Source organism: Variovorax rhizosphaerae (genome assembly GCF_037889975.1).
Taxonomy (GTDB): Bacteria; Pseudomonadota; Gammaproteobacteria; order Burkholderiales; family Burkholderiaceae_C; genus Variovorax; species Variovorax rhizosphaerae.
Genome location: NZ_JBBKZT010000006.1, coordinates 56772 through 171457, shown reverse-complemented (window position 1 = coordinate 171457; position 114686 = coordinate 56772). Strand labels below are relative to the sequence as shown.

The following is a 114686-nucleotide window of genomic DNA, read 5'->3' as shown; positions in this document are numbered from 1 at the left end:
CGACATTCCAGCCCCCCAGGGTCAAGCAAGGTGGCAAAGCCAGATTCCCTGAGAGCGGTCTGTCCTGATGCATTGGATCTCCCCATGACTGCACCAGTTTCTGTCCATTGCGCGCGTCGTCCGCTGCGTGTGAAGCTGCATCCGCTGGCGCTCGCGATCGCGTGCATCGGGTCCGTTCCGGCGAGTGCGCAAACCAACCTGCCGACCGGACTCACGCAGTTGCGTGGCGGTGTTTGTGTCGTTGCTGGTGCCGTTTGTCAAAGCGCCTTCACGCAGGTGGACGCGGGCGTGACTGCGATGACGATCAGGCAGTCGACGCTGCGTGCCGTCGGCCAATGGAATACCTTCAACATCGACTTTGGCTCCAGCGTGCGGGTGGACCAGCAGATGGGCGTCAACAGCGTGCTGCTCAACCGCGTGGTCGGCGGCAAGGAGACGCAGATCATGGGCGCGCTGAACGCCAATGGCCATGTGTTCCTGGTGAACCCGAACGGCGTGACCTTCGGCCCCACGGCGTCGGTCAACGTGGGGGGGCTGGTGGCGTCGACGCTGAACGTCTCGAATGACAATGTCATGGACGAGACGACGCGCACTTTCAAGTTCACGAACGGGGGCGGCACGGTGTTGAACCAGGGCACCATCACTGGCGCCCCGAAAGGCACGATCGCGCTGTTGGGTGGCACGGTCCGCAACGAAGGCAACATCAACGTCGCGCAAGGCACCGCCGGGTTGGCCGCAGGGGATTCGGTCACCGTCGATTTGCAGGGCGACGGGCTGACGACCTTCAAGGTCTCGGCCTTTGCATCGATTGCCAGCGTCATCAACAAGGGTACCGTGCAGGCCGATGGCGGCCATATCGTGTTGATGGCCGATGTCTACGGCCTGGGCTCCTCGGTGGTGAACCAGAGCGGTACTCTCATTGCCCAGTCCATGGAGTCGCGCAACGGCGAGATCGTGCTGCAGGGCGGGCAGCGCGGCACCGTCATGGTCGGCGGAAAACTGGATGCAAGCGCGGCCGATGCACAGAGCGGCGGCGGAACCATCACGACCAAGGGCTATACGGTCACCGTGGATCCTGCCGTCAGCATCAATGCCCGTGGCGGCGCGAACGGCGCCAACGGAAGTTGGACCCTCAGCGCCAACACCGACCTGCGCGTGCGCTCGCCCGGCGACACGATCGGCTACAAGGATCTCAGCACCGTCGACACGAAGACGATTGGCGACACGCTCGGCAAGGGCACCAACGTGACCCTTGAAAGCAACGCGGTCGCGATCGGCGATTCGCCGGGCTACGGCGTCAACTTCGCGCAGAACAGCCAGATCCTCAAGGAGGCGGGCGACGCAGCCACTCTCACCGTCAATTCGCGGCGCAACATCGTGATGGAGAACGGGTCCAGCATCGTGTCGAAGTCGGGCGCCCTGAATGTCAATTTCGATTCAGACTCGGCCGGGTCCGATGCTCCGCCAGTGATATCGATCAACGGAACCTTCGAGCCACGTGGATCCATCGTGCTTGGTACGAAGGAGATCCCAGTCAACGAAGACGGTGGTCCCACGATGGGCGCCACGATCCGGACCAACGGAGGCGACATCAATTTCTATGGACAAGGCAAACCCGCGACGGGGCGCGCGGTCAGTGAGGCGATCCCGGTCGTCGCCGCTGATGAAGAAGACGCGACCGAGCGCGTCGCCGCTGGAATCGAATTGAACCGCAGCAGGGTGTCGACATGCGGCATCGACCAGGTCGCTTGCAATACTGGCGGCAACATCAGCATGCGTGGCGAAGGCCAGTCGTTCTCGGTAGCGCTGGGAGACGAGTCACTGGGTGTCGGTAACGGAGGTGTGATCATCAGAGGCAGCGGCATCACGACGGGTTCGGGGAACATCGCGATCGAAGGACGCGGCGGACTCAACACTTCGGGCATCGACGTGCGTGCCGACGTTTTTTCCGTTCCTTTCGGCAGCATTGTTCTCAACTCGGGAATCAACGCCTCGACGGGTGACATCTCGCTGCTGGGCAGTTCGCGCAACCTGGGGGCGAACGATCCGCATCCCACCTCTGTCGATGCAGGCAGCGGCATCACGATCAGCGGAACCCCGATCGTGACCGGTGGCAATCTGAAACTCGAAGGGACGGCTGCCGATATCAGCGGGATCACCCCGAGCGCGTTGAACGTGGGTCAAACCTACGACGCTGGCACCGGCGTGAGCCTGGTCGATACGACCCTTTCGGCCGGCAACGGCAAGAACCTCACGGTGCTGGGCACGACGGGCAGCCAGGAGTTCGAGATCGTCGGCACCGAGGGGGCCCCGGTGGTGCAGACCAACTTCGGCAACGCCTGGTCCGTCGACATCAACGGCGGGCAGATGACGGCGCCGGGCGGCAACCTCACTGTCAACGGCCAGGGCGGCAATGTGCGGATCGATGCTTGCTGCAGGCCGCTCGGCGGGCCGCCGCTTTCCGTGGCAGGGTTCACGGAGGAAGACATCGGTGTGCTCCTGAGCACGGCCAGCACGACCGGGCCGGGCGGCAACATCGTGGTCCAGGGCCGCAACGTCCTGATCCGCAACGGCGACGGCGATGAAGTCGTTGCGCTCGACAGCAGCGGCGCGGGCAAGGCCGGCACCGTCAACGTCCATGCGATCGGGGCTGCCGGCCCGGAGAGCAGCGGCGTACTCGAGTTGGACAACACCGCGGTCCTGGTGGCCAGTGCCTCCCGGCTCACGGGTGATGGCGGCACCATCACCGCCAAGGGCGACAACACGATCAAGGCCCATGGCGTGTTCGAGGCAAAGGGCGGGGTCAACGGAGGCAACGGCGGCCAGATCGAAACCTCGGGCGCTGCATTCGATCTTCAAGGGATCTCGGTCGATGCCTCGGCGCCGACGGGCACGGCAGGTACATGGCTGATCGACCCCTTCAAGGTGACCATCAACCATGGCGACGAGGGCGGCGGCCTGGATGGCGACACGTTCACGCCGCTGGTGGATTCGACCATCCTGGACGGCGATATCAACCGCGCCCTGATCGGCAGCAACGTGACCATCTACACCGGCATCGGCGAGCCGACGAACGGCGTTTCCATCACGATGGACAACGTGCAGATCGCCTACGCTGGCGACAAGGGCCCGCGCACATTCACGCTCAATGCCAACCGCGGCATCTCGATGTTCGGGGGCACCATCGCCGGCTACGGCGCCGACCCGTTCAACGTCGCGCTCAATGCGGATTTCAACAACTCCGCCCCGACCACCGGCGCCGCCGGAGCGGTCAGCATCTTCAACGGCGCCGCGATCTACAGCAACGGCGGCACGATCACCATGAAGGGTGCGCTGGGCAAGACGGACTTGGGCGGCTGCGCCATCTGCATCGCCGGATCGACCATCGACTCGCGCGGCGGCAACACAGTGACGGCCACCGGGGAAACGGGCATCAATACCTACTCGAAGGGCAACGATGCAAGCCGGGGCGGCAACGTGTCGCTGGTCGGGCGCGATAGCCGGGTTCCCAACGGCCTCAGGCAAACCTCGGGTGCGGTGCTCATCAACGCCTCCACCATCAACGCCTCAACCGGCAATGTCGACGTTCTCGGCACCAGCACCGTCGGCAGCGGCATCGTGGTCACCACCAACCAGGCGCCCACCGGCATCTTCACGACCAGCGGCGGCATCACGCTCAACGGCGTGGGCAGCTTTGCCGGGAGCGGCTTCGCCGGGAACAGCGCCTCCACGCCCGGCCATGGCGTGCAGATCGACGCCCAGGCGTTCTCCGGCGCAACGGCGACCCTGCAAAGCAAGGACGGCAACATCACAGTGAATGGCTTGCGGCTGGCCGGTGCGGCCGGCACCGCACCGAACAATGGCGTGCTGCTGGGCGCCCGCTCACTGGTCGCATCCACCGGCACCGGCAACATCACCATTACCGGCGAAACGCAGGGCGCCGCTGCGGGCGTGCTGCTCGCGGGGGCGACGGCGCCCCTGCCCGAGCAGGAAATTCCGGGAGACCCCGGTGCGCTCGTCACAGGCAAGAACGTCGTGGTGCTGCGCGCCGCGAACGATCGGTCCGTCGACGCGCTGTCCGTGGGCGCGCACGTCGGGGGGGCGACCGTCATTGCGGGCACGGTGCTGAACCTGCGCCCGGGTGGCGTCGATGTGGCGGGCACCCCGGATGCCTTGGTCGTGACGCCGGTCGATCGCACCGCCAACCCGGTCACGCTGGGCGGCACGGCGGTCACCGGCTTCGCCATCTCGGCCGACACACTCACCCGCATGCAGGCACCGACCCTCGTGGTCGGCAGCAATGCGCATGCCGGCAACATCGACGTGGTCGGCACGCTGAACATCGCCAAGCTCACGCTGCAGAACGGGGGCGGCGGCAACATCACGCTGAACGCGCCGGTGTCGGGCACGGAGATCGGCCTGCTCAGCGTCGGCAACATCACACAGGCCAAGGGCGCGCCGATCACCGCGGGCAAGCTGCTGGCACTGTCCACCGGCGGCAATGTGCTGCTCGACAACCCGGCCAACAACGTCAGCACCGACACGGTCGGTGGCGGCGCGGCCGGCATCTTCAGGTACTTCGATGCCGACAGCGTCGCGATCGGCGCGGTCACGGTCACTGGATTCGATGCCGCCGGTAATCTGCCGCAGTCCCTTGCAACGACCTCGATGGAGGCTGACCAAGTGCTGGTGCGCACCCTGACTGGCGACCTCATGCTGGCCGGCAACGTGCGCAGTACCACCTCGACTGACCTGGTCGCGGCGGCCACCTTTCAAAACCCGGACAACTTCGCTATCTCCGGCGCACCGTGGCGCGTGCGGGCCAACACCTGGGTCGGCGAGAAGCGTGGCGATCTGGCGGGCTCGGGGCCGCTGCCCAACTACTACAACTGCACTTATCTCGGCCTGTGCGCGGTGACGGTGTCGCCCACCGACAACCACTTCATCTATGCGCAGCAACCGACGGCCGGCATCGCCATCGCCAATGCGTCACGCGTGGAAGGCGCCGACAACCCGCCCTTCGTCTTCAGCGTGAGCGGCCTGATCCTCGGCGACACGAATGCCGCATTCAGCGGCAACCCCTCGTCGACGGCCGACCGCAACAGCCCACCAGGCGTCTACACGATCGATGGCGTCAACTTCGTATCGCCTGCGGGCTATGCGTTCACGGTCACGCCCGGGCGCTTGACGGTGACGCAGGCGCCGATCGTCGAACCGCCCGTGCCACGCCCCCGCCGCACGGACTTCTCGGGCCTGCCCAAGCCCGACGTGCTGCGCGAGGAGCCGACCACCTACGTCTACGACCGCAACCTCGGCCAGGCGCCGATCTGCGTGGCCACGGGCGCGCTCGACGGCGACCGCGCGGGACAGGGCGGCGATGTGCTCGCCCGCGAATGGTCACGCGTGCGCTCGCGGCCGAACCTGCTGAATTGCGTCAATACGGATCGGCGCGATGGGTGTGCGGCTTTCTAGATCCAGACATGATGTCGCCCCCAGGCGGCCACTCGTATGGTCAATGGCGTACTCCGACAGGGAAGAGGATTGCGAGTCGGCGGCGTACAGGAACTTCCCGGCGGGATCGATCGCCAGCAACCAGGGCGCGGTGCCGGTGCTGACCGGCGCCGACGAGGCCCGCGTCAAGTCGCCTCGCGCCCCGATGCTGTACGCAGTGATCGAGTTCGCCGTCGTGCTGGCTGCGTAAGGAAATCGACCCTTCGGCTCGACCACGAGTGATCGTGTACCGGCCTGTACCTGGCGCTTTCGCGACGGACACCACGCCGCCGGGGTGCATCGCCACGCGCATCTTCTTGGGAACAGTCCTTCAGCCGGGGAACCGATGAATCTCAAGAATCGCAGAGGGTCCGGTTTTGAGCTACTCACTCTTGGTGATGCCCCATGTTTGGAAGAAGGGGACCATTGCCAACACCAAGGGAGCCGAGAGCGGACGGCGGCAAGCGTCGCAAGGGTCAAGAACCTCCGCCCTGTGTTTTTGCAAGGAAAGTAAAGCACATGGTCAACCGCGGATTCATCTGTGCAGGAGCGTGCTGCATTCACGAAGCGCCTGGATTGCGATTGGCATTCGTTGCAGACGAGCCTTCGATTGCAGTGCCGCCTGCCAGGTGTTCGGCCCTTCGGACCCGGACCGCGCGAGCAGCAATGCGAGGACCGCGGTGGCACACGCCGGGGAAGTCAAATGCCATGGCTGTCAAGACTTGAGCGGCATACGCCGTCGCGCTGGCAAGGCAGGGCCAGGTGGGCCGTGCCGGTGATCGTCTGCCCGGCGTGCCATGGGCTACGGCCCAGACCCCACGCCCCGCTGCCCCGCGTGACGCCGAAGCAGGGTTTTGCGGCGCGCGGCAAGACGGTCAGGGGCCCGACCCTCTTCGACGGCCGCACCTGGCACAGCCTGCGCGGCGCCGGCTTCGGCGTGTCGTGGTCACGGCCCGGCAACTTCTCGATCAACGCCACCCTCGCATGGCGCGACGGCACGCCGCGCGCCACCACCGACGGCGGCAGAAGCGACCCGCGCTTCCATGTGCAGGCGCAGAAGAGCTTCTGAGCAACTCTCGAAGGAGGCACACCATGAACACTCGCCTTGATGCGCTCCGTCGCGGTTGCGATGCCAGCGTGGTCAGCCTGCGCCCTCTCGTCGCCTGCCTGCTGGCCGCGGGGCTTGCGCCGGCCTTTGCACAGACGCTGCCCACCGGCTTCAAGGCGATCGGCGGCGGCGTCACCATGAGCCAGCCAGGCGTCGGCACGATGAACATCACGCAGTCCACCGCCCGTGCAATGGCGCAATGGAACAGTTTTTCCATCGGTGCGGGTGGCACCGTCAACATCGCGCAGCCGGGGGTGGCGAGCGTGCTGCTCAATCGCGTGGTCGGGCCCGATGCGTCCACCATCGCAGGCCGGCTCAATGCCAACGGACAGGTGTTCCTGGTCAACCCGAATGGGGTGCTGTTCAGCAAGGGATCGGTCGTCAACACAGGCGGTCTCGTGGCCTCCACGCTCGATATCCGCAACGACAACTTCATGGCGGGCAAGCAACTGGTGTTCGAGCGCGCCGATGGCAACCATGCAAGTGTGGTCAACGCCGGCAGCATCCGCGCCAGCAAAGGCGGCACTGTGGCACTGATGGGCGAAACGGTGCGAAACGAGGGCGATATCAACGTGGCCAGCGGCACCATCGGCCTGGTGTCGGGCCGGCAGGTCGCGGTCGATTTCGCGGGCGACGGGCTCACCACCTTTCGCGTGTCGACCGATGTGAAGGCGACCCATGCATCGACGGAGAACGCAGCGGGGGCCACGCTCACCGCCGACGGCGGACGCGTCGCCATGCTGGCGGCGGGCAGCACGCCTTCGCAGTGGGTGGTGAACCAGCAGGGCATCGTGCAGGCGCACTCGCTGGTCGAGCGCAATGGCGAGATCATCCTTGGCGGCGGCAGCAACAACGATGTGCGCGTGGCCGGCACCCTCGATGCGACCGGCACGCAGGCGGGACTGAAGGGCGGGAGCGTCAGTGTCGACAGCGGGCGGGTGCTGGTGGATGACGGCGCGGTGATCGATGCGAGCGGCGGTGCCGGGGGAGGGAGCATCCGGGTGCATGCGAGTGATGCCGCAGTGTTGCTGGCAACTTCGAGCATGCGCAGTGATGCGATGGACAAGGGCGATGGCGGTAAGGTGATGGTGTTTGGCGACGGCACGCTGCAGGCGCGCGGGCCGATCACTGCGCGTGGCGGCCCGAACGGCGGCAACGGCGGGTTCGTCGAAACCTCGGGTGGACGTTTCGATGTGGGAAGCGTGCGGGTCGATACCAGTGCAGCCGCAGGGAAGGCTGGGGAGTGGCTGCTCGATCCGGCGAGCATCACTGTCAAGGCAGGCCCTGCGAATGACGGGCCCTGCGAAGCAAACTGCCCCCCGCCCCACCTGGAAGTTCCGTTTCCGCTTGCCGACGACCCCAGTAAGCCATCGGCGGTCTATGACAATGAAATCGCCAGCGCCCTGGGCAAGAACGCCACGGTGACGATCAAGACAGGCGACACGGGCGCGCAAAACGGAAACATCACGTTCGACGACGACGTGGCAATCAACTACGCCGGTTCGTCAGATGCGAAGCTGCAGTTCCTTGCACACAACAACATCACCTTTCCGGCTGGCGCCTCGATCAAGTCGACCGGCGGCAAGCTGGGCGTCGTGTTCGAGAGCGACCCGCCTTCAGCGAATTCTGTGGGTGGCTTCATCGTCTTGGCTGGCAACATCGACACCAACGGCGGAGACGCACTGATGACGGCCGCTACCACCACCCACGGCAGCGGTATCTCCATGACGGGAGGCAGCATCACGACAGGCGTCGGATCCGTGACCATGAAAGGCACTTCGCCCGATGTCCCGGGTATTTCGGTGACAGGAGGCAGCATCACGACAGGCGTCGGATCCGTGACCATGACAGGTACTTCGACCAATGCTCCGGGTATTTCGATGACAGGAGGCAACATCAAGACCGGCGCTGGATCCGTGACCATGACGGGTAGTTCGACCAATGCCGAGGGCATCCTGATGACCGGCGCCGACATCGCGACCGGCACTGGATCCGTCACCATGAAGGGCGATTCGGGAGGTGCGGCGGGCATCACGTTGACGAACGGCAGCATTACGACCGAGGGCGGGAAGGTGAGCCTGGATGGCACTGGAACCCGCCTGACACGGCCGGTCATTCCTGAGGAGCCCGACGAGCCGGAAAACCCCGACAACCCCGGCAATCCCGACAACCCCGGCGGTCCCTTCGATCCCTTTCCCGCTGATCCTGACGGTCCTATCCTCACCGCCGTTCTTGCTGCGTTTTTCCTTCCACCTCCAGTCCCTCCCGCCAGCGAATACGGCGTCAAACTCAACGACTTCCACATCAGTTCGGGCACCGGCGCTGTCAGCATCAGCGGAACTGGCACCCAACCGCGGGGCGAGAACGCCGTCGGCATCGGCGGTGTGCTGATCGGGAACGAGAGCACCATCACCACGACCACCGGCAATGTCGCCATTACCGGAACGGTGGCTTCGACCTCTGTACCCATCGCGGGCATCACCCTCGCGTCTGTGGAGGGAGCAACGCCCGCGGCGGTGACGACGCAGTCGGGCCATATCACCCTCTCCGCCCAGTCGCAGCCGGGCGTCGACGCCATTGACATCGACGCGCCGGTCATAAGCGTGACTGGCGCCATCAACGTTCGGCGCAACCAGTTCAACGGTTTGATCACGCTGGGAGGGGAAGATCGCACCGATACCTTCGTCATCTCGCAAGCCGAACTGGATCAGTTGGCCGCGCCAAACATCTCATTCGGCTCGGAATCCGGATCAGGCGTCCAGGTCGTTGGCCCGATCACATTGAAAGAACCACGCAATCTCACCTTGCAGACGGGTCCGTTCGGCAGCCTCCAGGTGAATGGCGACATGAACCTGAAGGGGGGATCGCTCGCATTGATCGGAGGGTCCGCCGGCACCATCACGCAAACGGGGAGCATCACTGCGGACAGCCTTGCGGTCTTCGCGCCGGCCTCTCCTTACTACCTTAACCGCAGCGTGGCCTTGACGAACCCCGGCAATGCAGTGAACGCGTTGGCGACGAATGTCGCGGCAAATCTCGAATTCACCAACACCGGCACGTTGAGCGTCGGCACGGTCGGCTACACGCTCGCCGACGGCACGCAGGCGCAGATCGCAGGCGTGACCGCGGCGGGCTCCGCGGTCGTGCGCAGCAGCGGCGGAAGCGTCGTCCTTGGCGCTCCGGTGGTGGCCGACGATGTGTCGTTGCTGGCCGCGAATGGCATCGCCCAGACCTCAGCCGGGGGCATCACGTCCGACCGGGTGCTGGCCATTGCGCGGAACGGCAGCGTGACTCTCAACGCGGTCACCAACAACGTGAGCACCATCGCCGGCAGCGCCACCGACCGCTTCGACTTCTCCGGCGCAGGCGCCGTCACCATCGGCCAGGTGGCCAGCAGCAATCTGCAGCAGCCCATCGTCGGCAACGGGATCAGCGCGGACATCGTGCAAGTCATGGCGCAGGGGAGCGGCCTCACTGTCGACGAGGCCGTCACCGGCGGAACCAGCGCGGTGCTCGTGGCCGCCACGGGCGACCTGGTCCTGAACGCGCCGGTCAACGCGCCCGGCGTGGGGTTGGCCGCGCTCGGAAACATCAACCAGACGATTACGGGCGGGATCACGGCCAATGGCCTGGTGGCGGAGGCGTCCGCAGGCGACGTGAACCTCATCGCGGCAACCAACCACGTCGGTGCGGTGGCCGGCGGCGCGGGCGGGCGCTTCGACTTCACCAACGCCGATGCGCTGTCGATCGACGAGGTCGGCGTGCTGGTCCGACGCGGCACCGGCACGACAACGGAACTCTCGATCGTCGGCCCGGGGGCGCAGCAGCAGTTCTTCTCGGCCGATGGCCTGGCGGCCAATGCCGTGCGGGTGCGCACTGTCGACGGCGCGCTGAGCGTGGATGCCAGAGTCGCGGCCACCACCACGGGGATCTTGGAGGCGGGCGGTGCCGGCACCCTCGCGGTGAACGCAGCGATCGGGGCCGACAACCTTGCGCTGGATGGCGCCAGCATTGGCCAGGCGACGACGGGAGGCCTGTCGGTCGGTGGCCTGATCGCCAACGCACGCGATGGCGACGTTGCACTGGCCGCGGGGGTCAACAAGGTCGGAACCATCGCGGGCGGCGCGACAGGCCGCTTCGACTTCGACAACGCGGGTGCGCTGGCCATCGGCGCCGTGACCGTGGCCGACTCGCAGCAGTTGACAGGGGCAAGTGGCATCAGCGCCGACGCACTGCGCGTGCGTGCACTCACAGGCGACTTGTCCGTCGACCAGGCCGTCACGGCCACGACCAACGCCGTGCTCCAGAGCAGTGCCGGCAACCTGAGCCTCAACGCCGCGATCGATCCAGCCAACCTGGCGTTGCTGGCCAATGGCAGCATCAGCCAGACGACGGCAGGCGGCATCTCCGCGGGCGGCTTGCTTGTTCGTTCGGCCACAGGCGACGTGAACCTGAGCGCCGCCGTCAATCGCGCCGACACCTTGGCCGGCAGCGCATCGGGGCGCTTCGACTACACCGACGCCGACGCGCTGGCGATCGGCCCGGTCAGCGTGCTGGCGCAACCCGCCTTGCTTTCGGCTGGCGCAGCCGCGCCGTCGTTCGAGACCGGCAGCGGCGTGGCGGGCAACGCGGTGCGCGTTCGCAGCGGCCGTACCGGCGGCGGTGACCTGGCCGTCAATGCCGGCGTCAGCTCGGCCAGCACGGCCCTCCTGCAAGCTGGCGGCGTCGGCCGCCTCGCGTTGAACGCAGCGATCAGTGCCGACAGTCTCGCGTTGGCTGCCACCAGCATTGGCCAGACGACGACGGGAGGCCTGTCGGTCGGCAGTGGCCTGATTGCCTACGCATTCAATGGCGACGTTGCACTGACCGCGGCGGTCAACAAGGTCGGAACCATCGCGGGCGGCGCGACAGGCCGCTTCGAGTTCGACAACACCGGTGCATTGGGCATCGGCGCCGTGACCGTTGCCGACCCGCAGCAGCCGACATCGGCGCGTGGGATCACGGCCGACTCGCTGCGCGTGCGCGCGTTCACGGGCGACCTCTCCGTCGACCAAGCCGTCACGGCCAGGTTCAACGCCGTGCTCCAGAGCAGCGCCGGCAACCTGAGCCTCAACGCGGCGATCGATCCAACGAGCCTGGCGTTGCTGGCCAATGGCGGGATCAGCCAGACGGCGGCAGGCGGCATCACCGCAGGCGGTCTGCTGGTGCGCTCGACCACCGGCGATGTGAACCTGAGCGCCGGCGTCAATCACGCCGACACGCTCGCGGGCACCGCAGCGGGGCGCTTCGACTACACCGATGCCGACGCGCTGGCGATCGGCCCCGTCAGCGTGCCGGCGCAACTCGGCGTGATCCGGGCAGGCGCATCGCTGTTCGAAACCGGCAGCGGCGTGACGGGCAACGCGGTGCGCGTGCGTACCAACGCAGGCGACCTGAACGTCAATGCCGGCGTCAACTCGGCCAGCACCGCCATCCTGCAAGCCGGCGGCGTCGGCAACCTCGCGTTGAATGCGCCGGTGAGCGCGACGGATCTCGCGATCGAAGGCAACGGCATCGCGCAATCGTCGACCGGCACGCTGACCGTGACGAATGGCTTGCTGGCCACCGCGCGCGCCGGCGACGTGAGATTGAATGCGCCGGGCGCCAACGTGGGCGCCGTCGCAGGCAGCGCCACTGGCCGCTTCGATTTCACGAATGCCGGTGCGCTGACCGTTGGCGCGGTCAACGTCGTGGACGCGCAGCAGTCCATGGCGGGCAGTGGACTGGCCGCCACCGACCTGAACATCAACGCGATGCATGGCGACCTGACGCTGGCCGGCCCCGTCACGGCGACGAATTCCGCGGTCTTGCATGCAGACGGCAGCGTCACGCAGGCAACGGGCAGCGGCCTCGGCAAGGCGGCCACGGGAGCCGGCAAGTCCGGCAAGGCCGACGGGTCGTTGTTCGCGCCCGCGTCGCCGTCGCAGGGCATCGTGGCCAACTTGCTCGATGCAAGTTCCGGCACTGGCGACGTGTTGCTCGACAACCCCGCGAACCAGATCGGCACCTTGACCGGCAGCGCAGCGGGCCGCTTCGACTATGCCAATGCGGGTGCGCTCACCGTCGGCGGCGTGTCGGCCGACACGGTGCGCCTGCGCAACTTCGATGGCGACATGACGTTGACGGGTCAGGTCAACAGCGCGACCTCGGCCGACCTGGTCACGGCCGGGCGCTTGCAGAACACCAGCGGCAGCGCCATCACAGGGAGCACCTGGCGCGTATGGGCCCAGACCTGGGAAGGTGAGACACGCGGCGGGCTGGCCGGTTCGGGGCGCCTGCCCAACCTCTATCACTGCAGCTACGGCGGCGCGTGCAGCGTGGTCGTGCCGAGCAGTGACGATCACTTCATCTACACCCAGCAGCCCGTCCTCACGCTGACCGCTGCCAATCAGCGAACGTTGTCGGGCCGGCTGTCCCCGATGATGACTTATGACGAGAGTGGCCTGATCCTCGGCGACACCGGTGCCGGTATCAAGGGCGCGCTGTTCACGCCGGCCAACCCCGGCAGCCCGGCAGGGCGCTATGCCATCAACGGCAAGTTCACGTCCGAGGAGGGCTACGCGATCAACTTCATCCCGGGCGCGCTGGTGCTGGACCTCTCGCCGCCGGCCCCGCCTGACGTGGTGAGGGAAGACACCAACACCTACACCTTCGATCGCAACCTGGGCCCGCCGCCGATCTGCTTTGCGACAGGCTCGCTCGACGGGGACCGCGCCGACCAGCAAGGCGACGTGCTGGCCGCCGAGTGGACGCGTGTGCGTTCACGGCCGAATCTGCTGAGTTGCGTGAGTAGCAGCAAGCGCAATGGGTGCTCGGAATTTTGAAGAGCGAGATGGCAGGATCAGGCCGGCTTGATCGGCGCGTCCTGTGCGAGCAGCAGGCCCGGCGTGGCCTCCCATCGACCTGACTTGTCGACCCACAGCGCATCGACCCGCCACCGATGCGCCAACGCACGGGCTTGCGCAGGACCGGCCACGAAGAACACCTTGGTCAGCGCATCGGCCATCGCGCCTGTATCGGCCACGACAGTCACCGACGACAGCGCCGGTGGCGAGTAGCCGGTGTGCGGATCGAAGATGTGGTGATGGCGATGGTCGCCGCTGAAGCTGCTGAGGTTGTCCGCGGAGGTCGCGATGCAACGGCCATCGGTCATGAGCCGTGCGAGCAGCGCGGATTCCTCATGCGGGTCGGCGATGCCCAGTGTCCACGGCCGCGCGTCGCTGTTGCGGCCGAGCGGCGCAAACTCGCCCGCATCGACCAGCGCATGGCGGATGCCGCGCGATGCGAGCACTGCGCGCACATGGTCGGCCGCATAGCCCTGCGCGATGCCGTTGAGCGTGGCGGCCATGCCCGGTGTATCGAAGCGGATACGACGGGGCGTGGCATCCAGTCCACGCCAGTCGACCTTGGCGCGAGCCTCGTGCACCTCGCGCGCGGTCGGCAGTCGCCCCGCGCGGCGCGCGGAGTCGAAGACGAGCCACAGCGGCTGCACCGTGACGTCGAAGGCGCCATCGCTGTCGCGCGAGACGGCATGCGCGATGTCGAGGATGTCGACCAGTTCATCGGGCGGCGCGTGCAGCACGCCATCGCGATTCAACCGCGACAGTGCGCTGTCGGGCTGGAACAGGCTCATCTGGTTTTCAATGCGACGCAGCGCCAGCACGCCGGCATCGAGCGCGCGGTCCAGCGCGCCGGCATCCTCATGCGCGGCATGCAGCGAGAGCGTGGTTCCGAAACCGAGCATCGAGCGCCTCTCCCAGTGCAGCGACTTCACTGCTGGCGACAGCCCGGAGAAGCCGGCGATCGCGCCCAGCCCCAGCGTCGCGCGAAGCCACTGGCGCCGCTTCATGCCTCGCTCCCGGCCCATACGGGCAGCGGACGAATCGCGATGGTACGGGCGCGCCCCTTGGCGATGAGCGGTGCGCAGCGTTGCGGGCTGTCGTGGATCGCCACGCAGTCGAGGCACTGGAAGCATTCCTCGTAGACGATGGCGCCGTTCGGCTTGATGGCCTGGTACTCGCAGCGGTGGCGGCAGGTCTGGCAGGGCGTGCCGCATTCGCTGCGGCGCGGAATCCAGCGCAGCAAGCGCACCCTGCCCAACAGGCCCAGTCCCGCGCCGAGCGGGCACAGGTAGCGGCAGAAGCCCTTGTACAGAAAGACGTTGAGCAGCAGCAACCCGGCGGCCCATGCCACGAACGGCCACGAGCGCACGAAGCCCAGCGTAATGGCGGTCTTGAAGGGTTCGACCTCCACGGCGCTGTCGGTCCATGACGGCGACACCGCGGCCAGCCCGACGATGACCGCCAGCACCCCGTACTTGATCCACTTCAGCCTGGCATCCAGGTCGCGATGCAGCTTGATGCGCCGGATGCCTGCCAAGCGCGTCAACTGCGCCACCAACTCCTGCATCGCGCCGAAGGGACAAAGCCAGCCGCAGAAGGTGCCACGTCCCCACACCACGAGTGTTGCGGCGACGAAGGCCCACAGCGCCACCGTCATCGGGTCATGGAGGAAGAAGGCCAGGTCGCGCCCGGCCACGAGGGCCTGGACCAGCGCGGTGATGTTGACGATCGACAGTTGCCCTTGTGCGAACCAGCCGATGAAGACGAGCGTGAAGACGAGGTAGCCGGTGCGGAAACGCGCGAGCCGCGATGGCGTGGCGACGATCCACTTCGGCCGGGCCAGCACCACGGCCAGCAAGGCCAGCGCGGCGGCCAGGACGCCAAGCTCCCAGGCGCGCGAGCGCCAGATGCCTTGCCAGCCCTTGTCGTCCGATTCCGGCAGCATCACCTGATCGGCCGGCAACACATAGGGCATGGCAAAACTGCGGCTGATGCGTTCCGGGTAGACCATGCCCTTCTCGCGCGTCACGCGCAGCGCAAAGTTCAGGGCATGCGACGGGTCGAGGCCGGCCGGCCCGATCACGCGGAACACCTTGGCATCCGCGCCGCGCAGGCTGGCCGGTAGCGTGAGCGGGTCGTCAAGGTCGAGGTCGCGCAGTTCCAGCGGCAGGTCGCCCTGCTTGAGCGTGAGCCGATCGGGCACCGCGCCGCGCACGAACTTGTCGCCGACGAAGGAGTAGGGGCCCGATGCGATCACCAGCAAGGCATGGTCGCCTTCGTCGATGCGCCCGAGCAGATGTTGCCAGCCGGCTTCCGAGAGAAGGTTGCGGCCCACCGAGGGCGCGTTGAGGTAGGCGACGTAGAGATCCGAGAACACGTCATCGGCGTGGCCGGCCACGGGCAGTTCCACGCCGCTGTCTTCGAAAGCCTTCTCCACCATGCCTTGCGTGATCGTCAGGTGCTGGACGAGGCCGGCCTGGCGCAACGTGCCCCATTCCATCGGTGCATAGGTGTCGCGCCGCACGCGGGCGATCTGGTCCGGGTCCTGTCCGCCCGCGAAGCCGAGCTTGGCGCGCGCCACGCGCAAGGCCGACGCCAACAGGCTCTGGTTCAGGATGCGTACCGACGCAGTCGCCTTGGCCACGCCGTCGATGTAGACATTGGCGCTGCCGCGTTCCTCGCCGCGGTTGGCGTTGGAGCCGATCTTGATGTTCTGCTGCAGCGACAGTCCCTTGTACTGGTCGGCAAAGCGGAACAGCGGCGCTTCGCCCAGGCCTTCGAGGAACACCGGCTCATGGTGCGACAGCACGCGAACGTCGAGGAAGCTGCCCTTGGGGTCCAGCGCTATCAGCAGGTTCAGCGGCGTGCCGGAGAAGCCGGGTATCGGCGCGAAGTCGATGGATTCGAAGACATACCCCGCCAGGATGGGCGAGGTCACGTCCTGCTTGAAGATCGGCCACACCGGCAGTTGCGGGTCTATTTCGCCGACCGAGAGCGGCGGCGGAAAGGCCTTGCGCAGGTCGTCGCGTGTCATCACGCCGGCCTGCGCATGGCCAGCGGCGCAAAGAAGCAGCGCGAGCAGCCAGGCCACCCGCGACCAGCGAAAGCGCGTCATGCCTGCTGCAGCCATCCGTGTTGCAGCGCCTGGCTCAGGAACACGACCACGTCGTCATGCAAGGGTGCCTGGGCGAAGACGATCTCCAGCTCGGCAACGATGTCATCCACCGTGCGCCTGCCGTCGCAGCGCTGCAGGATCTCCGCGGCCGGGGCATTCAGTTGCACGATGCCTTCGGCAAAGAGCAGCAGCCAGCTGTCCTGCGCCGGCTCGAACTGCATGTGGAAGCGGGTCGACATGCGGGGGCGCGCGTCGGGCGTGATCATGGTCGTTGCTGCGGCGTCTCGGCGGCAAGTAGGCGGCCCTGGCGGGATTGCTGGCGGGCCTCTTCCATTGCGCAAATCGCATGCCCGTGGGCGATCGGCGCCGGGCCGTGGAAAGATCAGTGATTGCCCTGATGCCGGCGTGCGCGCGGCGGCAGGCTGCGAGGGACAGTGCTCCAGGTTGGCACAAGGCTGTTCAACGACGGAACAGTGCTACCGGGGCGATCCTCAATACGGCGCTAACCCAGAAGGGGTGAAGATTTCGTAGCGAGGGCGCCGAGGTCGGGTCGCGGAGCGGAAGAGCACTCTCGTGCGGTGACAACGAAGTTGCGGCGAGGCTGACAACTGCGCGTAGCGCCTGTCATGCCGAACCCAACAGCGCAGGCCCGAGATCGGCGGCCGCAGTAGAAAGATTCACTCCTTCTGGCCCCAGCGCAGCTTGCGATAGATGGTGTTGCGACTGATGCCCAGGCGCTTCGACGCGACTGAGATGTTGCCGTTGGCATCCGCGAGCGTCTTGCGGATCAGGTCGACTTCCGCTTCGCCCAGCGTGCGCGGCGCGACCGCTTCCATCGCGGCTTGCCGGGGAGCCGGACCTGCGCCAACGGCCGTCGCTTGTGCGTCCGGCATCGCCGCGCCGCAGGGCAACTGCGGCAGATGCGCCTGCGGTTGCGCAACGTCGCCGCCAGCCGGCGCAACGGGTATTGCCGCCGATGCCGCCGGCGCGCGCGCATGCCGCACGCTCTGCACATCCTCCAGGAAGTCGTCGGACAGATGGTGCTCCGCGATCTGCCCTTCGCCCGCAGCCATGACCGCGGCCGTGCGCAACACGTTGGCCAGTTGGCGCACGTTGCCCGGCCAGGCGTAGGCCTTGAACAGCGACATCACCTGCGGACTGATGTCCGGCGTCGCATGCGGGCACTCGGCCAGCAGGATGCGCCGCGCCACCACGTCGAGGTCGCAGCGGTCGCGCAGTGCGGGCAGCCGCACCACCAGGCCGTTCAGACGGTAGTAGAGGTCTTCCCGGAAGGTGCCGGCGTCGATCATGTCGCGCAGCTTGCGGTGCGTCGCGCCGATGACCGCGATGTCCACCGGAATGGCCTTCAGGCTGCCCAGCGGCGTCACGTTGCGCTCCTGGAGCACGCGCAGCAGACGGGCCTGCAGGGGCAACGGCATGTCGCCGATCTCGTCGAGGAACAGCGTGCCGCCATTGGCCTGCACGATGCGCCCGACCGCACCCTTGCGTCGCGCACCGGTGAAAGCGCCATCCTCGTAGCCGAACAGCTCCGCCTCGATCAGCGACTCGGGGATGGACGCGCAGTTGACCGCCACGAAAGGCTGCTTGGCCCGGTTCGAATCCTGGTGAACCGCGCGGGCCAGGAGCTCCTTGCCGGTGCCCGTCTCGCCGAGGATCAACAGCGGAATGTCGCGGTTGATTACGCGCTGCACTTTCTGCACCAGCGTCGCGATCTGCGGATCGCCGGTGTTCAGGTAGTGCAGGCCGGAGAACAGCGTGCCGTCCGCGGACTGGGCCGTGTCGCCGACGAGCGTGCCGTAGCGCTTGCCATTTCCGGCCCCGGGGTCGCGGCGATGCGCCGGCACGTCGAGGACCGGAGTCGTGATCTGCGGTTCCATCACCATGGAGCGCTGCGGCCCGTTGAAGCGGGCGTTGACATGGAACGGCCGCCCGCTCGAGAGGCACAGCGTCATCGGCGTCGGCAAGGGTGAGCGGAAGTGGTCGAACACGGCCGGCGCCGTGGTGCCGAACAGGCTGGTCAGGCTGTGCATGCGCAGCGCCGCGCTGCTCATGTCGAGCTGGTCCAGCGCGCTGCGGTTGGCGCCAAGGATCTTGCCGTCCCCGCCGACCACGATGATCCCTTCCAGCAACGTGCCGATGAACTCCACCCGGCTGTGGAAGTGCAGCCGCAGGCGATTGCCGTAGTCGTCCGACAGCCACTGGTTCTCGATCATGCGAGCCGACATCCGCACCAGGCCCATGGTGTGCTGGTGGTAGGAGCGCTGGTCGCCGGTGACGTCGAGCACGCCGAGCATGTTGCCGCGCGGGTCGAAGATGGGCGCCGCCGAGCAGGTGAGGAAGTTGTTGGCGTGGATGAAGTGCTCGCCGCCGTGGACCACGGTGGGCGCCTCCTCGAACAGCGTCGTGCCGATGGCGTTGGTGCCCTTGGAATGCTCGGCCCAGTTCACGCCGGGCGTCAGCGCGACCTTGTCGGCGCGCTGCAGGAACTTGTCGTCGCCGACCGAGTGGAGGATGGTGCCCGTCACGTCGGCCAGCACGATCATGCTTTCCGTGTCGACGATCTGCTCGAACAGCATTTCCATCACCGGCGCCGCGTGGGTGAACAGGCGCTGGTTGCGCTCGCGGGCCAGGGCCAGGTCGCTGCGCATCAGGGGCTCGAAGTCCGGCCTTTCGATGCGCGTGAGGCCCAGTGCGGAGCAACGCTGATGCCATTGCTCGATGAGTTCCGTACGCGCCGGCTGCTCCGGGACGGGCAGTACGGCCGGCGTCGTCCAGGTCTTGGGAGCCGAGGCCAGGGCGCGGTGGTTTTCAACCATTGAGTTGTCTCCTCTGCTTCTATACGAGCAGGTGGTCTGGTTCGCAGAACATCGTGTTGTCGCTTGCCGTGTTCCTTTTTGGTACACGCGGCGCCGACCCTCACTGTCACATGCCGGATGGCCGCCACAAAGGATGCCACAGGCAGCGCAAATCACGCAATTTGTGTTCCCGCTTGCAACACCCCGGGCGTGGCATGGCGTTTGCGCTTCCGTCTGCGTCTTTTACTTTCACCTGAATGGAGACCGAGATGGCGAGATTGGATTCGAAAGCAAGGCGGCCGATGGACCCCAGCGACCCTGCGAACGGTCGGTGGAGCAGGGCATTGCGCAGGGCGGGCGTGCTGCTTGCCGTGGCAGGCTGCATGGCCGCCACCGCCCCCGCATGGTCGCACGGCGACGTCACGCCGCAAGCGGTGGACACCACCGGCCTGGCGCCCCTGGGCAAGGACTGGAAGCCGGAAAACCCCTACCGCGGCAATGCGCCGGCCATCAAGATCGGCACCTCCGCCTACAACCAGAACTGCGCCCGCTGCCACGGCATCGAGGCGATCTCGGGCGGCATCGCCCCCGACCTGCGCAAGATCGACAACGACTGCGCCGCCCTGAAGGACGCCGGCAAGAAGGCCGCCTGCATCAAGGAAATGGACGACTACTACCTGACCACCGTGCGCCACGGCCGCACGCGCAACGGCGCGGTCTACATGCCGCCCTTCGAGGGAATGATGAGCCAGGAGGCGATCTGGTCGATCAAGGCTTACCTGGAGACGCGGCGCGACAAGCCGATGTAGGGATGTCGCTCCTCCCCAGGTTGGCCTCACTTCGCGTAGGCCGCCCACCCCCCCAACGGGGGCGACACCGGCGGCCCGGCAAAGCCGGTTCCGCGGTGTCCCTGACTGGGGCCGGTGGAGGGTTTGGCATCGCAGTACTGGAATCGCAGAAGGAGACAAAAAATGATGAAGCGAAACGAAGGACCATCGCGCCGCGACTGCCTGCGCTGGCTCGGCGCGGCGAGCCTGGCGGGCACAACGCTCGCATCGCGCGCCGCATCCCTGGAGCGCATCCGGGAGCGCGGCACGCTCACCGTGGCGATCTACAAGGACATGCCGCCGTTCTACGTGGCAGGGCAGGGCATCGACGTGCAGATCGCGCAGGCGCTTGCGCAATCGCTGGGCGTGAAGGCCTCGCTGCTGCCGTTCAACGCCGACGAGAACATGAATGACGACCTGCGCAACATGGTGTGGAAGGGCCACTACCTCGGCTATGGCCCGGCCGACCTTCTGCTGCACGTGCCGGTCGACCGCCCGCTGATGGACGCGACGCCGCAGGTCAGCATCCTCGCGCCGTACTACCGCGAACGCATCGTGGTGGCGCGCCGGCTCGATCGCTTGCCCAAGCTCGATACGCTCTCCGCGCTCGGCGACGCCAGGGTCGCGGTGCCGGGGCAATCGCTCGCCGGCTGGCTGATGATTGGCGCCGACAGCGGCGCCTACCGCAACCAGCTCGACACGCAATGGAAGGACGGCGCCGAGGCCGCGCAGGCCCTGCAGCGCGGCGACTTCGCGGCCGCGGCGGGCATGGCCTCTGAGATGGAGTCGGTGCTGCGCGGCGATGCGCGCTTTGCCATCGCGCCCATCCCCGTCCCGCGCGCGCCGCGCGATGGGTGGGCGGTGGGGCTGGCCGTCAAGAAGGACGCGACCGATCTCGCCCAGGCCTTGCAGGCGGCGATGAACGAGCTGGGCACGAGCGGGCAGTTGCGCAAGATGTTCGAGGGGGCGAACGTGGCCTGGCAGGCGGCTTGAAGCCCGGCATCGCGGCACTGCGCATCGTGGGGCATCGGGGGCACGCAGCGCGCGTGACTCCCGATGGACAGCGCGCCGCCAACTGTGCTGAATGTGGTCTTCAATCCAGGAGAACACATGCCTTTCGCACAGGTCAACGGACAGAAGCTTTACTTCGAAGACAGCGGCGGTGACGGCCCCGCCGTCGTCTTTTCCCACGGCTTGCTGATGGACGGCAGCATGTTCGAGCCGCAGGTGGCTGCGTTGAAGTCGCGCTACCGCTGCATCACGTGGGACGAGCGCGGCCACGGCCAGACAGCGGGCGACACCTGCGCGCCCTTCACCTACTACGACTCCGCCAACGACCTCGCCGCCTTGCTCGCAAACCTGGGCATCCGGCGTGCCGTGCTCGCGGGCATGTCGCAGGGCGGCTACCTGTCCCTGCGTTGTGCGCTGGCCCATCCGGCACTGGTGCGCGCGCTGGTGCTGATCGACACGCAGGCGATGCTCGAAGACCCGGCAAAGATGCCGCACCACCAGGCGCTGCTGGAAGACTGGCTAGCCAACGGGCTCAGTGATGCCAATGCGGGCGTGGTCGAGCACATCATCCTCGGCGACGGCTGGCCGGGTGGCGCGGCATGGCGCGCCAAGTGGAAGACGTACCTGCCGGTCAACCTGCTGCAATGCTTCACGACCCTGGCCACGCGCGACGACCTCAGCGAGCGCATTCCGGAAATCAAGGTGCCTACGCTGGTTGTTCACGGCGAAGCCGACGAGGCGATCGTGCTGTCCCGTGCCATGGCCATGGCCAATGCGTTGCCGAATGTGCAGGTGGTCACCGTGCCAGGCGCGGGGCATGCGGCCAACCTGACGCATCCCGGCGTGGTCAATCCGGCGATCGAGGAGTTCCTGGCGTCGCTGGAAGATTAGGGCCACCCCCGCAGCGCCTTCGGCGCACCCCCTCGAGGGGGCGCACCCAGCGGCCCGGCAAAGCCGGTTCCGCGGGTGCTCACGAACAAACCCTGTGCCCCTCAAGGCCGTCCCTGCGCCTCGAGCACCTGCCACTCCGCGTCTTCGTACAGCCGCGAGCGCGTGAGAAAGCGCAGCCCTGTCGGACGCTCCAGCGAGAACATCCCCCCGTTGCCTGGCACCGCATCGATGATGAGGTGCGTGTGCTCCCAGTACTCGAACTGCGACCGGCTCATGTAGAAGGGCGTCTCCGCAATCTCGCCGAGGCAGATGTCGGCATCGCCCGTGATGAACTCGCCCAGCGCGAAGCACATCGGCGCGCTGCCATCGCAGCAGCCGCCCGACTGGTGGAACATCAACGGGCCATGCTCCGCGCGCAAGCGCTCGATGAGCGCCTGCGCGGCCGGCGTCACGGACACGCGGCTGACCGCGGCAACAGCCACTTCGGTCAGTGGCGTATCGGACGACATGCGTGCCTCGGTCAGAAGAAGCCCAGCTTGTTCGGGCTGTAGCTCACCAGCAGGTTCTTGGTCTGCTGGTAGTGGTCGAGCATCATCTTGTGGTTCTCGCGGCCGATGCCCGACTGCTTGTAGCCACCGAAGGCCGCATGGGCCGGGTACTGGTGGTAGCAGTTGGTCCACACGCGGCCGGCCTGGATGCCGCGGCCCATGCGGAAGGCGCGGGCGCCATCACGACTCCATACACCGGCGCCCAGGCCGTACAGCGTGTCGTTGGCGATCTCCAGCGCCTCTTCCTCGGTCTTGAAGGTCGTCACCGACAGCACCGGGCCGAAGATCTCTTCCTGGAAGATGCGCATCTTGTTGTGGCCCTTGAACACGGTCGGCTTGATGTAGTAGCCGCTCGCCAGTTCGCCCACCTTCACGTTGCGCTCCCCGCCGGTCAGGCACTGCGCGCCTTCCTGCTTGCCCAGGTCGATGTACGAGAGGATCTTCTCCATCTGCTCCTGCGAGGCTTGCGCGCCGAGCATGGTGCCGGTGTCGAGCGGATGGCCCTGCGTGATCGCCTCGACGCGCTTGATCGCGCGTTCCATGAAACGGTCGTAGATCGATTCCTGGATCAGCGCGCGGCTCGGGCAGGTGCAGACCTCGCCCTGGTTCAGCGCGAACATCGTGAAGCCTTCCAGCGCCTTGTCGAAGAAGGCATCGTCGGCCGAGAGCACGTCCTCGAAGAAGATGTTGGGCGACTTGCCGCCGAGCTCCAGCGTGACCGGGATCAGGTTCTGGCTCGCGTACTGCGAGATCAGGCGGCCGGTGGTGGTTTCACCGGTGAAGGCGATCTTGGCGATGCGCGGGCTGGAGGCCAGCGGCTTGCCGCATTCCAGGCCAAAGCCGTTGACCACGTTCAACACGCCGGCAGGCAGCAGGTCGCCGATGATTTCCATCAGCACCAGGATCGAGGCCGGCGTCTGCTCGGCCGGCTTCAACACGACGCAGTTGCCGGCGGCCAGTGCGGGCGCGAGCTTCCACACCGCCATCAGGATCGGGAAGTTCCACGGGATGATCTGGCCCACGACGCCGAGCGGCTCATGGAAGTGGTACGCATAGGTCTCGTGATCGATCTCGCTGATGCCGCCTTCCTGCGAGCGGACGCAGGAGGCGAAGTAGCGGAAGTGGTCGATGGCCAGCGGCATGTCGGCGGCCATGGTTTCGCGCAGCGGCTTGCCGTTGTCCAGCGTCTCGGCCACGGCCAGCGTCTGCAGGTTCTGCTCCATGCGGTCGGCAATCTTCAAGAGGATGGTGGCCCGCTCGGTGGGCGAGGTGCGGCCCCATGCGGCCTTGGCCTTGTGCGCAGCATCGAGCGCGGCCTCGATGTCCTTCGCGTTGGAACGCGGAATGCTGGTGAAGGCCTGGCCGGTCACCGGCGTGAGGTTGTCGAAGTACTGTCCGTCGATCGGCGCGACCCATTGGCCACCGATGAAGTTGCCATATTGCTTCTTGAAAGGGTTCGCGATACCCAGGTTGCGCATTTCAGCCATGTCCATGAATTCATCTCCGTTGAAGTTGAGGAAGGAACGCATCAACAACTTCGCAATGGGCGGGCCAGCCCGGGCCAGGGCGTGCCAGCGCGCGCAAGTGCTTGTCAGGCAATGGATTTTTGGAACTCGGCGCGGGACGTCGTTGTGACAGACGCAGCCGGGGCGCTGTGCCGATGCGGAGCAACTGCTGCAGATTGAACCAACGCATCTGCGATGCACGGGCGTCCTCGGGGCACGCATGGTTTGCCGCGTGAATGCTGGCTTTCTGTCAAAACGGCGTTAGCCTACGCCCGTCGCTGTTGGCGCCTCACAAGCAGGCATGCACAACGGCGGCGACATTGGAAGTTCGGGTCGCGCTGGGCGACCCTCAATAACAAGGGACTTCGACATGGAATTCGACGACACCACCAAGACCCCGAGCCAGCTCGCCGACGACGCGCGGCAGGCCGGGCGCGACGCAGCCGAGGCTGCGCAGGCATTCGCCACCGGCACCGCCACTGTGGCGAGCCACGCCGCCCATTCGATCCGCTCAGTCGCGCAGGATGCGAAGGCCACGGGCAAGGAAGCCTTGGACAATGCCGCGGACGTTGCCGACGAGGCGAAGAAGGTGGCCGTCGACGCGGCACGGACCGGCCGTGCCTATGCGCGCGATGCGGTCAATTCGACCGGCAGGAAGATGGTCGACTGGAAGGGCCGGGTCGCCAATGCCAATGAATCCTGCGCGCGCTTCGTGGCCGACGAACCGGTGAAGGCGCTATGGATCACCGCCATCGCGAGTTCGCTGTTGACGGCGCTGGTCATGACTGCGCTGGGGAGTGGCCGCCGCCGCCACGACGACTACGGGTATTAGGGCGTCGGTCATGAAATCCTTGGGGCTTGACCATGGCCGCAGGGTCATGGCGCTTGCAGGGGCCCCGTCTTCGCATGGGAACTGCCCGGTCGATTCCGAGGGGCGCATGGTCAAGCATCTTCCGATCCACTGAAAGCAAGTCTTGCCGCGCAGTTGAACTGCCGCGGCGGAATGTCCCTGCCGTTTGATCGAGGCTCCGGGCGGCTGAAAGTCCGTACCGTTGGATCGACGCCCCGGGCGGCCACTTGCGGCGTCAACGTCTACTCCCTTTGTGGGGTGGCAGAGTCGGCGCTACGAACGTACGCTACGTCTCCCACGCTCACCATCAAACGACGTTGGCCCTGCTGAGGAAGATGTCCATGAATGCCTGGAACGGTCTAATCCAAGACGGCTCTTGGTCGCATGGCACTTTGTTTACGTGCAGCCGCTTTGAAATACTTGGGGTCACCGTTCCCTTCCAGGTCGCGGTCATCGCGTGCGATGCACCGGCTGAAGCTACCGCCACCGCCCTCGTTCATCAACTTCGGACCGAGCTGCTCTCGATGTCCACACCACCGGTCACTTTGTTCCTCTGCCATGGGCCGGGAGGCCTGAATTGCATGTCCTGGAAAGAGCCAGCCTGCAAGCATGTCCTCGTCATGGTGATTGGCAGCACGCCGCTCGGCCCCGGATTCGAGACCATGGCCGACGATTGGGTCGATCGGGGCGGATTGATCATGCCGGTGCTGATGCCAGGACTCCAGCACGCTCAGGTGTTCGGCACCGGCGCCGCCTTCCCGGTCCTGTCCAAAGCCAATCAGCCGTCTTACCTGGGGTCAGTCACTCTTCTTTCACAACTCGTCCTGGAAGCGATCTTGCTCGAGCGCCGCAGGGGCGTCTTCCTGAGCTATGTGAGAAATGATGCCTCGGCCGCTGCCGAGCAGGTCTTCGACGCACTGCAGCGACGCGGCTTCCGGGTTTTCATGGATCGGTTTTCAGGAACACCCGGCTTGCAATTCCCCGCCGAACTCGCCCAGGCGATGGGGAATGCGGACGTCGTGCTTGCCCTGGAAACCGCCCACGTCGCTCAGCCCGGATGGACGATGTGGGAAGTGCGCTTTGCGCACAAGTACAAGTTGGGTCCACTTGCCGTGAACTTTCAACGCAGTCCGAAGCTTCGGCAAGTTCGCAAATTCCAACGACTCCCTGTCGATGAAAACCCGTCGACGCCGATCTCGGCACTTTCCGTGCAACAGATTGCGGACTTCGTCGCCGAGCAGGTGCATCTCGTGTCCATCGGACGTCGCGCCTACTTCGAAACGCTGGCACGCCTCGCTGCGCAAAGCAAGTCCGGCAGGGTCGCCCGATGCAGCAATGGCGCGTTGAATCTCGTCAACCGGTTGGGTTCGGTGCAAGCCGCACTGGCTATCAGCGGGGCGCCAGCGCAAACAGGTCACATCCGGCGCGTGTCGGAAGCTTCGCTTCAACCTCCGGTGGCCGTGCGGACGAAGCTCGTCGCCGGAGATCATCAGCATCTGCTGGAAAGGGATCTGAAAGACCTTCAGTGGTTGGCGAGCGAGACTGGCGTCACGTTGACCGGCGCAGGCTCCATGTATCGGCACATTCGCACGCTGTTGTGATGAGTTGACCATGAAAGAAATTCTGCTTTGTGTGTTGAATCCAGACGCCGCCCAGATTCAGTTGGCGATCGAGTTGATCGACGCGTGGGCGTTTCCGACGGGCGAGTCACAGCCCGCTACGGTGCTTGTCCTGGCCGACGCGGAAGTCTGTGCCCAGGCCGGACTGGTCGGTCTGGGCCGCGGGAAAGCTCGCACCATCGAGAACGGCGAGCGCCGGACTACACCTGTCGTCGCATTCCCGATGGCATCGGAGCACACAGACGATGATCTCGAAGTGTTGAGGCGCATGGGCGCGATCGAGGACTCCAACTGGTCTTCCGTCTCGGACTCCGTCGCACGCATCATCCGCGAGCGCAAGATCGATCAGATGGTGGCGATTGCGGGCAGCGAGCACGAATTGACCAACCTGCGAGCGAGCGCCGAGAACTCGAAAATCAAGTTTGTGACCGTGCCGCCTGACGACGAGCTGAAGGGCACCGAGGAACTGCTTGCCGAGCTCGACAAGCAGGACGCGCAAGGCGAGCCGTTGCCACCGCATCTCCCGCTTCCTCCCGAGGATGAGCTCATACGATTGGTGAAGCTCGCTGGCGTCCGGCACGCCCAACGGCTCGCCTATCTGCTTCAAGACACCGTGGAATAGCAGCGGGTTTCGCCAGAGGGCACGCGTTTTCATACGACTTTGCAATCCAAGCGCAGAACAAGGCGGAGCGCCGCAGACAGTGCTGTAGCACGGCAAGGCGATCCAACGCAGTTATTGCGTTTGATCGCGAAGTCGTATCAGTCAGCAGGATGGATGCATGTCCGTGTAGCGCACCGCACGAGTTGCTCTACAACGACGCCCGATTCCTGAATGCAGCCGGACCTGGCGCAATCAAACGCCGGCCAGGCTTGAGTTGCTACCAGGTCGATCGCTGCCGCGGCCACCCGTCATTCGACCTGTGCGATGCGCAGCAGGTTGGTCGTGCCCGGTGCGCCGAAGGGCATGCCGGCCGCGATCACGATGGTCTGGCCCTTCTGCGCGAAACCCTGCTTCGCGGCGGTGGCGACGGCGACCTCGGTCATCTCGGTGACGTTCATCACGTCGTGGCAGAGCACCGGGTTCACGCCCCAGACCAAGGCCAGGCGACGTGCCGTGGCGCGGCGCGGCGTCATGCCGATGATCGGCGCGCGCGGCCGTTCGCGCGCCATGCGCAGGGCCGATGAGCCCGAGCTCGTGTATGCGACCATCGCCGCCACATCGAGCAGCCCCGCCACCGACCGCGCCGCCCAACTGACCGCATCCGCGGTGTTGGCCGATGGCCGCGTGTGCGACGCGTCGATGGCAGCGCGGTACTGCGGATCCGCCTCGGTCTGCTCGATGATGCGGTTCATCATTGCGACCGCCTCGATCGGGAACTTGCCCGACGCCGACTCCGCCGACAGCATCACCGCATCCGCGCCGTCGTAGATCGCCGTGGCCACGTCCGAGGCTTCGGCGCGTGTCGGCACCGGCGCGCTGACCATCGACTCCAGCATCTGCGTGGCGACGATCACCGGCTTGCCCAAACGGCGGCATTCGCGAACGATGCGCTTCTGGATCGCGGGCACCTGCTCGGCCGGCATTTCCACGCCCAGGTCGCCGCGCGCCACCATCACCGCATCGGTCTCGGCCAAGATGGCGTCGAGGGCGTCGATGGCGGCGGGCTTCTCCAGCTTGGCGACGATGCCTGCGCGGCCCTGCACGATGGCCTTGACCTCGACGATGTCCTCGGGCCGCTGCACGAAGGAGAGGGCGATCCAGTCGATGCCCAGCGTGAGCCCGAACTCCAGGTCCGCGAGGTCCTTCTTGGTGAGGGCCGACAGCGGCAGCACCACGCCCGGCACATTGACGCCCTTGCGATCGGACAGCATGCCGCCGTTGACCACCGTGGTCTCGGCGAAGTCCTTGCCCGACTTCTCGACCTTCAGGCGGAGCCGGCCGTCGTCGAGCAGCAGTTCCGCGCCGGGTTTCAGCGCCGCGAAGATCTCCGGATGCGGCATCGGGGCGCGCGTGGCATCGCCTTGTTTCTCAATGTCGAGGTCGAGGCGGAAGGCCGCGCCTTCGACCAGCTTCACCGGTCCACCGGCAAAGGTGCCGACGCGCAGCTTCGGGCCTTGCAGGTCGAGCAGCACGCCGATGGGCTTGCCGAGGTCGGCCTCGATCGAGCGGATCAGGTCCAGCCGCTGCTTGTGGTCGGCATGCGTGCCGTGGCTGAAGTTGAGCCGGAACACGTCGGCACCGGCGCGCACCAGCGCCTCGATGGTGGAGCGGTCGGCGCTGGCCGGGCCGAGGGTGGCGACGATCTTGGCGTTGCAGGGGCGTTGCGTGGTCATGGGGTTCCAGTGGTGGATGCGCTGTCGATGACGATGGCGCGGAAGTCGTTGACGTTGGTGAGGGTGGGGCCGGTGATGACGGAATCGCCGAGGGCCTGGAAGAAGCCATGGCCGTCGTTGTTGTCCAGGCTCTTGCGGGGGTGGATGCCCTGGGCCCAGGCCCGGGCCAGGGTGTCGGGCGTGAGGCAGGCGCCGGCGATCTCCTCGATGCCGTCGACGCCGTCGGTATCGCCGGCGATGGCGTGCACATTGGGCAGGCCGTCGAGCGCGACGCCGAGCGCCAGCAGGAACTCGACGTTGCGGCCGCCGCGGCCGTTGCCCTTGATCGTCACGGTGGTCTCGCCGCCGGAGAGCAACACGCAAGGTGTCTGGAAAGGCTGGCCGCGGAGGGCGACCTGGCGTGCGATGCCGGCGAATGCCTTGCCGACGTCGCGCGCCTCGCCTTCGAGGCTGTCGCCGAGGATGTAGGTGGCATAGCCTGCGGCGCGGGCCACCTCTGCAGCGGCCTCGAGCGCGATCTGCGGCGCGGTGATCATGCGCGTCTCGTTGCGGGCGAGTCGTGGGTCACCGGGCTTGACGCTTTCTGCTTCGGGGCGCTGGAGGAGGGCGAGGACGGCGGGCGGCACCTCGATGCGGTAGCGCTCGATGATCGCCAGCGCGTCGGCGCAGGTGGTGGTGTCGGGCACGGTCGGGCCGGAGGCGATGTCCATGGGCGAGTCGCCGGGCACGTCGGAGATCAGCAGCGTCCAGACTCGGGCCGGATGGCAGGCCGCCGCCAATCGGCCGCCCTTGACCGAGGACAGGTGGCGGCGCACGCAGTTCATCTCGGAGATGCTCGCGCCGCATTCCAGCAGGGCACTGTTGACGGCCTGCTTGTCGGCCAGCGTGAGACCCGGGCCGGGCGCGACCAGCAGCGAGGAGCCGCCGCCGGAAATGAGTGCGATCACCAGGTCGTCGGCGCTGAGGCCGCTCACCAGTTGGCGGATGCGTTCGGTGGCCTGCAGGCCGGCCTGGTCCGGGACGGGATGGGCGGCCTCGACGATCTCGATGCGCTCGCAAGGTACGGCATAGCCGTAGCGCGTGACGACAAGGCCTTCGAGCGGGCCATCCCAATGGTCTTCCAGCGCACGCGCCATGGCGGCCGAAGCCTTGCCTGCGCCAATCACGATGGTGCGGCCCTTGGGACGTGGCGGCAGATGCGGCGGAAGGCAGAGCGCGGGCTGGGCCGCGGCGACGGCAGCATCGAACATGCTGCGCAGCAAGGGTCGCCGGTCGGCCTGGGTCGAGGTGGTCAAGGGATTGTCTCCAGGGTTGGGATTCAGGTCCACGGGTGGCAGGGCGTTCGCTTTTCGCAAGGGGCCGTGGCCTGGGGCAAGTCTAGGAATGGACGCCGCGAAAGGCGAGTGACATTGCGGCAAGCGCCACATGCCTGGGAGGAATAGCCGTGGGGGACAAGGACGCCACGGGGAAGAACCGACCCCCCAATCAGTGGATGCCCTGGATGCCGTCCAGTAACAAAATCCTGCACACACCACCGTCCTGCCAACTAAAGTCGAAAGGCAACAGCGGAGTTCCTATGTCCAAGTGGGTTAGCGTCACGCTCCTGTGCCTTCTGGCAGGCTGCAGTACCGCACCGCCGCCGGGCGGCTATTCGGTCTGCCAGACGAGCCCCGGCTCCTACCAGTGCGAAGTGGAGCGCTACCAGAACGCTCGCTGAACGAACGCACCCCCGATGCGCCTGCGGCGCCGGTGCGGCCGTCAGAGGCGTTTGCTCTTGTGGCCGTCCAAACCTGCGCTGGCAGGCCTGGCGCGCGATCCCCACGCAGCGGAACCGTATGCCGCTGCGGTTGGCCACACAGTTGCGGCAGAGGCTGACAATCGAGCGAAGGCGCTTGTCATGCCTCAGCCAGAACCGCAGACCCGAGATCGGCGTCTGCGGCGGAAAAATCCAATCCTCTTCAGCGGTAGCCGGTTTCGTTCGGGTTGTGAATGATCCAGATCAGGTTCCCGCTCGTGAAGTCGCCCATCCCGCCGCCCGCGAAGACCAGTCGCCCCTGGCCCTTGTAGGTCATTTCGAAGCGATGTCGGTCGCTTCCGAAATAGAACGGAATGAAGGCCTTGCCAGTCACATAGGCACCTTGGTCCGTGGGCGGCCCGATCAGGTCGGTGACCTGCCGCGTCGGCATGCCGATCTGGAGTCGGGTGAACTTGCTGCCGGGCCCCGGGTTGCCGGTGATCTCGCCTTCGTAGTCGTTGAGGCCCTTCACGGTGCGGCCGCTGCCGGCCTCGACCTTGGAGGAGTCGACCACATTGCCGCGCGCGTCCATGCCGGGCTTGGCGGCGCCGACGGTGGAGGGGGCGGGCGTGGGGGCGGGCGCCGGTGCGGCGGCAGCGGCTGGTCGTGCCGGTTCGGCCGAGGCGGCCACAGCGCAACGGTCCAGGTCGACGATCCGCTGCAGCGGCTTGGCGACATAGCGGTAGTCGCGGATCTTCGTGACGACCTCGCCGCCGGTGAAGCCGCCGCCCACGGCGCGGCAACGGAAGAAGGTCGAGTCGCCATCGCTGGCCACGTAGGTGCCGGCCGGTGCGCCGCGTGCGCTCGGCTTCGACAGGTTCAGCGTGACGGTCTTCCCGACGAGATCCTGCTTCAAGCCCTTGCCGGCACCGTCGCCCAGCACGCCGGCCAATTCGTCATAGCCCATCCCCTCGATGCTGGGCTTGGGTGGCGGCGCGGGCGGTGCGGCAGTGGCGGCCTGAGGCGCCGCACCCGAGTCCGCCGATTTGCTTCCAGTGGATGAACAACCTGCGGCCAGCAGCGCGACGGCGGCCGTCAGGGCCAGGGCGGAAAAGGTGATCGTCTTCGTATTCATAGGGGTAGGCCTCCGTTTGCAAGAAATCGGATTCTCGAACAAATGCCGTGTCGCACTCCCTTCGCGAGAGGGCAGGCGCACCTTTTTTCTCCCCTGCCGAAGGGAGGAAGACGCCGCTGCGAGGCTGGCCGTTCGGGCGAGGCAAGGCTCCGCACAAGTCCTCGCGGAGCGCGCATCCACGGCCAAGGGTCAGGCTGCGGCGTTGAAAAATCCCACGCCGAGTCGAGGCGCGCACCTTCTCGGGACTTGCTCGGAGCCTTGCTACGTCTGCTGCAGCCGTGCAGTCCTGAGGCTGCCTTCCACCGGCACCAGGGGCACCGACAGGATGATCGACGTGCCGGCGCCGCCCCTGTTCCTGATGGCGAGCCGCCCGTCGACGGTGCGTGCGCGTGCGCCCAGTCCGCGAAGGGCCCGTGGCCTTTCGGGGAGTTCGGCCCGCGTCAGCCTGCGGCCGTTGTCGGTGATCTCCAGCGTGAGCATGTTCTCGCCGTCCGACAGGTCGATGCGCACCTCGCTGCAGGCTGCATGCCGGGCGATGGTGGTCAGTGCCGCCTGCGCGGTGCGGTAGGCCACCAGTTGCACATCCTCCGGCGCGTGGATGACCTCGTGCGTGCTGGTGAACGCGGTCTTGACGCCGGTGCGCTGCTCGAACGAGCCGGCAAGCCAGTCGACCGCGGCCACGATGCCGCGCTCCAGCACCGGCGGATACAGGTCCTGCACGATGCGCTGGCTGGCGCCGATGGCGTGCTCGAGCATCTCGGTGGCGGCATTCGCATGCGCGAGCACGTCGGGCTCCTTCGCCTGCTTGCAAATCCATCCGAGGTCGGACTTCAAGGCCGCAAGCGAGCCGCCGATGTCATCGTGCACCTCGCGCGCGATCGCCTGGCGCTCCTCCTCGATGCACTTGCGAAGGTATTCGTTGAGTTCCGTCGATCGCTCCACGGAGCCCGCCAGTTCGGCTTGCGAATCTTCCTTGGCGGTGCGAATGCGGCTTGCGTCCAGTGCGCGCAACATCACGCGTGCCAGTTGCGACAACGTGCTCTTGCGCACGAAATCGCAGGCGCCACGCCGCACTGCATCGATGGCCTCGGCCTCGCTCGCCGAGCGAGACAACACGATGAATGCAGGTTGCCGGCCGGGCATGCCGAGCAGGACTTCCCAAGCGTCCATCGCGGTGAAGCCATCGCAGTGATAAGCGGAAACGACGATGTCGTGGAGCCCGTCCGTGAGCCGTTGTTTGAAGCGATCCAGCGTGTCGACGCGCTCGATCACCGTGCTCGACGGATCGAGGCCGAGGGCGCCGCACATCTGCCAGTGGTCTGTCTCCGACGGCTCGAGATGAAGGATGCGCAGCCGCTGCAAAAGTAGGGGAAAGAACATGAGCGAGCGATGATAGTGAGCACTTCGCTTGCGCGCAAAATGGCTCGTCCATGACCCCACACGACTCCTACAAACCACGTTTCGTTACAGGGTCGTTGCTGAAACATGTTTGCGTCATGTCAACCACTGCGGCAGTCGGGCTCATCGCCGTCTTCGTCGTCGACCTCATCAACCTCTTCTACATCTCGCGCCTGGGCGAGAAGGAAATAGCCGCAGCCGTTGGCTTTGCAGGCGTCGTCGGTTTCTTTCACACATCGATATGCATCGGCGTCACCATCGGCATCACGGCGGTGGTGTCGCGTGCGATCGGTGCGGGCCGTCGTGCGGATGCGCGCGGCATCGCGACATCGAGCCTGGTGCTGATGGTCGCGATCACGGTATGCGTCGGCATCGTCACGCTTGTGGTCCTGCATCCGATGTTGCGTGCGCTGGGCGCCAGTGGTGATACCGAGCGGTATGCGGCCCGCTATCTCGCGATCACCGTGATGTCGATGCCCTTGCTCGGCGTCGGCATGGCCTGTGCCGCCCTGTTGCGGTCGGTGGGCGATGCGCGGCGCGCGATGATGGTCACGCTCGGCGCCGCGGTCGCCACCGCGGTGCTCGATCCGATCCTGATCTTCGGCCTGGACATGGGCCTCGATGGCGCGGCGGCCGCATCGGTGGTCTCGCGTTGCATGCTGGCGGCGGTGGGCATGCGCGGCGTTGTCGTGCGCCACCAGTTGCTGGCGCGCTTCAACCGCGCGCGGTTCGGCGACGATGCGCGCTTGCTGGTCGGTGTGGCCGGGCCGGGCGTGTTGACCAACCTCGCGACTCCGGTTGGCGCCGCTTTCGTGACGCATTCGATCGCGCAGTTCGGTGCGTCGGCGGTTGCCGGCCAGGCCATCATCGACCGCGTCACGCCAGTCGCCTTCGGGCTGGTGTATTCGCTGAGCGGCGCGGTCGGGCCGATCCTTGCGCAGAACCTCGGCGCTCGGGAGTACGGGCGCGTACGCGTGGGGCTGCGCGACGCGCTGATGTTCATGGTCTTCGCGGTGGGCGCGGCCTGGCTGGTGCTGGCACTGGCGCAGTCGCTGATCGTGCGGGCCTTCTCCGCAGAAGGTGATGCGGCGGCGCTGATCCATGCGTATTGCTCGTGGATTGCGGCGGGCTTCTTCTTCATCGGCGCGCTGTTCGTGGCGAACGCAGCCTTCAACAATCTCGGGCGGCCACTGCTTTCGACGGGCTTCAACTGGGCACGCGCCACGCTGGGCACCATTCCCTTCGCGTGGATCGGTTCGCACTATGGGCCGGCGGGTGTGCTGGTGGGGCAGGCAGCGGGTGCGGCCATCTTCGGGACGCTTGCGATGGTGGTCGCCTTTCGTCTGGCGACCCGGCTTGGGCCGGTGCAGGACGCGAGTCCGGCATTGGACGCGAGGCCGGTGCCAGAGGCCGGCAATGCGGCTGCGCTGGCCACGCTGATGCCGCCGAAAGCCGACGATGCATAGCTTGCTCTCGGCAAGTTCTCTGCAAAGCGCATCCTCGGCACGGACGGTACTGCGGCATGCCACTGCGGCTTGCACCTTGCATCTCATCCCGAGCCGAGGTGCACGTCCTTGCGACGACTTGCACAAGAGGCTCCTTGGGCCGCGTGCTGTGTTGCGCAGTGCGCTGTCTCCTGGCTGCCACATCGGGTTGCCACCCGCTTGCGCACTTCGCCATGCCTTTGCACAATCCGCGCTCGATTTCACAACTGCATTGCAGCCGGTGACCAGCAACCTCCCGGAAGCCCCAAGACCCACTCGAGTTTCATGAATCGTTCCATCGTTTTCTGATCCGCACACCACCGCCCTGGCTGGATGTGCATCGCATCGTCCAGCCGCGGCCGATAAAGCCCCGGCGCATTCCATTCCGCCGGGGTTTCTGTTTTTGGGAGTGTGCACATGAGTGCCCAACGCAAGGCGCGTGACGACGACAAACGTCTCGCCCATTTCTATTTCTCACTGCCGGCCACCAAGCCGCGCAACCCAGTGATTGCCGCCCTGGCGAAGCGCGCTACCGGCCAGAACGCAGGACGCCACCTGCGCACCCATCGGGCCGAGCGCCGCGCGCAGAAGGTCGCGCTGCAACGCATCGCACGGGAGATCTTCGATGCGTGAAGACATGTACAAGGTGATCGTCGAACGCCCGCGTCGGGGCGGTGGTGTCCAGGGCGATGGGCGTCAGTGGCGCGACAGCCGTGACCGTGGATCGCACCTCGGCATGAAGCGAGGCTACGCTTTTCGCAAGGGCCTGAACGAGAATCTCGCCCCGCTCAAGCGCTGGCTGCACAAGCAGGTAGACCGGCCATGGGACAAGGTGCATGCCGACCTCTGCGCCGGCATCGACAAGCGCAACACCGTGCAGGCCCACATCCATCAGCACATCGACGATTTCGTGACGCGCGACGCAGTGTGGGAGGACGGCGAGGTGCTGTTGCGCCAAAGGTGGGGCGGACCTCCGGTACCACGGCGCGAGGCACCCTGGATCGAGTTGTTCGTGCATCCTTTGACGGGCATCCTGCTTCGCAACAGGCATTCGGAGGTTGCGCGTGCTGCGTGGCGTGCGCAATGGCGCCGTCGCGCGCCATCGCCACCGCGCCGCATCGTGATCGACGACTGGACCCAGTGGCATTGCATCGATGGCGAATGGCATGAGCTGGGACTGGACCTGTTGCCGCCCGCTACCGACCGTTCGCCCACGCGCTGGGATGCGCTGCGCGAATGCCGGGTGATGCGCGACACCACCTGCCCGCCGGGAGTCTGGGACAGCGTGCAGCAGTTCGGCCGTGCCAACGTCTACGTGGCCAGCAAGCGCCGCGTGACTCGCTCGGAGATACGGCGGCGCTTTCCGAACGGCTTGCCGACGACCTCTGCGTAGATCAACCCGGCAGCAGCACCTTGTCGACGACGTGGATCACGCCGTTCGACTGGTAGACGTTGGCGATGCTCACCGTGGCGGTGCCGCCCTTGGCGTCGCTGACCATCACGTTGCGGCCGCTCATCGTCGCGGTGAGCGTGCCGCCACTGGCGGTCTTCAGCGTGGCCTTGCCGCCGCCCGCCGTGATGGCGCTCATCAGCGCGGGCCCATCCATCTTGCCCGGCACCACGTGATAGGTCAGCACCTTGGTCAGCGTCGGCTTGTTCTCGGGCTTGAGCAAGGTGTCGACGGTGCCGGAAGGCAGCGCGGCAAAGGCCTCGTTGGTCGGCGCGAACACGGTGAAGGGGCCGGAGCCCTTGAGCGTATCGACCAGGCCCGCGGCCTTGACGGCGGCGACCAGCGTGGTGTGGTCCTTCGAGTTGACGGCGTTGTCGACGATGTCTTTGGTCGGATACATCGCTGCACCGCCGACCATCGGATTCGCCATGGGCATCGACATGCTGCCGCTGCCGCCGTTCGACACGCTGTTGCCGCTCGATCCCATGCCCCCCGCGCATGCGCTGAGCAGGACCGAAACGCCGACGGCAATCATGAGTTTTTTCATTGCAAGCTCCTGGAAATCAATAGGTTTGAACAAGGCATCTGTGGAAACCGCCAACAGCGCGGGAGCGCGGTGCGCTTGGTTCAGATACGCGTTCAATGTCGCGGCGGATTCAACGGTTGCCACCGATCGCGATTGCGGTAGATCAACAGGTTGGATGAGGCAGCTCCGCGTAGGGCGAACCCGGCAAGCCGTGAGAGTTGGTCGCGGCCTTGCATGACGCATGACGCATGACGCATGACGCATGACGCATGACGCGACACGCACCAACGTCAACGCTTTCTACGCGTCAGCCGAGGTCCACCAGTTCGACAGACGCAAGCCGCTGACCCCCGCAAAGTCCTTCAGGTTGCGCGTGACCAGCGTCAAATCCTGCGAGATGGCAATCGAGGCGATCTGTCCGTCGACGAATGGCAGCGGCTTGCCGCTGCGATCGGCTTCCGCGCGGATTTCGGCGTGCACGCGGGGCGCGGCAGCGTCGCAGGGCAGGCCAGGAAGCGCAGCCACCACGTCTGTCAGATATCGCTCGATGGCATCTCGGCGCTGGCCCTGTGGCATTCGCAACCAACCAAATCGCAACTCGTGCCAGACGGGAGCAGCGATCGCGAGCTCGCCCGAGTGCCGACGCATTGCTGCCATGACAGCGGCGTTGGGCCGCGGACGCACGGCTCCTCTCACAGCACGATGCCGTCGAGCAGCCAGTTCACCATTTGAAGTCGCGTCCGGGTGTGGTGTCGCGCACGCCGGCAAACGGGTGCCTCCGCTCCTCGGCGCTTTGGGTGCCAGTCGATTCAAGATGCTGTTGACGCCAGTCGTCGAGCTTGTCGGCGAATCCCTGCGCAGACCGGGAGAGCCGACGGAGCTGCGCCACCGACATCAAGACGGCCGCCGGCGCACCGCGGCGCGAAATCAGGGCCGGTTCGTTGCCAGTCTCCACGCTGCGCAACGTCTTTGCCAGATTGGCGCGCGCTTGCGCAAAGGGAATGTGCTGCACGAGACCTCCTTGGCGTTCTATTCATCGATTGTCCATTTGGTGGCCGTGTTGCAGCAATCACCAATAAAAAACAGCGCCCTCGGGCGCCGTCATTCGTGAAGGTCAGGACTACTAAGCGATCACGCAGCGACCGCTCCAGTTGATCAAGCCTCGCCCTTCACCTTCAATCGCCATGCATGCAGCAGCGGCTCGGTATACCCGCTCGGCTGCTCGATGCCCTTGAACACCAGGTCCTGTGCAGCCTGGTAGGCAGCCGAGGTCTTGAAGTTGCCGGCCATGTTCTTGTAGAGCGCGTCGCCCGCGTTCTGCTTGTCGACCACCGCCGCCATGCGTTCGAAGGTCGCGTTGACCTGCTCCTTCGTCACGATGCCGTGCAGCAGCCAGTTGGCGATGTGCTGGCTCGAGATGCGCAGCGTCGCGCGGTCTTCCATCAGGCCGACGTTGTGGATGTCCGGCACCTTGGAGCAGCCGACGCCCTGGTCGATCCAGCGCACCACGTAGCCCAGGATGCCCTGCACGTTGTTGTCCAGCTCCTGCTGCTTCTCTTCGGCAGACCAGTTGGTGGTCGGCGACACGGGCACTTGCAGCAGGTCGTTGAGGATCGCGTCGCGTTGCGCGTCGGCGTCGATCTTCTCCAGTTCCTTCTGCACATCGGCCACGCTCACCTGGTGGTAGTGCAGCGCATGCAGCGTCGCGGCGGTGGGCGAGGGCACCCAGGCCGTGTTCGCGCCGGCCTTCGGATGGCCGATCTTGATCTTCAGCATGTCGGCCATCAGGTCGGGCATGGCCCACATGCCCTTGCCGATCTGCGCCTTGCCGCGCAGGCCGCAGCTGAGGCCGACCAGCACGTTGCTCTTCTCGTAGGCCGTGATCCACGGCGTGGTCTTCATGTCGCCCTTGCGCAGCATCGCACCGGCCTGCATGCCGGTGTGCATCTCGTCGCCGGTGCGGTCGAGGAAGCCGGTGTTGATGAAAGCCACGCGCGCCGAGGCGGCGGCGATGCAGGCCTTGAGGTTGACGCTGGTGCGGCGCTCCTCGTCCATGATGCCGAGCTTCACGGTATTGGCCGGCAGGCCCAGCAGTTGCTCGACGCGGCCGAACAGTTCGTTGGCGAAGGCGACTTCGGCCGGGCCGTGCATCTTCGGCTTGACGATGTAGATGCTGCCAGTGCGCGAGTTGCCCTTGCGCTTGAGGTCGATGGTGGCGATGGTCGTCGTGACTACGGCATCCAGGATGCCTTCCGGGATTTCCTTGCCAGCGGCGTAGAGGACGGCCGGGTTGGTCATCAGGTGGCCGACATTGCGCACGAACATCAGCGAGCGGCCGTGCAGCTTCAGGGGCTTGCCGTCGGCGCCGGTGTATTCGCGATCGGGGTTGAGGCCGCGCGTGAAGGTCTTGCCGCCCTTGGCGACTTCTTCCGTGAGCGTGCCGAGCTGGATGCCGAGCCAGTTGCTGTAGGCCACGACCTTGTCTTCTGCATCGACCACGGCCACCGAGTCTTCCAGGTCGAGGATGGTGGAGAGCGCGGCTTCCATCACCACGTCGCTGACGCCGGCCGGGTCGGTCTTGCCGATGGCGGTGTTGCGGTCGATCTGGATGTCGAGGTGGATGCCGTTGTGCTTGAGGAGCACCGACGATGGCGCGGCGGCATCACCGGTGTAGCCGACGAACTGCGACGGCTCGGCGAGTGCCGTGCTGCTGCTGTGCAGGGCGATGACCAACTGGCCGTCCTTGACGCTGTAGCCGGCCGCGTCCTTGTGCGAGCCGTTGGCCAGCGGCGCGGCCTGGTCGAGCACTTCGCGTGCGAAAGCGATGACCTTGGCGCCGCGGATCGGGTTGTAGCCCTTGCCCTTGTCGGCGCCGTCGGTCTCGGGGATGGCGTCGGTGCCGTAGAGCGCGTCGTACAGCGAGCCCCAGCGTGCGTTGGCGGCGTTCAGCGCATAGCGGGCGTTGAGGATGGGCACCACCAGTTGCGGGCCGGCCTGCTGGGCGAGTTCGGCATCGACGTTGGAGGTGGTGGTCTGAACGTCCTTGGGCGAGGGCACCAGGTAGCCGATCTTCTCGAGGAAGGAGCGGTACGCGGGCATGTCCTTGATCTGGCCCGGGTTGGCCTTGTGCCACGCATCCATCTCGACCTGCAACCGGTCACGCTCGGCCAGCAGGGCGGCGTTCTTCGGCGCCAGGTCGGTCACGATCGCGTCGAAACCCTTCCAGAAGCTTGCGCTGTCCACGCCGGTGGCGGGCAGCACCTGCTGCTCGATGAATTGATGGAGTTCGGTCGCGACCTGCAGGCCGTGAACGTTGGTGCGTTCGGTCATATGGGAAACCTCGGGGGATGTATATGAAAGGGGTGGGTGCAAAACCCGTGGCGATACTGTATTGGATACCGAGGCAAAGATTGATCGCCGAAGAATCCTGTTATTTGTGACTGAAACGTGGGTAATCGGCGGTCACACGCGATCATTGAGTTGCTTTGCGGCCGTCAGCACTCGCGCAATGTAGGCCGGGTCGTAGCGGTGGGCGGGCATCGTCAGCGTCACGGCCGCGGCCAGTGCGCCGCGCGAATCGAACACCGGCGCGGAGATGCCCGCCACATCGGCCAGCCGGTCGCCCACGCTGCTGAAGTAGCCGTCCTTGCGGATCTGTGCGTAGAGCGCTTTCTCCTTGCCGGCGGGCGCGGGCGCTTGAGTATCGAAGGCGGTCAACACGCGGCCGCCGGTGCCTTGCGCCAGCGGCAGCACGTCGCCGGCCTTGATGTGGTCCCGGATGGGATGTGGCGAATCGACGCGGTAGAGGCACACGCGCACCGCATCAGCGCCGTGGCCCTGCTTGACGTGGTAGGCCGCGCTCTCGCCGGTGGTGGCGACCAGATCGCGCAGCACGGGCAGCACGATCTGGTCGAGGGAGAAGGCGGCGGCGTAGAGTCCATGCAGGCGGGCGATCTCCGCGCCGAGCGCGTAGCGCCCGTCGTCGAGCCTCCTGATGAGCGCCGCGTGTTCCAGCGAGGCCAGCAGGCGCAGCACGGTGCTCTTGTAGAGCTGCGTGCGCGCAGCAAAATCGCCGAGTGACAAGGCGTCGTCACCTGGCTGGAAAGCTGCGAGGAGGCTCAACGCACGATCGACCGCGGCGGCGCCGCCGGGTGCGGCGTTCAGGTCGGAGACAGATTCGGTCTGGGGCTTGCGTGGCATGGAGTCTCCTTGACAGTCTGGCGATTCGTCGATTCAATGCGTTTGACGGAATATAGTTCTATAAGATAGAACAATCAAGCCAAGGAGACAAGAAGAGATGACATCCCCCGATGTGCTGATCAGCGAGGTCGGCCCGCGCGACGGCCTGCAATCGGTCAAGGCCACGATGCCGACATTGCACAAGCTGCGCTGGATCGACGCGCTTTATGCAGCTGGCGTGCGCGAGATCGAAGTGGCCTCGTTCGTGCCGGCCAGGTTGCTGCCGCAGATGGCCGATGCCGCCGAGGTGGTGCGCCACGCGATCACCTTGCCCGGCCTGACCGTGATGGCGCTGGTGCCCAACCGGCGCGGCGCCGAGGCTGCGTTGGCGGCGGGTGTCCACAAGCTGACGATGCCGGTCTCCGCCAGCGCAGCGCATTCGCTCGCCAATGTACGCAAGACGCGCGAGGAAATGGTTGAAGAGGTGCGTGCCATCTCGGACCTGCGCCGTGCGATGGCCCCGCACGTCAAGTTGGAAGCCGGCATCTCGACCGCTTTCGGTTGCACGCTGCAAGGCGACGTGCCCGAGGATGAAGTCATCGCGCTGGCCGTGCAATGCGTCGCAGCAGGTGCGGACGAATCGGGACTCTCCGACACCGTCGGCTATGCGAATCCCGCGCAGGTCCGTCGCCTGTTCAAGCGCCTTCGCGCGGAACTCGGCGAGCACGCCGGCGCGGCCCATATGCACAACACGCGCGGACTCGGCCTGGCCAACTGCCTTGCCGCGTACGAAGAAGGCGTGCGCACATTCGATTCGTCGCTCGGCGGTCTCGGTGGCTGCCCCTACGCACCCGGCGCGTCCGGCAATGTCGTCACCGAGGACCTGGTCTTCATGTTCGAGGCGATGGGCGTTCGCACCGGCATCGCCCTCGACCGACTGATGGCAGCCCGCGCACCATTGATCGCCGGCCTGCCCGGAGAACCGGTCTACGGCATGACGCCCGAAGCCGGCGTGCCGAAGGGATTCAAGCAACAAGGAACAGCATCCAATGTCTGAAGCACAGAAACCCTTGCCCTACGCGGGCATCCGCGTCATCGAATTCACCCACATGGTCATGGGGCCGACCTGCGGCATGCTGCTGGGCGACCTGGGCGCGGAAGTCATCAAGGTCGAGCCGGTCGAAGGCGACAACACGCGCCGCCTGCTCGGCTCCGGGGCAGGATTCTTCCCGACCTTCAACCGCAACAAGAAGAGCATCGCGCTCGACCTCAAGCGGCCGGAAGGCGTCGAAGCCGCGCTGCGTCTGATCGCCACCGCCGACATCGTCAGCGAGAACTTCAAGCCCGGCACGATGAAGAAGCTGGGCCTGGACTACGACAGCCTGAAGAAGCTCAACCCGCGCCTCATCTACGTCAGCCACAAGGGCTTCCTGCCCGGCCCCTACGACCATCGCACAGCCCTGGATGAAGTCGTTCAGATGATGGGCGGCCTGGCCTACATGACCGGCCGCTCGGGCGACCCGCTACGCGCCGGCACCAGCGTCAACGACATCATGGGCGGCATGTTCGGCGCCATCGGTGCGATGGCCGCGTTGCGGCAACGAGACCTCACTGGCGAAGGCTGCGAAGTGCAGTCGGCGCTGTTCGAGAACAACATCTTCCTGGTCGCTCAGCACATGATGCAGTTCGCCGCCACCGGCAGGGCTGCCGACCCGATGCCCAGCCGCATCTCCGCCTGGGCGGTGTACGACGTCTTCACCGTGAAGGACGGCGAGCAGATCTTCCTCGCAGCGGTCAGCGACAAGCAGTGGACCATCTTCTGCAAGGCCTTCGGACTGGAGGAGATGCTGGCCGACCCGCGCCTCAAGACCAACAACGACCGCGTGAAAGCGCGCGACTGGCTGCTGCCGATCCTGCGCTCGCACCTCGCCGATCGCAGCGCCGCCGAACTCAGCGCCGTGTTCGAGCGGAACGAATTGCCCTTCGCGCCGATCAGCCGCCCGCAGGACCTCTTCGACGACCCGCACCTCAGCGCGACCGGGGGCCTCGCGCCGATTCGCATGAACGACGGCAGCATCTCGAAGGTGCCGCTGATGCCCTTCACGATCGGCGGCGAGCGGCCGGGCATCCGCCTGCAGCCGCCATTGATCGGCGAGCACACGAACGCGCTGCTCAAGGAGGTCGGCTACAGCGATTCCGACATTGAAGCCCTGAAATCACTGCACATCACAACCGGAGACTGAGCCCGCGGATCCGGCCCGATGAAGCACGAAGTTCTTGATTTCCATCCCGAGCAGGGGAGATGGAAAAGAAGGTCGAGATCCTGCAAGGCATCGCATGGTGGGACTGGCCCATCGAGAAGGTCACCCGGAAGCTCGCAGCCATCGTCTCGGGCGACGTTGCGGCCTTGCAAGCCGGTGCTCTCGAGGCGTGATGGCTGCAACGGCAGCATCCCTTTTTGCGACAGGTGAACGGCCGCGTTCACTTGCGAATACGACCTTCCTGGCCTAAAACCGCTCAGCCGCTGGCATGTTTGTTGCGGTGCAGCAAAAGGCGCCCGCGACAGGAGCGCTGCGGAGGTGCTCATGCGCTGGTTGCTGATGATGTGGATGGTTTTGGCCTGCGGCGCCGCCCGCTGCGAGGACACGCGCGCCACGCCGGAAATCGTCAGAGTGCTGCAGGTTTCGCAACAGAAGCAACTCGATGCGATGACATTGGCCGATGCCACGAGCCCGCGCGCCCTGGCAGTGCGCGAGTCCTTCGACAAGCTCGTGCATGGCCTGCGCAGTCCGGCACTCTCGAAAGTCGAACTGCGCGTGGTGCGTGGCGAGATCGTAGGCGAGACGCTGCAAGGCCGCATCGTGGTGGCCAATGTCGCCCTGGCTGACCTGCCGGAAGGCGAACGCATCTTCATCCTCGCGCATGAACTGGGACATGTAGTGCTCGACCATTGGGCGCAGGTGGGCCAGTTGTACGTGAAATGGGTGCCGGGCGCCGTCGTGCAGCACCAGACCGACGCCATCGCGGATCGGCTGGGCCGCGATGCATCGGCGCTGGCCTATCGGCAGGAATTCGAGGCCGACGCCTTTGCCCTGAGCACCTTGCGCGCCCTGGGCCTGTCGGACCAGCATGTGGTTGCAGCCTTCATGGACCTCGGCTGGCGCAGCGACACCGCGACGCACCCCGGCACGCGCAGGCGGCTCGCCGCATTGCGGGCGTTGGCGCGCAACTGAGGCATCGCGACAACTGGGCGATTCCGCTGCGCGTGGCGCTTCAACGCATCAGGTCGTACTTGCGGGTCCGAGATCGTTCCCGCGTGCGTGGGCATCGTCCCTGTCGAGTTTGAAATCCGCCGGCAGGCGACCCACGAACTCACGCAGCGCGGCGACGATGCCATCTTTCCCGGGCTCTTGCCTCAAGCCCGGTCCGCGTACGCTCAACTGCGCCTCATCTCCTCCGGAAGCTTTCATACGCTGGCCTGGATCAGGTCTTGACCGCACCGCCAGCCTTCCCGGGCCGCATCTCACTCACGATCACCCCGATGACGATGAAGGCACCGCCCAGCAGCGCCAGCGCCGGCAAGCGGTCCCCGGCCAGCCGGCCGACCAGGCCGGCCCAAACCGGTTCGCCCGCATAGATGACCGTCGCGCGGGTCGGGGACACGGACTTCTGGGCCCAGTTCATCGTGAGTTGGATGAGCGCGCTCGCCAGCCCCAGCCCCACGCCGCACGCGACCCAGACCCAGTTGAAGGCGGGCAGCGGCTCGCCCGCGACCGGCATCAACAGCAACGACACCACGCCTGCCACCAGCAGTTGCACCACGGTCACGCGCTGGCTGTCGACGCGCGTTGCGAAGTGCCCGATCAGGATGATCTCGGCGGCAATCGCGATCGTCCCGACCAGCGTCGCCATCTCGCCGCCGTGGAGCGAAATCTTCCCGGACTCCGGACCGGCCAGAAGCACCAGGCCGATGAACGCGCAGGCCACGCCAATCCAGCTCATGAAGTGAGGGGGGCGGCGCAGCACCAGCCACAACACCATCGGCACCATCGGCACGTACATCGCGGTGATGAAGGCGGACTTGCTGCTTGTGATGGTCTGCATGCCGTAGCTCTGCAGCGCGTAGCCCACGACGATGCTCACGCCGATGGCGGCGCCCGCGCCAAGCTCGAGCCGGGTGAGGCCCGCCATGCGTCGTCCGCAGAGCAACAAAGCGAACAGTCCGGCGACGACAAAGCGCAGGCCGACGAAGAAAAGCGGGCCCGCGTAACCCATGGCGATGTGGACCGTCAGGAAGGTCCCACCCCAGACGAAGGTGACCGCGATGAGCGCCAGTTCCTGGCGTGAGAGCGAAAAGACCGAGGTCGGCCGGGTCGCGGCGGCCGAGATGTTGTTCATGGGGGACTCCCTGACGTTATGCTGTGCGCAGTAAACTGCACATTCTATCCATGAGCAATATAGTGCGCAACCCCGAGCGCGACGATGTCCTGGCCCACGTCGCGTCCAATGTCCGCCGGCTTCGCCTGGCGGCCGGCCTGAGCCAGGCGACGCTGGCGCACGCAGCCGGACTGAGCCGGCGCATGCTGGTCAACCTCGAAGGCGGCGACACCAACATCAGCCTTTCCAGCCTCGATCGCCTTGCGATGGCGCTGGACGTCACCTTCGTCGAGATCGTGAGTGACCCCTTGAGCAAGCCCCAGCGGATCGAAGCCGTGGCCTGGCGCGGCGCACATCCCGGTAGTCATGCCACGCTGCTGGGCAGCGCGTCGGCGCGGCACGACGTGCAGTTGTGGCTCTGGTCGCTGGCGGCGGGCGAGCGCTATGACGCGGAACCCGATCCGGAAGGCTGGCAGGAAATGGTCTACGTGATCGAAGGCCGCTTGCAGATCACGCTGGAGGAGGGCGCCAGGACTGTCGGCGCCGGGGATTTCGCCATCTACAGCAGCGCGCAGCCCTATGCCTACCTGGCGATGGATGGCGCGGCCACGCGCTTCATTCGAAACGTGGTGAGCTAAGGAGCGAGTTCACCCTCCGCCGGCCACACGAGCTGCGCCACCGCCAGCAAGGCCTGCAAGGTCATCGAGTCCTCATTCGAGCGCAAGTACAGCAGCGACAAGGGGCAGGGCAACCGAACCCCCGGCCAGACCACCGCCTGTCCATTGCGCAGCGCCGGTGCCGCAATGCGCTCGCGCATGAGCCCCAACGCCACGCCGGTCTGGACCAGTTCGATCATCGAAGCCTCCTGGTCGGCCTCCACCACGGTGTGGCAGGCAAGACCTCGCTCGGCGAACATCTGGTCGACCAGCCCGTGCTGCGAGCTTCCGGCCGGCGTGGCCAGCCAGGGCATCGCCGCGAGGGCCGGCCAGTCCGCATCACGCAACTGAGCCTCCCAGGCCGCGGGCCCGACAACGACGTAGTGCTCCAGCGCCAGTTGACGCACGGCGATCTCCGGGTCCTTCAACGTGCCGAGGTAGAAGCACACGTCCACCTGCTTTTCCCGCAGCATCTGCACCACGCCGCCGGAGATGCCGTGGAGCAGCGACACATCCACATGGGGATAGAGTTCCAGCAGCGTCGAGAGCAAGGGGCCGAGCCGGATCGACTCGGGGTCGATGATCGTGCCCAGCTTCAACGCGCCGGACACTGTGCCCCGCATCGACTTGGCCAGCGCACTCAACTCCTGAGCCGATTCGACCGTCTTCGCCGCCAGCGGAAGCAGGCGCCGGCCCGCGCCGCTCAGCACCATGCCAGCAGGCGTTCGCGAAAAGAGCAGCACGCCCAGTTCGTCTTCCAGGCCCTTGATCTGCTTCGATAGCGCCGATTGGGTCAGGTGAAGTTGCTCGGAGGCCCGCACCAGTTGGCCCGTGCGTGCGACGGAAAGGAATGAGCGCAGTTGGTTGAGTTCCACGGGGCGCATTGTGACGCTCAGGGTTTGCCCCAGGTCATCGTGCCGGCAAATCGGACGGCCCGGCGGCGCTCCTGTCGGAAGCTCGGCAGCCGCCTCCGCAAGCTCCTCGACAAAACCCAATCGAATCAATCACTTGGCGCGCATTGCTGTCTCGTTTTGCCGTGGCACGTCGATTGCTGAGCATCCGGCAGTCGTCAATAAGCCGCCGACGCCACAACCATTCCCAGGAGACCTACGTGACCCCTCAGTCAATGTCCAAGCAACCCATCTACAAATCCCTGTACTTCCAGGTCATCACGGCGATCGTCATCGGCGTGCTGCTCGGGCACTTCTGGCCCGAGACCGGCGCGGCGATGAAGCCGCTCGGCGATGGCTTCATCAAGCTCATCAAGATGATCATCGCGCCGATCATCTTCTGCACCGTGGTGGTCGGCATCGCCGGCATGGAGGACATGAAGAAGGTCGGCAAGACCGGCGGCCTGGCGCTGCTGTACTTCGAGATCGTGAGTTCCGTGGCGCTGGTCGTCGGCCTGATCATCATCAACATCGTGCGGCCCGGGGCCGGCATGAACGTCGATGTGAGCCAGCTCGACACCAAGGGCATCGCGGCCTACACCGGCCCGGGCAAGATGCAGAGCACGACCGACTTCCTGCTCAACGTCATCCCCAACACCGTGGTCGATGCCTTCGCCAAGGGCGAGATCCTGCAGGTGCTGCTGATCGCGGTGATGTTCGGCTTCGCGCTGCACAAGTTCGGCGGCCGCGGCACGCTGGTGTTCGACGTGATCGAGAAGGGCTCGCACGTGCTGTTCAGCATCGTCGGCTACATCATGAAGGTCGCGCCCATCGGTGCCTTCGGCGCGATGGCCTTCACCATCGGCAAGTACGGCGTGGGTTCGCTGCTGCAACTCGGCCAGCTGATGGCGACCTTCTATGCGACCTGCCTGTTGTTCATCTTCGTGGTGCTGGGTGGCATCGCCAGGGCGCACGGCTTCTCGATCTGGAAGTTCATCCGCTACATCAAGGAAGAACTGCTGATCGTGCTGGGCACCTCGTCGAGCGAATCGGTGCTGCCGCGCATGATGGCCAAGCTGGAGAACCTCGGCGCGCGCAAGTCGGTCGTCGGCCTGGTCGTTCCCACGGGCTATTCGTTCAACCTCGACGGCACTTCGATCTACCTGACGATGGCGGCCGTGTTCATCGCGCAAGCCACCAACACCGACATGACCTGGACCCAGCAACTGACGCTGCTGGCCGTGCTGCTGCTGACCTCCAAGGGCGCCGCAGGCGTGACCGGCAGCGGCTTCATCGTGCTGGCCGCGACCCTGTCCGCCGTGGGCCATGTGCCAGTGGCCGGCCTCGCGCTGATCCTGGGCATCGACCGCTTCATGTCCGAAGCGCGTGCGCTGACCAACCTGATCGGCAACGGCGTGGCCACACTGGTCGTCGCCAAGTGGACCGGCGACCTCGACACGCAGCGCATGACGCAGCAGCTCAACGGCGAGACATCGGCCGAAGCGGACGAGCCGGAGATGGTGCTCGACGCGACCGAGACGCACATGCCCGTGGGTGTGACGCGTTGACCATGAGAGCGACCGGGGGCTGCCACCGATGCGCACGGCACGGGCTTGTGCAATAAAGCTCCGATGAAGCCCAGGGAGCCGGTCCGGCGCCTCGACCCAACCACCAGCAACCGGCGCCTTTGGCTGGCCTTCTGGCGCTGGTGCGGCGCGCTGGCGCTGGTGGCTGGGGCCGCCTTCGCTGGGCATCAGCTCGCCCTGCAAGCCGGCCTGTCCCGTGTGCGCGATGCGGCAGCCCACCGGCTTGAAATGCTGGCGACCGGGCTGGATGCCGAACTAGCCCGCTTCGACTACCTGCCCGCGCTGCTGGAGATGACGCCCATCGTTCCCGCGCTGCTCGGCACACCGGCCGATGTCGGCCTGCGCGACATGGCCAACCGCTATCTTGCGGGCGTCAATGCCACCGTGGGCGCCGAGATGCTCTACGTGCTTGACGACACGGGCACCTCGCTGGCCGCATCGGACTGGGACAAGCCCGGGACCACCGTCGGCCAGGACTTTTCTTTTCGCCCCTATGTCATCGACGCGCTGGGCCAGGGCAGGGGGCGCTTCTATGGCGTGGGCGTCACCAGCAAGCGGCCGGGCTACTATCTTTCCTACGCGCTGCGGCGCGAACCGCCGTCTCGCGGCGTGGTGGCCGTCAAGGTCAACCTCGAGGACGCAGAGAGCGCATGGCGCAAGCTGCCTGGCGACGTGGCGGTGGTCGACCAGCGCGGGGTGGTCATCCTCTCGACGCGCGCAGACTTGAAGTTCCGCCCCTTGCGGCCCCTGGACGAGCAGCAGCGCGCCGATGTGCAGCGCTTCCGGCCGTACGGCCAGGGCAGCCTGGATCCGTTGCGCTGGACGTCGAATGAAGTCCTGGCGCCCGACGTGCAGTTGATATCGCTCAACGGCAAGGACCAGCTCGTGTCGGAGCGTGCGTTGCGCGACGCACCCTGGCGGCTCATGGTGTTCGACGACATGGCGCCCTTGCGCGTGGCGGCCCGCAACGCGGCAATCACCGCCAGCCTGGCCATGGCGGTGCTGTTGCTGGTGACGATCGCGCTGCTGCAGCGGCGTCGCGCGATGCGGCACAGGCTGGCGAACCAGGCGGCGCTGCAGGCGGCGCACGACAGCCTCGAGTCCACGGTGGTGGCACGCACTGCGCAACTGCGCGCCGCGCAGGACGAACTGGTGCAAACCGGCAAGATGGCCGCGCTGGGCCAGATGTCGGCCGGGCTGGCGCACGAGCTGAACCAGCCCCTCACGGCCATGCGCGCCTTGTCCGAAAGTGCCGCGATCCTGCTCGACAAGAACAGCTTCGACGACGTGCGCGGTAACCTGCGGCGCATTCGCGGCATGGTCGACCGGCTCGCGCGCCTGACCTCGCAACTCAAGACCTTCGCGCACAAGAGCGAGTTGCCGGTGGTGCCGCTGGTCCTCGCGCACTGCATCGACGATGCGCAGGGCATGGTGGCCGACGCCCTGATGGACCAGGGCATTGCGGTCGAAGTCGACATGCAACCGGCCACGCTGGCCGTCATGGCGGACGAGGCCGCGCTCGGCAGCGTGCTCGTCAACCTGATGCGCAACGCCATCGACGCGATGCACAAGGCGCCGCGTCGCACCCTGCGCCTGCAGGCCCGGACGCAGGGCGATCGCGTGCTGCTGGAGGTGAGCGACACCGGCCCCGGCATCCGGCCCGACATCCTGGCGCACCTGTTCGAGCCCTTCGTCACCAGCAAGCCGGCGGGCGCGGGACTGGGCCTGGGGCTGGTGATCTCTGCACAATTGGTGCGGGCCATGGGTGGCACCCTGCGCGCCAGCAACCTGGAGGCGGGTGGTGCATGCTTCGCCATCGACTTGCCCGCGAGCAAGCCTGACAGTCCCAACCACAGGAGTGAGTGACCCTGGAAAAAGCAGTTGACCGCGCTGAACCATTGGACAAGCATCATGGACTTTGACACTTCTGCCTTCTATCGCATTCGCCGCTAGGGTGAGAGCGCTATGCACCCGATTGCGCCGCGCTCGACGCGCCATGCAGCGTTGCTCGGCCTTGCGGGCATGAGCCCGCGGCGTTCTCGCGCCTTGCATGGCACGCCGATCACGGCACACTCGGGCGCATCCAACTGTTTTTTCCAGGGTGAACCGTGAGCAATGCCCCAGCGATCCGCGTGCTGCTGGTTGAGGACGACGAGGACGTGCGCATCAGCACGACCCAGGTGCTGAACCTGGCCGGCCTGGACGTCGAGTCCTTTGGCAGCGTCGAGCGTGCGCGGGCCCACGTCGGTCCCGGCGTCCCGGCCATCGTGGTCTGCGACGTGCGCTTGCCCGGCATCACCGGCACTGAATGGCTGCATGAACTGCACGCGGCCGACCCCGAACTGCCCGTCATCCTGATGACCGGCCACGGCCATATCGCGATGGCGGTGGAAGCCATGCGCGATGGTGCCTACGACTTCATCGAGAAGCCCTTCACCACCGAGCGCCTGGTCGCGATCGTGCGACACGCCATCGAGCGCCGGCAACTGACGCTGCAGGTGCGCGCGCTGCGCGAGGCGCTGGACAACTGGAACGGCATCCAGTCCGTGCTGATCGGCCGCTCGGCGCAGATGCAGCAGGTGCGGCGGACCGTGATGACGCTGGCCGAGACTTCGGCGGACGTGCTGATCTACGGCGAGACCGGCACCGGCAAGGAACTGGTTGCGCGTTGCCTGCACGACTACAGCAAGCGCCGGCGCCAGCATTTCGTGCCGCTCAATTGCGGCGGCCTGCCCGAATCCCTGGCGGAGAGCGAACTCTTCGGCCACGAGCCCGGCGCTTTCACCAGCGCCAGCAAGGTGCGGGTCGGCAAGTTCGAATATGCCAACGGCGGTACGTTGTTCCTCGACGAGATCGAGAGCATGCCGATGGCCGTGCAGATCAAGCTGCTGCGGGCGCTGCAGGAGCGCACCGTCGAACGCATCGGCTCCAACAAGACCATCCCATTCGACTGCCGCGTGGTGGCGGCGAGCAAGGACGACTTGAAGGAACTCAGCGACAGGCAGAAGTTCAGGGCCGACCTGTACTACCGCATCGGCGTGGCCTTCATCGAACTGCCGCCGCTGCGCGAGCGCCGGGAGGACATTCCGCTGCTGTTCGAGCACTTCACCTTGCTGGCGGCCAGCCGCTTCGAGCGGGTTGCGCCCCTGTTGAGCAGCGCCCAGTTGGCCGACCTGATGGCCTATGCCTGGCCCGGCAACGTGCGGGAGTTGCGCAACGTGGCGGACCGCTTCGTGCTCGGGCTGCTGGGAGAAGGGGGAGAAGGGCGGCTGACGCAGCAGCACGGTGCCGATGCGAGCCTGCCGCAGGGCTTGCCGCAACAGGTCGAATCCTTCGAGCGCGCCGTCATCGTGGAGGCGCTGCGCAAACACCATGGCGACCAGTCGGCCACGGCGTCTGCGCTTTCAGTGCCGCGGCAAACGCTGTTCGACAAGTTGCGCAAGCTGGGCGTCACGGCCGATCAGTTCAAGTGATTGCCGTGCGAACCTGAGCGGCGTATCGTGGCCGGCAGGAAGGAGGACCACCATGCCTTCACCCGGAAGCCCCGACCCTGCCGGCGCACGCGGCATGCCCTCGATGCCGCCGGCTTCATTCGGCCCGCCTGGCGCGATGGCGCCACCCTCGGATGCCGAACTGTGCGAACACGCCATCCGGACCATCTGGCGCTGTCTCGATGCGCGCGACCTCGTGGACGAGCATGTGCGAGCGGAACTGGTGGCGGTGCTTGAACCGCTGGCTGCGTTCCCCCTGGGGCCGCTGCCACAACGGTTGATCGACGTCCTGAGGCTGCCGAACCCTGTCGATGCGTCGCGCCTCTATTGGCTCACGCGTCGGCTATTGACGGTGGTGCCGGTGCTGCAGGCTGTGGAGAGTGCGTCCCACAGAGGCGGTAGCCGCCCGCCTGCGCCGCGTGCCTGAACTAAATCTTGCGTCCAAAGATATAAACGTTATTCAGTCGATATCCGGTCATTTGCGCACGCAATCGTTTGCGAAGCTTTCCCTTCCACGGTGCTGGACCAGGTCACACCAGGGAAGGCATACTGGCGTGCCGGCCGGTCGGCCGCGAGGGATCGACGATGAACGCCATGTCTTCGTTTCTTAAAGCAATTCCCGAGGCAGCTGCCAGCCCTTATGCATTGGCCGCCTATACGATAGCCGCCATCATTTTTCTGTTTGCCGGCGCAAAATTGGTAGCCACTACCAAATTGCTCAAGGCTCTTCCGCTTGTTCGAGAGGAGGATCGACCAGCCGTATTCAAGGCAATTATTGGTGAGCCAATGCCGACTCAGATCAGTCCAGCTAAATGGACGCATAACAACCGAACAAAGTGGGCCTTTCTCCTGGCCGCATCTATTGTGATGGCGCTCTTTGTCGTTGCTATGGTGGCATTAAATTTGGCAAAAAACCCGAGCGTCGCCGAAATGGAGAGAGTCATTAAAAGGCAGGCCGCCGAGTCGGACCGGCGTCACATGACGCCCTTGGAGGATGCCGAGCTATATGCGGTGATCAATTTGGATGGAAGCATTCGCGGTCTTGCTGAATACATTGGCTGGATCGAAAGTGAGTACAAGTCGGCGCTCGTGCGAGGCGATTGCTATGACCTCACTGACAATCCCCTCAAGATTGATTTGGAGATGCCGGACAACACGTCTGCGTCGGGCTTGGTCTGCGGTCGGGAATACGCGATCTCGATTCCGACCTTCTCTCCTCTGTTCCCGACCATGGATCGAAATGGCGCTGTCGCGACGGAGGTGCTCGGACGACTTAGGGCCGACATCGAATTCTTCAACGGGACACCGATAGTCGACGAGTATGGGGCTAATGAAGCCAATGGAGTGCTTCTCATGAGGTACGACTCGAACTGGGTGTCTGAAAAAGACATACCAAGATCGATCCGCCTCCGCGTTGATCTTCCGAACAAGAAATTAGGAATTAGGACAGATGTATTCAAGTACGCCAAGGCCAGCTGGCGCCGGCACGAGAGCGTGAATTCGTTTGTAGATCTGGCAGGAATGCAAATGGTGTTTTGGGTTCAGGTTGGAAAAAAAGAATTTTCGGGAGATGAGATGGGGCTCGCCAGGAGGTCCACCTCGTTGGAACATTTTTACCTGAAGATTGGAGGCCTGAAGATCGCCCCAGATCGAGCCCAATGGCGGCCCATCAAAGACCGATTTGGGAGCCCAGCCTGGGTGTATGACATGCCGAAGACTCCGGAGGGAGTGCTCGCCATGCTGCGATAGAGGGCTCCGAGAGGCGGCTGGCGGATGCCTGCTCATCCCAACCGATCACCTCGTCGAGAGGATTGACTGCGTTCGGTCGAAGGCCCCGGTCGAGTCAACCGTCGATCTCAAGGTTGTCGATCAGCCGCGTGCCGCCCAGTCGCGCTGCCGCCAGCGCCACCAGCGGCTCCCCCTGCGCGGGCGCCTGCAGGTCGGTCCGGCGTCGCAGCACCAAGTAATCCGGCTGCCAGCCGCGCTCGCGCAATGCCGCCATCCCGCGCGCCTCGATGGCCGCGAAATCGCTGTCCCCCGATCGCACGGCCTCGGCCATCGCACGCAGCGCCTTCGAGAGTTGCACCGCCTCCGCACGCTCGGCCTCGCTGAGATAGCCGTTGCGCGAAGACAGGGCGAGGCCGTCGTCGGCGCGTGTCGTCTCCACGCCCACGATCTCGATCGGCAGCGCGAACTGCCGCACCATGTGCCGGACCACCATGAGTTGCTGGTAGTCCTTCTTGCCGAACACGGCGATGCGCGGCTGCACGCACGCGAACAGCTTCATCACCACGGTGCTGACACCCACGAAGAAGCCAGGGCGGAAATGGCCTTCCAAGATGTCGCCCAGCGCCGGGTCGGGATGCACCTTGAAAGTCTGCGTCTCGGGGTAGAGCGCCTTCTCGTCGGGCGCGAACAGCACGTTGCAGCCGGCGGCGCGCAGCTTCTCGCAGTCGCTCTCCCAGGTGCGTGGGTAGGTGTCGAAGTCCTCGTGTGGCAGGAACTGAAGGCGGTTGACGAAGATGCTGGCGACCGTGACATCGCCGAGTGGCCTGGCCTTGTGGACCAGGTTCAGGTGGCCCTCGTGCAGGTTGCCCATGGTCGGGACAAAGGCGGGGCGTTGGTAGGCGGCGAGGTGTTCGCGCAGGTCTTCAATGGTGTGGGCGATGTGCATGGTGTGCTCTTGCGGGAATTGAAACGGGTGGATGGCTCACCATGCGTGAAGCCGGTCGTCGGGAAAGCTGCCATCCTTCACGGCGCGCACATAGGCTTGCAGCGCTTGCGCGATGCCGCCGCCATCGGCCGTGAAGTTGCGAACGAACTTCGGCATCTTGCCGAGGTTGATCCCCAGCATGTCGTGCAGCACCAGCACCTGTCCGGCGGTCGAACGTCCGGCGCCGATGCCGATGGTGGCGCAACCTGTCAGCTCCTGCGTGAGCGATGCGGCGAGCGCCGCGGGCACCATTTCCAGCACCAGCATCGCCGCGCCGGCGCCCTGCAAGTCCAGCGCGTGCTGGCGCAGCACCGACGCCGCCGCGTCGTCCCGGCCCTGCACGCGATAGCCGCCGAGCGCATGCACCGTCTGCGGCGTGAGGCCCAGGTGCGCGCAGACCGGGATGCCGCGCTCCACCAGGAAGCGGACCGTTTCCGTGGTCCAGCCGCCGCCTTCCAGCTTGACCATGTGCGCGCCCGCTTGCATCAGCACGGTGGCGCTGCGCAGCGCTTGCTCGCGCGACTCCTGGTAGCTGCCGAAGGGCAGGTCGGCGATCAGCCACGCCGTGCCTTGCACCCGGTGCAGGCCGCGCGCGACGCTTTCGGTGTGATAGCGCATGGTGTCGAGCGTGACGCCCACGGTGCTGGGCAGTCCCTGGCAGACCATGCCGAGCGAATCGCCCACCAGCAGGCAATCGACGCCCGCCGCATCGGCCATCGCGGCGAAGGTCGCGTCATAGGCAGTGAGCATGCTGATCTTCTCGCCCTGCGCATGCATCTGCGCCAGGCGCGGCAGGCTCAATGGCTTGCGCTGGGATGGCAGCGAGGTGGCCGGCAAGGAGCCGTAGGGGCTGGCCGCTTCGGAAGCGGTGACGGTCGTCATGACTTTGCGTTCGGGATGGAGGGACGCATCAGGCCACCACGGGCTCGCCGGACGCGGCCTGCACCGGGATGTGGGCGCGCTCTTCCTTGATGCGATTGGCGCTGTCGACGAACACAAGCTTCGGCTTGTGCGCGGCCACCTGGTCTTCCTGCACCAGGCCGAAGGCGGCAATGATGATCAGGTCGCCGACCGAGGCCTTGCGCGCGGCGGAACCGTTCACCGAGATGATGCCGGTGCCGCGCTCACCCCGGATCGCATAGGTCACGAAGCGCTCGCCGTTGTTGATGTTCCAGATGTGCACCTGTTCGTTCTCGGACAGGTTGGCCGCATCCAGCAGGTCTTCATCGATGGCGCAGGAACCCTCGTAATGGAGTTCGCAATCGGTGACGGCAACGCGATGGATCTTGGACTTCAGCAGGGTACGGAACATGAGTGACAGCTTTCCTTTTGAATGATGGAAGGACGGAGGACAGGGGAGGGGATTCCAGCGCTCGGCCGGCAGCAAGCACCGCGATGTGTGTGACCGGATACAACGGCGGCGCCGAGGCCGGCATACCAAGCGGCCAACGTCAGCAAGTCGATGTGGTGAAGCGTCAAGATCCGGTCCCTGAACAGGCGAGTTTGCCGTCAAATGGGGCGAACGATAGCGGACTTCAGAGTTACGCTACCGCTCATTTCGCGGGGCACCCGGCCTTGCGCACCAGGGGAGAATCGAATGAAGATGCCAGCCGCACGGGCTCGCCGCCCGGTCTCGCCCTCTGTCGCCACGACGGAGGCGACAGGCCGTCCGTGCACCTCGGCGCTCCAGCACGACCGCTCGCGTGCCATGCGCGCACAAACCTCTTGAAAAAAGGAACCCAGTGATCCAGCGTTTCACCATCCTTGCCCTTGCGGGCGCCCTGGCGGCCTGCGTTGCGGCGCCGACCGTCAAGACCGACTTCGATCGCGCCGCCAATTTCTCGACCTACAAGACCTACACCTGGCTCCCAAGGCCGACGCAGGGTCCGACCCTGACACAACAGCGCATCGTCGAGGGCATCGACGCCAGGCTGCAGGCCAAGGGCTGGAAGCTCACCGACAACGGCGATGTCCGCGTGGCGGCGCAGGTTTCCACCCAGGAGAAGGAGTCCTTCCAGACCTACTACAACGGCGTCGGCTACGGACTCGGTTTTGGCGGCTTCGGCCCGCCGGTGCCCATGGCGGCGACCACGACGGTGGACACCTACGAGGTCGGGACGCTGGTGGTCGACATGTTCGATGCGAAGACCAAGCGAGCGGTCTGGCGAGGCAGCGCCACCGGCACGCTGCCCGACAATCCCGACAAGCTGCCGGCCTTGCTGCAGACCTCGCTCGACAAGATGTTCGCGGCTTTCCCCCCAAGCAATATGCCTTCCAGGTGACCCGTTCCTGGCCGTAAGACACGAACACGGCACAGGGGACTTCGCTAATATTGACAATAGTCAATTTGGTTTACAACCAGATTCAATCAATTGTTGATGCCAGCGGAGTTCTGTCTTGCGGCTCACGAAGAACTTGTCCGGGTTCCTGCTGCTGTGCGTCGCGAACCTGTTCGCGCCGTCCCTGGCTCTTGCGCAAACGAGTGGCGCGACCTTGCCGTGGGCGCAAGGCACGAGTTTCGTCGGCATCGTCGAGGGCGGCGCCACGCTGGTCCGCCAGACCACGCGCTATACGCTGGCCGAGGGCGTGCAACTCAACGAGCAGGACGTCATCGAGACGGCACCGGGCGGATTTGCCCAGATCGAGCTGCCGGGGGGTGTGCTGGTCGGCATTGGCGAGTCCACGCGGCTGATGCTGCGGCCGCGCGTCGGCAAGGGCATGACGGCGCCGCCGCTGTATCTGCTGGAGGGCTGGCTCAAGACCACTGCCACCGCGCCCTTTAGCTACACCAGCCCCGCCTTCGAGCTGGCAGCGCAGGCCGCCACCACCGTCGTCTACACCAAAGGCACGCAATACGAGGTGTTCCTGGAAGGCGGTGCCGCCAAGCTGACCCTGCGCGACGGACCGCAGACGAGCGCGCAACTGGCCAGCGGCGACTTCGCGCAACGGCGTGAAGGCGCGGCGCCGACGGTCGGATCGCGCGCCACGCCGGAGTTCCTGGGCAAGGTGCCGCGCCAGTTCCGCGACAAGTTGCCGTCGCGCGGCGAGCAGTTCGCCAAGCGCAACGTGCCGCCCAAGGCGCTCGGCGAGATCGCCTATGCCGACGTGGCCCCATGGCTGCGTACCGAGCCGGGGCTGCGGCTTCCGCTGCTGCCGTTGTGGAAGGCGCGCGCTGTCGCCGACCCGGCTTTCAGGGCAGGGGCCAAGGCCGACCTGGCGCAGCACCCCGAATGGGAGCAGTTTGCGGACCCGGAAGGCTATGCGCGCCGCCTGGCCGAAGAGGCCGAGCGTCGCCGCCAGCGGGAGGCGGCGATCGCAGCTGCACGGGCCAAGGCTGCCGCAGCTGCCGCCGCCGCCGCGGCAGCCGCCAAGGAAGCCAGGGACGCCGCGCGGGACAAAACCCAGTGAACCGTTGCACGTCGAGCCGCAACACAGCGGACCAGGGTCTTTGAACAGGCCCACAGTCAAGGACCGGAGTACCTCATGCGCCTTCTATTCAAGTTCAACCTGATCTTCCTGGTTGTCTTCGTCGCCGGCGTGCTCGGCGCGGGCAAGATTTCCTACGACCTGCTGCAACGCAATGCCAAGGAGGAGGTGCTGAACCACGCGCGCCTGACGATGGAAAAGGCGGTCGCGATCCGCGCCTACACCAACGACCAGATCCGCCCGCTGCTGGAAACGCAGATGAAGTACACCTTCCTGCCGCAGACGGTCCCCGCCTATTCCGCCACCGAAGTGCTGGCCACGCTGTCCAAGACCTTCCCCGACTACACCTACAAGGAAGCCACGCTGAACCCGACCAACCCGCGCGACCGGGCGGTCGACTGGGAAGCCGACATCGTGAACCGCTTCCGCACCCAGGCCGAGCAGAAGGAGTTCGTCGGCGAGCGCGAGTCGGGCACCGGACGGGCGCTGTACATCGCGCGACCGCTGCGCATCACCAACGCCGCCTGCCTGGCCTGCCACAGCACGGTGGAAGCCGCGCCGCGCACGCTGATCGACAAGTACGGCCCGGCCAACGGCTTCGGCTGGCAGATGAACGAGGTGATCGGTGCGCAGGTGGTGTCGGTGCCCATGGCGCTGCCGCTGGCGCGTGCCGAGCAGACCTTCCGGGTCTTCATGGGATCGCTGATCGGCATCTTCGTGGCCATCGGCGTGGTGTTGAACGTGATGCTCTACCTGCTCGTGATCCGGCCGGTGACGGCGCTGTCGAAGGTGGCCAACCGCGTCAGCCTCGGCGAACCCGACGTGCCGGAGTTCAACACCAAGGGCCGTGACGAGATCGGGACGCTGGCGAAGTCGTTCGCGCGCATGCGCAACAGCCTCGACCAGGCGATAAAAATGATCGATACATAAGAAGGTGTGAACGAACCCGCCATGCCCGCTCATTCCGCCAAGACACGCCCGCTCCGCGTTGCAAATGCTCGCCGTGGCTCAAGCCATGCCTGTGCTTTGCGCCTTGATCGGACGCGCTTTGACGGCCTGCTCGGACACGTCGGATCCGTTCACACCTTCTGAGGTCGCCCAGCCCTATGTCCGTCCCCTCCCATGTTGGTCCATACCCGATCCGCGGCGTGATTGGACAGGGCGCGATGGGGATGGTGTACCTGGCGCACGATCCGGTGATCGACCGCCCGGTGGCGATCAAGACCATCCATCGGCGCCTGCTGGAATCGAACGACGAGACCAGCGTGGCGGCGCGCTTCCGGGTGGAGGCCAAGGCGGCGGGGCGGCTGACGCATCGCAACATCGTCCCGGTCTACCAGTTCGGCGAGGACAACGACAACGCCTACATCGTCATGGAGTACGTGGCCGGGCGGAACCTGCGCGAGTACGTGCAGCCGCCGCGCAAGCTGGACGTGCCCCAGGTGCTGTGCGTGATGGTGCAGTTGCTCGACGGCCTGCACTATGCCCATGAGCGCGGCATCGTGCACCGCGACATCAAGCCCGCGAACCTGCTGATCGCCGACGACGGGCGCCTGAAGATCACCGACTTCGGCATCGCCCGTACCGAATCCTCGAACCTCACCCGCGCCACATCGATCATCGGCTCGCCCGGCTACATCGCGCCCGAGCAGTACACCGACCGCGAGATCGACCGCCGCGTCGATGTCTTCTCCGCCGGCGTGCTGCTCTACCGCATGCTGAGCGGCACCACGCCCTTCGTCGGCACCGACGACGCGATCATGTACAAGATCGTGTACGAGGCGCACAAGCCGCTGAGCGAACAGGCCAAGGAGCCCGCCCTCGCGCCCTTCGACGGGGTCATCGACCGGGCGCTGGCGAAGAATCCGGCCGAGCGCTACGCGAGTGCCCTGGCGATGCGGACGGCGCTGCTCGCGCTGGCCACGGAGACCTTGCCGGAGGTGCTGCCGGCCCACCTTTTGCTCGCGCCCGTGCTCGAAGACCCCGACGCCACACGGGCCGCACCGAAGGCGAAGGCGCGCGACCTGCCTGCGACGCCGACCACGCCTTCGCCGTACACGCCACCGCCGACCTCGCCATCGCTGTCCCCGCCCACCATCCCGGTGACACCGCAACAGGCTCCGGCCACGTCGCTGCCCGGCACCAGCCCGCCATCGGTTCCCGCGCCCACCGGATGGGACGCGACCGCGCTGGCGGACATCGAGCGCGAGCTGGCCGAGCATGTCGGCGCGGTGGCGCGCGTGCTGGTGCGGCGCGCCGCCCGTGGCTTGACCTCGCAGTCGGACGTGCGGCACGCCGTGGCCGGGGCGATCGTCGATTTCGATGCAAGGGAGCGCTTCCTGGCTCGCGCCACCGGACCGCGCACGCACACCACCACGACGGTCGCGGCCACGAATTTCCGGGCGGCTACAAACCTCGGCGAGGCGCCCGCGGGTGCGCCAATGCGCCAGGGCGATGTCGACAAGGCGGCTGCAGCGCTCGCGTCCTCGATGGGACCGATCGCGCGCATCGTCGCCAGTCGCTGCGCTGCCAAGTCGACGACGCGCGAACAGTTCGTCGCCAAGGTGCTGGAACAACTCACGCCCAGTGTCGATGCCCGCCGTGTGCAGGCCGACCTTTGGCGTGCCCTCGGCTGAAGGCGAGCTTGCCGTGATTGCACTCCGCGTCACACGCCGCCCCGGCGCCACCGTCCCCGACGAGACGGCGTTGGCGCTGCCGCCCAAGGGTCTGGTGATCGGGCGTTCGGTCGATTGCGGACTGGTGCTGGCCGACCCGCTGCGCATGGTGTCGCGCCAGCATGCGCTGGTGGCCGCGGTCGGCGAGGGCGCGCGCGTGCGTTGTGTCAGCGGCCATTCACCCTTGTGGGTGAACGGAACGCAGGTGCTGCCGGGCGGGGAACTGCCGCTGGCGGTGGGGGATCGGCTGCGTGTGGGAGCGTTCGAACTCGCGGTCGAAACCGTTGCGGCGCCGGCTGCGCCTCGGGCGCGGCTGGACCGCTGGTTCGACCTGGACAGCGTGAACGATCCGCTGGCTTCGGCGTCGCCGCTGCCGGACCTGGCACCCGCCACACCGTCGGCGGCAGAACCATCGCCTCCTGCATCGCGTCCGGCTTCGCCTGCTGAAACGTCCCCCGCGCCGCCTCGCGCATCGACTTCCGCATGGCCCTCCGCATCGACGCCTGCATCGGCTTACGCTGCGCCCGCCGCGTCCCCGCCGTCCGCGATGCCCGCCGAGGCGCAGTCGGAGGGCGCAGGGGTGTCGTGGCAGACGAGCCGACTGTTCGTACGGACGGTGACACCGGGCACCCCGCGTCCGCCTGCGACGCCCCCGGCCGCGCCCCCGATGCAGGCTGTGCCAGTGACGCCACCGCCGCAGGCGCCCGCCGCCGCGCCCCGTTCACCCGAACTGCATGAGCTTGCGGCGGCCTTCAGCCGCGGGGCCGGCCTTGGCGCCGACGTGGCGCCCATGACGCCGGAGTGGATGGAGCACCTGGGCGCGCTGTTGCGCGAGACCGCCGAGGGCACGCTTGCACTGCTGAAGAGCCGCGCCGTCGCCAAGCGCCACATGCGGGCCGAGGGCACGATCATCGCGCCGCGCCAGAACAACCCCCTCAAGTTCTCGCCCGGCGCCACCGAAGCCCTGACGCGCATGCTGCAACGCGAACCGAGCCCCGGCTTCCTCGATCCGGTGGCGGCGCTGAAGGATGCCCATCACGACCTGCTGGTGCACCAGGTGGCGATGGTGGCCGGCATGCGCGCCGCCGTGTTCGAGCTTTTCTCCAGGCTCAGTCCGGAGGCCGCGGAGACCATGGAAGGACCTGCGCACGGCATGACGCGGCGCCTGCCGTCCTTGCGCGCGGCGGCCCTCTGGCAGCGCCACTGCACGCAGCACGCGCAGTTGCTCGAACACCTGGACGACGACTTCGAGACCATCTTCGGACGCGAATTCGTGCGCGCCTACGAGGCCCAGTCGCGCGACGACGATGACACCAACCCGTCGCCGCTGGAACCACCATGGCCGCCGGGCCGCTGAGCATCTCGCTGGCAGCGCTGTCGCAAACGGGCCGGCGCGAGAGCAACGAGGACGCCTTCGGCTATTGGCTGGGCGCCGGGTCGCTGGTCGCTGCGCTGTGCGACGGCGCCGGCGGCCACGGTGGCGGACAGGTCGCATCGCGCGCCGCGGTCACGCATGTGCTGGAGGCCTTCGCGCTACGGCCCGAGGTCAGCCTGGAGATCCTGCAGGCGCTGGTGGAGGGCGCCAACGAGGCCGTCGTCGCGCAACAGGTGGCCGGCACCGCGACCTCCGACATGCGCACCACCATCGTGGTGCTGTTGCTCGACCTGAACAGCGGCGAGGCGCTCTGGGCCCATGCCGGCGACTCGCGCCTGTACCGCTGGCATGACGCCCGGTTGCTGGGCCGTACGCGCGACCAGAGCCTCGAACAGACCCTGCGAGATGCCGGGCTGGATGCGGGCGCCGATGAAGCGGGGCAATTGACCTCGGCGCTCGGCACGCCGGGGGGCTTCGATCTGGAGTGTCTGCTGACGCCGCAGGTGCTCGCGTGTGGCGATGCGCTGCTGCTGTGCTCCGACGGTCTTTGGTCGGCCTTCGATGAAGGGGCGATGGCGGGGAGCGTGGTCGGGTGCGATGGCGTGGAGGCGTGGTTGGATCGGCTGGAGGCGGGGGTGCAACAGGCGGGGCGCAGCGATCAGGACAACTACTCGGCGGTGGCGATCTGGTGCGAGGCGGGCTGAAGCGAGCGTTCATCTGACTTGGCGCAAAGCGGACCGGGTGTTCCAGGCCAACAATCAACGCAAGGACGGGTATGCACGAAATGACCACCACCGCTGAAGCACCCCGGGAGCCAGTTCTGAGTCCCATCGACCGCATCTCGGAACTGCTCTTCGGACTTCTCATGGCGCTCAGCTTTGTCGGCGCCGTGTCGGTGGCCGAGGCAGGGCGTGCGGAGATTCGCGCCATGTTCATCGCCGCCCTGGGCTGCAACCTCGCCTGGGGCCTTGTCGATGCGGTGATGTACCTGGTTCGCAACGTCGCCGATCGCGGCAGGCGGCTGACGCTCGTGCATGCGGTACGCGCCGCGCCGGATGCGCAGGCAGGCCGCAGCCTGATCGAGCGCTCGCTGTCGAGCGGTGTCGCCGCGCTTGTCTCGGCAACCGAGATCGAGGCCATTCGCGACCGCATCGTCGCGCATCCTTCGGTGCCGGAACGACCCACCCTGGGTTGGGATGACCTGCGCGCCGCGGTGGCGGTATTCGTGCTCGTGGTGGTAGCCACCTTCCCGGTCGTGCTGCCCTTCGCATTGATGCAGGACGTGGGAGCGGCAAAGAACCTGTCGCGGGTCATTGCCCTGGTGATGCTGTTCTTCGGGGGGCTGGCCTTCGGGCGCTATGCCGGCTACGGCGGGTGGAAGGCCGGCTTCGGCATGGCGGCGCTGGGCACGGTACTGGTGGGCGCGATCAACGCCCTGGGCGGATGAGGATCGCGCGCCCCGTCGTCACGGTGCTCGGGGCCATGACCGCGGCGATCGCACTCGCCGACGAGATTGATGGCAAGGGACGGCGCGGCTTTCGTCCCGATGGTTCCTCCTGGGAGTTCACGGTCACGGCAATGCCGACGATCGTTCGTGGAGGCGACAACTTCGTTTCGGGAACCGTCACGGCCGACCGCGGCTCCCTGCACATCGAGGCCCGGGTCAACTACGAGTCGGTCGGTGCGCGGTCGGCATTCGTAGGCTGGAATTTCTCCGGCGGCGACGAGATCAAGTGGGAGCTGACACCCCTGGTGGGGACTGCGTGGGGCACGACCAGGGCCTTCGTGCCCGGCCTGGAGGCGAGCGTCGCATGGCGGCGGCTCGACTTCTATGTCGAGGCCGAATACGTCAACGACAAGAATGCGCAAAGCAGCAGCTATTTCTACGCGTGGGGCGAACTCGGGTTCCGGCCCGTCGAGTGGCTGCGCGTCGGTCTTGCGGCGCAGCGGACCCGGGTCTACGGCGGCTCTCGCGAGGTTCAGCGCGGCCCGTTCGCGCAAGTGACCTGGCGCCGGATGACGATTGGCGGGTTCTGGTTCAACCCGGGATCGAAAGACCAGGTGCTGGTCACATCGATCGGCGTGGCCTTCTAGCGTTCCTTGTCGGTGACCCCGGCCAGCTCGAGCAGCAACTCCGGTTCCGGCGGCCAGGCCGCGGATCGCGCAGCGGCATCGCGTGAAGCGCCGAGCGGCCACCAGAGGCTGCCCGGCGCCGGCGGCAGGGGGTGCAGGAATTCAACAGCCAAGCCCGCACGCGCCGGCAAGGCGGCAATCACCGCTTCGAGCGCTTCCGGCCCCTGGGCGACCGCGTCGAGCAATGCTGACAGCCTGACCCAGCTTTCGTCCTGTGAACCCGGCGCATCGATGCGTTCCACCAGCGTCAGCGGGAAGGCGCGCCCGACACGGTCGTGCGACGCGATGACGATGCCGCACCAGGTCTCTCCAGCGGCCGGCAGCGCCACGTAGCGCCACGGCGCGAAGCTGCACAGGCGCTCACGCAGCGTTTCGCCGTCCGTCGTCCTGGCGGCGAGCGCGAGGCCACGTTGCAGCCAGCCGTCCCAGTCGCTGCGCCAGCGTGGCGGCAGGCCACGGCCGACGAAATCTCCGCGCGCCGGCAACTTGCCGTACCAGCAGACGCGACGCGGCGACGACAGCGACGACTTCACCATGATGCCGGCGGGCAGCGAAAACGCACCAGGTCCCGGAGCGTCCAGATGTCGGCGTCAGTCCCGGCAGCGGCGCTCGCCTCGACGTCGAGCTTGCGCGTGTCGACGACGAGCGACAGCCGGGCCGGTGCGCCGCGCGCGCCCTGCCAGTCGCTGCGCAACAGCACCCGGACCCAGGCGAACGCACCTTCATGGACTTCCGCACCGACGCCGGACGGGCCGGGAGGCAGGATGCGCAACAGCACCTTCTGCGTCGAGGCCGGTCCGGGCCAGACCAGCTCCTTCGCTCGCGCCGGACCGTTCTCGAAGCGCAACAACTGGCCATCCACATCGACGCTGAATTGCAGCAGTTCCGCATCCATGCGTTGTGGTGTGAGGCGCAAGCGAAGTTCGGGCAACGGCGCGCCTTTGGGAAAGAACAGGATGCCGATGGCCGCGGCCTGCTCGAAGGAGGCCAACGCGCCCGCATCCACCCCCGCGCCGCGCGCCTTCCATGGCCGGCTCGACGTATCCACGCGTTCGTCCAACTGGTGGCGCCGGAACTCGTCGAACAGGCCGCCGGGGCCGAACAAGCGCGCGAAATCGCTCGGCGCCATGTCGCGCGACGCAGCGCCGCCAAACGGAAAGCGATCGCGCGTCAACGTGGCGCAGGTCTGCGCGACCTCGGCCAGCGCGGCGTCGAAATTCGGCTTGGCGCCGCCGCGCGAGCGAATCAATGTCGCCAGGTCGACGTAGAGCTTGCGCAGTTCCGGCGGCGCGCGCGCGGCCTCGGCGCGCAGGGTCGCGTCGAGTTCGGCGGCGGCGCTGTCGTCGCGCTTGCCGGTGGCGAGTGACTGCAGCCGGTCGAGTGCTTGCGGTCCCGCTCCGGCGGCGTAGTCGCCCAGCGTCCCGAAGCGCGCCCGCAACGCGCCATTGAAGCCGTTCTCTGCCGCACTGCCGCCCTGGGGCGGCGCGCTGAACTCGTCGGCCAGCCGCGTGAAGAGGCGGCGCAGCGGCGAGTCGGGCGCGGTGAGTTCGGCGGCCCTGCGCGAGGCGGCCTCCGCATCGGCGACCGGCGCCAAAGCGAGCGCATCGAGCTGCGCCGACCAGGCCGCGATCACGCGCTGCGCCTGCCGCTTGCCGACCTGCGTGGCGATGTCGTCGCGCCAACCGCGGTCCTTCTGCAGCCGTCGCATGTCGCCGCCGGTGTCGCCGAGCACCCAGTCGGCCTCGTTCGCGAGCGTGTCGATGAGCGGATCGAGCGCCGGCAGGAGCTTGCGGCGCCAGTCGCCGGCGCTGGAATGCACGGGCATCGGGCCGGCGCTCGACGTGGTGAAGAAGGCGGCGCTGGTCGTGCCCAGTTGGCTCGGCAGGTCTTGCGGCGGCTCGGGGTCGGCCACGCGTTGCAGCAGGAGTTCGTGCACGCGTTGCGCCGGCGGCATCGCTGCGAGGGCGCTGCGCGCCGCGCGCACACCGGCCTCGTCCGGGCGCATCGCCTCGGGCAGGCCGCTGCGTTCGATCAAGGTGTCGACATGGCGCGTCCATTCGGCGCGCTCGCCGGCGCCGCTCGCCTGCACCAGGGCCTGCCCGACCCAGCCCTTCAACTCCGGGCGGACCAGCCGTGCCGGGTCGGACAGCATCAACGCTGCGCGCAGCGCCTCGTAGCGCGTCGCGCTGTCCTTGGCATCGCGCAGGTCGCGGCTCAGTCGTTCGATGAGCAGCGGCGCCAGGCTCTGGTCGAGCATCCCGCGGTAGGCCTGCTCCGCCGAGCGCGCCAGCCGCGGCCCCTGGAACAGGCCGAAGCCGAAGCCGGCGGGAGGCTCGTCGGGGTCGATGCCGTCGTTGGAGGCCAGCCGTTCCAGCAGCGCATACAGCGGCAGCACCTGCTCCAGGCTCACCGATTCCAGCGGGCCGATGCGCTCAGTCAATTGCTCGACGCGCGTGCGCACGGCGTCGACATACGCGAGGTTGCGCTGATAGCTTTGCCACCACAGGGCGGAGGCGGCGAGCAGCGTGACGCCGGCCACGCCAGCGCCGGCCATGACGGCGCGCCGCCGCCAGCGCAGCCGCCGCAGGCGCTGGCCGGCCAGCGGTGCCTCCGCGATGACCAACTGCTTGAGCAAGGCGCTGAGGAAGTACGACTTGCCACCGGCATCCGGTCGCGCCAGCGGCTTCAGCGCCAGGCCATGGCTGCGGGCGAGCTCGCTGATGACGCGATCGATCGGATTGCCTTCCTGCGTGCCGCTCGTCAGCGCGATCGAGCGCAGGCGCTGCGCCGGTTCGACGGCAATGCCGGCAAAGGCCTCGCGCACGAAGCGTTCAAGCGGGGAAAGCAAGGCCTTGAACTGCGCCGCGAAGGCGTAGATCGGCAGGCGGCGGTGCGCCTGCCGTTCCTGCTGGAGCATCTCCGGCGTGCGTTGTGCCAGCCGTTGCGCGAGTTCATTCAGGCGCATGTCGAGATTGACCGGCACACCGACGACATCGGCATCGAACACCAGGCCCCAGAACTGCTCGCGTTGCGCGGCGTCGAGGTTGCCGAAGGTCTCGATGAAGCCGGACAGAAGGTCGGCCTTGGTGACCAGCAGGTAAACCGGAAAGGCGAGATCGAGTTCGCGCCGCAGTTCGTCCAGCCGCGCCGCAACGGCCGCCGATTGGCGCGCCATCTCCGCACCGCCCTGCAGCAGGTCGGGCACGCTGACGCTGACGATCACGCCGTTGATCGGCTGCACCGGCCGGTGCCGACGCAGCAAGGCGAGGAACTGCTGCCACTCGCGGGCGTCGGCGGCGGCATCGCTGTCCTGCGTCAGGTAGCGACCTGCGGTGTCGATGAACACGGCCTCCTGGCTGAACCACCAGTCGCACTGGCGGGTGCCGCCGATGCCGGCGAGCGGGTCGCGCCCGAGCTTCTCGGCCAAAGGGAAGCGCAGGCCCGAGTGCAGGATCGCGGTCGTCTTGCCGCCGCCGGGCGCGCCGATGATCAGGTACCAAGGCAGTTGCTGCAGCTGTCGCCGGCGCTGCCACCAGCGGCGGGCGCCTTTGGTCTCGACGCCATTGCGCAGCATGGCGAGCGCATCGCGGAAGCGCTGGCTCAGTTCCAGGCCGACATCGCCCTGTTCGAGGCCTTTCAACAGCCGTTCGTTGCGCCGCCGGGCCAGCCACAACGACAGGCCGTAGAGGCCGACCACCAGCAGCAGCGCCAGCACCAGCAAGCCGAGGCGGGCGAGCACGTCGTCGAAGGGGTGCCACTTGCCAAACACCAGCAACGGCGCCGCGAACCACAGCAAGACGCCCGCCGCGCCGAGGTTCACGGCGATCTGCACGGAGCGGGGCGGCGCCTTCATTCCGGAAACAGCACGATCTCGACGCGCCGCAGCGGCGCATTGGCGGCAGCATCGACGCGGGCCTCGACCGCCAGGCGCTCCTCACCGAGCGAGGGACGCAGCACGTCGGCCACGCCGCGCGCCCATTCCATCGCCTGGTGCCAGGCCGAGGGCGTGCGCGCCGTGGGTGGATCGCTGCCATCGGTGTAGCCGATGACCAGCACCTTGCCCGGCACCTTCTTCAGCGCGGCGGCCAGGCGCGTCAAGGGGTCGGTGGCCTTGCCGAGCGCATCGGCACTGATCACGACCACGCTGCGCAACGCCTCGTCGCGTACGGACAAGCGGCCCGCGTCGATGTCCTCGCGCAGGTTCGAGGCCAGTCGCGGCGGCACGGCGGTAACGGGGGTGATCGGCTGCGCGGGCACGCTGCGCGCCGGCACCAGTTCCTGCATTGACGCGAGCACGCCGTCGACGCGCGATGCCAACTGAAGCTGACTGGCGCTGTAGACGCCCAGGGCCAGCACGCCCAGCAGCAGCACCGCCGGCAACGCGATGCGCGGCGCACGGGGTGGACTGACGGCTGCTGCGGCGCAATGCCAGGCGGGCACCAGCGACGGCGCCGGCGCCACTTGTTGCAGCGCGAGTTGCACGCGGGCGCGCAGGGTTTCGTGGTCGTGCTTTTCCGTGGCCATGTGCGTGCGCAAGCCCAGGCTCAGGCAGGTGTGGAACAACTCCAGCAGCGCGCGGTTCTCGCGCGGCTTTTCCGCAAGCCGCGACAGCAGGCGCAACAGCTTGTCGCCGCCGCTGGCATCGCCGTGGAAGCGCTGCAGCAGGCCCGCACTGCCCGCGCCCCAGGGCGCCGCGGCAAACTGCTCGTCACCCCAGGCACAAAGCACGTAGCTGGCGGCCGCGACGCTGGGCTCGTCGACACCTGCAACGCGCGCATCGGCTTCGAAGCCGGCCACCGCCGCGGACAGCGTGCGACGCAGTTCGGCGGTGTCGGCGGGCGTGCCATCGCGCAGGCGGGCGATCAATGCGACGAGTGGAAGCGCCTCGGCGCGCAGCGCACGCACGGAGGCCGGTTCGTCGAGCCCAGCGACCCCATCGACCCCATCCGACGCGCCGGCCAGTGGCGACGCGGGCGCGGCGCCGGGTCTGTTCACCGGACCCACCCCAGTTGCAATTGGCGCGCCTGCGCGTCGATGCGCGCGCGCGGTGCCAGCGTCCCGGCCGGCAGCGTCAGGACCGCTCGCCACTGCGATTGCTCGAGCTCCCGGAACGCACCGAACACGGCGACCGCACGCGCGTCGCTGCCGATCTCCAGGGCCAGTTCGCGCGCTTCGCCGGGGCGCAGGTACAGCTTCTCGCGCACCAGCACGCTCGAGCCGAGCGCGGCCTCGTCATCGTCGTAGAGGCTGTCGAAGCTGGCCTTCTCGAAGCCGCTCGCGTCGCGCAGCACATAGACCCGCAGCGCCAGCGAGGCCGAGGCATTGCGCGCATCGGTGTTCAGGCTGCGCTGCGCCTGCACCAGCAACTGGAGGTTGCGCCTGGGCCCGGCCAGGGCCGGCGCCGGCCCGGGGTTGAACATGAAGTTCACCACCATCGAGGTGTTGACCCACGGGATCTGGCGCTCCGCCGTGTCGCGCAGCACCTTGATGCGCACCGCCTTCATCATTTCCTCGACATCCACGCCCGGGGTCTTCAGCTCGGTGGCGAGGTGTTTCGTGTAGACGCTGTTGCCGCCGATCGGGCCGTCCTCGGCGACGCGGCCCGGCGCGGCGGAGAAGGCGATGAGGGCGCCGGGCGCTGCCATCTCGGCCAGGCCGCTGGCATTGCGCGAGCCGCGCCCGCGCGTCGCGAAAGGGTCGTTGCGGCAGGCGTCGATGATGAAGATGCGGGCACGCGGACGCACCCGCTCGACATGCGAAAGCAGCGCTTCCTGCATGTCGATGGCTTCGTCGCGCACCTCGGCCTCATCGCGTAGCGCAATGTCGACCGGCAGCAGGAAGTTGCGCCCGCCGATCTGCACGCCATGGCCGGCGTAGTAGAAGACCGAGGCGACCTGGTCGTCGTCCATGCGCCGCGCGAATTCGCGCAGCACCCGCTTGAAGTCGCGGGCATTGAGATTGAGGTGCTCGCCCACCTCGAAGTCGAGGCTGCGCAAGGTCTGCGCGACCAGGCGGGCATCGTGCTCCGGATTGTTGAGCGGCATTTCCGGGTAGCGCCCGTTGCCGATGACGAGTGCCACGCGACGCTGTCCGGGGGCGTCGACCTTGGCCCTGGGTTGGGCCAGGCTGGCCGTGCTCCACCACGTGGGCAGGAGGCCGAGGCCAAGGCAGGCGAGCAGGCGACGGCGACTCATGGTGCGGCGGAAAGAGTGTGTGCTGCGGACCGGCGGACTCCCTGGCGAATCGCGTTCCATTCTCGGCTGTGCCTCGCAGTGGCACAAGGGGAGCGGGTGAGGGCGAGCACTGCCTGTTCGGGGCACCCGCGGAACCGGCTTTGCCGGGCCGCCGGGGGTGGGTCACGTCCCGCGGAATTGCACGCGACGGTTCTCGGCCGCGTGCGGGCTGAGGCCTTCGATCGGGCGTTCCTTGCCATAGCCGACCGTCTTCAGGCGGGCGGCGTCGATGTCGTGGTGGTTGACCAGGTAGTCGCGGACGGCGTTGGCGCGGACACGCGACAACTGCAGGTTGTAGGCCGCGCTGCCGGCGGCGTCGGTGTGGCCTTCGATGGTGACGATGCTGCCCGGGGCCAGCAGCTTGATGCCTTCGGCGAGGGCGTCGAGCTGGGTGCGGGCGATCGGCAGGATCTCGGCGGAGCCGAAGGCGAACTGCACCGGCAGGGAGAGTGCTGCGGGGGCTTCGGAGCTGGGGTCCTGACGCACGGGCGCGGCGGGCGCAGCGGATGCGGATGCTGCGGCTGCCGTTGCAGCGGGTGCAGTGCGCGCGGGGGCCGCAGGACGCGCCGAGGGCTTCGCCCTGGACGCCGAGGCCGCAGCCACCACGGTGGACTTCGCCGGGGCAGAAGCGGGGGCTGCGGAAGTGACTGCAGGCGCATCGTCGAGCAGCTTGATCGAACGGCTCTTGCCCAGCACGTCCGCAACATCCTGCGGATTCACGACCTGGCCTTCGCGGTAGACGACCACCTTCTCGGCCTTGACCGGGAGGGCGACCAGGACGCCGGCGGCAGCGAGTGCGAGGGCGAGGGTGCTGAGGTAGCGGTACATCGAAGTGCTCCTTGAAGGGGTGGATTCGTCAACATCCATGGGTTGCACCTGCCGCCGGACCGGTTCAATCTTTCTCGATCGAACCGATGCCCTGGATCGAACGCGTGATGGCCGGGTTGCCGTGATAGCGCACGTTGCCGATGCCGCTGATGCGAACGTCCAGCCTGGCGCTGGCGGCGAGTTGCACCTCGCCGTTGCCACTGATGGTGATGTCGGCACTTTCGCTGGCGAGTTTCGGCGCGACGTAAGTGCCCGAGCCGGTGATGGAAAGTTTCTGGGCCGTCACTTTGCCGCCGCCCACCGTGACCTCGCCCGCGCCGGCGATGCGCACATCGAGGCTGCGGGCGGTCTCCAGGCGGTCGAGGCGGATCGAGCCGCCGCCGGCCAGCACCAGCGCCAACGTGTCGCCGCGCAGCGCTCCGATGCCGATCTCGCCCGTGGTGCGCGACTCGAAGGACTTCAGGTTGCGCACGGCCAGCTTCATGCGGATCGGTTGATCCGTCTCGACCTTGCCCTGTGAAAGCCCGATGACCAGGCGCCGGTCGCGGACCTCGGTGGTGATCTTGCGCAGCACCTTGGGTTCGGCCTCGATGGACAGTGATTCGCGCCCGCCCTGTTCGATGCGGACTTCGCCGGCGACAGAGAAAACCACTTCATCGAAGTCGGCGACGTTGCGGCTTTCGGTTTCCGCCTGCGCCTGCCCGGAGAAGGTCGCGGCGAGGATCGCGGCGCAACCGGCAGCCAGGGCGGCGGTACGGGACAGACGCCGTGCCGGAAACGCTGGGGGTAGGAAGTTCATGGTGCGGCTCCTGCCGATGCTCGGCGATGGACAAAGAAGGTGTGAAGGTTTCGTGGCGAGGGCGCCGACGAGGTCTGGTCAAGTACCGCGGCCGTACCTCGGTACCGCGAGGAGCGCAGGCCCGGGATCGGTGGCCGCAGTAGAAATGTTCCTTCTCAACGCGGCAGCGCGAGATTCGGTGGCGGCGATGAAGGCCGTGCCAGGCAGGTCGTCCCGCCCAGGTCCGCCGTGATGAACAAGGCCCCGCCATTGCGGTCCGTCGCCACCATCTTCGCGCCTTGCCGGGCCTCGGCGCCCAGCGTGACCGGCCCTTCGTCGAACAGCAGCCGGCCGTACTGCCAGCAGCGCAGCTGGTAGGTGCCGGCCGCCTTGCGAGCCGGTGGCTGGGCTGCCGGCACCGGAGGGAGCGGCGCGGCCGGAACCTGGGTCACGACAAGGTCATCGGCGCGGGTGGTGGACGTGACACCTGCCGTCGCCCAGGGGTGCCATTGAAGCGCCACGCCCGACGCGACAACCACTGCAACCCCGGTCAGCGCAGCCACGAGACCGCGATGCTGCTTCCGACCGTTGATGAAGTCACTTGGCTTGTACATGGAAGTTCTCCTGGGCGAGCGTTCCGCCGCTGGCTTTCTCGAAGGCGGCGCGGATCATTGGGAGCGATGCGCCGGGCAAGGGTTCGAAGTCGGTGCCGACCATCTGCTGGGGCAGCGAGGCCATCACGTCCTGTTGCGTGGCGAAGCAGGAGATGGTCTCGGGCACGCCCTTCGTGTTCATGGTGAGCTGGAAGCGCATCGATCCTGGCAAGGTGAGCGGCTTGGCCGCGGCGATCCGGGAGTCCCGGGCGAAGCGGTTGGGGAAGAAGCGGATGACCTTGGCATCTTCATCCTGCAGGTAGCAGTAGACATGGGCGTCCTGCGACGGTTGCAACGCGAGGTTGATGCTCTCGCCGCGGGCAAAGCGGGTCTGTTGCTTCGGCGCCGATACGGAGAGCTTCAGCGGTGCCGGCTGGGGCGCCGGCGCGGGTGCCGCGGGCGATCCTGGCGCGCCGGCCACGGCAGTGGGTGGCACGAAGCGGGCCGGTTGCGCCGGACGCGGGATCTTGGTGTGGTCGGCCGCCAGGAAGGCGTAGAAGAACTCTTCGTCGAGCAAGGCCTTCCGGCTGAGCCCGAGCGCCTCGCGGTAGTTCGAGATCGCTTCGTCGATGGCCGGGTTGAACTCGCCGTCGATCGGGCCGTCGTAGAAGCCGCGGCGGCGCATCTGGTTCTGGAAATAGGCGATCAGCTCGATGCGCGTCGCGGCCATCGAGTGGTACCAGTCGAACATCTCCAGCTTGGTCTCTTCGTTCGCCTTGGGGTCGGACACGCCCAGGCAGGTCCAGTAGGGTGTCTTGGTCAACTTGCCGACGAGCTCGACCGCTGCAAGTTCCACCAGCCCGCGCAGGGCCTGCGTCTGCCCTTCGGAGCGGGCCAGGTTCATGCTGTAGTTGATGCCGAACTTTTTATAGGCGGCATCGCCGTCGAAACCGCTGCCTTGTTTCAGGATCACCACCGAATTGCGCGAGGTGACACCGGGCAGCACGCCCATGTCGCTGGTCGTCAGGACGCTCAGGTCCAGCGCCAGCATGCTGGAGGCCGCGTCTTTGGCAACGCCCAGGTTGAGATAGGGGAAGATGCCGAGGCCCGCGTCCTTCTGGTTCTTGATCAGGTTCTCGTCGAACTGCGAGACGGAACCCTTGATGTCGTAGAGCGGAACGGCCTGGTAGGCCCCCTGGCTCTGCGCCGTGGCGAGGAAGCTGACCACATTCAGCGTGTCCTTGCCGAAAGCGACCAGCCGCACCGCACGGCTGCGGCGCGACATGTCCGACACCGACGAGATCAGCATGTCACGCGTTCCGGCGTTCAGCTTCTTGGTTTCGTCGGTGATTTCCTCGGTCAGCATGGTGACGTCACGAACCCCGTAGTCCAGCAGCAGCGTGTCCATGCAGCGCAGCGAATGCGAGAAGCCCGTGATCGAGCGCTGGGGCCGATCCTCGGGGCCCTTGCGAACCTCGGCGGTCTGTTCGACCGTGGGCTTCTTGACCTCGAGCGCCTGGCAGCCTGCGAGTGTCGCGACAGCGGCAAGGGCGAGGATGCGGACAAAAAAGGGCGGGTTCATGACAGCTCCGTTTTTCAGGGGTTGGGGTCAGTTGCAGCTGCCGCGGCCAACGATGTTGATCGCGTTGGGGGCGAACACGAACACTTCGCGCGGCTGGCCGCCGATGCGCCCGCCGGTGTCGATGTTTCCGATGTTCTGGCTGCCGCAAGTGCTGGTCTGGTTCTGGCTGAAGCTCTGGTTGTTGTCGTTGGTGTTGATGCCGAGCTTCTTCTGCTGTTCTTCTTGCCGGCGCTCCTGCGCGGCGGCGCGGATCTTTTCCTTCGCGATCTTGGCGCGGAAGTTCGAGTCGACACCGATCAGTTCCTGCCCTGCGAAGGCACTGGCGCCGACGCCCAGCGTGGCGGCAATGAGGACGATGCGGGCGGTGCGTGTGAAGGTGGCGCTCATGTTGGATCTCCTGGGGGAAAGGCCGCCGGCGCAGAGGGCGCCGGCGGGGAGGGGACGAAGGCGAAGCTGGCTTACTTGGCGACGCCGATGCTTTGTTCCGCGGTCGACAGGAAGCCGGAGGCGGTGTTGGTCGAGTTGGTCGCGATGACGGTCGAGTTGGTCAGCTTGCCGTTGCCTTGCGCGCCGCCGATTTGCTGGGTGGCCGTGGACAGGAAGCCGGAGGCACGGTTGGTGGCGCCGTTGGCGATCACCGTCGAGTTCGTGACCTCGCCGTTGTTCTTGGCAAAGCCCACTTCCTGGTTGGCCGTGCTGAGGAAGCCCGAAGCCGAGTTGCTCAGGTTCGTGCCGATGACCGTGCTGTTGGCGATCTTGCCGTTTTGCGTGGCGCGACCGATGCTCTGGTTGGCCGTCGACAGGAAGCCGGAGGCGCTGTTGTTGGCGTTGGTGGAGATCACCGTGCTGTTGGTGATCTTGCCGTTTTGCTCGGCCACGCCGATGTTCTGGCGCGCGGTGGACAGGAAGCCGGATGCGGCGTTGGTGGAGCCGTTGGAAATCACCGTGGAGCCAGCGATTTCACCGGCCATCGCGCCACTGAAGGCGAAACCGAGGGCCACGAGGATGGAAGCTTTGCGAACGATTTGCATGATGGATCTCCAGAGGATGAGTGACAGGAATTGAAGGTGAGGCTTGCGGAATTGCTTGCCTTCCCGACCGATGGGTTGCGGCTGCTGCGGAATCGGTTCAAAGGAATTGGCCGCGAGCGATCACCCCAAGGAAAAAACCCGCCGGCGCGGATGCGCGGGCGGGTTTTGAGGGGCGACGGTTCGTTTACTCGGGCTCGATCCCCGCCTTCTTCACCAGCGCCGCGTATTTCGCCATTTCGCTCCTGAACGCGGCCTGCGCCTGTTCCGGCGTGCCGATGTTGATGGTGTTGCCCTGGCTGTCCATCGCCTGCTTGACCGCCGGATCCGCGAAGGCGGCGACCACCGCGTCATGCGCCTTGTTGACGATGGCTGGCGGCAGGCCCTTGGGACCGATCACGGCGAACCATGCGTCGACGACGAACTTCGGCAGGCCTTGCTCGACAAAGGTCGGGATGTCAGGCGCAGCGGGGGTCCGTTGCGCCGTCAGCATGCCGATCGCCCGCAGCGTGCCGGCCTTGATGTGCGCCTGCACGCTCGGCAGGGCGGCCGTGCCGAAATCGACCTGGCCGCCGATGAGGCCGGCCACCATCGGTCCCACGCCCTTGTAGGGGATGTGCTTCGCCGTGACGCCGGCTTCCTCCAGGAACAGTTGTGTCGCCAGGTGCAGGATGGTGCCGGTGCCGCCGGACGCGAAGTTGAAGGTGTCCGGCTTGCTCTTGAGCAGCGCGATGAATTCCTTGCTGTTGGTGGCCGGCACCCTGGCCGGGTTCACCACCAGCACCATCGGCGTGGCGCCGACCACCGCGATCGGCGTGAAATCGCCCGGCATGTTGAAGGACAGCGACTTGATCACGCTCGGGAAGATCACGACGTTGTTCGACACGATCGACAGCGTGTTGCCGTCCGGCGCCGCGCGAGCCAGCTGCTGCAGCCCGACCACGCCGCCCGCGCCGGGCTGGTTGTCGATGACCACCGACGCGTTGAAGGCCTTGCTGAGCGCGGGCTGGGCGGCCCGCGCGATCGTGTCGACGCCGGAGCCAGGCGCGTTGGGCAGGATGAACCGGACGACGCCTGGTTGCGCGTGCGACACGGTGGTCCACGGCGCGGCGACCAGGGCCGCGGAAGCCGCCAGCATCGTGCGGCGGGAGAAGAGGTTCGTGGTGTTTGTCATGTGTTTTGTCTCCATCGCTTTTTCTGTTTCGACGCCGGGCCGTGCGGAATGCTTCAGGCCACGACGCTACGCGCCCGCAGGTCCTCGATTTCGCCGTCCGTGCAGCCCATTCCTCGCAGCAGGTCGGCGGTGTGCTCGCCGAGCCTCGGGGGACTCAACCGTACGCCCAAGCGATGACCTTCCAGCGTGATGGGGAAAAGCGTCGTCTTGACGGTCTCGCCCGCCTTCGGTCCATCGGGCAGTTGCATGTCGGCCAAGCCGCCGGTGGCCAGCAGGTGTTCGTCGTCATAGAGATCCTGCGGCTTGCGGATGGGGGCGAAGGGCAGGCCGGCCTTTTCCATGGCCCGCGCGAGTTGATCGGCGCTGCGATCGGCAATGCGCTCGGCGATGGCCTTGAGCAACCGTGGCCGGTGCGCGACGCGCTGGTTGTTGGTGGCCAGTTCGGGCTCCGCCTTGAGGTCCGCAAATCCCAGCGCATCGCAGAACATCAGCCACTGCGCATCGCTGACGGCCGCCAGGAAGATCTGCTCGCCATCCTTCACGGTGAACACGTCGTACACCGCCCACGGGTTGTCGCGTGCGGGCATCGGCGCCGGATGCTTCCCGGTCATGGCGAACTGCAGCATGTGCTGGCCCATGAGGAACACGTTGTTCTCATACAGCGCCGACTGCACCTCCATCCCGCGGCCGGTGATGCCGCGCTGGATCAACGCGCCCAGCACCGCGATCGCGCCGAACAGGCCGCCCATGATGTCGTTGACGCTGGTGCCGGCGCGCAGCGGGTCGCCCGGCCGGCCGGTCATGTAGGCCAGGCCGCCCATCATCTGCACCACTTCGTCGAGGGCCGTGCGATGGTCGTACGGGCCGGGCAGGAAACCCTTGTGGCTGGCGTAGATGAGGCGCGGGTTGACCTGGCTCAGCGATGCGTAGTCGAGGCCGTACTTGGCCATCGTGCCGGGCTTGAAGTTCTCGGCAACCACGTCGGCGGTGGCGGTGAGGCGGCGTGCGGTCTCGGCGCCTTCCTCGCTGTGCAGGTCGATGCCGATGCTCTTCTTGTTGCGGTTGAACATCGGGAAGAAGCCGGAGCCCGCACCGAGCAGGCGGCGACTCTGGTCGCCGTTGACCGGCTCGATCTTGATGACCTCCGCACCGAGGTCGGCCAGCACCATGCCGCAGGTCGGGCCCATCACCATGTGGGTGAATTCGACGACGCGCAGGCCCTTCAACGGCTGTGCGACTTGCGTGTTGTCGGTCATTGCAGGGCTTCCTCTTTCATCGTTTTCGGGAGTCCGGCGCGCCACAGGGTGCCGTGCAGGGTCTCGCCCTCCAGCCAGGTGGCCAGCTTGCTTCGCAGGGCGAGCAGGGCGTCGAAGTCCTGCCCGGTCTCGATGCCCATGCTGGCCAGCATGTAGGCCAGGTCTTCGGTCGCCACGTTGCCGCTGGCGCCGGGGGCATGCGGGCAGCCGCCGATGCCGCCGATGCAGGCGTCGAACCGGGTCACGCCCACTTCGAGCGCCGCGTAGACATTGGCCATGCCCAGGCCGCGCGTGTCGTGGAAGTGGCCGCAGTTCAGCTTGTCGCCGGCGATGGGCCGGACCGCCTCGAACAGCGCGCGAACCATCGCCGGATCGGCATAGCCCACGGTGTCGGCCAGGCCGATGGCTTCGGCACCCGCATCGAGTACCGCCTCGACCAGCCGGACCACCTCGTCCGGTTCCACGCGCCCCTGGATCGTGCAACCGAAGGCGGTGCTGAAGCCCACCTCGATCATCGTCCTGGCGCCGCGCGCGTCGCGTGCATCTCGGATGCGGGCGATCTCCTCGACCACCTGGTCGGGCGTCTTGCGCAGGTTGGCCAGGCTGTGCACGTGACTGGCGGAAATCGGCAGGAGCATGAGGTCTGCCTCGCAGTCCATGGCGCGCTCGGCGCCCTTCAGGTTCGGCACCAGCACGGACGCCTTGAGCCCTGGGAGGGTTTGGGCGAAAGCCAGCACCTCGGCGGTATCGGCGAGTTGCGGCAGCAGGCGTGCGGGCACGAAGGATCCGATCTCGATTTCGCGCTGGCCTGCGTCGTAGGCGTCGCGAAGCCATTCGAGCTTGGTGGCCGTGGGCACGACGCGGGAAATGCTCTGAAGGCCGTCGCGCAGGCCAACCTCGCGAATGATGGCGCGCCGGGGCAGCGGGGAGGATGGAATCAAGTGCGTCTCCTTGAGGTTCTTGCGTGAGGCCATTGCCATCACGGGGTGCCAGTCTAGAATTTCCCAAAGCAGATTGCTTCTCAATTTGGGAAGCGTGGATTTCCCGATTGGAATACCTTGCGCGACCTCGACCTCACCACCTTGCGTCTCTTCGTTGCGGTTTGCGAGACGGGCAACATGGCCCGCGCAGGCGAGCAGGCCCACATCGTCGGCTCGGCGATCAGCAAGCGCCTGGCTCAACTTGAAGACCAATTGCGCACGCCGTTGCTGATCCGCAGGCGTCATGGCGTCGTGCCGACCGCCGCGGGCCAGACCTTGCTGGAGCACGCACGCGGCATGCTCGACGGCGCCGCGCGCATCGAGCGCGACATGGAAAGCTACGTCACCGGCGCGCGCGGGCAGGTCCGGGTGCTCGCCAGCATTTCCACCATGGCGGGCTCGCTGGCCAACGATGTCGCAGCCTTCCTCCAGATGCCTGCGCATCGCACCATCCAGGTCGACCTGGAGGAGCGGCTCAGCCCTGGCGTGGTGTCCGGCGTGCGTGACGGCATGGCTTCGGTGGGCGTGTGCTGGGACGCGGTCGACCTCGGGCCGCTGCAGTTCCTGCCGTACCGCAGCGACCACCTCTGCATCGTGGTGCCGAAAGGCCATCCACTCGCGACCAGGAAGAGCCTGCGCTTCGAGCACACGCTGGACTACGAGCACGTCAGCCTGCCGATCAACAGCGCGGTGCAGGTGATGCTGCAACGCGCAGCGGCACGGCTCGGCCGAACATTGATCCACCGGATCATCGTGAGCAACTTCGAGGCTGCGCTCGGCGTGGTGCGCGCCGGCCTGGCCATCGGGCTGGTGTCGAGGGAAGTGGCCGAGCGACAGGCTGCCGCCGACGGCCTGCGAATCATTCCGCTGCTGGAGTCCTGGGCGGAGCGACGCTTCGTCGTTTGCTTTCGTGACGCGCAGCAACTCTCGTCGGCTGCGCAACTGCTTGTGGAGCATCTCGTCCGGCAAGCCGATCCAGGCTCCCCGTAGCCCCAGGAAAAAACCCGCCGGCGCGGATGCGCGGGCGGGCGGGAGGGTGGAGAAGGCCGGTGCAACCGGCGCGTGCTTACTTGGCAACGCCGACAGCTTGGTCCGCGCTGGACAGGAAGCCGGATGCCGAGTTGTTCGACGTCGTGGCGATGACGGTCGAGTTGGTCAGCTTGCCGTTGCCTTGCGCGCCGCCGATTTGCTGGGTCGCCGAGGACAGGAAGCCCGAAGCGCGGTTGTTGGCGCCGTTGGCGATCACCGTCGAGTTCTTCACCTCGCCGTTGTTCTTGGCGAAGCCCACTTCCTGGGTGGCCGAGCTGAGGAAGCCCGATGCCGAGTTGTTCAGGTTCGTGCCGATGACCGTGCTGTTGCCGATCTTGCCGTTTTGCGTGGCGCGACCGACGCTTTGGTTGGCCGACGACAGGAAGCCGGAAGCGCTGTTGTTGGCGCCGTTCGAGATCACCGTGCTGTTGGTGATCTTGCCGTTTTGCTCGGCCACGCCGACGTTCTGTTTCGCGCTGGACAGGAAGCCCGAAGCGGCGTTGCTCGAATTGGTCGACAGCACGGTCGAGCCGGAGATTTCGCCCGCCATTGCGCCGCTGAAGGCGAAACCGAGGGCCACGAGGATGGAAGCTTTACGAACGATTTGCATGATGAACTCCAGAGGTTGATGAGTGACAGGATTTGCGGTTTGGCTTGCGGAATTGCTTGCCTTCCCGCTCATGGGTTGCGGCTCGTTCGAGATCGGTTCAAACAAATTTCAATCAAATGTCATGGCGGCGTACGATGACCCGGCGATGCACGACAGCGCTCCGCCCGAACCGCCGCCGCCTCCGCGCGCACCACGCCTGACGGGCCTGCGTGGCGCCCTGCGCGCTCTCGGCAACTTCGGGCTGATGGGGCTCGGCACGTCAGGTGCCGAGGAGGACGAGAGCTTCACCGCCAGCGACGGGCAGGTCATTCCCGTGTGCGTGCTGGGCAAGGGGCCGCCGCTGGTACTGGTGCACGGCGTCGGCTGCTCGCACCGCGATTGGCTGCCGGTGGCGCGCCATCTGGCGCGGAAGCATTGCGTTCTGGCGTGGGACGCACGCGGCCATGGCGGTTGCCGGCCGGTGCACGGCAGCATCACGCTGGCCCGACTGGCCACCGACCTCTCAGAGATGCTCGATCACTTCGGGTTGCAGCGTTCGGTGCTGGTGGGGCACTCCATGGGCGCACTGACGCTGATGCAATACCTGCAGCGGCATGGCACGCAGCGCGTCGCAGCGGTGGCGCTGGTCGACCAGTCGCCGCGCATCGTGACGGACGACGAATGGCGGCTCGGGCTGTTCGGCGGCTGCAGCGCGGCCATGCTGTCGGGGCTGATCGCGGGTGCGCGCCAGGACTTGGCCGAGGCGCTGTTGAACGAGATCGGCGCGATCGGGGGCGCGTGGCTGCGGCGCCAGCTTGCGGTGGAAGCGCCGCTCGGACGGATGCTGCGCCGTCGCTTGGGACGCATCGACGTCAAGCATTTGCTCGACCTCGCCGAATCGATGGCGCAGGCGGATTTCCGGGATTCACTGTCGCGGCTCGATGCGCCGCTGCTGGTGGTGCTTGGGGCGCGGAGCCCGCACTATGCCGGTGTGCCGCTCGATGCCTGGTACCGGGACACGGTGAGGCACGCGGAGGTTTCGGTCTACGCGCGTGCCGGCCACTCGCCGCATGTGAGCGAGCCGCAGCGCTTTGCGCGGGACCTGGAACGCTTCATTGCGGATCACTCGTGAGTGGGGCCTCCGAGAAGCGTGCTCACAGCGTGGCGGTGTGGAGCAATCCTACGTTGTTATGGCGAACGCACTTGCGATGGACGTTTCCTTTGTTCTAAAACAGCCATGCACATAGACAAAACAACGATCTCGCCATGAACACTGTCCGATGGAACATCGCCGTCTCGCCAAAAACCGATCAGTCGGTACGCATGTACATTGCCAGCCAGGGCGGAGGCGGCAACGGCGACTTGTCCCGCTTCATCGAAGAGGCCGTGCGAGCGCACATCCTCGAACTGACGATCGAGCAAGCCAAGAGGGCGAACGTCGAAGTGACCGAAGCCGGCCTGAGCGAAATCGTCGCGGAGGCGGTCGAGTGGGCGCGCTCGCGTAAGCACTGATGCGCGTCGTACCGGGCGCGAACGGCCTGCCCGATCTGATCTATCGCGCCGTGGAAGCCGCCCGGATCGTCACTCGTCACGCCAGCGGCGTTCTGCGGCGAGGCACTTTGAAGCGAACAGGCACCGCCGAACTCAAGTCCCGCAACGCCCCTTGTCATCCGACTTGAAGCAGAAGTCCGCCGTCAGGCTCGAAGACTCCCACGGCACCTGCACGCGCCCCGTATCTTCGGCCACCGCAATGCGCACCCGCTTGAACAGCTGCTCGATTTGCAGCCCCGGCGTCGACATGTTGGCCAGGAGGTGGCGCGCATAGACGCTGTGTTCGCTGTTGGCGCCGTCGAGCGCCACGCCGTTGGGCGCAGTCGAAAACGCCACGAGCGTCCCAACCGGCGCATCGAGCGTGGCCAGGCCACCCGGCGTCGCGCCGCGGAATTTCAGGCGCCGTCCGTCCGGGCCGACGATGACACCGCCCGCAAACGGGTTCACCCGGCAGGCGTCGAGCACCACGATGTTGGCGCCGGTGCGAATCGCGCTGAGCCGGTCGACGAACTCACCGACATCGGCACTTTGACGCTGGATCTCGTCTTCCGTCTTCGGATCGGCATCGACCGGCACCAGGTAGTTGCGGCCCTTCACCTGCACCCCGTGGCCGGCGTAGAACAGCATGCGGACAGAAGCCTTGGGCGCGCGGATCGAGAACTCCCGCAGCGACTCGATCAGTTCCGGCAGCCGCGTGTTCTGGCGCAGCGTCACGTCGTAGCCGAGGCCACGCAGGGCGCCCGCGACGGCGCTGGCATCACCGGGCGGATTCTTCAGCGGTGCGGAGCGATAAGCGCCGTTCCCGATCACCAGCGCAATGCGCGGACCGACTTCGCCGCCAACGGGCGGGGCCGCAAAAGCGCGACCGAGGAAGGGCAGGGCTGCGGCACCCAGGGCGCCGCGAAGAAGCAGACGACGGGTCGGCAGGTTGGTCACGGTGCTTACTCCTTGGGCGGCACGCCCGGGGCCAGCGCAGCCGCCTGGACGATCGGGGCGGACTTCGCCTTGGCCAGTGCCGCGGCTTCGCTGCCGGCCGGCACCCGCAGGTAGTAGTCGCCGAGCTGGCCAGGGCCGCCTGCCAGTTCGCCGCCGACCTGCACCAAGAGCATCCGGATGTCGGCTTCCTTGGCGTCCGGTGCGAAGCTGATCTTCAGCATCGGGCCTTCCTCGACCCGGATCGCATGCAGCGCGCGGATCTCGTCGGCGCTGTCGCGCGCCTCGCCCAGCAGGCTCACGATCACGCCGCCTTGCACCGCCACCACCGCCAGCGCGGCCATCGCATAGCTCGGTCGCATTCCGAAATTGCCGAAGAAGGCTCCGATGCGCTCGGCGATGGTCGGGCGGTCGCCCTGGATCAGGCGCATGGTGCGTGCCAGGCCGATCGTCGCCGGCACGGCCGGTGCGTTTTCCTGCACCTTGGCCTGCAGCGAGTGGTACCACTCCAGTTCGCTGCGGGCCTCGGGATGTTGCTGGAGGTAGGCATCGACCCAGGCGCGGTCTTCGGCGCCGAGCGTGCCGTTGGCGTACCAGGGGAGCAGTTCTTCAAAACGTTCGTTCATGATGTGTGCGCTCCCAAGCCAAAGGTCGCGCACGCGCGGTGTGTCGACGATGAAATGTTCTGGACCATGGTAACCACCGGAATTCCTTGGCTCTTTCGAGCCTCTGATTGACCCAATCGTTGTCCATGAGACCCCGATCAACCTGCACGGGGCATGCCCGTGTCGCCTCTGGGTTGCGTGGGGCCGGCGGATGGTTCAAATTATTTATCTCGAACGCCTGTCAACTCGGCCAGAAGGTCAGCCGGCCAGCGCGCCTCTGGCGTCCGGACTACCACCTTCGCTGCGTAACAGGGCCTGCAGGCAGTTCTTGATCTTCTGGCGGGCGTGGAAAAGGCGGGTCTTGACGGTGCCTTCCGGGCAGTTCTGCACCTCGGCCACGTCGGCGAGGCTCATGCCCTCGTAGAAGACCAGGTGCAGGCATTCCCGATGCTCGTCCGACAGCTTGCCCATGCAATGCTGGACGCCGTCGCGCCGTTGCTTTTCCGCGAGTTCGGCGTAGCCGTCGGGCGTGTCCGAGGCCTCGGTTTCGGCGATGTCGTCGAGGTCGCCATGGACTTCGTCGGGCCGGCGGGACCGGTAGACCATCAGCGCCTTGCGGCGCGCGATCCCGATGACCCAGGTGGAAAACTGCGAATCGCCGCGAAAGCGCTGCGGAAAGCGCCAGACCTCGTAGAAGGCATCGGCCAGCACTTCCTCCGCCCGCGCGTGGTCGTTCAGCATGTTCAGCACGTACGCGTAGACCTTGCGGCTGAACGCCTTGTACAACTGGCGAAACGCCGCCTGGTCTTCGCGACCGATGCGAACGAGCAGTTGATTGACCTCGTCGTTGTCCATGCAGGCGGGGGCGGTGCGGTGGCGTTGACGAAATATAACGTTTATGTCCGACTCAAAGCGAGTCGACGGACTCGACCATCCGGCCGACCACGGGTGCGGTCAGGCTCGCCCAGCGCCGCTCAGCCGGGCCTGCGGTACCACGCACATCCGTGGTCATCGATCGTCTTGACCGCGCGCCCGGCGTGCACCAGGTAATTGAGGCAGGCGATGCCTTCGCCGGTGGCCATGCCGAACACGGCCATCTGGGATTCGGTGATCGGCCGTCCGAACAGCGCGGTGAAGGTGTCCACCACGCGTTGCGGCATCTCCAGCGTGGCTTCCAGCCTGTCGAGCGACCGGTCCTGCGAGGACTTCAGGTAGTCCAGGCGCGCATGCAGGCCGTGGAAGCATTCGTTGTGGGCAGGTAGCACCAGCACGTCGTCGGGCACTTCCCGACGCAGCTTGGCCAGCGAGGCGTACCAGTCGGCCATCGGGTTGGCGTCGGGCTCCGTCGGAATGACGGACACGTTGGACGAGATGCGTGGCAGCACCTGATCGCCCGAGATGAAGACCTTGAGGGCCGGGCAGTAGAGGCACGCATGCTCCGGCGAATGGCCGTTGCCAGTGACCACGCGCCAGGTGTTGCCGTTGATCTGCATTTCCATGCCGTCGCTGAGCCGCTGGAAGGCGTCGGGGAGGGTATGGATCTGGTTGCCGAACCTGCCGAAGCGTGCGCGGTAGGACTCGACCGCGTGCTCGCTCCAGCCGGCCTGCTTGTAGAAGCCCAGCGCCTCGGGCGGCGCCTCGCGCCCGCTGTCGGAGGACATGACGCGGCAGGTGAGGTATTCGAGGCGCGACATCCACAGGCGGGCGCCGAGCTTGCGCGTCAGCCAGCCGGCCATGCCCACATGGTCCGGATGAAGATGCGTGACGAAGATCCGCTTGAGTGCGCCCCGGTCGGGATAGTTGGCAAACAACTCGCGCCAGACGGCGGCGGTCTCCTCGTCCCGGATGCCGGTGTCGACCAGGGACCAGTCGTCACCGTCGTCGAGCGCCCAGAGGTTGATGTGGTCGAGCTTGAAGGGCAGCGGCATGCGAATCCAGTGGACGCCCGGCGCCACTTCGAGGATGCGGCCGCGCTCGGGCGCTGCCTTGAAGGGGTATTTCAGGACGGGTTTTTCATCGGTCTGCATGGGGATGTCTTGGAATGGTTGTCGCCGAGGGTCGGCACGAGCGGTTGACATTTTGACGTTGGGGCGCGGGTTCGCGGGCACCCGCGGAACCGGCTTTGCCGGGCCGCCCCCTGGACGGCCTGCAAGAGCAGCCGCCTCTGGCGGCCGTCCCGGCGCCGCAGGCGCATTCGGGGGGTGGGCCAACCTTACTCCGCCGCGCTCTCCAGCGAAAACAGCGGCACGTCACAGCGTCGGCTGAGCCACAGGCCGCCGCCCAGTTCCTTGAACTGCCGGGACAGCCCGGCGCGGTAGACCTCGGCGCGATGGCGGAACAGGTGCGGATCGGTGAGGTCCTCGTCCACGATGTCGCGCTCGTAGTCCTCGCGGGCCACGACCTCGACGTACAGCGCGCCCTTGCTCAAGGTGCCGAGGTTGCGCAAGGCGCGCTTCAGGTCGACCGGGTTCAGGTAGCCCAGCACGCCCTGGCAGATGACGAAGTCGAAGGGCTTCTTCGCCTGGTAGTCGACCACCGAGCCGCGTTCCCACCCGTAGCGCCCGCACAGGTACTCGCTGAACTCCACGCCGTGAAAACTGGCCTGCGGGAAATGCCGTGCCACGATGTCGCGCCACAGCCCGACACCGCAGCCCACGTCCAGCACCCGTCGCACAGGCACGCGCAGGTACTTCAGGTAGGCGCAGACAAAGTCGCCCAGGCGCTCCACATGCTGCGGGTCCGCCACCTTGGTCTTCTTGTCGAAGTAGTAGCGCTGGTAGTAGGACGCGTCGAAGGCGGCGGCGCTGACGGATTCCATGGGCAGAGGTCCTTTTTGAAAGCAGCGGGGCTTGATCGGTCCCGGATTGTGCGGCTTGACCGCCGCAGTCTCTTCCGCCGCGACCCGGTGGGTCTGAAGGCGTGAAGATTTCGTAGCGAGGGCGCCGAGCTCGGGTTCAGCAGCGCAGCCGCAATATCGTGCGGTGACAACGCAGTTGCGGCGAGGCTGACAACTGTGCGAAGCGCTTGTCACGCCGGAGCCAACACCACAAGCCCGAGATCGGTGGCCGCAGTAGAAAGATTCATGCCTTCAGTGGCCGAACAAGCGGGCGATGCCGCCTCGGAGATGCGCCTCCATCGCTTGCCGCGCGGCCGCCGCATCCTGGCGCTCGATGGCCTGTTCCACCGCCGCGTGCTCATTGCAGACGCCGGCCCGGCGCTCCCCCTGCGGACGCCCCGCGAGGCTGCGAGAGAGGCCGATGCTGAATCGCGTCTGCGGCGCCAGGGCGGTCATCGTCATGCCGAAGAAGCGGTTGCCGCAGGACTGCGCCACCGCATCGTGGAAGGCGATGTCCTCCGCGACCGCGTCGCTGCCCTCCGCCAGGGCCTGGTCGAAACGCTCGCGGCACAGGCGGATGTGGTGCATCTGGTCGGTGGTGCGCATCAGTGCGGCCTGGGCCGCCGCTTCGCCTTCCACGAACAGCCGGAACTCCAGGAAGGCGCGGATGTCGGCGATGTTTTCCAGCGTGCTGAGGGAGATCGGATGGGCTTGGGGCAGGGCGTCGGTGACGAAGGTGCCGGAACCCTTGCGCACGGAGACGCGTCCCTCGTCGCGAAGGCGTGCCAGCGCCTGCCGCAACACCGGGCGCGACACGCCGAGGCGCTGCGACAAGGCCGTCTCCCCAGGCAGGCGCGCGCGCGGCTCGAAGCCCGGCGTGCCGAGCAGTTGCATCAGGTCTTCGTAGACCTTGTCGCCGAGCAGCCTTGCCGCGCCGTGCGCGGGGGAGGTCGAGTCGGTGGCATCGGATGGAGAGGATGGCATATGACAGCTATTGACAGGGAAAACACAACTTTGGCGTGGATTGACGCTCGAATGACCTGAAAGGACAATTGAGCGCACGCCTACAACGCCACCAAAGATATAAAAAGCTGTCAATCATGTCAACCATTCGAAGTCTTCGCACCTACCGCCTGCCGGACCGCCCCAGCCTGATCTGGCTGGAAATCGAAACGAGCGATGGCCTGGTCGGGCTGGGGGAGACCTTTCGCGGGGCGGCCTCGGTCGAGACCTGCCTGCACGAGGAACTCGCGCCATGGCTCATCGGACGCGACGCGCGGCAGATCGAGGGCATCTCTCGCCACCTGCTCACGCCCTACGTCGGCTACAACAGTTCGGGTGTGGAAGTGCGTTCGGCCAGCGCCGTCGACATCGCGTTGTGGGACCTGGCCGGGCAGCGCCAGGGCGTGCCGGTCTACGAAGCACTCGGCGGCGGGGCGCGCATGAGCGTGCCGGTCTACAACACCTGCGCGGGCTACAGCTTCAACACGGCCGGCAAGCGCCGCGACATCGGCGCGGACGACCAGGCCCAGGGCCCCTATGACGACCAGGTCGCCTTCATGCGCGACGCCGGCGCGCTGGCGAAGAGCCTGCTCGACGAGGGCTATAAGGCCATGAAGATCTGGCCCTTCGACATCTACGCGCCGGCCAGCGGCGGCCACCTGATCAGCCTGCCCGACCTGGAAAAGGGCCTGCAGCCGTTCCGCCAGATCCGCGAGGCGGTCGGCAACCGCATCGAGGTGATGTGCGAGCTGCACAGCCTGTTCGGTGGGCATTCGGCCTTGCGCATCTGCCAGGCGCTGGAGGAATACAACGTGTTCTGGGTCGAGGACCCGCTCTGCAAGATGGACGATGCCGCCGGCCTCGCCGACCTGCGCCGCGGTACGCGCGTGCCGATCTGCGGCAGCGAAACGCTGGGCGGCCTGCGCCCCTTCCGCGACCTGCTGGCTGCCGACGCGCTCGACGTGGTGATGCTGGACCTGGCCTGGTGCGGCGGCTTCACCGAGGGGCGCAAGATCGCCGGGCTGGCCCAGGCCTACAACCGGCCATTGGCGCCGCACGACTGCACCGGCCCGATCACGCTGATGGCGGGCCTGCACATGGCGCTGCATGCGCCGACCGCGATCTACCAGGAAGTGGTGCGCGCCACGCTGGCCACCTGGTACCGCGACATCGTCACGGTGCTGCCGGTGATCCAGGAGGGCATGGCCCAGCCGCCCGTGGCGCCCGGTATCGGGAGCCGATTGCAGGACAGTTTCAAGCAGCGCGCCGATCTCATCGTGCGCGAGAGCCGTTGACGACATCACCACACCACTGATCCACAGAAACTCTCATGCACATCCAGATCGTCGGCCTCCACGCCCCGAACGCGCCCCGATTGCGCGAGTTGCTCGGCCCAGGGCACGAGGTCGAAGCCCTGCAAGCCTTCCCCGGATCCGTCGACATCCGCGCCGACGTCGTCATCAGCAACAGCATGAGCGCCGAGGAAGCCGGCCGCTTGAACTGCCGGCTGGTGCACGTGCCCGGCGCAGGCTCGGAACAGATTGCCTTGCCATCGCTGCCTTCGGGCACCACGGTGTGCAACGTGCACGGCCACGAAGTGCCGATCGCCGAGTTCACCCTGCACGCGATCCTCGAGCACTTCCTGCAGCTCTGGCAGTACCCGCCGCGCCTCGACGCGGACGCCTGGGCGCAGTCCTATGCGAGCCGGGAGCAGCACGACGAGGCAGATGGCAAGACCGTCGCGATCCTGGGTTTCGGACACATCGGGCAGGAGATCGCGCGGCGGGCGCGGGCCTGCGGCATGCACGTCATCGCAGTGACGCGCAGCGGCAAGCAGGGCTCCGCGGAACTGGCCCATGAATACGCCGCGGTGTCGGGGCTGGACGATGTGCTGCCGCGCGTCCATGTGCTGGTGGTCTGCTGCCCGCTGGACGACAGCACCCGCGGCCTGATCGGCGCGCGCCAGTTGGCGCTGCTGTCGTCACGCGCACTGCTGATCAATGTGGCCCGCGCAGAGGTGGTTCATGAACAGGCGCTCTACGAAGCGCTGCGCGACCAGCGACTCGGGCGTGCCGTGCTCGACGTCTGGTATCAGTACCCGAAGAAAGGCCAGCCGCCGGTCGACCCGTCTCGCTGGCCGCTGCATGAACTGCCCAACGTGCGGGCCACGCCGCACATCTCGGCCATCACGCCGGCGCTGCTCGACCGGCGCTACCGCTTCATGGCCAGGAACATCGAACGCCTGGCGCAGGGGCAGCCGCTTCTCAACGTGATCCACCAGGCCGCCTGAGCACTTCCGCCCGCCGCTCGCAGCCACGCGCCTTCTCATCCTCACATCCAAGGAGATATCCATGAAAGCCCACACCAAGAACACCCCGTCAGCGCGCCCCCTCGCAAGGCGCGCATTGCTCGGCATGGCCGCCGCCGCAATGCTGGCCGGCGCATCCTTGCCCGCCTTTGCCGACGACGCTGCGAGCTACCCCAACCGCATGATCCGCATCACAGTGCCCAACCCGGCGGGCGGTACCTCCGACGTGCTGGGGCGCCTGCTGGCCAAGGAACTGGGCGAGATGCTGAAGCAGCCGGTCATCGTCGAGAACAAGGCCGGCGGCAACGGCAACATCGGCGCGGCTTTCGTCGCCAAGTCCGCACCGGACGGCTACAACCTGCTGCTGCTCGACATGAGCGTGCTCACCATCGGCCCGAGCGTGCAGCCGCAAACCAGCTACAGCCCCAAGGACCTGACGCCGATCGCGATCCCGGCCTATTCGCCGCACCTGCTGGTGGTGAAGAACGATCTCCCGGTGAAGAACCTCGACGAACTGGCCGCCTATGCCAAGAAGAGCGCCAAGCCCATCAGCTTCGGCACGCCGCTGGCTTCGATCAGCCAACTGGCCGGCATCCTGCTCGCGCAGGACCGTGGCTTCGAGTTCAACATCATTGGCTACAAGGGCGGCGCGCAGGCGCTGGCCGATCTCGCGGGCGGCCAGATCGACAGCGCCATGGCCAGCGTGATCGCGACCAACCAACTCGTGAAGGGCGGCAAGGTCAAGGCCATCGCGGTCACCAGCGCCAAGCCGTTCGCGGCGACGCCGGGCGTGCAGACGGTCGCCTCGCAGATTCCCGGCTTCGTCACGGGTTCATGGCAGGGACTGCTAGCGCCGGCCAGCACGCCGCCGGCCGTGCTCGACAAGTTGCAGGACGCCATCAACAAGATCGTCGCGCGCCCCGAGTTCGCCAAGCACCTGCAGGAACTCGGCTCTGAGCCCTCGGGCATGAACCGCCAGCAGATCGCCGAATGGATGAAGACCGAGACCACGCGCTGGGGCAAGGTGGTCAAGGACAACAACATCAAGGCGGAGTAGGGCGCCATCGTCGGCGCAGCAATTCGCCCGGCCCGATCGGCTGGCCAAGTGCATTGCTCCGCGGTCAATTGCATAACGATAGCGGCCACCTTAGACTAAATTATTGGTACTAGCGTGGGATGAGCGACTCAGAAAGAGGGCGACCTATTCGATGTTGAGACAAGTGTGGAAGTAGGACAGTCCATCGCCGTTCTGCGGGCTCCAATGACTTAATTGTGACCTCTGCGGCGCTTTCCAAATAATCTTGCCTAACGTCGCCTTCTCCAGCGATCCAAATAGCGTTTCGCGCTAATGGATGTCGCAGATTATCTATATTCCCAGCAATCTCCGCGAAGGAGCGCGCCAAGACTTCTCGGACGTGCTCTGGCAAATTTCTTGCGCTTCGGTCGTAATGTGCGATTGAGTCTCGGAGTTCGCGCAACGCAACGATAAACCGCTGATAACTTCTCGGGTAACGCGGTGAAAAATGATTTTCCAGGCGCGCGTCGGAATATAGGCTTGCTATGAAGACTCCAACTATGTATCTGACCCGATGTGCAAAAGCAACTCGCGTTCGTTCGTGTGAATCGAGGTCGGCGTACACCTTGATGAGCATTTGCTTGAGCATGTTTTCACCAACTTCGAAGGCCCACCCAGCTCCAAATCGGTCTGCGTTAATTTCAAGCGTTCTTTGCGTGAGGTACTCTTGACCCTGGTCCGGGTTGATCGAGGCAAATTTTGGGTCACTCTGCAACGCGAGATGACCATTAAAGATGTGCGCGAGTTCATGACCGAACGCATACATGAGTGCGGAAGTGAATACCATACGCCCGGCAACCACGTCCCCATATTGCGTTTCTTCGTCGCTCATGAACAGTCGGCAGATCTCTACAAGCGATAGCCCTGTGTACACTCCACTTGGCGCAACTGGCTTGGTTTCCAGCATCGTCGCTACATGCGAGAGCATCGTCGATTTAGCACAGAGACTAATTAGGTCTACACATGCATTTACATCGCTAACGACTACATAGAGGGCTCGCGCCGGGAGATAGACGGCTTGAAAAGGCGCTCGCGATGCCGACAAAACGTACTTAACGTCAGCCACTACATTATTCTCACGCAGGGCGACTAGAAGAGCATTGCCCAACTCGCCGAAAGAAAGCGCATGCTGCTCAATCGAGTCTTCGGCTGTAAATAGCCATTGCGCGCTAGAATTTCGCTTGACTGCCTCAAAGTGTTCCTCGCCCAAATAAAGCTTGGAAATCTCAGGCAATTGGAAAATGTTATTGGGCACTTTTGTTTGCCGGAAGGCAACCCTTTAAGAGAATTGGTAAATTTAAGACTTGCACCGTTGGCTGGGTGTAATTGGCGACCAGTAACAGATCAGAGGGGCACACTGGGGATGGGCGCTCTTCGGCGCGGGATGCGCCGCACCTGCACCAGATCTACCGCGTCAGCAGTCCGCGCCCGATTACCTGCGCCTGGATCTCCGCCGCACCCTCGAAGATGTTGAGAATGCGCGCGTCGCAAAGCACGCGGCTCATCTCGAACTCCAGCGCGTAGCCGTTGCCGCCGTGGATCTGCAGGCCCGCATCTGCATTGGCCCAGGCCACCCGCGCCGCCAGCAGCTTGGCCATGCCGGCCTGGATGTCGCAACGATGGCCCTGTTCCTTTTCCATCGCGGCAAACGAAGTGAGGTGCCGCGCGAGCACCGTCTCCGCGACCATCGTCGCGAGCTTGTCCGATACCCGAGGGAACTCGACCAGCGGGCGCGAGAACTGCCGCCGGTCATTGGCATAGCGCCAGGCCAGGTCGAAGGCGCGCCAGGCCACGCCGACGGCCCGTGCAGCGGTCTGGATGCGGGCGCCTTCGAAGGTCTGCATGAGCTGCCGGAAGCCCTGGCCACGCGCGCCGCCGAGCACGCCGTCGGCCGCGACCTCGAAGCCCTCGAAGGCGATCTCGTATTCCTTCATGCCGCGATAGCCCAGCACCGCGATCTCGCTGCCGCTCATGCCTTCGGCGGGGAAGGGCAGGGCATCCGTCCCGCGCGGCTTGGCGGCCAGGAACATCGACAGGCCGCCGTGTCCTTCGACACCCGGCTCCGAGCGCACCAGCAAGGTCATGAGGTCGCTGCGCGCCGCGTGCGTGATCCAGGTCTTGTTGCCGTCGATGCGCCAGCCGCCGCCGGGCGCTTGCGTGGCACGCGTGCGCAGCGAGGCCAGGTCCGAGCCGCTGTCCGGCTCAGTGAACACCGCCGTCGGCAGCACCTCTCCCGATGCGATCACCGGCAGCCAGCGTGCCTTCTGCTCCGGCGTGCCGGCCGATGCGATCAGGTCGCCCGCGATCTCCGAGCGCGTGCCGAGCGAGCCGGCCGCTATCCATCCGCGGCTGAGTTCCTCGCTGACGATGCACATGGCCCGCTTGCCGAGGCCCATGCCGCCAAATTCGGTCGGGATGCAGATGCCGAACACGCCCAGTTCCGCGAGCTTGGCGATCAGCGCATCGGGGATGAGTTCGTCGGCCAGGTGCCAACGGTGGGCATGCGGCGTGATTTCCTGTTCGGTGAAGCGGCGGAACTGGTCGCGGATCATGTCCAGTTCTTCGTCGAGCGACGATTCGCCGAGTTGTTCGCCGTTGCGCAGCGCGTCGATCAACGCTGCACGCGCGGCAGGTGTTCCGCCGCGTGCCTGCAACTCGCGCACCGCGGGCTCCGCCATCAGTCGAGCCGCCGCATCGTTCAAGCCGAGTTCGTGCGGCCTAAAGATCTCGTTCTGGCCCATGGGGATGCCGCCGGCCAACTGCGCGAGGTACTCGGCCAGGCCGACCGCGAGCACCTGCGCATCGAGTGGTCCCAGCCGGCCTGCGTCGGCCAACTGCAGGCCCCATTGCGCCGAGCGCACGACCGCTTCCACGAGCGTCGCGGTCCAGGCAAATCCATGCAGCGCGCGTTGCTGCGCATGCAGGACCGTCGTGTCGACACGCCCGTCGCGGCAGAAGATGCGTTCGGCTGCGCGTTGCGCTTCGCCGCCGTACTGGCGCGCCGCATCCGCGACCTCCCGAAAGTGCGCGACTGACGGGGCTGCATGGGCGATGGCGTTCATTGCTGGGGTCTCAAAGTGGTGGTGTCAGGAAGCTGGTCCGGCGACCAGCCCGGCGTCATGCAGTTCGCCGATGCGGGACGGGGACAGCGCAAGCACATCGGCCAGCACAGCGTCGGTGTGCTCGCCCAGGTGTGGCGCGCGCACGCCGGGCTCGCGTTCGATGCCGGACAGCGTCGCCGCAGCGCCGGGCGCCGGGTAGCGATGGCCGCTCGGGTGCGCCAGCTCGCTGAACATCGAGGAGGCCAGCGAGAGCCGGGGGTCTTCGCGCAAGGCGCGGCTGAGCGTCATGTAGGGACTCCAGCAGACGCCCGCGCCATCGAAGCGCGTGCGCAGCGGGCCGAGAGGGAGGGCGCCGATGGCTTGTTCAACCAGGGGAAACAGCGCCTCGCGATGCACGAAGCGCTGGCCCTCATCCTTCTCGAAGGACACGCCGAGGACGGACTCCAGCCGCGCGACCGCCTGTTCGATCTGCAGGGCCGCGAGCAGCCCCGTCCATTGGCGCCGAGTGATCGCGGCCACCATCACGCGCTCGCCATCCGAGGTCATGAAGTCGCGACCGAAGGCGCCGAACAGCGCGTTGCCGTGGCGCGGGCGCTCGCCGCCGGCCAGCACCTCGGCGATCTGGCCCATGTTGCCCAGCGCCGCCAGCGCAACGTCCGAGAGCGGCACCGTCACCTCCTGGCCGCGACCGGTGCGCAGCCGATCGCGCTCGGCGGCGAGCGTCACGAATGCGGCGTAGGCGCCCGTCAACAGGTCCCAGGCCGGCAGCACGTGGTTGACCGGTCGTTCGCCGTTGTCCGCGCCGCCGGTCATGAGCGGGATGCCCAGCGCCGCATTGATGGTGTAGTCCAGCCCCGAATCGCCGTTGCGCCATCCCGTCACACGCACCGTGATGAGGTCCGGGCGCAGCGCGCTGAGGCGTTCATGCGCGAGAAAACCATCCTTCGGAAAATTCGTCACGAGGATGCCGCCGTCGGCGCCCGGTGCGGTGATGAGGTCCGCGACGAGCTGGCGGCCTTCGGGTCGGGAGAAGTCCACGGCGATCGACTTCTTGCCCTTGTTGAGCCCTTCCCAGTAGTAGCTGTGGCCGCCCTCCGACAACGGCCAGCGATGGAAATCCGGTCCGCCGCCGATTGGGTCGATGCGGATCACCTCGGCGCCCAGCTGGCGCAGGTGCAGGGCGCACGAAGGCGCGGCAATGAACGAGGCGCATTCGATGATGCGCAGGCCGGTCAGCAATGGGTACACGGGTGAGGGCTCCTCCTGGCCCAGCAGTGTGTCACGCCGGGCCCTCGAAGGTCTTCGTCACGAAGTAGAGCGCTGTGAATGCCGCGATCGATCGTTCCTCGTGACCCGGGACGTGCAATGGCGTTCAAGAACTCCGAACCAGGTGGTCGCGGCAACGGATGTCTGGCAAAGCTGGACAGGGTCATCGTTGAACCTGTCTGCGGGAACTCACAGGGCCGCTTCGATCTTGGTGACAGTGAACGCACCGTTGATCTTTTCGGCCCTGAACCGGATTTTTTCTCCGGCCTGAAGCTTGTCGAGCACGGCCTCGTCGCTCACGCTGAAGACCATGGTCATGCCGGGCATGTCGAGGTTCTGCAGTGGGGCGTGCCTGATCGTCAGCTTCTTGTTGTCCTTGTCCACCTTGCGAATTTCGCCATCGGACAGATCAGCCGAGGCGCTTGCGGTCGGCGACGCAGTGGCGGGAGTGGATTGAGCTTGAGCGGCGCTCGCGAGCACGAAGGTGAGTGCAGCGACGGTCGAGATGATCGAGATGCGGGTGTTGCGCATGGGACGTCCTTGTGGGTGATCGAGAATTTGTCGGGGTGGGCCGGTCCGCCGGCTTACTGTGTTGCCTTGGTGAGGGCCTTCTTCACGTTCACAGCACCCTTCATCCCTGCGTCGTAGTGACCGGGTTGGAGGCACGCGAAGTCGACCTTGCCGGCCTTGGTGAACTGCCACACGATTTCTCCGCTCTTGCCTGGCGCAAGCGTCACCATGTTCGGATCGGCATGTTCCATCTCCGGGTGCTTCTTCATGACTTCGTAGTGCTCCTTGAGCTCCTTCTCGGTGCCAAGCACCAGTTCATGTTTCAGCACACCCGAGTTCGTGATGACGAAGCGAACCGTCTCGTTCTTCTTGACGTGGATGTCAGCGGGTATGAAGCGCATCGTGTCGTTCATATCGATGCTGACGGTGCGAGTGGCCTTGCTGGCAATGCCGGGTTTGCCAACACTGGCATCCGCATCGTGACCGTGGCCACCTGCGTGGGTGCCGTTGGCAAAGCCGTTGCCGCTCGCAAGCAAAGCCAGTGCGAGCATTGCGCCTGAACAAATCGAGTTCTTCTTCATGAGTGTTCCCTTTTGGTTGGTGGTTGGAAAAAATCAGTTACCGGAATGCCCCGCGGGCTTTCTGACCTGCACTTCGATGTTTTGAGCAGGCCTGTTTTTGGCCGGCAGCGCTGATGCGCCTGCGCCGTGGGCACGGGCGGCGCCTGGCGGATCGCCCGCCAGTTCGTATGCCACCGTGCCCTTGGGATGCTTGAACCAGCCGGGGTTGCTGTAGTCGCCGGCCTTCTGACTCTTGCGGACCTTCATGACGCTGAACATGCCGCCCATTTCGACGGAGCCGAATGGCCCCTGGCCCGACATCATTCGTGCGGTGTTGTCGGGGATGGGCATCTCCATCTCGCCCATGTCGGCCATGCCGCGCTCTCCCATGACCATGTAGTCGGGAATGAGGCGCGTGATCTTCTTTGCGACGTCCTGGTGGTCGACGCCAATCATCGTGGGCACGTCATGGCCCATCGCATTCATCGTGTGGTGGCTCTTGTGGCAGTGGAAGGCCCAGTCGCCTTCCTCATCGGCGAGGAATTCGAACTGCCGCATCTGGCCGACGGCCACGTCGGTGGTGACCTCCGGCCAGCGCGCGCTGCGCGGGATGGGCCCACCGTCCGTACCCGTGACCTGGAATTCGTGTCCGTGAATATGAATCGGATGATTGGTCATCGTCAGGTTGCCGACGCGAATGCGCACCTTGTCGTTCTGTCGCACGTTGAGCGAATCGATGCCGGGAAAGACGCGGCTGTTCCACGTCCACAGGTTGAAGTCCTGCATCGTCATGATCTTGGGCGTGGCACTGCCGGGCTCGATGTCATAGGCACTGAGCAGGAACACGAAGTCGCGGTCGACCTTGTCGATGAGCGGGTGTTCGCCCTTCGGGTGCGTCACCCAGAAGCCCATCATTCCCATCGCCATCTGCGTCATTTCGTCGGCGTGCGGGTGGTACATGAAAGTGCCGGGGCGACGTGCCACGAACTCGTAGACAAAGGTCTTGCCGGGCTGGATCGGCGGCTGGTTCAGGCCGGCAACGCCGTCCATGCCGTTGGGCAGGCGCTGGCCGTGCCAGTGGATGGTGGTGTGCTCGGGAAGCTTGTTGGTGACGAAGACTCGCACCCGGTCGCCTTCCACCACCTCGATCGTCGGGCCTGGCGACTGGCCGTTGTAGCCCCAGAGGTGAGCCTTGAAGCCGGGCGCCATTTCGCGCACGACCGGCTCTGCCACGAGATGGAATTCCTTCACGCCGTTGTTCATGCGCCAGGGCAGGGTCCAGCCATTCAGCGTGACGACCGGGTTGTAGGGACGGCCGTTGGGCGGCAACAGCGGGGCCATCGTGTCGGGTTTCGTCTGGAGCATGGGCTCGGGCAGCGCGGCCATCGCCACCTTGCTCACGGTCGCGGCTGCAATGGCGCCGGTGATGGCACCCGCACCGCTCAGGAAGTTGCGTCTGTTCGTCATGTCGTTGTCTTGTCTGGGGCGGGCTCAATGCGCGGCGGAGGATGCTGCGTCGGAGCCGGATGCAGCCATCGCGGCGGGTAGAGCGGTCGGCTTGCCGATCACGGTTGCGGAAAGTGCCGCGTCTGCCAGCCAGAACTGCTGCTGGGCATTGATCGCGTTGATCACGCTGGCCACCTGGTCACGTGCGTCGGCCAGGAGTTCGAAGACGCCAATGAGCATCCCGTTGTATCGAAGGACGTTCTCGTCGGCCATCGCCTGGCGCAGCGGAACGACTTCATCGCGGTAATGCCGCGCGATGTCGTATGCCGTGCGATACGCCGAGTAGCTCTCGCGCAACTGCGAGGATGCTCCTCGTGTCGTGGCGTCATGGCGGTTCGCGGCGGCAAACGCTTGTGCATTCATGAGGTCGCGTTGGGCCGTACCCCAGTCGAACAGCGGAAGCCGGATGTCAAGTTCGTAGCCGCGCCGCGTGCTCCTGGTGCCACCGGCGTTGTCGAACACGGTGTCGTTGCGGCCACCCACTTCGATGTCGGTGAAGGTCGTCAGGAGGTTGATGCCCAGGGACTTGCCGGCAACATCGAGCTGGGCCTTTGCCAGTTGCACGTCCAGGCGCTGCTCCATCGCGGTCGCGGCTACCTGCGCAGCATCGCGCGGCGCCTTGGGAAGATCGGGAAGCCGATCAGGCAACACGAGCTTGGCAGACTGCGCGTCATCCAGGCCCAGCGCCCGGATCAGCTCCTCACGCGCAGACGTGACCGCATGCAGTGCAGAGGCAAGCTGCGTCGTCGCATCGGCATGGAAGACCTGCTGGCGAGCGCGCTGCAGCTTGCTGAAATTGCCAACGAGTTGCATGCGCCGCGCCAGTTCTGCACTGGCTTGCGCGGATTCGTTGACCTGCCGCGCGTACTGCAATGCCTGCTGCGCAGCGACCGCCCGGACCCATGCTTGCCTGACTTGCGTCACTTGGTCGACGACCGTGCTGGTGAGTTGGATCTTCGCCTGATCCACCTTGCTCTTCGCGATCGCGAGCCGGCGTGGCAAGAGGATGAGATCCAACAGGCCGATGGACAGCATGCGACCGATTTCCAACTCGCTGTCCAGGCGCATGCGCTCGAACTTGAAGATCGGGTTCGGAAGGCGGCCGGCCTGATTCGCGGACGCAATGTCGGCCCAGCCCTGGGCGAGCAGCGCCTGCACGGCGGGGCTGTTGGCCAGGGCCACTTGCACCGCGTCGTCTTGCGACAAGGGTTTCGACAATAGCTCCTGCGTCAACTGCAGGCGGCGGTCGCGCTGTTCTCTGGTGCGACTGATCTCCAGCTTGCCTTGTGTGAACTGCCGGGCGTTGCTGTTCGTCTCCTGCAAGGCATCGTCGATGCTGACCGTCGCGCATCCCGCGAGGAACGCCATGCCGAACGTCGCCGCCGTGAGGCGCATTGCGCGTTTCATGGCCGCTCCTTGTTCGCGGGCATGGGCATCGCGTGACCCATGCCGGAATAAGCGTCTTGGGTCTTGCCTTCCGCTGCCTTCGGTGCGGATCCCTCACTGGCGTAGGCGCGCCAACCGCCCCTGCGATGGACCGTGTCGTTGGCCTCGCGCCACGGTATGGGCTTCTCGTCCTTGAAGGACTGATAGCCCTCGAAGGCAGAGACGTAGGGCAGCGGTGGCCGCGCAGAGCCTGCCGGCCCAGGGCCCGCGGGGTCATGCGCTGGCTGCGCAGTCGCGCCCAACGTCAAGGCGGCAAGCGATGCGGCCAGCCAAACGGCCGGCAATGAATGAGGCATGAAAAACTCGCAAAAATCATGAACGGAACGCGTCACATGCACCCGCGAGCGGGCGTGACGATGAGGAACATGAGAGCGCCCGCGGCTGATCCCGTGACGAGATCACGGCCGCACGGACGCGTCAGGCGCGAGGAGGTTTGTCGAGGACGCGTGGCGCGAGTTCAGCCACGGCGATGAAGGGCTCTGCGAGATCCGCTGAAGGGAGGCCCATCGGCGATATGGCAGGGAACACGCTGGTCAGGGCAACTGAATGACAAGCGCCGCATGTGCCGCACTTGTGCGCGCCGCTGTCGTCACTGGCCTCATGATCATGGTGGTCATGGCCAGGGCTCGCGTCGGACGCTACTGCCGAGTGATCGTGGTGATCATGCGATTCCGCAGCGGCTACTGCCACTGACTCGCTCAGCTGGGTTTCAGTCGAGGCGCAGTACAGCATGGACGCTGCCGCGTACCCTTGGAAGGGTACGGCGAGCATGACGGCCCAAAGGAGTAAAGCGCGAAACAGACATGCAGGTATGGTATTCGGCGTAACGGTGCTTGCAAGGCACTTTTGAGCAATTTGGCGGAAAGCTGAAACTGTCGCCAGTGTCAACCTTGCCATTGTGGCAAGGTCAAGCAATACCGCGCGCTGCACTGCACTGGGGACTGTGAGGCCGCCGCTCGCGCCAGCGCGATCGGATGGTTCGATGACTCGCGGCGAATCCCGCGCAAAGCCACCGCAATTGCCAGTCGCGCTACATCGCATGCCGGTCTGCTGGTCGATCAAGCCGCGGATGACGGCCGACCTCATCACAGACGCATCGACGATTTCGTTAGCGAGATGAAAAAGCATGCCGCACGCGTCAAACGGTCTGGCGCGACACCGCAGTGGCACGCGCGACGGCCTCGCTTGCTCAGCAATTGAATGGCGCGAGGACGACGAAAAGCTCGCGGTGAAAGCGAAGCGCCGGAAACCGTGCGGGCAAGCCGTTGATCGTGAGATCAGGCAGCGTGACTGACACTTCGGGAGCGCCTTCCGTGTCCAGGCGCGCGGCCATCCAGTAATGCTTGTTCCACACCTGCCGGCCGATGACGGTGCTGCCGCCGACCAGCGGCGTGCGCACGGGCACCATGTACTTCGCCAGCGCCGGCGACCCACTGAAGCTGTTGATGCCGGGGGTGTCCACCAGGCTGATGTTCGGGTAGCGCGCTTCCAGCGGCGGCCGTCCGTTTCCGCGAACGATCGTGACGGTTGCGTCGTCGAGTTGCACGGTCATGCCTGGCGGAACATCGAGCCGGACTTCGAGGTATCCGTTCGAGAAGGCCTGGACAAGCTTGACCTGTGCCTGCAGGCCCTGCAGATCCACTTCGATGCCTTCCGGCACGCTCTTGTTGATCGAACAGGACGAATGGATCGTCTTCCCTTGCGCCGCGTCAGCCACGTAAAGCGAAACTGGAATCGGCGCACATGCGATGCAAAGGATGCCAGGCAACAGCAAGGCGCCAAGTCGAAGCTTTCGCAGGTTCATGGGTCGATGCGGCAGTTGCGATGCGTGCAGGTTGGACCTCGGCACGCCGTTTTTCCAGCGCTTTGACCTGCGGCATCGCATCGAGATCGCATCGGTATCAGGACCCGGTACCCGCTTTCAGGTTCGGGCAAGCTTCGACTGCTCGACGACGGTGTCCGCTCGCGCGCGGGTGAAGGGGGTGAAGTAACCCTCTGCAAAGGTTTCGCATTCGACCGAGGTGCTCATTCTCCGGGCATCCTGTCGAGCACAAGGCGCGGTGCGGCTCCGCCACATCGACCTGCCAGTTATCCACAGAGTCATGCACCGGCTGCGGGGACAACAGCGTGTTGACTTTTCTGGAATGGTGCACCGCACAAATCGCCTTTTCATTGGCGACGCGCTCCTTTGGTGCCGATTCGGACTGGCAGATGGGTGATGCATGCACGAGAGAGGTGCGCCATTTGTCCACAAGACGTCAAAGCGTGTCTTCGGAGGAATGTGAGGCTGCGAGCGAACAGCACGAGAACGGCTGGCGCCTTGTCGCGGGCGCGGGCGTCGTCGGCTGCTATCGCCGTTCCGCACCACAAGTATTGACGTAGAGCGCGTAGATCGAATGGCTGCTTGCCATGAAGAGCCGGTTGTTGTCAGCGCCGCCAAAGCAAAGGTTCGCGCAACGCTCCGGCAGGCGGATATGGCCGATGGCGCGACCTTCGGGATTGAAGACCATGACGCCGTCCAATGCGCTGGCATCCGCGTCTGCCGAGCCATCGCTGCCCCAGCCGGCCCAGATGTTCCCGTCCACGTCGCACTTGATGCCGTCGAAGGCGCCTGGCCCCTGCGCATCGATGTGCAGCGTCTTGTTCGAGAGGGTTCCATCGTTGCCGACTGCGTAGGCCCAGACGCGCCGGCTCGGCTCGGCGCGACTCTCGACCACGTACAGCGTTCGTTCGTCGGGCGAGAAGCACAAGCCGTTGGGACCGGCAAGGTCATCGATGACCTGGCTCAACTGGCCGCTCTCCGGGTCGATCCGATAGACCGCGTGCGGCAGTTCCTGTGCGGCGATGCGGCCTTCGTAGTTGTTGGCCAGCTGGAACGGCGGGTCGCTGAACCAGATCGCGCCGTTCGACTGGCACACGATGTCGTTGGGCGAGTTCAGGCGCTTGCCCTCGAAGCGATCGGCCAGCGTGGTGATGCGTCCATCGTGCTCGGTGCGGCTGATGCGACGTGTGACGGCCGCTTCGCAGGTGACCAAGCGACCTTGCAAGTCTCGCGTGTGACCGTTCGCATGGTTCGATGACTCGCGGTACACGGACGCCACGCCGGTGACCTCGTCCCATCGGATGATGCGATTGCTGGCCACGTCACTCGCGAGCAGGTAGCGGGCGTCGCCGAACCACACCGGACCTTCCATCCAGCGGAATCCTGTCGCCAGGCGCTCGACGCTGGCGGCGAACAGGCGGTACTTCGCGAAGGAGGGATCGAGGATCACGACCGCCGGGTCTGGATAGCGCAATGTAGGGGCCCAGCCGGTGCGTGTTTCCATCGGGAGATCGTTCATGGTGGGTGTCTTCATGATCATTCGAGCCTGAACTCGACCGCGCCGCTGAGCCGTTGACCGGGTGCCAGGAGCCGCGTGCCGGTATCGGCGACGCCGTCGGCTGCGAGGTTGAAGGCGTTGGCGGTATGGCTGACGGGTTCGATGCAGATGTAGGGCGCGTTGGGCGGGCGGTGCAGGACGAGATGGTCCAGTTCGGGGGAGGCAACGATGCGCAGGGAGGGGCGCGATTTGTCGCCACCGCTCCCAAGCCGCAAGCCGCCTTCCCACTCGCTGTAGCAGTGCGTGAACGCTTCGAGGCCGACGGAGCGGTCGGCGCTGAAATCATCCGGCGCGTCGACAGCGGCGGGGCGCAGACTGAGGAAGTCCTGCGTCATCACCCAGCATTTGTGCGCGGTGAATTGCAGGCGTGAAGACGGATGACAGTGGATGTACGGGTGCAGGCCGATGCCAGCCGGCATGGGCTTCACGTCCGCGTTGCTGACAGAGATTTCAACGCGCAGTGATGCGGGACGGAGGGCCATGGCCAGTTGGGCGCTGTAGTGCCAGGGCCAATGCGCGTCCGAGTGCTTGTCGAGGTGAAGGGTGATGTGCGCATCGTCGCGGTGGACGACCTGCCATTGGCTTTGGTGCGCGGTGCCGTGCAAGGTGTGCGGCACGGCATCCGGATGCGGGCACAGTGCGATCCGCTCGCCGGCATGCCGCAGTTGCGCATTCGCGATCCGGCCCCAGTAGGGAACCAGCGGGTACATGCCGCCCTTGGCCCAACGCAGGAGTTCGCTGTGCTCCTCCGGATAGGGGTGGAGCACGTCGAACACCTGGCCGTCTGCATCCGACAGTCGGCATTGCGTGATGCGTCCGCCGACGGCAGGCGCAACGCGAACGAAGGCGGCACCTTGGCGCAACTCGATGATCTCGCTCATTTCGTCCTCGACGCCGGCAGCACCGATGCTGATCTCGCTCATTTCGTCCCCGACACCTGCAGCACCGATGCCAACGACGCAGCCGCATATGCCCCGCCGACATGGTCGCGCCCCGAGGTCTCCGGGTCCATGGCATCGTGATCCAGATAGCCCGGTGCCAGGAAGTCCGCTGCGCTGTCCTGCGGCCGGTAGCCGAGTTCCCGCGCACGATGGTTGGCGAAGAAGGGCCGTGGACTGTCGGAGACCCCGTACACGATCTCGTTGCCCACCTCCGGATGTTCCAGCCCGATGCGGATCAGTTGCGCCAGGTCGCGGATGCTGACCCAGATCCGCAGGCGCCGTGCATCGCCGACTTGCGCATCCGCATTGCCGATGCGAATGACGAAGGCCGCCGGTCCGCCGCGGAGCGCATAGCTGGCACAGGCGGATTCGCCGAACACCTTGCTCATGCCGTAGTAGCTGTCGGGCGCCGGCGGCAGTGCGTCGAAGAACTCGGTGGCGTCCGCGCGGTACTGCCCGAGCACGTGGTGGCTGCTGGCGAAGACAAAGCGCTGCACGCCATGGCGATCCGATGCTTCGAGCAACTGGAGCGTGGCCTGGTAGTTGGGCCCGAGCGTCGATTCGAAGCGTGCCGCCGGCCCGTGGACGCAGGCCAGGTGCAGCACCGCATCGACGCCCGCGACAGCCTTTTGCACGAAGGCCGGGTCGCACAGGTTGCCGTCCAACGTTTCCTCGCCTTCCTGTGGGGCGATGGCGTGCAAGTCGACGAGGCGCAGCCGGTAGTGCGCGCGCAGCAAGGGTCGCAACGCAGTGCCGACCAGCCCGGCCGCACCGGTGATGAGAAGAAGCTTCATGGTGTCGCTCATGATGATTTCTGGACCCGGACCTTGCCCACCATCTGCGTCGGATCGATGAAGCGGAAGGCGATGAGCACCCACACCAGCGTGGTCAGCATGTAGATCACGGCCATCGCGTCGATGGATTGCGCCGAGCGGATGCCCGCCGCGAACACGGCGTAGTAGAGCGCCACCACCAGCGTCTGGCTGTCCGCGCCTGCCGTGAGGAAGGTGAGCTCGAACATCGAGATGGTGCGCACCAGCACCAGCAGCGAGGCGGCCATGATCCCGGGCAGCAGCAGCGGCATCAGGATGCGGCGAAAGATGGTCAGCGTGCCGGCGCCGAAGACCCGCGCGGCCACTTCCACCCGCGTGTCGATCTGCTCGATGAAGGGCGTCATCACCATCACCACGAAGGGGGCGCAGGGCACGAGGTTCGCGAGGATCACGCCCCACAGCGAGCCGCCCAGGTTGACCTGGTAGAGCACCGTGGCCAGCGGGATGCCGTAGGTCATCGGCGGCACCAGCAGGGGCAGCAGGAAGAGCAGCGTGACGAGTCGCTTGCCGGGGAACTCGACCCGTGCCAGCACGTAGGCCGCGGGCACGCCGATCAGCACCGACAGCAGCACCACAGCGCCGACCGCCAGCGCGGTGGTCCACAGCACGTCGCCGAGCTGGAACTCCTTCCATGCGCGGCTGTACCAGCTGGTCGTGAAGGATTCCGGCAGCCAGCCGGTGAACCACTGCGTGCCGAAGGAGTTGACCGCCACCACCGCGACGATGGCCGCGACGTTGAGGATGATGAAAGCCATCAGTACACCGAAGGCGATGCGGAAGGCGCTCTGGCCGAGATCAGTCTTGTGCATGGTTCAACCCTTTCCGCCGCTGGCCGGACCGCAATAGGCCGCACGGCGGATCGCCAATGCGAGCAGCACGACGACCAGTTGCACCGCGCCCATGATGAGTGCGATGGACGAGGCCATCGAGTAGTTGAAGTCTTCATAAGCGGCCTCGTAGGCGGCCAGCGAGATAACCCGCGTGGAGCCCGCCGGAGACCCCAGCAGCACCGCCGAAGGAAACACCGCGAAGGCCTGCACGAAGACCAGGCAGAAGGTGGTGACCAGGCCCGGCACCAGCAGCGGCAGGTAGACCCGCTTGAATTGCGCCGAGGGCGATGCACCCAGCGTGGCCGCGGCCCGACCCAGCGAGGGATCGATGCCCGTCACATAGGACAGCAACATCAGGAACGCGAATGGGAAGCCCGTGATCACCAGCGACAAGATCACCGCCAGCGGCCCGTGCAACAGTTGCAAGGGTTGCGAGATCAACCCGAAGCCGAGCAGCGTGCGGTTGAACCACCCGTTGGGCGACAGGTAGGTGAGCATGCCTTGCGCGACCAGCACGGTGCCCAGCGTCATCGGGATCACCAGTGCTGCCGCGATCAGTCGCTGCTTGGTGCTCGGCACGCGCAGCAGATAGGCCATCGGCAGTGCGATCAGCAGGTTGAAGATCGTGACTGGCAGCGAGATGAGCAGCGTCGTGCCGATGGTCTGGTACAGCCGCGGCTCCGAGAAGAAGCGCGCATAGTTCGCTGCCCATCCCCCCTCGGCCGGTTTGAGCGACAGGATCACGCCGTAGCCAAAGGGATAGATGAACAGCAGCAGCACCGCCAGCAGCGCGGGGATCAGCAGCAGCACGCGCAGGTCGCGCCCGGCGACGGCGCCGTTCATCCGGCCTCCGGCACGTAGGCGTCGGCGAACAGGCGGATGCGGTCGGGCGCCACGCGGAACTGCACGCGCTCGCCCATCGTCACGCGCTCATGCGTTTCCATCGTGACGTGCGTGCCATCGGCCGTGCGCAAATCGACCAGCCAGAGCTGGCCGCAGTACTCGACCTGGGCGACCTCGGCGGGGATGCCGTCGTTCGAGAGCTTCACATCGTCCGGACGGAAGGCAAGCGACGAAGCCATGCCCCCGGGGGGCATCGCCAATCCATCGAAACGCATCGCGCCGATGCCTTCGCCCACCAGCGCGGCGCGACCCTCCATCCGCACGGGGAAAGCATTGCGATAGCCCATGAAGCGCGCCACATAGAGGTTGTCGGGCGCGTTGTAGAGCGTCTCCGGCGTGCCCTGCTGCTGGATGCGACCGTCGCGCATCACGACGATGCGGTCCGACAGCGACAGCGCCTCGTCCTGGTCATGCGTGACGTAGATGGTGGTCAGGCCCAGCGCGTGATGCAGCCGCTTGATTTCGTGGCGCAGTTCCAGCCGCAGCTTGGCATCGAGGTTGGAGAGAGGCTCATCCATCAGCACCAGCGGCGGCTCGATCGCGACCGCGCGGGCGATGGCCACGCGTTGCTGCTGGCCGCCGGAGAGTTGGCCCGGCAGCTTGTCGATCTGGTTGGCAAGCCGCACCGTGGCCAGCGCGCGTTCGACGCGCTGGTCCACCTCGGCCTTGGGCACCTTGCGCATCTCCAGGCCGAAGGCGACGTTGCGCCGCACGCTCAGGTGCGGGAAGAGGGCGTAGTTCTGGAACACCATGCCGAAGCCGCGCCGCTCCGGCGGCAGCACGTCGATGCGCTTGTCGTCCAGCGTGATGGAACCCGACGAGATCTGAAGCAACCCCGACAGGCAGTTGAGGGCCGTCGACTTGCCGCAGCCCGAGGGCCCTAGCAAGGAGACGAACTCGCCCGCCTTGATCGTCAGCGAGAAATCATCGAGCGCCTTGAAGCCGCCGAAGCGGAGCGCCACGCGGTCGAGTTGCAGGGACTGAAAGGTGGCCATCAGGTCTTCACCTTCTGGCCGCCGATCTGCTCGTCCCAGGCGCGGAACATCGCGATCAGGGGCTTGGGCTCCAGCGGCGCCTTGACCGGGGTCGAGGCCAGCAGCGGCTCGTAGTACGACAGGCGGCCGAATTCATTGAGTACCTTCTGGCTTTCCGCAGGGGCCTGCGACAAGGTGATGCCCTTGCGCGCCGGGCCGGGGTACAGGTAGCCATCGGCGTAGACCATGGCCTGCTGCGTGGGTTGCAGCATGAACTTGAGCACGTCGAGCGCGGCGGCCAGGCGGTCCTCCGGCAGGCCCTTGGGAATGGCGACGAACTGGCCGTCGGCCACGAAGACGGGTTTGTCGAAGGCGGTCACCGCCGTGTCCTTGGGCACGATGCCCTGCACGCGCGGGTAGATGTCCCAGCCCATCGTCGAGATGATCAGGTCGCGCGAGCCCTGCGCGAGTTCACGCATGGTCGGCGTGGTGCCCGAGGGGTAGTACTCGACGTTCTTGTTCAGCTCCTTCAGATAGGCCCAGGTCTTGTCCCAGCCCTTGACCGGATCGAGCGGATCCTTGTCGCCGAGCATGTAGGGCAGCGCCATCACGAAGGTCCGGCCCGGGCCCGAATTCGCCGGGCGCGCATGGAAGAACTTGTTGGGGTTGGCCTTGGTCCAGGCCAGCAGGTCGTCCAAGGTCTTCGGTGGCTTGGCGACGCGCGAAGGTGCGAATTCGAGGATCGGCCCCTGCGGCGAATAGGCGATCAGCATGCCGTTGCCGCCGGCCTGCTTCTGGATCGCGGCAGCGCCGCCGTCGTAGAGGTCCGCGGGGTTGCCGATCTGCGCGTAGTAGGGCGACAGGTCCTGCCACACGCCTTGCTCGATGCCCGCTGCGATGCCGTCCAGCCCCGTCAGCACCATGTGCAGCTCGACCCGATTGGCCGCCTGCATCGCGCGGATCTTCCCGGCCAGTTCCGGCGCGGGTGAGCGGGTGAAGGTGAAACGCGAGACGCGCTCCTTGTTTGCAGCGCCGTAGGCATCGAAGACCTTCTGGGTCAGCGCCAGGTTGCCGGCCACGTCGATGACGCCGAGCGGCACCGGGGACGATCCGAACTTCGGCAGGCCCTGTGCCCAACTGGCGGGCAGGACGGCGGTGGCGGCAGCGCCGAGGGTTGTGCGCAACAAGGCACGTCGCGAGAAAGCGGGGTGGCCCGGGATGTTCATGGTTGTCTCCTGCTCGAAGGCGTTTGTGAGTGCTGTGGTGCGGGAAGCATCGACAGGGGCGCAGTTTCAAGCGGCTACTTCTGACTGTCTATTTCTTAATATGCAGCACGCGATACCTAAAAGTTAAGATGTAGCGCCATGGACCTGCGCCAACTGAACTACTTCATCGCGGTGGCCGAAGAGAAGCACATCGGTCGTGCCGCCGAGCGGCTGCACGTTTCGCAACCGCCGCTGACACGGCACATCCAGGCGCTCGAAGCGGAACTCGGCGCCACGCTGTTCCGGCGAACGCCGCGGGGCATGCTGCCGACGCAGGCCGGACAGATCCTGTTGAAGGAAGCGCTCGGCGTGCGCGCCTCCCTCGCGCAGGCGGCGGAGCGCGTCAGGCAGGCGGCCCAAGGCCGGGCCGGGCGGATCGGCGTGGGCATCTACGGGTCTTCCGTCTTCGGGGTCATCGCGGAACTGCTGGCGCAATTCACCTCGACTCATCCGGAGGTCGAGGTCGTGCTGAACCATGCGCAGACGGCGGACCAGGTCGCGGCGCTGCGCCAGGGGCGCGTGCAGATCGTGTTCGAGCGCTGGCTTCCCGACGAGCCCGACATCGTGAGCGCGCCCCTCACGCGCGAGCCGCTGTTCCTTGCCCTCAGCGAACGCCATCCGCTGGCGCGGCGGGAAGTCGTCGACATCGAGGCGCTGCAGGGCGAGACCCTGATCACCGGCGCCGCACCCAACCTCATCGCGGGCGCGCTTTCGATCTGCCGAAGCCATGGCTTCGAGCCCCGCTTTGCGCCGCCGGTCCACGATGTGGTGACGGCCACGCTGTCGGTGGTCACCGGGCGCGTGCTCTCGCTGGTGCCGGAGTCGATGCTGAACGTGCGCTTTCCGGGCATCACCTACCGCCCGTTGACAAGCCGCGTCGACGCCTCGATGGAGGTGCACCACTACCGGCTCAAGGACGAATCGTCGCCCTTGCTGGATGCGTTGCTGGAAACCATCGAGGGGTTTGTCCGGGCGAGGAACGGCGCGCCTGCTGCGCCTGTTCGTCCCACAACTTGGGATTGAGCTGGCAGTTCGCCGGCCTTGCACGTGCCTTGGATGTTTCCGATGAACACGTGTCCATCCAGAATTGGCCCATTCATTCCAAAGAGGCACGAACCCCATGTACATCAGCGAACAACTCCTCAACCCCGACGAACGCCGCTTGCGCCTGTCAACCCAGCTCGGCGTGCAGAACGTCGTGCTCGACAACCGCGGCACGGAACTGGTCTCAGCCACCGGCGGTGTCAGCGAGTGGGACGCCGGCAAGCTGCGTGACTACCGTCGGTGGGTCGAGGGCTTCGGCCTCAAGCTCGACGTGTTCGCACTCGACGTCGGCTCGATCCTGCTCGATTCGCTGACCGACATCGAAGGCGCGAAGAAGCAGCGCGTGACGCTCGCCCGGAACATCCAGAAGGCGGCCGACGCCGGCATCACCTGCCTCAAGTACAACGTGCAGATGGTCGGCATCACGCGCACGGGCCTCAAGCCGGGCCGCGGCGGGGCGCAGAACTCGGGCTTCGTCTACGCGGAGTACTCGGCTGCGGATGACCAGAAGCATTCGTACTGGGGCGTGGGCTATCCGAGCAACCAGGAAGAGGGCGGCTCCGCCTCGGCGATGCTGTGCGGCCAGAAGATGGCGCGCGAGGTGCCGCCGGTGACCGAGCAGGCCGGGTGGGACGCGATCGAGTTCCTGGTCGAGGGCCTGGTCCCCGCTGCCGACAAGGCCGGCGTGCGCCTGGCTTGCCATCCGCACGACCCGGCCTATCCGGTCGGCGGCCTCAACGGCATCGAACACGTGGTCGGTTCGGCCGATGGCATCCGCAAGTTCCTGGCGCTGTCGCCGAGCAAGAACCACGGCCTGAACTTCTGCCAGGGCACGGTGGCCGAGATGTTCAGGGAGCCGGGCAAGGCCATGATCCCGGTGATCGAGGAGTTCGCCTCGACCGGCCGCATCTTCATGGTCCACTTCCGCAACATCCGCGGCGGGTACCTCGACTTCCAGGAGGTGTTCCCGGACGAGGGTGACGTCGACATGTTCGAGGCCATCAAGGCCTACCAGCGTGGCGGATACAGCGGCCCGCTCTGCCCGGACCATGTGCCGGTCTCGGAGGTCGACGAAGGGCGCGAGCGCTTCATGTCCTTCGCGCTGGGCTACACGCGCGGCTTGCTGCAGGCGGCCGGCGTGTGGTCGACAGCACCCAGGAACTGACGTACACCCTGCCCATGCCCGAACTCCAGAAACTGCGCAGCCAACGCTGGCTCGCCAACAACGACTTCCGCACCTTCAACCATCGCAGCCGCATCATGCAGATGGGCTACGACCGCAAGGAGTGGGAGGGCAAGCCGCTGGTCGCGATCATGAACAGCTGGTCGGACTACAACCCCTGCCACATGCACTTCCGCCAACGCGTGGACGACGTCAAGCGCGGCGTGCTGCAGGCGGGCGGCTTCCCGCTGGAGATGCCGACGATCTCGCTGAACGACTCGATCGTGAAGCCCTCCGCCCTGCTCTATCGCAACCTGATGGCGATGGAAGTGGAGGAGATGATCCGCTGCTATCCGGTCGATGCCGTGGTGCTGATGGGCGGCTGCGACAAGACCGGCCCCGCCATGCTGCTGGGCGCCACCAGTGCCGACGTGCCTGCGATCTTCCTGCCCGCCGGCCCGATGCTGCGCGGCAATTCGCGCGGCAAGACGCTGGGCTCCGGCTCCGACGCCTTCAAGTTCTGGGACGACCGTCGCGCCGGCCTCATCACCGAGCCCGAATGGGACAGCATCATCAGCGGCATCGCGCGCAGCCCCGGCACCTGCATGACGATGGGCACGGCCAGCACCATGACCGCGATCGCCGAGGCACTGGGCATGGCCTTGCCGGGATCGTCGAGCGTGCCGGCGGTCGAGGCCGGCCACCAGCGCATGTCGGCAAACGCGGGCCGCCGCATCGTCGAGATGGTGCATGAAGACCTGCGGCCCTCGCGCATCCAGAGCCGCAATGCCTTCCTCAACGCGATCACGGTGGCGATGGCGATGGGCTGCTCGACCAACGCGATCATCCACGTCATCGCGATGGCGCGTCGTGCCAAGGCCGACATCAGCCTGGACGACTTCGACGCGATCAGCCGCAAGGTGCCGGTGATCGCCAACGTGCGGCCCAGCGGCACCAGCCAGTACCTGATGGAAGACTTCTACTACGCCGGCGGCCTGCCAGCGCTCATGAAGCGCATCGACGTGCACCTGCACCTGGACGAACCCACCGTCACCGGCAAGACCGTGGGCGAGAACATCGAAGGCGCGCAGGTCTACAACGACGACGTGATCCGCACACTCGACAACCCGGTCTACACCGAGGGCGCACTGGCGCATCTCAAGGGCAACCTCGCGCCGAACGGCTGCGTGATCAAGCCGAGCGCGATGAGCGAGAAGTTCCTGAAGCACAGCGGACCGGCGATGGTGTTCGACGACTACCCCACGCTCAAGAAGATGCTCGACGACGAAGACGCCGACATCACCGAGGACCATGTCATCGTCCTGCGCAACGCCGGCCCCAAGGGCGGCCCCGGCATGCCTGAATGGGGCATGGTGCCGATCCCGGTGAAGCTGCTCAAGCTGGGCGTGCGCGACATGCTGCGCGTGAGCGATGCGCGCATGAGCGGCACCAGCTACGGCGCCTGCGCGCTGCACGTCGCACCGGAGGCGTACATCGGTGGCAACCTGGCGCTGGTGCGGACCGGCGACATCATCTGCATCGACGTGCCGAACCGCCGGCTCGACATGCAGGTCAGCGACGAGGAACTGGCGCGCCGCCGCGCCGAATGGACGCCGCCACCGCCGCGCTTCGGCCGCGGCTACGGGTGGATGTTCACCGAGCACATCCTGCAAGCCGACCAGGGCTGCGACATGGACTTCCTGCAAACGCAGTTCGGGGAGTCGGCGGGTGAGCCCGACATCTTCTGATGCGACTTTGCAATCAGGCATGGAAAAAGGCGGAGCGCCGCAGACATTGCTGAAGCACGGCAAGCCGATCCAACGCGCGGTGATGCGTTGGATTGCGACGTCGCAGGAGTTCCCGCGGGGATCAAGTCGACATGGCAATGCCGCGTCGACTTGCGTGCGTCTGCGCTGTTCCGTGCCATGGACCGAGATTGCGGTTGACAGCCCTTCCATCGCGCCTTGCGGCCCAAGGGATGGGACAAGACGACAGGTCGGCCGCGCGCACGACGCGCATGACAAGCGCTGCCGTCATCCAATCGAGGCTCGTTGATTGCGGGCAGAACCAGGAAAGCAGCAGACACCCCGATATGCCGGAGGAGGAGATCGCAGGAACGGATCTTGCTGCACTGCAGCATTCGCAATCCGCGAACGCTCGCTTGGCGATTGTTCAATTTTCAAGCGCGTGTTGCATCCATAGCATTGGCTCCGCCTGACCGAAGAGTCGCGCGAGTCGCCGTGCTCAAAAACATCAAGAGACAAATGCCGCATCCCCTTACGTCGCCATTGATTTCTTTCGCCCAAGCGAGCGCGGATATCTGGCGCGACCCGATCACACTCACCCCGCTGCAACTTCGCGAGACTGCTTTCAGTCTCCGCAGTCCCGGTGACGCCCCCATTCCAAAACTGCACCAAGGATCGACCATGAAAGCTGCCGAGTTGTTTGTCAAATGCCTGGAGAACGAGAACGTCGAATACATCTTCGGCATACCGGGTGAAGAGAACATCGACGTGATGGATGCGCTGCTCGACAGCCCCATCAAGTTCGTCACCACCCACCACGAGCAAGGCGCCGCCTTCATGGCCGACGTCTACGGCCGCCTGACGGGCCGTGCCGGCGTGTGCATGTCCACGCTGGGTCCGGGCGCCACCAACCTGATCACCGGCGTGGCCGATGCCAACATGGACCGCGCGCCGATCGTGGCCATCGCGGGGCAGGGCGCCACGACTCGGCTGCACAAGGAAAGCCACCAGATCCTCGACCTGGTGAGCATGTTCCAGCCGATCACCAAGTACTCGACGCAGATCCTGGAGCCGGGCATCGTGCCGGAGATCGTGCGCAAGGCCTTCAAGGTGGCACAGACGGAAAAGCCCGGCGCTACCTTCATCGACTTCCCCGAGAACGTCGCCGAGATGACGACCGACAAGCAGCCGATCAAGGTGCAGACCGCCTACACGTCCGAGGCGCCCGCGCACAAGATCGAGGAAGCCGCGAAGCTCATCAACGCCGCCAAGGCGCCAGTGATCCTGGCCGGCAATGGCGTGATCCGCCAAGGTGCTGCCGATGCGCTGACCACCTTTGCCGAGGTGCTGCGCATCCCCGTGGCCAACACCTTCATGGCCAAGGGCGTGGTGCCCTTCACCAACGAACTGTCGCTCGGCACCATCGGCATGAAGGCGCGCGACCTGCAATGGTTCGCTTTCGAGAAAGCCGACGTGGTCATCTGCGTGGGCTACGACATGGTCGAGTACCACCCCGACATGTGGAACCCCGACGGCGACAAGATCATCATCCACATCGATGCGCTGCCGGCCGAGGTGGACGAGCGCTACATCGTCGCCGTTGGCGTCCTCGGCGACCTGACCAACTCGCTTCGTGCCGTTGCACTGAGCGCCAAGCCGCAGACGGCCTCACCGTTCAAGGCGATCCGCAAGGCCGTGGTGGCCGATCGCGCCGAGTACTCGCAGGACACGGCCTTCCCGATCAAGCCGCAGAAGATCGTGTGGGACCTGCGCGAGGTGCTGGGCCCGGACGACATCGCCATCTCCGACGTGGGTGCGCACAAGATGTGGATGTCCAGGATGTACAAGGCCGAGCGGCCGAACACCTGCATCATCTCCAACGGCTTCGCGGCGATGGGCATTGCGGTGCCCGGCGCCATTGCCGCCAAGCTGGCCTACCCGGATCGCAAGGTGGTCGCGGTAACGGGGGACGCGGGCTTCATGATGAACTCGCAGGAGATCGAGACGGCGCTGCGCATGAAGACGCCCTTCGTCATCCTGATCTGGAACGACTCGGAGTACGGCCTCATCACCTGGCATCAGTTGCGCCACTTCGGCCGGCCCAGCCACATCGCGTTCAAGAACCCCGACTTCGTGAAGTACGCCGAGAGCTTCGGCGCGAAGGGCTACCGCGTCGAGCGTGCGGAAGACCTGCTGCCGACGCTGAAGCAGGCCATCGCGGACGACACCGTCGTGATCATCGATTGCCCGGTGGACTATGCGGAGAACATGAAGCTCACCGCCAAGCTCAAAGAGATGAAGTCGCCGCTTTGAACAGGAGTGCATGCACATGAAAAAAATCAGAGCCGCCGTTCTTGAAAAGATGGGCGTGGCGCCCCCGTATGCGACTTCGAAGCCGCTCACGATCATGGAGGTCGACCTGGCCTCGCCGGGACCCGATGAAGTGATGATCAAGATCGTGGCCGCCGGGCTGTGCCATTCCGATCTGTCCGTCATCAACGGCGACCGTCCACGGCCCATGCCGATGGCGCTGGGGCATGAAGCCGCCGGCATCGTCGAGGAGGTGGGCGAGGGCGTGACGGACCTTGCCGTCGGTGACCACGTCGTCGTGGTGTTCGTGCCGAGTTGCGGGCATTGCGCGCCTTGTGCGGAAGG

100 protein-coding genes (1 of these 100 only partly in view) are annotated in these 114686 nt (G+C 66.1%); 43 read left to right on the top strand and 57 right to left on the bottom strand.

Features of this window, described 5'->3' with window-relative positions; genetic code table 11:
• Window positions 1-84: 84 nt before the first annotated feature.
• The gene (locus tag WKW82_RS14415) at window positions 85-5472 is read left to right on the top strand and encodes a beta strand repeat-containing protein (protein WP_340342987.1); all 5388 of its coding nucleotides are present in this window, start codon (window positions 85-87) and stop codon (window positions 5470-5472) included.
• On the opposite strand, the gene WKW82_RS40615 is transcribed toward WKW82_RS14415, so the two are convergent.
• Window positions 5398-5727 (bottom strand): beta-propeller fold lactonase family protein, encoded by a 330-nt coding sequence (locus WKW82_RS40615; protein WP_422823478.1) that lies wholly within the window; start codon window positions 5725-5727, stop codon window positions 5398-5400. The two genes, WKW82_RS14415 and WKW82_RS40615, sit on opposite strands and share 75 nt — an antisense overlap.
• Window positions 5728-6325: 598 nt before the next feature.
• Between WKW82_RS40615 and WKW82_RS14405 the strand changes: the two genes are divergently transcribed.
• Together WKW82_RS14405 and WKW82_RS14400 are read left to right on the top strand one after the other, a co-directional pair.
• Entirely contained in the window at window positions 6326-6559 is a 234-nt protein-coding gene (locus WKW82_RS14405; protein WP_340342985.1) for a hypothetical protein, read from the top strand.
• A gap of 23 nt (window positions 6560-6582) precedes the next feature.
• A complete protein-coding gene (locus tag WKW82_RS14400) occupies window positions 6583-13461 on the top strand; it encodes a two-partner secretion domain-containing protein (protein ID WP_340342984.1) in 6879 nt (2292 codons plus the stop codon).
• 17 nt (window positions 13462-13478) lie between these two features.
• Here WKW82_RS14400 and WKW82_RS14395 read toward each other — a convergent pair whose 3' ends face one another.
• The 4 genes from WKW82_RS14395 to WKW82_RS14380 form a co-directional block, all read right to left on the bottom strand.
• Window positions 13479-14486 (bottom strand): FAD:protein FMN transferase, encoded by a 1008-nt coding sequence (locus WKW82_RS14395; protein ID WP_340342983.1) that lies wholly within the window; start codon window positions 14484-14486, stop codon window positions 13479-13481.
• Complete coding sequence (locus tag WKW82_RS14390) at window positions 14483-16594, bottom strand: 4Fe-4S binding protein (protein ID WP_340342982.1); 2112 nt, start codon at window positions 16592-16594, stop codon at window positions 14483-14485. Before WKW82_RS14390 ends, WKW82_RS14395 begins: the two co-directional genes overlap by 4 nt.
• Window positions 16591-16860 carry a pyrroloquinoline quinone biosynthesis peptide chaperone PqqD gene (pqqD, locus tag WKW82_RS14385; protein ID WP_340342981.1) on the bottom strand — a complete coding sequence of 90 codons (270 nt, stop codon included), beginning with the start codon at window positions 16858-16860 and terminating at the stop codon, window positions 16591-16593. Before pqqD ends, WKW82_RS14390 begins: the two co-directional genes overlap by 4 nt.
• A gap of 411 nt (window positions 16861-17271) precedes the next feature.
• The gene (locus WKW82_RS14380) at window positions 17272-19431 is read right to left on the bottom strand and encodes a sigma-54-dependent Fis family transcriptional regulator (protein WP_340342980.1); all 2160 of its coding nucleotides are present in this window, start codon (window positions 19429-19431) and stop codon (window positions 17272-17274) included.
• Between the two features lie 362 nt (window positions 19432-19793).
• Here WKW82_RS14380 and pedF point away from each other — a divergent pair, with 362 nt between their 5' ends.
• The 3 genes from pedF (at window position 19794) to WKW82_RS14365 (ending at window position 22139) form a co-directional block, all read left to right on the top strand.
• Entirely contained in the window at window positions 19794-20219 is a 426-nt protein-coding gene (gene pedF / locus WKW82_RS14375) for a cytochrome c-550 PedF (protein ID WP_422823477.1), read from the top strand.
• A gap of 162 nt (window positions 20220-20381) precedes the next feature.
• The gene (locus WKW82_RS14370) at window positions 20382-21230 is read left to right on the top strand and encodes a substrate-binding periplasmic protein (protein ID WP_340342978.1); all 849 of its coding nucleotides are present in this window, start codon (window positions 20382-20384) and stop codon (window positions 21228-21230) included.
• A gap of 117 nt (window positions 21231-21347) precedes the next feature.
• Entirely contained in the window at window positions 21348-22139 is a 792-nt protein-coding gene (locus WKW82_RS14365) for an alpha/beta fold hydrolase (RefSeq protein WP_340342977.1), read from the top strand.
• Between the two features lie 101 nt (window positions 22140-22240).
• Here the strand turns inward: WKW82_RS14365 and WKW82_RS14360 are convergent, their stop codons facing one another.
• Together WKW82_RS14360 and adh are read right to left on the bottom strand one after the other, a co-directional pair.
• Window positions 22241-22648 (bottom strand): DUF779 domain-containing protein, encoded by a 408-nt coding sequence (locus WKW82_RS14360; protein ID WP_340342976.1) that lies wholly within the window; start codon window positions 22646-22648, stop codon window positions 22241-22243.
• A gap of 11 nt (window positions 22649-22659) precedes the next feature.
• Complete coding sequence (gene adh, locus WKW82_RS14355; RefSeq protein WP_340342975.1) at window positions 22660-24180, bottom strand: aldehyde dehydrogenase; 1521 nt, start codon at window positions 24178-24180, stop codon at window positions 22660-22662.
• Between the two features lie 382 nt (window positions 24181-24562).
• On the opposite strand from adh, the gene WKW82_RS14350 reads away from it, so the two are divergent.
• The 3 genes from WKW82_RS14350 to WKW82_RS14340 all read left to right on the top strand — a co-directional run bounded on the left by WKW82_RS14350 (window position 24563) and on the right by WKW82_RS14340 (window position 27283).
• Complete coding sequence (locus WKW82_RS14350) at window positions 24563-25024, top strand: hypothetical protein (protein WP_340342974.1); 462 nt, start codon at window positions 24563-24565, stop codon at window positions 25022-25024.
• A 359-nt stretch (window positions 25025-25383) separates the two neighbouring features.
• On the top strand, window positions 25384-26643 hold the full coding sequence (locus WKW82_RS14345; protein ID WP_340342973.1) for a toll/interleukin-1 receptor domain-containing protein: 1260 nt from the start codon (window positions 25384-25386) through the stop codon (window positions 26641-26643).
• 10 nt (window positions 26644-26653) lie between these two features.
• Entirely contained in the window at window positions 26654-27283 is a 630-nt protein-coding gene (locus WKW82_RS14340) for a hypothetical protein (RefSeq protein ID WP_340342972.1), read from the top strand.
• Window positions 27284-27570: 287 nt separating this feature from the next.
• Here WKW82_RS14340 and pyk read toward each other — a convergent pair whose 3' ends face one another.
• The gene (gene pyk / locus WKW82_RS14335) at window positions 27571-28995 is read right to left on the bottom strand and encodes a pyruvate kinase (protein WP_340342971.1); all 1425 of its coding nucleotides are present in this window, start codon (window positions 28993-28995) and stop codon (window positions 27571-27573) included.
• On the bottom strand, window positions 28992-30245 hold the full coding sequence (locus WKW82_RS14330; RefSeq protein ID WP_340343210.1) for a glycerate kinase type-2 family protein: 1254 nt from the start codon (window positions 30243-30245) through the stop codon (window positions 28992-28994). Before WKW82_RS14330 ends, pyk begins: the two co-directional genes overlap by 4 nt.
• Before the next feature lie 326 nt (window positions 30246-30571).
• On the opposite strand from WKW82_RS14330, the gene WKW82_RS14325 reads away from it, so the two are divergent.
• Complete coding sequence (locus WKW82_RS14325; protein ID WP_340342970.1) at window positions 30572-30712, top strand: hypothetical protein; 141 nt, start codon at window positions 30572-30574, stop codon at window positions 30710-30712.
• A 241-nt stretch (window positions 30713-30953) separates the two neighbouring features.
• Here the strand turns inward: WKW82_RS14325 and WKW82_RS14320 are convergent, their stop codons facing one another.
• Together WKW82_RS14320 and WKW82_RS14315 are read right to left on the bottom strand one after the other, a co-directional pair.
• Window positions 30954-31865, bottom strand: coding sequence for a hypothetical protein (locus WKW82_RS14320; protein WP_340342969.1), 912 nt, complete (start codon window positions 31863-31865; stop codon window positions 30954-30956).
• Window positions 31866-32126: 261 nt separating this feature from the next.
• Window positions 32127-33245 (bottom strand): hybrid sensor histidine kinase/response regulator, encoded by a 1119-nt coding sequence (locus tag WKW82_RS14315; protein WP_340342968.1) that lies wholly within the window; start codon window positions 33243-33245, stop codon window positions 32127-32129.
• A 116-nt stretch (window positions 33246-33361) separates the two neighbouring features.
• On the opposite strand from WKW82_RS14315, the gene WKW82_RS14310 reads away from it, so the two are divergent.
• The 3 genes from WKW82_RS14310 (at window position 33362) to WKW82_RS14300 (ending at window position 36140) form a co-directional block, all read left to right on the top strand.
• Window positions 33362-34729 carry an MATE family efflux transporter gene (locus WKW82_RS14310; protein ID WP_340342967.1) on the top strand — a complete coding sequence of 456 codons (1368 nt, stop codon included), beginning with the start codon at window positions 33362-33364 and terminating at the stop codon, window positions 34727-34729.
• 435 nt (window positions 34730-35164) lie between these two features.
• A complete protein-coding gene (locus WKW82_RS14305; RefSeq protein WP_340342966.1) occupies window positions 35165-35380 on the top strand; it encodes a hypothetical protein in 216 nt (71 codons plus the stop codon).
• Window positions 35373-36140: a hypothetical protein gene (locus WKW82_RS14300; RefSeq protein ID WP_340342965.1), complete on the top strand. Its 768-nt coding sequence runs from the start codon at window positions 35373-35375 to the stop codon at window positions 36138-36140. The genes WKW82_RS14305 and WKW82_RS14300 overlap by 8 nt, the downstream gene beginning before the upstream one ends.
• A 1-nt stretch (window position 36141) precedes the next feature.
• Here WKW82_RS14300 and WKW82_RS14295 read toward each other — a convergent pair whose 3' ends face one another.
• The 5 genes from WKW82_RS14295 to WKW82_RS14275 form a co-directional block, all read right to left on the bottom strand.
• Complete coding sequence (locus WKW82_RS14295) at window positions 36142-36744, bottom strand: fasciclin domain-containing protein (RefSeq protein ID WP_422823476.1); 603 nt, start codon at window positions 36742-36744, stop codon at window positions 36142-36144.
• A gap of 279 nt (window positions 36745-37023) precedes the next feature.
• Window positions 37024-37407 carry a type II toxin-antitoxin system VapC family toxin gene (locus tag WKW82_RS14290; protein WP_340342964.1) on the bottom strand — a complete coding sequence of 128 codons (384 nt, stop codon included), beginning with the start codon at window positions 37405-37407 and terminating at the stop codon, window positions 37024-37026.
• 37 nt (window positions 37408-37444) lie between these two features.
• Window positions 37445-37735, bottom strand: coding sequence for a type II toxin-antitoxin system Phd/YefM family antitoxin (locus tag WKW82_RS14285; RefSeq protein ID WP_340342963.1), 291 nt, complete (start codon window positions 37733-37735; stop codon window positions 37445-37447).
• A gap of 143 nt (window positions 37736-37878) precedes the next feature.
• A complete protein-coding gene (locus WKW82_RS14280) occupies window positions 37879-40053 on the bottom strand; it encodes a malate synthase G (RefSeq protein ID WP_340342962.1) in 2175 nt (724 codons plus the stop codon).
• 132 nt (window positions 40054-40185) lie between these two features.
• Window positions 40186-40923 carry an IclR family transcriptional regulator gene (locus WKW82_RS14275; RefSeq protein WP_340342961.1) on the bottom strand — a complete coding sequence of 246 codons (738 nt, stop codon included), beginning with the start codon at window positions 40921-40923 and terminating at the stop codon, window positions 40186-40188.
• Window positions 40924-41020: 97 nt separating this feature from the next.
• Between WKW82_RS14275 and WKW82_RS14270 the strand changes: the two genes are divergently transcribed.
• The 4 genes from WKW82_RS14270 (at window position 41021) to WKW82_RS14255 (ending at window position 44135) form a co-directional block, all read left to right on the top strand.
• Window positions 41021-41959, top strand: a complete 939-nt coding sequence (locus WKW82_RS14270; protein WP_340342960.1) for a hydroxymethylglutaryl-CoA lyase — start codon at window positions 41021-41023, stop codon at window positions 41957-41959.
• Window positions 41952-43145, top strand: a complete 1194-nt coding sequence (locus WKW82_RS14265; RefSeq protein WP_340342959.1) for a CaiB/BaiF CoA transferase family protein — start codon at window positions 41952-41954, stop codon at window positions 43143-43145. Before WKW82_RS14270 ends, WKW82_RS14265 begins: the two co-directional genes overlap by 8 nt.
• A gap of 59 nt (window positions 43146-43204) precedes the next feature.
• The gene (locus WKW82_RS14260) at window positions 43205-43336 is read left to right on the top strand and encodes a hypothetical protein (RefSeq protein ID WP_340342958.1); all 132 of its coding nucleotides are present in this window, start codon (window positions 43205-43207) and stop codon (window positions 43334-43336) included.
• Between the two features lie 151 nt (window positions 43337-43487).
• The gene (locus WKW82_RS14255) at window positions 43488-44135 is read left to right on the top strand and encodes a M48 family metalloprotease (protein WP_340342957.1); all 648 of its coding nucleotides are present in this window, start codon (window positions 43488-43490) and stop codon (window positions 44133-44135) included.
• A 250-nt stretch (window positions 44136-44385) separates the two neighbouring features.
• Here the strand turns inward: WKW82_RS14255 and WKW82_RS14250 are convergent, their stop codons facing one another.
• Window positions 44386-45300: a DMT family transporter gene (locus tag WKW82_RS14250; RefSeq protein ID WP_340342956.1), complete on the bottom strand. Its 915-nt coding sequence runs from the start codon at window positions 45298-45300 to the stop codon at window positions 44386-44388.
• 50 nt (window positions 45301-45350) lie between these two features.
• Between WKW82_RS14250 and WKW82_RS14245 the strand changes: the two genes are divergently transcribed.
• On the top strand, window positions 45351-45917 hold the full coding sequence (locus tag WKW82_RS14245) for a helix-turn-helix domain-containing protein (RefSeq protein WP_340342955.1): 567 nt from the start codon (window positions 45351-45353) through the stop codon (window positions 45915-45917).
• Here WKW82_RS14245 and WKW82_RS14240 read toward each other — a convergent pair.
• A complete protein-coding gene (locus WKW82_RS14240) occupies window positions 45914-46819 on the bottom strand; it encodes a LysR family transcriptional regulator (protein WP_340342954.1) in 906 nt (301 codons plus the stop codon). The two genes, WKW82_RS14245 and WKW82_RS14240, sit on opposite strands and share 4 nt — an antisense overlap.
• A 242-nt stretch (window positions 46820-47061) precedes the next feature.
• Here WKW82_RS14240 and WKW82_RS14235 point away from each other — a divergent pair, with 242 nt between their 5' ends.
• The 5 genes from WKW82_RS14235 to WKW82_RS14215 all read left to right on the top strand — a co-directional run bounded on the left by WKW82_RS14235 (window position 47062) and on the right by WKW82_RS14215 (window position 53651).
• Window positions 47062-48393, top strand: coding sequence for a dicarboxylate/amino acid:cation symporter (locus WKW82_RS14235; protein WP_340343208.1), 1332 nt, complete (start codon window positions 47062-47064; stop codon window positions 48391-48393).
• A gap of 63 nt (window positions 48394-48456) precedes the next feature.
• Window positions 48457-50277 (top strand): sensor histidine kinase, encoded by a 1821-nt coding sequence (locus WKW82_RS14230; protein WP_340342953.1) that lies wholly within the window; start codon window positions 48457-48459, stop codon window positions 50275-50277.
• Window positions 50278-50519: 242 nt separating this feature from the next.
• A complete protein-coding gene (locus tag WKW82_RS14225; RefSeq protein WP_340342952.1) occupies window positions 50520-51884 on the top strand; it encodes a sigma-54-dependent transcriptional regulator in 1365 nt (454 codons plus the stop codon).
• A 52-nt stretch (window positions 51885-51936) separates the two neighbouring features.
• Complete coding sequence (locus WKW82_RS14220) at window positions 51937-52329, top strand: hypothetical protein (protein WP_340342951.1); 393 nt, start codon at window positions 51937-51939, stop codon at window positions 52327-52329.
• A 158-nt stretch (window positions 52330-52487) separates the two neighbouring features.
• Complete coding sequence (locus WKW82_RS14215; protein WP_340342950.1) at window positions 52488-53651, top strand: hypothetical protein; 1164 nt, start codon at window positions 52488-52490, stop codon at window positions 53649-53651.
• A gap of 94 nt (window positions 53652-53745) precedes the next feature.
• On the opposite strand, the gene panC is transcribed toward WKW82_RS14215, so the two are convergent.
• Genes panC through panD form a run of 3 tightly spaced genes read right to left on the bottom strand, consistent with a single transcriptional unit; the run spans window position 53746 to window position 55927 of the window.
• Window positions 53746-54576: a pantoate--beta-alanine ligase gene (gene panC, locus WKW82_RS14210; protein WP_340342949.1), complete on the bottom strand. Its 831-nt coding sequence runs from the start codon at window positions 54574-54576 to the stop codon at window positions 53746-53748.
• A 36-nt stretch (window positions 54577-54612) separates the two neighbouring features.
• The gene (gene panB, locus WKW82_RS14205; protein ID WP_340342948.1) at window positions 54613-55497 is read right to left on the bottom strand and encodes a 3-methyl-2-oxobutanoate hydroxymethyltransferase; all 885 of its coding nucleotides are present in this window, start codon (window positions 55495-55497) and stop codon (window positions 54613-54615) included.
• A gap of 28 nt (window positions 55498-55525) precedes the next feature.
• A complete protein-coding gene (gene panD / locus WKW82_RS14200; RefSeq protein WP_340342947.1) occupies window positions 55526-55927 on the bottom strand; it encodes an aspartate 1-decarboxylase in 402 nt (133 codons plus the stop codon).
• 430 nt (window positions 55928-56357) lie between these two features.
• On the opposite strand from panD, the gene WKW82_RS14195 reads away from it, so the two are divergent.
• From WKW82_RS14195 to WKW82_RS14160, 8 genes are all read left to right on the top strand, one after another.
• Window positions 56358-56897 carry a DUF4136 domain-containing protein gene (locus WKW82_RS14195; RefSeq protein ID WP_340342946.1) on the top strand — a complete coding sequence of 180 codons (540 nt, stop codon included), beginning with the start codon at window positions 56358-56360 and terminating at the stop codon, window positions 56895-56897.
• A 115-nt stretch (window positions 56898-57012) separates the two neighbouring features.
• Window positions 57013-58023: a FecR domain-containing protein gene (locus WKW82_RS14190; RefSeq protein ID WP_340342945.1), complete on the top strand. Its 1011-nt coding sequence runs from the start codon at window positions 57013-57015 to the stop codon at window positions 58021-58023.
• 75 nt (window positions 58024-58098) lie between these two features.
• Window positions 58099-58971 (top strand): c-type heme family protein, encoded by an 873-nt coding sequence (locus WKW82_RS14185; RefSeq protein WP_340342944.1) that lies wholly within the window; start codon window positions 58099-58101, stop codon window positions 58969-58971.
• A 176-nt stretch (window positions 58972-59147) separates the two neighbouring features.
• Window positions 59148-60677 (top strand): serine/threonine-protein kinase, encoded by a 1530-nt coding sequence (locus WKW82_RS14180; protein ID WP_340342943.1) that lies wholly within the window; start codon window positions 59148-59150, stop codon window positions 60675-60677.
• A 13-nt stretch (window positions 60678-60690) separates the two neighbouring features.
• Window positions 60691-62073, top strand: a complete 1383-nt coding sequence (gene tagH / locus WKW82_RS14175) for a type VI secretion system-associated FHA domain protein TagH (protein WP_340342942.1) — start codon at window positions 60691-60693, stop codon at window positions 62071-62073.
• Window positions 62055-62795, top strand: coding sequence for a PP2C family protein-serine/threonine phosphatase (locus WKW82_RS14170; RefSeq protein ID WP_340342941.1), 741 nt, complete (start codon window positions 62055-62057; stop codon window positions 62793-62795). The genes tagH and WKW82_RS14170 overlap by 19 nt, the downstream gene beginning before the upstream one ends.
• 80 nt (window positions 62796-62875) lie before the next feature.
• Complete coding sequence (locus tag WKW82_RS14165) at window positions 62876-63538, top strand: hypothetical protein (protein ID WP_340342940.1); 663 nt, start codon at window positions 62876-62878, stop codon at window positions 63536-63538.
• 35 nt (window positions 63539-63573) lie between these two features.
• A complete protein-coding gene (locus tag WKW82_RS14160) occupies window positions 63574-64185 on the top strand; it encodes a hypothetical protein (RefSeq protein ID WP_340342939.1) in 612 nt (203 codons plus the stop codon).
• On the opposite strand, the gene tagF is transcribed toward WKW82_RS14160, so the two are convergent.
• The 13 genes from tagF to WKW82_RS14095 form a co-directional block, all read right to left on the bottom strand.
• The gene (gene tagF / locus WKW82_RS14155; RefSeq protein ID WP_340342938.1) at window positions 64182-64760 is read right to left on the bottom strand and encodes a type VI secretion system-associated protein TagF; all 579 of its coding nucleotides are present in this window, start codon (window positions 64758-64760) and stop codon (window positions 64182-64184) included. The two genes, WKW82_RS14160 and tagF, sit on opposite strands and share 4 nt — an antisense overlap.
• Entirely contained in the window at window positions 64754-68077 is a 3324-nt protein-coding gene (gene tssM, locus WKW82_RS14150) for a type VI secretion system membrane subunit TssM (protein WP_340342937.1), read from the bottom strand. Before tssM ends, tagF begins: the two co-directional genes overlap by 7 nt.
• A complete protein-coding gene (locus WKW82_RS14145; protein WP_340342936.1) occupies window positions 68074-69219 on the bottom strand; it encodes a DotU/TssL family secretion system protein in 1146 nt (381 codons plus the stop codon). Before WKW82_RS14145 ends, tssM begins: the two co-directional genes overlap by 4 nt.
• Window positions 69216-70418 carry a type VI secretion system lipoprotein TssJ gene (gene tssJ, locus WKW82_RS14140; protein WP_340342935.1) on the bottom strand — a complete coding sequence of 401 codons (1203 nt, stop codon included), beginning with the start codon at window positions 70416-70418 and terminating at the stop codon, window positions 69216-69218. Before tssJ ends, WKW82_RS14145 begins: the two co-directional genes overlap by 4 nt.
• A gap of 162 nt (window positions 70419-70580) precedes the next feature.
• On the bottom strand, window positions 70581-71285 hold the full coding sequence (locus tag WKW82_RS14135; RefSeq protein WP_340342934.1) for an OmpA family protein: 705 nt from the start codon (window positions 71283-71285) through the stop codon (window positions 70581-70583).
• Window positions 71286-71349: 64 nt separating this feature from the next.
• Window positions 71350-72084 carry a head GIN domain-containing protein gene (locus tag WKW82_RS14130; RefSeq protein WP_340342933.1) on the bottom strand — a complete coding sequence of 245 codons (735 nt, stop codon included), beginning with the start codon at window positions 72082-72084 and terminating at the stop codon, window positions 71350-71352.
• Window positions 72085-72239: 155 nt separating this feature from the next.
• On the bottom strand, window positions 72240-72677 hold the full coding sequence (locus tag WKW82_RS14125; RefSeq protein WP_340342932.1) for a hypothetical protein: 438 nt from the start codon (window positions 72675-72677) through the stop codon (window positions 72240-72242).
• On the bottom strand, window positions 72661-74238 hold the full coding sequence (locus WKW82_RS14120; RefSeq protein WP_340342931.1) for a DUF4384 domain-containing protein: 1578 nt from the start codon (window positions 74236-74238) through the stop codon (window positions 72661-72663). The genes WKW82_RS14125 and WKW82_RS14120 overlap by 17 nt, the downstream gene beginning before the upstream one ends.
• 27 nt (window positions 74239-74265) lie before the next feature.
• A complete protein-coding gene (locus tag WKW82_RS14115; protein WP_340342930.1) occupies window positions 74266-74625 on the bottom strand; it encodes a hypothetical protein in 360 nt (119 codons plus the stop codon).
• A 71-nt stretch (window positions 74626-74696) separates the two neighbouring features.
• Window positions 74697-75269 carry a hypothetical protein gene (locus WKW82_RS14110; protein ID WP_340342929.1) on the bottom strand — a complete coding sequence of 191 codons (573 nt, stop codon included), beginning with the start codon at window positions 75267-75269 and terminating at the stop codon, window positions 74697-74699.
• 184 nt (window positions 75270-75453) lie between these two features.
• Window positions 75454-76440 (bottom strand): Bug family tripartite tricarboxylate transporter substrate binding protein, encoded by a 987-nt coding sequence (locus WKW82_RS14105; protein ID WP_340342928.1) that lies wholly within the window; start codon window positions 76438-76440, stop codon window positions 75454-75456.
• Between the two features lie 53 nt (window positions 76441-76493).
• Complete coding sequence (locus tag WKW82_RS14100; RefSeq protein ID WP_340342927.1) at window positions 76494-77696, bottom strand: CaiB/BaiF CoA transferase family protein; 1203 nt, start codon at window positions 77694-77696, stop codon at window positions 76494-76496.
• On the bottom strand, window positions 77693-78634 hold the full coding sequence (locus WKW82_RS14095; RefSeq protein ID WP_340343207.1) for a hydroxymethylglutaryl-CoA lyase: 942 nt from the start codon (window positions 78632-78634) through the stop codon (window positions 77693-77695). Before WKW82_RS14095 ends, WKW82_RS14100 begins: the two co-directional genes overlap by 4 nt.
• Window positions 78635-78754: 120 nt before the next feature.
• Between WKW82_RS14095 and WKW82_RS14090 the strand changes: the two genes are divergently transcribed.
• Window positions 78755-79666 (top strand): LysR substrate-binding domain-containing protein, encoded by a 912-nt coding sequence (locus tag WKW82_RS14090; protein ID WP_340342926.1) that lies wholly within the window; start codon window positions 78755-78757, stop codon window positions 79664-79666.
• 76 nt (window positions 79667-79742) lie between these two features.
• On the opposite strand, the gene WKW82_RS14085 is transcribed toward WKW82_RS14090, so the two are convergent.
• The gene (locus WKW82_RS14085; RefSeq protein WP_340342925.1) at window positions 79743-80315 is read right to left on the bottom strand and encodes a hypothetical protein; all 573 of its coding nucleotides are present in this window, start codon (window positions 80313-80315) and stop codon (window positions 79743-79745) included.
• A 121-nt stretch (window positions 80316-80436) separates the two neighbouring features.
• Here WKW82_RS14085 and WKW82_RS14080 point away from each other — a divergent pair, with 121 nt between their 5' ends.
• Together WKW82_RS14080 and WKW82_RS14075 are read left to right on the top strand one after the other, a co-directional pair.
• Window positions 80437-81426, top strand: coding sequence for an alpha/beta fold hydrolase (locus WKW82_RS14080; RefSeq protein WP_340342924.1), 990 nt, complete (start codon window positions 80437-80439; stop codon window positions 81424-81426).
• 134 nt (window positions 81427-81560) lie between these two features.
• Window positions 81561-81806 carry a ribbon-helix-helix domain-containing protein gene (locus tag WKW82_RS14075; protein WP_340342923.1) on the top strand — a complete coding sequence of 82 codons (246 nt, stop codon included), beginning with the start codon at window positions 81561-81563 and terminating at the stop codon, window positions 81804-81806.
• Window positions 81807-81938: 132 nt separating this feature from the next.
• Here the strand turns inward: WKW82_RS14075 and WKW82_RS14070 are convergent, their stop codons facing one another.
• The 6 genes from WKW82_RS14070 to WKW82_RS14045 form a co-directional block, all read right to left on the bottom strand.
• Window positions 81939-82781, bottom strand: a complete 843-nt coding sequence (locus WKW82_RS14070; RefSeq protein WP_340342922.1) for a caspase family protein — start codon at window positions 82779-82781, stop codon at window positions 81939-81941.
• 5 nt (window positions 82782-82786) lie between these two features.
• Entirely contained in the window at window positions 82787-83404 is a 618-nt protein-coding gene (locus WKW82_RS14065; RefSeq protein ID WP_340342921.1) for an anti-sigma factor family protein, read from the bottom strand.
• Window positions 83405-83641: 237 nt separating this feature from the next.
• On the bottom strand, window positions 83642-84238 hold the full coding sequence (locus WKW82_RS14060) for an RNA polymerase sigma factor (protein ID WP_340342920.1): 597 nt from the start codon (window positions 84236-84238) through the stop codon (window positions 83642-83644).
• A 119-nt stretch (window positions 84239-84357) separates the two neighbouring features.
• A complete protein-coding gene (locus WKW82_RS14055; protein ID WP_340342919.1) occupies window positions 84358-85410 on the bottom strand; it encodes an MBL fold metallo-hydrolase in 1053 nt (350 codons plus the stop codon).
• 185 nt (window positions 85411-85595) lie between these two features.
• Window positions 85596-86201, bottom strand: a complete 606-nt coding sequence (locus WKW82_RS14050) for a class I SAM-dependent methyltransferase (protein ID WP_340342918.1) — start codon at window positions 86199-86201, stop codon at window positions 85596-85598.
• Between the two features lie 270 nt (window positions 86202-86471).
• Window positions 86472-87203, bottom strand: a complete 732-nt coding sequence (locus WKW82_RS14045; protein ID WP_340342917.1) for a FadR/GntR family transcriptional regulator — start codon at window positions 87201-87203, stop codon at window positions 86472-86474.
• 116 nt (window positions 87204-87319) lie between these two features.
• Here WKW82_RS14045 and WKW82_RS14040 point away from each other — a divergent pair, with 116 nt between their 5' ends.
• The 3 genes from WKW82_RS14040 (at window position 87320) to WKW82_RS14030 (ending at window position 90586) form a co-directional block, all read left to right on the top strand.
• Window positions 87320-88516, top strand: coding sequence for a mandelate racemase/muconate lactonizing enzyme family protein (locus tag WKW82_RS14040; RefSeq protein WP_340342916.1), 1197 nt, complete (start codon window positions 87320-87322; stop codon window positions 88514-88516).
• Window positions 88517-88551: 35 nt separating this feature from the next.
• Window positions 88552-89511 carry a 2-hydroxyacid dehydrogenase gene (locus WKW82_RS14035; protein WP_340342915.1) on the top strand — a complete coding sequence of 320 codons (960 nt, stop codon included), beginning with the start codon at window positions 88552-88554 and terminating at the stop codon, window positions 89509-89511.
• A gap of 61 nt (window positions 89512-89572) precedes the next feature.
• Window positions 89573-90586: a Bug family tripartite tricarboxylate transporter substrate binding protein gene (locus WKW82_RS14030; protein ID WP_340342914.1), complete on the top strand. Its 1014-nt coding sequence runs from the start codon at window positions 89573-89575 to the stop codon at window positions 90584-90586.
• A gap of 109 nt (window positions 90587-90695) precedes the next feature.
• Here WKW82_RS14030 and WKW82_RS14025 read toward each other — a convergent pair whose 3' ends face one another.
• The 8 genes from WKW82_RS14025 to WKW82_RS13990 all read right to left on the bottom strand — a co-directional run bounded on the left by WKW82_RS14025 (window position 90696) and on the right by WKW82_RS13990 (window position 99250).
• Window positions 90696-91838 carry a hypothetical protein gene (locus WKW82_RS14025; protein ID WP_340342913.1) on the bottom strand — a complete coding sequence of 381 codons (1143 nt, stop codon included), beginning with the start codon at window positions 91836-91838 and terminating at the stop codon, window positions 90696-90698.
• 172 nt (window positions 91839-92010) lie between these two features.
• Entirely contained in the window at window positions 92011-93666 is a 1656-nt protein-coding gene (locus tag WKW82_RS14020; protein WP_340342912.1) for an acyl-CoA dehydrogenase family protein, read from the bottom strand.
• A gap of 24 nt (window positions 93667-93690) precedes the next feature.
• Complete coding sequence (locus WKW82_RS14015; RefSeq protein WP_340342911.1) at window positions 93691-94914, bottom strand: CoA transferase; 1224 nt, start codon at window positions 94912-94914, stop codon at window positions 93691-93693.
• Window positions 94915-95121: 207 nt separating this feature from the next.
• Entirely contained in the window at window positions 95122-95463 is a 342-nt protein-coding gene (locus tag WKW82_RS14010) for a copper-binding protein (RefSeq protein WP_340342910.1), read from the bottom strand.
• Between the two features lie 53 nt (window positions 95464-95516).
• Complete coding sequence (locus WKW82_RS14005; RefSeq protein WP_340342909.1) at window positions 95517-96023, bottom strand: cupredoxin domain-containing protein; 507 nt, start codon at window positions 96021-96023, stop codon at window positions 95517-95519.
• Window positions 96024-96056: 33 nt separating this feature from the next.
• Window positions 96057-97469, bottom strand: coding sequence for a multicopper oxidase family protein (locus WKW82_RS14000; RefSeq protein WP_340342908.1), 1413 nt, complete (start codon window positions 97467-97469; stop codon window positions 96057-96059).
• 24 nt (window positions 97470-97493) lie between these two features.
• Window positions 97494-98915, bottom strand: coding sequence for a TolC family protein (locus tag WKW82_RS13995; RefSeq protein WP_340342907.1), 1422 nt, complete (start codon window positions 98913-98915; stop codon window positions 97494-97496).
• Entirely contained in the window at window positions 98912-99250 is a 339-nt protein-coding gene (locus tag WKW82_RS13990) for a hypothetical protein (RefSeq protein WP_340342906.1), read from the bottom strand. Before WKW82_RS13990 ends, WKW82_RS13995 begins: the two co-directional genes overlap by 4 nt.
• A 250-nt stretch (window positions 99251-99500) precedes the next feature.
• Here WKW82_RS13990 and WKW82_RS13985 point away from each other — a divergent pair, with 250 nt between their 5' ends.
• Window positions 99501-99647 carry a hypothetical protein gene (locus WKW82_RS13985; protein ID WP_340342905.1) on the top strand — a complete coding sequence of 49 codons (147 nt, stop codon included), beginning with the start codon at window positions 99501-99503 and terminating at the stop codon, window positions 99645-99647.
• A 496-nt stretch (window positions 99648-100143) separates the two neighbouring features.
• Here WKW82_RS13985 and WKW82_RS13980 read toward each other — a convergent pair whose 3' ends face one another.
• The 8 genes from WKW82_RS13980 to WKW82_RS13945 form a co-directional block, all read right to left on the bottom strand.
• The gene (locus WKW82_RS13980; RefSeq protein WP_340342904.1) at window positions 100144-100758 is read right to left on the bottom strand and encodes a hypothetical protein; all 615 of its coding nucleotides are present in this window, start codon (window positions 100756-100758) and stop codon (window positions 100144-100146) included.
• A gap of 544 nt (window positions 100759-101302) precedes the next feature.
• Complete coding sequence (locus WKW82_RS13975; RefSeq protein ID WP_340342903.1) at window positions 101303-102295, bottom strand: SMP-30/gluconolactonase/LRE family protein; 993 nt, start codon at window positions 102293-102295, stop codon at window positions 101303-101305.
• A 17-nt stretch (window positions 102296-102312) separates the two neighbouring features.
• Window positions 102313-103257 carry an aldose 1-epimerase gene (locus WKW82_RS13970; RefSeq protein ID WP_340342902.1) on the bottom strand — a complete coding sequence of 315 codons (945 nt, stop codon included), beginning with the start codon at window positions 103255-103257 and terminating at the stop codon, window positions 102313-102315.
• Window positions 103254-104069, bottom strand: coding sequence for an NAD-dependent epimerase/dehydratase family protein (locus WKW82_RS13965; protein ID WP_340342901.1), 816 nt, complete (start codon window positions 104067-104069; stop codon window positions 103254-103256). Before WKW82_RS13965 ends, WKW82_RS13970 begins: the two co-directional genes overlap by 4 nt.
• 8 nt (window positions 104070-104077) lie before the next feature.
• Window positions 104078-104917, bottom strand: a complete 840-nt coding sequence (locus WKW82_RS13960; protein ID WP_340342900.1) for an ABC transporter permease — start codon at window positions 104915-104917, stop codon at window positions 104078-104080.
• Between the two features lie 3 nt (window positions 104918-104920).
• On the bottom strand, window positions 104921-105781 hold the full coding sequence (locus tag WKW82_RS13955; RefSeq protein ID WP_340342899.1) for an ABC transporter permease: 861 nt from the start codon (window positions 105779-105781) through the stop codon (window positions 104921-104923).
• Window positions 105778-106836, bottom strand: coding sequence for an ABC transporter ATP-binding protein (locus WKW82_RS13950; protein ID WP_340342898.1), 1059 nt, complete (start codon window positions 106834-106836; stop codon window positions 105778-105780). Before WKW82_RS13950 ends, WKW82_RS13955 begins: the two co-directional genes overlap by 4 nt.
• Window positions 106836-108041 carry an ABC transporter substrate-binding protein gene (locus WKW82_RS13945; RefSeq protein ID WP_340342897.1) on the bottom strand — a complete coding sequence of 402 codons (1206 nt, stop codon included), beginning with the start codon at window positions 108039-108041 and terminating at the stop codon, window positions 106836-106838. The genes WKW82_RS13950 and WKW82_RS13945 overlap by 1 nt, the downstream gene beginning before the upstream one ends.
• A 138-nt stretch (window positions 108042-108179) precedes the next feature.
• Between WKW82_RS13945 and WKW82_RS13940 the strand changes: the two genes are divergently transcribed.
• The 5 genes from WKW82_RS13940 to WKW82_RS13920 all read left to right on the top strand — a co-directional run.
• Window positions 108180-109103 (top strand): LysR substrate-binding domain-containing protein, encoded by a 924-nt coding sequence (locus WKW82_RS13940; protein WP_340342896.1) that lies wholly within the window; start codon window positions 108180-108182, stop codon window positions 109101-109103.
• A gap of 97 nt (window positions 109104-109200) precedes the next feature.
• Window positions 109201-110289: a mannonate dehydratase gene (locus WKW82_RS13935; RefSeq protein WP_340342895.1), complete on the top strand. Its 1089-nt coding sequence runs from the start codon at window positions 109201-109203 to the stop codon at window positions 110287-110289.
• 14 nt (window positions 110290-110303) lie between these two features.
• Window positions 110304-112034, top strand: a complete 1731-nt coding sequence (gene araD / locus WKW82_RS13930; protein ID WP_340342894.1) for an L-arabinonate dehydratase — start codon at window positions 110304-110306, stop codon at window positions 112032-112034.
• Window positions 112035-112712: 678 nt separating this feature from the next.
• Window positions 112713-114344 (top strand): acetolactate synthase large subunit, encoded by a 1632-nt coding sequence (locus WKW82_RS13925; protein ID WP_340342893.1) that lies wholly within the window; start codon window positions 112713-112715, stop codon window positions 114342-114344.
• 16 nt (window positions 114345-114360) lie between these two features.
• On the top strand, window positions 114361-114686 hold the start of the coding sequence (locus tag WKW82_RS13920) for a zinc-dependent alcohol dehydrogenase family protein (protein WP_340342892.1). The gene runs 805 nt beyond the window's last position; 326 of the gene's 1131 nt are visible here — the first part of the coding sequence; it begins with the start codon at window positions 114361-114363; its stop codon lies off the right edge, out of view.

What these genes read in the sequence shown, in the direction of transcription:
- WKW82_RS14105 (WP_340342928.1), bottom strand. Translation starts at nt 76,440, where the DNA reads ATGACAAACACCACGAACCTCTTCTCCCGCCGCACGATGCTGGCGGCT.
- WKW82_RS14115 (WP_340342930.1), bottom strand. Translation starts at nt 74,625, where the DNA reads ATGAGCGCCACCTTCACACGCACCGCCCGCATCGTCCTCATTGCCGCC.
- WKW82_RS14270 (WP_340342960.1), top strand. Translation starts at nt 41,021, where the DNA reads ATGACATCCCCCGATGTGCTGATCAGCGAGGTCGGCCCGCGCGACGGC.
- WKW82_RS14305 (WP_340342966.1), top strand. Translation starts at nt 35,165, where the DNA reads ATGAGTGCCCAACGCAAGGCGCGTGACGACGACAAACGTCTCGCCCAT.
- WKW82_RS14260 (WP_340342958.1), top strand. Translation starts at nt 43,205, where the DNA reads ATGGAAAAGAAGGTCGAGATCCTGCAAGGCATCGCATGGTGGGACTGG.
- WKW82_RS14100 (WP_340342927.1), bottom strand. Translation starts at nt 77,696, where the DNA reads ATGACCGACAACACGCAAGTCGCACAGCCGTTGAAGGGCCTGCGCGTC.
- pedF (WP_422823477.1), top strand. Translation starts at nt 19,794, where the DNA reads ATGGCCGCCACCGCCCCCGCATGGTCGCACGGCGACGTCACGCCGCAA.
- WKW82_RS14380 (WP_340342980.1), bottom strand. Translation starts at nt 19,431, where the DNA reads ATGGTTGAAAACCACCGCGCCCTGGCCTCGGCTCCCAAGACCTGGACG.
- WKW82_RS13935 (WP_340342895.1), top strand. Translation starts at nt 109,201, where the DNA reads ATGTACATCAGCGAACAACTCCTCAACCCCGACGAACGCCGCTTGCGC.
- WKW82_RS14160 (WP_340342939.1), top strand. Translation starts at nt 63,574, where the DNA reads ATGACCGCGGCGATCGCACTCGCCGACGAGATTGATGGCAAGGGACGG.
- WKW82_RS13995 (WP_340342907.1), bottom strand. Translation starts at nt 98,915, where the DNA reads ATGAAACGCGCAATGCGCCTCACGGCGGCGACGTTCGGCATGGCGTTC.
- WKW82_RS13980 (WP_340342904.1), bottom strand. Translation starts at nt 100,758, where the DNA reads ATGAACCTGCGAAAGCTTCGACTTGGCGCCTTGCTGTTGCCTGGCATC.
- WKW82_RS13975 (WP_340342903.1), bottom strand. Translation starts at nt 102,295, where the DNA reads ATGAACGATCTCCCGATGGAAACACGCACCGGCTGGGCCCCTACATTG.
- panB (WP_340342948.1), bottom strand. Translation starts at nt 55,497, where the DNA reads ATGACGACCGTCACCGCTTCCGAAGCGGCCAGCCCCTACGGCTCCTTG.
- WKW82_RS14235 (WP_340343208.1), top strand. Translation starts at nt 47,062, where the DNA reads ATGTCCAAGCAACCCATCTACAAATCCCTGTACTTCCAGGTCATCACG.
- WKW82_RS13945 (WP_340342897.1), bottom strand. Translation starts at nt 108,041, where the DNA reads ATGAACATCCCGGGCCACCCCGCTTTCTCGCGACGTGCCTTGTTGCGC.
- WKW82_RS14295 (WP_422823476.1), bottom strand. Translation starts at nt 36,744, where the DNA reads ATGAAAAAACTCATGATTGCCGTCGGCGTTTCGGTCCTGCTCAGCGCA.
- WKW82_RS14360 (WP_340342976.1), bottom strand. Translation starts at nt 22,648, where the DNA reads ATGTCGTCCGATACGCCACTGACCGAAGTGGCTGTTGCCGCGGTCAGC.
- panC (WP_340342949.1), bottom strand. Translation starts at nt 54,576, where the DNA reads ATGCACATCGCCCACACCATTGAAGACCTGCGCGAACACCTCGCCGCC.
- WKW82_RS14040 (WP_340342916.1), top strand. Translation starts at nt 87,320, where the DNA reads ATGTCAACCATTCGAAGTCTTCGCACCTACCGCCTGCCGGACCGCCCC.
- panD (WP_340342947.1), bottom strand. Translation starts at nt 55,927, where the DNA reads ATGTTCCGTACCCTGCTGAAGTCCAAGATCCATCGCGTTGCCGTCACC.
- WKW82_RS14045 (WP_340342917.1), bottom strand. Translation starts at nt 87,203, where the DNA reads ATGCCATCCTCTCCATCCGATGCCACCGACTCGACCTCCCCCGCGCAC.
- WKW82_RS14035 (WP_340342915.1), top strand. Translation starts at nt 88,552, where the DNA reads ATGCACATCCAGATCGTCGGCCTCCACGCCCCGAACGCGCCCCGATTG.
- WKW82_RS13950 (WP_340342898.1), bottom strand. Translation starts at nt 106,836, where the DNA reads ATGGCCACCTTTCAGTCCCTGCAACTCGACCGCGTGGCGCTCCGCTTC.
- WKW82_RS14370 (WP_340342978.1), top strand. Translation starts at nt 20,382, where the DNA reads ATGATGAAGCGAAACGAAGGACCATCGCGCCGCGACTGCCTGCGCTGG.
- WKW82_RS14130 (WP_340342933.1), bottom strand. Translation starts at nt 72,084, where the DNA reads ATGAACTTCCTACCCCCAGCGTTTCCGGCACGGCGTCTGTCCCGTACC.
- WKW82_RS14180 (WP_340342943.1), top strand. Translation starts at nt 59,148, where the DNA reads ATGTCCGTCCCCTCCCATGTTGGTCCATACCCGATCCGCGGCGTGATT.
- WKW82_RS14060 (WP_340342920.1), bottom strand. Translation starts at nt 84,238, where the DNA reads ATGGACAACGACGAGGTCAATCAACTGCTCGTTCGCATCGGTCGCGAA.
- WKW82_RS13965 (WP_340342901.1), bottom strand. Translation starts at nt 104,069, where the DNA reads ATGAAGCTTCTTCTCATCACCGGTGCGGCCGGGCTGGTCGGCACTGCG.
- WKW82_RS14415 (WP_340342987.1), top strand. Translation starts at nt 85, where the DNA reads ATGACTGCACCAGTTTCTGTCCATTGCGCGCGTCGTCCGCTGCGTGTG.
- tagF (WP_340342938.1), bottom strand. Translation starts at nt 64,760, where the DNA reads ATGGTGAAGTCGTCGCTGTCGTCGCCGCGTCGCGTCTGCTGGTACGGC.
- WKW82_RS14110 (WP_340342929.1), bottom strand. Translation starts at nt 75,269, where the DNA reads ATGCAAATCGTTCGCAAAGCTTCCATCCTCGTGGCCCTCGGTTTCGCC.
- WKW82_RS14345 (WP_340342973.1), top strand. Translation starts at nt 25,384, where the DNA reads ATGAATGCCTGGAACGGTCTAATCCAAGACGGCTCTTGGTCGCATGGC.
- WKW82_RS14165 (WP_340342940.1), top strand. Translation starts at nt 62,876, where the DNA reads ATGACCACCACCGCTGAAGCACCCCGGGAGCCAGTTCTGAGTCCCATC.
- WKW82_RS13955 (WP_340342899.1), bottom strand. Translation starts at nt 105,781, where the DNA reads ATGAACGGCGCCGTCGCCGGGCGCGACCTGCGCGTGCTGCTGCTGATC.
- WKW82_RS14185 (WP_340342944.1), top strand. Translation starts at nt 58,099, where the DNA reads ATGCGCCTTCTATTCAAGTTCAACCTGATCTTCCTGGTTGTCTTCGTC.
- WKW82_RS14085 (WP_340342925.1), bottom strand. Translation starts at nt 80,315, where the DNA reads ATGCAAATCGTTCGTAAAGCTTCCATCCTCGTGGCCCTCGGTTTCGCC.
- WKW82_RS14220 (WP_340342951.1), top strand. Translation starts at nt 51,937, where the DNA reads ATGCCTTCACCCGGAAGCCCCGACCCTGCCGGCGCACGCGGCATGCCC.
- WKW82_RS14400 (WP_340342984.1), top strand. Translation starts at nt 6,583, where the DNA reads ATGAACACTCGCCTTGATGCGCTCCGTCGCGGTTGCGATGCCAGCGTG.
- WKW82_RS14065 (WP_340342921.1), bottom strand. Translation starts at nt 83,404, where the DNA reads ATGAACGAACGTTTTGAAGAACTGCTCCCCTGGTACGCCAACGGCACG.
- pyk (WP_340342971.1), bottom strand. Translation starts at nt 28,995, where the DNA reads ATGACCACGCAACGCCCCTGCAACGCCAAGATCGTCGCCACCCTCGGC.
- WKW82_RS14265 (WP_340342959.1), top strand. Translation starts at nt 41,952, where the DNA reads ATGTCTGAAGCACAGAAACCCTTGCCCTACGCGGGCATCCGCGTCATC.
- WKW82_RS14250 (WP_340342956.1), bottom strand. Translation starts at nt 45,300, where the DNA reads ATGAACAACATCTCGGCCGCCGCGACCCGGCCGACCTCGGTCTTTTCG.
- pqqD (WP_340342981.1), bottom strand. Translation starts at nt 16,860, where the DNA reads ATGATCACGCCCGACGCGCGCCCCCGCATGTCGACCCGCTTCCACATG.
- WKW82_RS14275 (WP_340342961.1), bottom strand. Translation starts at nt 40,923, where the DNA reads ATGCCACGCAAGCCCCAGACCGAATCTGTCTCCGACCTGAACGCCGCA.
- WKW82_RS14055 (WP_340342919.1), bottom strand. Translation starts at nt 85,410, where the DNA reads ATGCAGACCGATGAAAAACCCGTCCTGAAATACCCCTTCAAGGCAGCG.
- tssJ (WP_340342935.1), bottom strand. Translation starts at nt 70,418, where the DNA reads ATGAGTCGCCGTCGCCTGCTCGCCTGCCTTGGCCTCGGCCTCCTGCCC.
- WKW82_RS13925 (WP_340342893.1), top strand. Translation starts at nt 112,713, where the DNA reads ATGAAAGCTGCCGAGTTGTTTGTCAAATGCCTGGAGAACGAGAACGTC.
- WKW82_RS14245 (WP_340342955.1), top strand. Translation starts at nt 45,351, where the DNA reads ATGAGCAATATAGTGCGCAACCCCGAGCGCGACGATGTCCTGGCCCAC.
- WKW82_RS14325 (WP_340342970.1), top strand. Translation starts at nt 30,572, where the DNA reads ATGTCCAAGTGGGTTAGCGTCACGCTCCTGTGCCTTCTGGCAGGCTGC.
- WKW82_RS13940 (WP_340342896.1), top strand. Translation starts at nt 108,180, where the DNA reads ATGGACCTGCGCCAACTGAACTACTTCATCGCGGTGGCCGAAGAGAAG.
- WKW82_RS14120 (WP_340342931.1), bottom strand. Translation starts at nt 74,238, where the DNA reads ATGAACCCGCCCTTTTTTGTCCGCATCCTCGCCCTTGCCGCTGTCGCG.
- WKW82_RS14330 (WP_340343210.1), bottom strand. Translation starts at nt 30,245, where the DNA reads ATGTTCGATGCTGCCGTCGCCGCGGCCCAGCCCGCGCTCTGCCTTCCG.
- WKW82_RS14125 (WP_340342932.1), bottom strand. Translation starts at nt 72,677, where the DNA reads ATGTACAAGCCAAGTGACTTCATCAACGGTCGGAAGCAGCATCGCGGT.
- WKW82_RS14075 (WP_340342923.1), top strand. Translation starts at nt 81,561, where the DNA reads ATGAACACTGTCCGATGGAACATCGCCGTCTCGCCAAAAACCGATCAG.
- WKW82_RS14000 (WP_340342908.1), bottom strand. Translation starts at nt 97,469, where the DNA reads ATGACGAACAGACGCAACTTCCTGAGCGGTGCGGGTGCCATCACCGGC.
- WKW82_RS13990 (WP_340342906.1), bottom strand. Translation starts at nt 99,250, where the DNA reads ATGCCTCATTCATTGCCGGCCGTTTGGCTGGCCGCATCGCTTGCCGCC.
- WKW82_RS13970 (WP_340342902.1), bottom strand. Translation starts at nt 103,257, where the DNA reads ATGAGCGAGATCAGCATCGGTGCTGCCGGCGTCGAGGACGAAATGAGC.
- WKW82_RS13960 (WP_340342900.1), bottom strand. Translation starts at nt 104,917, where the DNA reads ATGCACAAGACTGATCTCGGCCAGAGCGCCTTCCGCATCGCCTTCGGT.
- WKW82_RS14310 (WP_340342967.1), top strand. Translation starts at nt 33,362, where the DNA reads ATGTCAACCACTGCGGCAGTCGGGCTCATCGCCGTCTTCGTCGTCGAC.
- WKW82_RS13985 (WP_340342905.1), top strand. Translation starts at nt 99,501, where the DNA reads ATGACAAGCGCCGCATGTGCCGCACTTGTGCGCGCCGCTGTCGTCACT.
- WKW82_RS14170 (WP_340342941.1), top strand. Translation starts at nt 62,055, where the DNA reads ATGGCCGCCGGGCCGCTGAGCATCTCGCTGGCAGCGCTGTCGCAAACG.
- WKW82_RS14010 (WP_340342910.1), bottom strand. Translation starts at nt 95,463, where the DNA reads ATGCGCAACACCCGCATCTCGATCATCTCGACCGTCGCTGCACTCACC.
- WKW82_RS14020 (WP_340342912.1), bottom strand. Translation starts at nt 93,666, where the DNA reads ATGAACGCCATCGCCCATGCAGCCCCGTCAGTCGCGCACTTTCGGGAG.
- WKW82_RS14365 (WP_340342977.1), top strand. Translation starts at nt 21,348, where the DNA reads ATGCCTTTCGCACAGGTCAACGGACAGAAGCTTTACTTCGAAGACAGC.
- WKW82_RS14315 (WP_340342968.1), bottom strand. Translation starts at nt 33,245, where the DNA reads ATGTTCTTTCCCCTACTTTTGCAGCGGCTGCGCATCCTTCATCTCGAG.
- WKW82_RS14280 (WP_340342962.1), bottom strand. Translation starts at nt 40,053, where the DNA reads ATGACCGAACGCACCAACGTTCACGGCCTGCAGGTCGCGACCGAACTC.
- WKW82_RS14050 (WP_340342918.1), bottom strand. Translation starts at nt 86,201, where the DNA reads ATGGAATCCGTCAGCGCCGCCGCCTTCGACGCGTCCTACTACCAGCGC.
- WKW82_RS14395 (WP_340342983.1), bottom strand. Translation starts at nt 14,486, where the DNA reads ATGAAGCGGCGCCAGTGGCTTCGCGCGACGCTGGGGCTGGGCGCGATC.
- WKW82_RS14215 (WP_340342950.1), top strand. Translation starts at nt 52,488, where the DNA reads ATGAACGCCATGTCTTCGTTTCTTAAAGCAATTCCCGAGGCAGCTGCC.
- WKW82_RS14240 (WP_340342954.1), bottom strand. Translation starts at nt 46,819, where the DNA reads ATGCGCCCCGTGGAACTCAACCAACTGCGCTCATTCCTTTCCGTCGCA.
- WKW82_RS14320 (WP_340342969.1), bottom strand. Translation starts at nt 31,865, where the DNA reads ATGAATACGAAGACGATCACCTTTTCCGCCCTGGCCCTGACGGCCGCC.
- WKW82_RS14030 (WP_340342914.1), top strand. Translation starts at nt 89,573, where the DNA reads ATGAAAGCCCACACCAAGAACACCCCGTCAGCGCGCCCCCTCGCAAGG.
- WKW82_RS14230 (WP_340342953.1), top strand. Translation starts at nt 48,457, where the DNA reads ATGAAGCCCAGGGAGCCGGTCCGGCGCCTCGACCCAACCACCAGCAAC.
- WKW82_RS14255 (WP_340342957.1), top strand. Translation starts at nt 43,488, where the DNA reads ATGCGCTGGTTGCTGATGATGTGGATGGTTTTGGCCTGCGGCGCCGCC.
- WKW82_RS14080 (WP_340342924.1), top strand. Translation starts at nt 80,437, where the DNA reads ATGGCGGCGTACGATGACCCGGCGATGCACGACAGCGCTCCGCCCGAA.
- WKW82_RS14300 (WP_340342965.1), top strand. Translation starts at nt 35,373, where the DNA reads ATGCGTGAAGACATGTACAAGGTGATCGTCGAACGCCCGCGTCGGGGC.
- WKW82_RS14340 (WP_340342972.1), top strand. Translation starts at nt 26,654, where the DNA reads ATGAAAGAAATTCTGCTTTGTGTGTTGAATCCAGACGCCGCCCAGATT.
- WKW82_RS14005 (WP_340342909.1), bottom strand. Translation starts at nt 96,023, where the DNA reads ATGAAGAAGAACTCGATTTGTTCAGGCGCAATGCTCGCACTGGCTTTG.
- WKW82_RS14350 (WP_340342974.1), top strand. Translation starts at nt 24,563, where the DNA reads ATGGAATTCGACGACACCACCAAGACCCCGAGCCAGCTCGCCGACGAC.
- tssM (WP_340342937.1), bottom strand. Translation starts at nt 68,077, where the DNA reads ATGAAGGCGCCGCCCCGCTCCGTGCAGATCGCCGTGAACCTCGGCGCG.
- adh (WP_340342975.1), bottom strand. Translation starts at nt 24,180, where the DNA reads ATGGACATGGCTGAAATGCGCAACCTGGGTATCGCGAACCCTTTCAAG.
- araD (WP_340342894.1), top strand. Translation starts at nt 110,304, where the DNA reads ATGCCCGAACTCCAGAAACTGCGCAGCCAACGCTGGCTCGCCAACAAC.
- WKW82_RS14135 (WP_340342934.1), bottom strand. Translation starts at nt 71,285, where the DNA reads ATGTACCGCTACCTCAGCACCCTCGCCCTCGCACTCGCTGCCGCCGGC.
- WKW82_RS14390 (WP_340342982.1), bottom strand. Translation starts at nt 16,594, where the DNA reads ATGACGCGCTTTCGCTGGTCGCGGGTGGCCTGGCTGCTCGCGCTGCTT.